Below are 115,343 nucleotides of genomic sequence, written 5' to 3' on the forward strand. Positions count from 1 at the left end.
ACACTAACTGGAGGACCGAACCGACTACCGTTGAAAAGTTAGCGGATGACCTGTGGATCGGAGTGAAAGGCTAATCAAGCTCGGAGATAGCTGGTTCTCCTCGAAAGCTATTTAGGTAGCGCCTCATGTATCACTGTAGGGGGTAGAGCACTGTTTCGGCTAGGGGGTCATCCCGACTTACCAAACCGATGCAAACTCCGAATACCTACAAGTGCCGAGCATGGGAGACACACGGCGGGTGCTAACGTCCGTCGTGAAAAGGGAAACAACCCAGACCGTCAGCTAAGGTCCCAAAGTTATGGTTAAGTGGGAAACGATGTGGGAAGGCTTAGACAGCTAGGAGGTTGGCTTAGAAGCAGCCACCCTTTAAAGAAAGCGTAATAGCTCACTAGTCGAGTCGGCCTGCGCGGAAGATGTAACGGGGCTCAAACCATACACCGAAGCTACGGGTATCACTTAGGTGATGCGGTAGAGGAGCGTTCTGTAAGCCTGTGAAGGTGAGTTGAGAAGCTTGCTGGAGGTATCAGAAGTGCGAATGCTGACATGAGTAACGACAATGGGTGTGAAAAACACCCACGCCGAAAGACCAAGGTTTCCTGCGCAACGTTAATCGACGCAGGGTTAGTCGGTCCCTAAGGCGAGGCTGAAAAGCGTAGTCGATGGAAAACAGGTTAATATTCCTGTACTTCTGGTTATTGCGATGGAGGGACGGAGAAGGCTAGGCCAGCTTGGCGTTGGTTGTCCAAGTTTAAGGTGGTAGGCTGGAATCTTAGGTAAATCCGGGATTCTAAGGCCGAGAGCTGATGACGAGTGTTCTTTTAGAACACGAAGTGGTTGATGCCATGCTTCCAAGAAAAGCTTCTAAGCTTCAGGTAACCAGGAACCGTACCCCAAACCGACACAGGTGGTTGGGTAGAGAATACCAAGGCGCTTGAGAGAACTCGGGTGAAGGAACTAGGCAAAATGGCACCGTAACTTCGGGAGAAGGTGCGCCGGTGAGGGTGAAGCATTTACTGCGTAAGCCCACGCCGGTCGAAGATACCAGGCCGCTGCGACTGTTTATTAAAAACACAGCACTCTGCAAACACGAAAGTGGACGTATAGGGTGTGACGCCTGCCCGGTGCCGGAAGGTTAATTGATGGGGTTAGCTAACGCGAAGCTCTTGATCGAAGCCCCGGTAAACGGCGGCCGTAACTATAACGGTCCTAAGGTAGCGAAATTCCTTGTCGGGTAAGTTCCGACCTGCACGAATGGCGTAACGATGGCGGCGCTGTCTCCACCCGAGACTCAGTGAAATTGAAATCGCTGTGAAGATGCAGTGTATCCGCGGCTAGACGGAAAGACCCCGTGAACCTTTACTATAGCTTTGCACTGGACTTTGAATTTGCTTGTGTAGGATAGGTGGGAGGCTTTGAAGCGTGGACGCCAGTTCGCGTGGAGCCAACCTTGAAATACCACCCTGGCAACTTTGAGGTTCTAACTCAGGTCCGTTATCCGGATCGAGGACAGTGTATGGTGGGTAGTTTGACTGGGGCGGTCTCCTCCTAAAGAGTAACGGAGGAGTACGAAGGTGCGCTCAGACCGGTCGGAAATCGGTCGTAGAGTATAAAGGCAAAAGCGCGCTTGACTGCGAGACAGACACGTCGAGCAGGTACGAAAGTAGGTCTTAGTGATCCGGTGGTTCTGTATGGAAGGGCCATCGCTCAACGGATAAAAGGTACTCCGGGGATAACAGGCTGATACCGCCCAAGAGTTCATATCGACGGCGGTGTTTGGCACCTCGATGTCGGCTCATCACATCCTGGGGCTGAAGCCGGTCCCAAGGGTATGGCTGTTCGCCATTTAAAGTGGTACGCGAGCTGGGTTTAGAACGTCGTGAGACAGTTCGGTCCCTATCTGCCGTGGACGTTTGAGATTTGAGAGGGGCTGCTCCTAGTACGAGAGGACCGGAGTGGACGAACCTCTGGTGTTCCGGTTGTCACGCCAGTGGCATTGCCGGGTAGCTATGTTCGGAATAGATAACCGCTGAAAGCATCTAAGCGGGAAACTAGCCTCAAGATGAGATCTCACTGGGACCTTGAGTCCCCTGAAGGGCCGTCGAAGACTACGACGTTGATAGGTTGGGTGTGTAAGCGCTGTGAGGCGTTGAGCTAACCAATACTAATTGCCCGTGAGGCTTGACCATATAACACCCAAGCAATTTGCTGACCTGAAAAGGCACCAGATTGCGGTGTGTGAAGACGAAACGAACCGAAAGTTTGTGACACTCACAAAACACCAAACTATCACATACCCATTCGCTGGAGCGTGAACCCGCAAGGGCCCACGACCTGGCTACCGAATTTCTTGACGACCATAGAGCATTGGAACCACCTGATCCCATCCCGAACTCAGCAGTGAAACGATGCATCGCCGATGGTAGTGTGGGGTTTCCCCATGTGAGAGTAGGTCATCGTCAAGATTAAATTCCGAAACCCCTATCTGCGTATGCAGGTAGGGGTTTTGTTTTGTCCGCAGGAAAGTACCGTGGTGGCTGCATCGGGCTGCATTGTTCATGAAGTTTCGGTAGAACGGGCGCTAAAGTAACCACGCCGTTTTGGTATGGTGCAGCTCGTTTTTTAACGGACTGATTTCAAACCTATGGATCGGCACCTCCTCCACAGTCAAAGAGCTGCTGCAGAAATGCCTGAACCAATACCAATCAAGGACCACGAAAAAGAGACGCGCCTGGTCAATAAAAGACTGATGGCCTGCGCCTTGTTCGTCGTCGCTATTACCTGCGCGCTGGTGGTGCGGCTGTATGTTCTGCAGGTGGTCGAGTACGACTACCACTCGACGATCTCCGAAAACAACCGCGTACACGTATTGCCGATCGCCCCTACCCGCGGGTTGATTTATGACCGCAACGGCGTGCTTCTGGCGGACAACCGGCCCAGTTTCAACCTGACCATCACCCGCGAACGGGCCTCCGACGTCAAAGAAGAGCTGGATGAGGTGGTCAACCTCCTGCACCTGCCGGCTGAAGACCGCACGCTGTTCGACAAGGCAATAAAGCAGGCTCGACACCCCTTCGTGCCCGTCACCTTGTTCTATGAACTCAGCGAAGAACAGATCGCGGTGTTGGCAGTCAACGAATTCCGTTTGCCAGGGATCGACGTAGAGCCACAGTTTGTTCGCCACTACCCGATGGGCGCACACTTCGCACACTCGATCGGCTACGTCGGCCGCATCAACGAGAAAGAATCCAAAGCCCTGGACACGGTGGAATACCGTGGCACGCAATCCATTGGCAAGACCGGCATCGAGAGATTCTACGAGCCTGAGTTGCACGGCCATGTGGGTTATGAAGAAGTCGAAACCAATGCTCAGGGCCGCGTGCTGCGAGTGCTCAAACACACCGATCCGATCCCCGGCAAAAACATCGTTCTGAGCCTCGACGTCAAACTTCAGGAAGCTGCCGAGGAGGCGTTGGGCGATCGCCGTGGCTCGGTGGTCGCTCTCGATCCATCGACCGGCGAAGTGCTGGCCATGGTCAGCAAGCCCAGTTTTGACCCGAATTTGTTTGTGACCGGCATCAGCTTCAAGGAATACGCGGCGCTACATGATTCCATCGACCGGCCGCTGTTCAATCGTGTGCTGCGTGGGCTCTACGCGCCGGGCTCTACCATCAAACCGGAAGTGGCTATTGCCGGCCTCGACGCCGGGGTGGTCACTCCGCAGACCCGCGTTTTCGATCCGGGTTACTACCAGCTACCGGATTTCGATCATAAATACCGTAACTGGAACCACAGTGGCGATGGCTGGGTGGACATGGACGCAGCGATCATGCGCTCCAACGACACCTACTTCTACGATCTGGCGCACAAGCTGGGGATCGACCGCCTGCACGATTACATGGCGATGTTCGGCCTCGGCGAGAAGGTCTCGCTGGACATGTTCGAAGAGTCTGCGGGGTTGATGCCGTCCCAAGCCTGGAAACGCGCCACTCGCCGTCAGGCATGGTTCCCGGGTGAAACCGTGATCCTTGGCATCGGCCAGGGCTATATGCAGGTCACGCCTCTGCAACTCGCCCAGGCTACAGCGCTGATTGCCAACAAGGGTGTATGGAACCGACCACACCTGGCCAAAACGGTGGATGGTGTAGCGCCGGTGGACGAGCATCCGATGCCGAACATCCTGCTCAAGGACCCGCGTGACTGGGAGCAGGTCAACCACGGCATGCAGATGGTGATGCACGACGCTCGCGGGATTGCTCGAGCGGCAGCGGCGGGCGCTCAGTACCGCATCGCCGGCAAAAGTGGCACCGCGCAAGTGGTGGCAATCAAGCAGGGTGAGCGCTACAACCGGGCGAAAACCCTGGAGCGCAACCGTGACAATGCCTTGTTCGTCGGTTTCGCCCCGGCCGAACATCCGAAGATTGTCATTTCGGTGATGATCGAGAATGGCGAGGCTGGTGGTCGCGTCGCCGGTCCCGTGGTGCGGCAGATCATGGACGCCTGGCTGCTCGATCAGGACGGCCACCTGAAGCCGCAATACGCCGTGCCGGGCAAAGCTCCGGGAGATCCTCACGTCTAAGGATCACTAACGAGACGATGAGCAACCTGTTACGGTCTTGAGACAGCCGTTATTGAGGATTAGAATTTTCCGGCTAATGGGTGAATGAGGGAGCATTTGCCCGGCCATACACCTGGCGTGATGGAGGTAGCGATGTTCCTTTCAACCCTGGAAATTCAAAACATCATTGAACATAGTTTTTTGCCGGCGGTGTGCACTTGCAGCATGGAGGCGGACCAGTCCCTGACAATTCGTGTCTGCGATTGCATGACCGGGAAAGTGGATTTGGTGGCCACCCATGTTCCGGTATGGACACTGGATAGCCCCCACGCGATCGCGTCACTGGTGGCTGATATGCGGCAAGAAATCGAGGCTCATAAAGGCATTCACGCGCCGTTTTACCGTTGAGCCTGCGTCACGCCGCACCACGTTGGTGGTGCGGCGTGTCTCCCGAAGCCGAGAAGGAAGACTCGGCCACCGCCGAACACGCTATAGCCTGAAGCAGATCGGTAACATCAAGTTGTCGGGTGGATTTTTGGAGAACACACAATTTGTGTACCGCCAAGCCCCTTGCAGGATCAGGCATGCCCGCGAGCCGCAGCATCAAGCCCCAGGCACTGGACAACTCAAATCCCCGTCCTGACACTTCAAGTAAGTTCTGAACGCCCCGACCCGCGCCTTCGTCAGTTTGGTGATGCAATCGCTATAGATCAACGGATACACACTGCCACCCGCCACTCCGGACGCCGAGAACTTGCACTCGGCATCGCGAAACGCAATCCATGAGCGTTGAGCACCGATCAACAGCTTTTTGGCATCAGGGCTGTCCTTCAACCGTAGGGTGATTTGCTGGTAAAGCGCATTCAGCTCCTTGTCGGCCGCTTTGTACTGCTGCGCCGCGCACTGATTCATCGTCGTCTGATCAGTGGCATTGTCGCAGTCGATGGCATGCGCAAGAGGAGTGAACAGCAGCGGCGTCAACGTAAAGAGAAAACGTGGGGGCATGGGAGGTTCGCTGTGATGATGGAAAGTTGGAATGCAGTGTAGCGGGGCGCCGCCAGCCAACAAATCAGAGTCTGGCGCGGTGTATCCGGAAAACTATGTCTGCCACTCCTGACACTTCTCATTCGATTCATATTCAAGCCAGCGCACGTCATGGGACGTCCAGATGTGAGCCTGAGGTGTCATTTTCGGATCATCGTCGAGCGTCGCCACGCGAACGATTACATGGGGTTGGGCCAAGCGCTCTGCCATCAGATGCGATCCGCAGATCGAACAGAAATGCCGAAGCTTGCCCGGCGACGACTCATAGGTGCTTAGCCGGTCCTGTCCTTTTATCCAGCGAAAATGCTCACGTATGACCCCGGCCGTCGAGGCGAATGCTGCTGCGTGTGCCTTGCGACAGGTGTGGCAGTGGCAATGACTGATGGGCATGTCGAGGCTATCAAGTTCGTATTCGATGGCTTTGCACAAGCAGCTGCCATGCAAGTTATTCATGTGGCTTTTCCTGGTTGCGTGGCTGAGATGTCGGCAGCGGCGGCCCGAAGCAGGGCGTCAGCCGTGGCCTCGATGTCTTCGCGCTGATGCAATTTCGCCAGCCACCCGTCAGGGATGGTCTGTACACCGTAGTGAGCCCCGGCCAACTGGCCGACGATGGCGGCAGTGGTATCGGCGTCATCGCCCAGGTTCGCCGCTTCGAGGATGGCGGCTTCAAAACTGTCAGTGTGGTGAAAGCACCACAAGGCCGCTTCCAGTGATGCAACGCAGTAACCGCTACCACGAATATCGTCTTTGGATTATCTGAGGTAATCGCCTCGGGCAATGCTCGCGACCTTTGGTTCCACGAACGTCGTCTCTGGCAGGCTCTGCAAATCCTGCTTGGGCGCTCCTTGCAATGCCTTGCGGATCAGAGCGGCAAGCAACTGACAGCATTCAAGTGCCTCTGGCGCCGCATGGGTAGTGCGCGAGCTGTCTGCGGAAAACCTCCTGATCCGGTCGGGGTCGGGAAAGTAGTACAGCACTATTGGCGCTAACCGCATCAGCGAACCGTTGCCGGCTGTGTAGGGATCGGTGGAACCTGCGAATGGCTGACCGTTTTCCAGATAACGTGTCAGCGCTTCACGAACGGTCATGCCGATGTCGAAGCATTCGCCGGTCGAACTCAGGTAACCCCTTTGCCACCAGTTGAGATAACGGCCCATTTGGTCGGCTGCATCAAAACCTTTTTTGTTCAGCAGGCTTTCTGCCAGGCAAAGTGCCATGGAAGTGTCATCGGTCCATTGCCCTGGCTTCAGATTGAACGGGCCGCCCCCAACCATATCGGTCAGAGGGATAAACGAGCCGCGTGGCTGGAACTCGGCACGGGTACCAACGGCATCCCCACACGCAAGCCCCAGCAGGGTTGCGCGATAACGTTCCGTGAGTGAAGGCTGCATGAATCTTCCTTGTAAGGGGGCACGTCGCTGCAAACATTAGCAGTTTCAGCCCGCGGACTTCCCCCTTCAAACCAGAACTTATGGCCAAAACTGAGGCCGAATATTTCAGGCTCGCTCGATTGCGACACGCGTTTGATACAACTTTAAGGTTGGTCTTATGGTCTTTACGGGCCTACTGTTCAATACAGGAGGTGACTTATGAACCCAGCATCAGATCGCATCGAAAGGAAAATCCTGCTCAAGGTGCCGCGCTCGCAGGTCTGGCGTGTGCTGGCCAACGCCGAAGCCTTCGGGCAATGGTTCGGCGTGGCACTCGAAGGCAAGCGTTTTGTCGCCGGCGAGTGGACCCAGGGGCAGATTACTTATCCTGGTTATGAGCACTTGTTGTGGAATGTACTGGTGGAACGGGTCGAGCCGGAGCGGGTGTTTTCGTTTCGCTGGCACCCATACGCAGTCGAACCTGATACCGATTACTCCCAGGAGCCCACCACGCTGGTGAAGTTCGAACTCCAGGATATGGATGAAGGCACGTTGTTGACGGTCGTCGAGTCCGGTTTCGACCACATCCCTCAGTCGCGCAGGCTCAAGGCGTTCCGCATGGACAGCCGGGGTTGGGATGAGCAGATGAGCAATATTGAAAAATTTCTGATAGACACCAAGGATCACGAACGTCAGGGAGGCTGATGCCTACAGGCCACGAAACTCGTGGCTTCAGCCCATGATGGCTGATACATCTAAGGGGTTTCGGAGGGGCGGCTATAGCGAATGTCTTACACGCGGTAGTAGCTATGTCGTCTATTGCGGATTGGATCCGAAGGGTAATCTGGCTCCATCAACTGAAGCACAGGAAGTGCTCCAGGGTCACGGATGATCGACCATTGCAAGGATCGCTGCCGACACGGAGTCGATATGGTCTTGGGAAAACCCGCTTCGGCGGGTTTTTTTTCGTCTTTAGAAAACTGAAACCCGATTTCCCTGTAGTGCAGGTTTCAGGCGTTGAATGGTCAATGGCTTACACGCAGCCAGTGGTATGTCGTCTTTTTAAGCCTCACCGATACGTCTAATCTGGATCCATCAACTGAAGCACAGGACGTGCTCAGGATCACGGATGATCGACCATACGCCAGGATGGCTGCCGACAGGATGTCGCAATGGTCTTGAGAAACCCGCTTCGGCGGGTTTTTTTATGGGCGTCAGAAAAGTCTGTCAGATGTCCACGACTTCACGCAGTGTCTCCAGGGCGCGCTTCAACACGTCGAGGCTGATCGATCCCATGGCCACCCGCAGTGCAGGAGGCACATGAGTGGTCGTGGCAAAGGGGTCGGCGCTGGTCACCTGCACGCCTTTACGTTCCAACTCGGCAACAACTGTTTCGGCCCGTAATCCTTCGGGCAATCTGAGCCAAAGGTAGTAGGAACCGGGATGCGCCACCAGCTCGCAATTTTTCAGGATTTGCTGAGCCAGATCTTGTCGCCGCCGGGCGTCCAGGCGCTTTTGCTCTTCGAGGTTGTCGACTTCGCCGCTATCGATCCAGTGGCAGGCCAGTGCGACGGTCAGCGACGGGGTGCTCCATGTCGACACGCGGATGGCTTGTTCCAGCACCGGCATCATCGCTTTCGGTGCAACGATGAAACCAATGCGCAGGCCCGAGGCAACGCTTTTCGACAGGCCGCTGATATACAGTGTGCGCTGCGGGGCCAAGGTAAACAGCGGTTTGGGCGCCGGTTCTGCGAGGAAGGCGTAGGCACCGTCTTCGATGATCAGAAAGTCGTAGCGTTCGGCCAATTGCACCAGGCGTTCACGGTCGGCGATGGACATCACCGTCCCCAACGGATTGTGCATCGTCGGCATGCTGTAGAGCACCCGCACGGGGCGCCGTTTGCACAGCGCTTCCAGGGCGTCGAGATCGGTGTGCCCGGCGATTTGCGGCAGGGCTTCGAGGTCCAGCCGATGGGCCTGAGCCAGGGTTTTAAGGCCAGGGTAGGTGAGGGCGTCGAGGGCCAGAATATCTCCCGGTTTGAGCAGTGCCATCAGCGTCACGGCAAGACCTTGCTGGGCGCCGTTGACGATCAGCACCTGATCGCCCCCCACCCGAATGTCCCGATTGCGTAAATGCCGGGCCGCCGTCTGCCGTTCATGTGCGCGCCCGCCCTGAGGCGCAGAATGCAATAGCGCATCGATATCGCCGCAGGCGGCAATCGCTCGCAAACCCTCGCGCAATAACTCGTCCTGACCGGGTACCGACGGGTAATTGAAGGTCAGGTCCACCATGCCGACGCCCAGTGGTTGCTGTTCCAGCCCCAGTCCGCGTGGCAAGGATGTGTCGCGCACAAAAGTGCCACGGCCGGTTTCGCCGACCACCAGGCCGATCGCTTCCAACTCGTGATAGACCCGCAATGCAGTGGCCAGGGCAATCCGCTCGCTCTGCATCAATGCACGAATGGTCGGCAACTGTGTGGCGGGTGGCAGTTCACCGCTGCGAATCTTCCCGGCGAACTGATCCACCAGGCGTTTGTAGCGAATACGGGTCATGGGTGAGTGCTCTTTGTATCTGGATCAATTTTTTGTTTGTATCAGATTGGCGTTCTAATCTACAGGCTTTCCAGGACGGAGACTTCGCTGTGATTGACCCTGCGACCTTATTGATTTTCGTCGGCGCGGTGATGTTGTTGCTGCTGTCACCCGGACCGAACATGGCCTTCGTGATCAGCCATGGCGCCAGTTATGGCTGGCGCGGTGGTGTGGCGTCAGGATTGGGCATTGGCCTGGCCGATCTGATCCTGACGGCGCTGACTGCGATGGGTGTTACGGCACTGGTTGCCAGCTGGCCGCCGGCCTTCGACCTGATCCGTTATGCCGGGGGCCTGTACCTGCTGTGGCTGGCGTTCAAAGCGTTGCAAAAAACATCGGCCAGCGGCACGTCGGATGTGGCGCAGGTGCCGCTCAAGACCCTGCTGATCCGGGCGATGCTCAACAGCCTGCTGAACCCCAAGGCCTTACTGTTTTTCATGGTGTTTCTGCCGCAATTCGTTAACGCGCAGCGGGGGTCGATTGCCGTACAACTGGTGCTGCTGGGCATGGTGTTGACCTTGGTCAGTGGCGTGTTTCACACCCTGCTCGGGGTTTTCGGCAGTACGGTCAGCCGGCTTGTTTCCAGTACTTCGACATTCGCCAGATGGCAGTCATTGGGGCTGGCTGCAGTACTGCTGTTGCTCGCCGTCCGGTTAGTCCTGATGACTCGTCCGGCCTGACTCATTCGCTGAAAAGGAATCTCTGCATGTACATCGCATCGTTTATCTACAAACCCGGGCAACGGGACGAGGAGTTCAACCGTTTGAGCGCGTTGATCGACGAAGTCGCGATCAGCATCGAAGGGTTTGTCGGCACCCAATCCTGGTGCTCGGCCGATGGCGAGTTGGTCAACGCCAGTTATTACTGGCAGGACGAAACCTCTATACGAGAATTCGCCAGCCATCCCAGGCACCTGGAGGCCAAGCGTCAGTACCGCAAGTGGTACGCGGGTTATCAAGTGGTGATTGCTAAAGTGGAGCGGGCTTATGGTGATGACTCGTTCGAGCTGTTTGTGCCGAATGGTCGACCTGAGTGACTGGCTGCGGGGGCAATAGCGCCCGCAGCCGTTTCTTTCACTGGCGGGCGAGTTTCGCCGCTGCACGTTCGGTGATTTCCGAGCGCAGTTTCAACGACGCGGCAGCGCGTTTGCGGGCTTCCTCCAGCACGCTGACCGGCGCTGTCTCAGGGCTCCCCGAAGCAAACGGTGGCGCCGGCGCGTATTCCAGCTGCAACTGCACCAATTGCGCCGTGTCCTTATCAAACAATTCAGCCGCCAGGGTCAGGGCAAAATCGATCCCCGCGGTGATTCCGCCCCCGGTCAGCAGATTGCCGTCGCGCACCACCCGATCGTTCACCGGAATCGCTCCCAAAACCCCGAGCAACTCGTGATACGCCCAGTGAGTGGTGGCGCGTTTGCCCTTGAGTAACCCCGCCGCGCCAAGCACCAGCGCGCCGGTGCAGACCGAAGTGACATACCGCGCCTCGGCGGCCTTTGCCTTGATGAAGGCCAGGGTTTCTTCATCCTCCATCAACGGCCCGACACCGCTGCCGCCAGGAATGCAGATCACATCCAGCGGCGGGCAATCGTCGAAGGTGGTGGTCGGTTTCAACACCAGCCCGGTGCTCGCGGTGATCGGGACCAGATCCTTCCAGATCAGGTGCACTTTCACGTCCGGCAGCGAGGCCAGCACATCATAAGGGCCGGTCAGGTCCAGTTGTTGAACCTGTGGAAACAACAGAAAGCCGATCTGCAACGTCATGGCGTTTTTTCTCCTGGTTGGGTGGACGGCTTCACTCTAGGCTCGTAGGATCTGGCGCATACGCCAATCACCCCACGAATTACGCCAAACATGCCAAACATGCCGAACATCCCGAAAACCATTCATGTGCTGGCCTTTGCCAACGTGCAACTGCTCGACGTCACCGGGCCATTGCAGGTGTTCGCCTCGGCCAACGACATTGCCCGCCTGCAAGGTTTGCTGCCACCCTATGCGCCGTCGGTGATTGCCAGCGGCGGCGGGGCGGTGATGTCGTCGGCGGGGTTGGCGCTGTTGGCAGAGCCGCTGCCGGATCAGGGCAGCGACACTTTGATCATTGCCGGTGGCTGGGGCGTTTACGCGGCGGCGAAAGACGAGTCGCTGGTGGCCTGGGTGCGTGAGCATGGGACGGGGTGTCGGCGAGTGTCGTCGGTGTGCACCGGAGCGTTTTTGCTGGCGGCCAGCGGTTGGCTCGATGGGCGGCGGGTGGTCACGCACTGGACCCGTTGCGAGCAATTGGCACAGCGGCACCCCAAACTGCACGTCGAACCCAACCCGATCTTCATCAACGACGGCCCGGTCTGGACCTCGGCCGGTGTCACCGCGGGCATCGACCTGGCCCTGGCGATGGTTGAACAAGACCTCGGCCGAACCATGGCCCTGGACGTCGCCCGGCAATTGGTGGTGTTTCTCAAGCGTCCGGGGGGCCAGTCGCAGTTCAGCGTGACCCTGTCCCTGCAACAGGAAGGCAACCGCTTCGACGAACTTCATGCCTGGATCAGCGAAAACCTCACCAAGGATCTCGGCATCCCGACCTTGGCCTTGCAGGCTGGCATGAGCGAGCGCAGCTTCGTCCGTCACTACCGCGCCGACACCGGCCAGACTCCGGCGCGGGCCATCGAACTGATTCGGGTCGAGACCGCGCGACGTCTACTCAGCGACACCGGCGTACCGATCAAACGGGTCGCGGTGCAATGCGGGTTTGGCAGTGAAGAGACCTTGCGCCGCAGTTTTCTGCGAGCCATGGGCGTGACGCCGCAAGCCTACCGCGAGCGGTTTTCCGTCAGCCCTCCAGCAGATCCAGTAATGCCTTGAGCGTCGCTTCGGGCGCTTCTTCGGGAATGTTATGCCCGACGCCCGCCAGTACCCGGCGTTGGTAAGGGCCGGTGAAACGCTCGGCGTCTTCATCGATTTCAGACGCGGGGCCGACACCGTCATCGGCGCCGCACAGGGAAATCGTCGGCACGCTGATTGCCGGTTGCTGGGTCAACGCTTCTTCCATCCACTCCAGCGCCGGATCGCCGGGCGCATACATGAACCGGTGTCGGTACGAGTGAATCACCACCTCGACGAAATCCGGATTATCGAAGGCTGGCGCGCTCAAGGGAAAACGTTCGGCATTGTTGGCCCAGGTCGGCGACCACAACGTCCAGAGCAGTTCGCACAGGGCCCGGCGGTTTTGGGTCAAGCCTTCAACACCGCGCGGGGTGTGGAAGTAATACTGGTACCAGAGACGGTGTTCGGTCTGCGGATCCAGAGGCTGGGTGGAGTTGGGGATGTTCTGAAGGTTGTAACCATCCCCGGTCACCAGACAGCGCACCCGCTCCGGCCATAGCGCCGCAACAATGCACGCCGCCCGACCGCCCCAGTCGTAGCCACACAGAGCAGCTTGTTTGATGGCGAGGGCGTCCATCAGGTCCAGCAAATCCTGGGCGAGGACGGCTTGCTGGCCGGAGCGCAGGGTGTCGGGGGAGTTGAAGCGGGTCGGGCCATAGCCGCGCAGGTAGGGGACGATAACGCGGTAGCCCTTTGCGGCGAGGGCCGGGGCGATTTCGTCGTAGGCGCGGGGGGAGTAGGGGAAGCCGTGGAGCAGAATGACCGGGTCGCCGGTAGTGGGGCCGTGCTCTTCGTAGGCGAGATTGAGGCTGGGTGTCAGTGCGTATTGGATCTGCGCGTCATGGTTCATTCGACATTCCAGAGGGCTGTTTTGAGAGGCTGGTTCAAATAGACTCAGGGCCTTTGCCTCAGGCCTCCACGTCCGCCACCTGATTGAAATACTTCGACCGATCCGGCGTAAACGTCACGACCATTTTGGTTCTGGAACAGGTCAACGCCCGTTCTGCGCTCAAATCAATATCCAGATCTTCCCCGCGCAACCCCTGCCATTGGGCGAGGTATTTGAGGGATCCGTATTTTTCGAGTTTTTTCAGGCTGCGGCTGACGCCACCTTTCCAGCCTAGCACCGGAAGTTCACCGGTGAGGCATTGTCGGGCGAGGTCGGGGAAGCGGGCGGCGCGTTGGCGGCCGATTTCCCAGCATTTGATCAGGCCTTTGTCGTGGCCCTCCCACAGTTCATCCCGGTTCAGGCCTGATCGGAGTGGGGTGTCGATGCTGCGATGGATACGCTGAGTCATTCTGGTTCCTTGAATTCGGGTTTTGTTGGACAGCTCCGCTGTGCCCGTTGACGTGGATGGTAGGGATGGATGTAAGCGCTGGCAACAAGGTATTTCCGGATGTAGGAATGCGTTACCGCGTGTTGATTGGGCTGGTTTTGTTTAGTGATTGTAGGTTCGGCCTACCTGGCTCTGTGGCGAGGGGGCTTGCCCCCGTTCGGCTGCGCAGCGGCCGCAAAGCCAGCAAATGCGGTGCTTCTGGAGGAATGGGGTTGCAGATTTCAGGGCCGCTGCGCGCCCCAACGGGAGCAAGCTCCCTCGCCACAGAAGGTCAGCTCTGTCAGGCGGAGTGTGTTTAAGTTCATCGCGGGTAAGTCTCGATCCTACAAAAAGTGTCGTAAAAGTGGATATTTCCGACGAGTTTTGGCGGTTGTAGGTTAGGAAAGGGAGCCGATAGTCTTTCCGGGTCGCTGCCAATTCAGCGACCGGGTTTGGTCACCCGTGCAATGTCAGGCGTGCAAGCGCCAACGTGAGCATGTCGGCGCTTTTTCGTGCGCTTGTCGGTATGCTTCGCGGTGGGCTGTGCGCGGGGCACTTTCGAGTGCGCCGGGTGCCTGACTTCCCGGTTGACCAACCTGCGTACCGCCCACCACCCATCGTTTGGTCACGACGGCGGTGAGCTTCATGAATGTCAGGAGTTACACCATGATAAAAGACAGTCCCAATCCCCCAGAAACCGACAACGTTTCCCCCTACGAATCCCTCGATTCGAAAAAACTCCACGACGCCGCTGAACGCGCGCTCGACCACTACCTCAAACCCACCCCGAAAAAAACCGAAGGCCGCAAGCCAAGCAAAATGTTTCTGGTTGCACCGGATATGGATAACGAAAGTCTGCTGGCCCATGTTTGCGAATCACTGGCCTCAGCCAGCGTCATGACCAGCGACATTGCCGCCTATGTCAATGCTCCGCAGCGGCACACGCTCCTGGCGATTCAGCAGGTCATCATGCTGGCCGAGCTGGCGGTGAATCGGGTGCTCGATAACGTCGACGTGCCAAAACCCTCGCCACACAGCTGATCCCCTGTAGGAGCGGGCTTGCTCGCGAAAGCGGTGTGCCAGGCGACATCAATGTTGGATGTGAAATCGCCTTCGCGAGCAAGCCCGCTCCCACAGTTGAACGGTGTACATCTGTAGTAGCGAAGCAGGCGACTCGGTCTCAAGGCTGCCAAAAGTTTTTCTCGCCGCTCAACTTCCTGTTCAGGAAACTCGCCGCGCTGATCAGTGCCAGGTGCGTCAGCGCTTGTGGTGTGTTGCCCAGATGCCGGGCATGGCTGTCGAACTCTTCGGCATATAGCCCCAGCGGGTTGGCGTACTTCAGCAATTGCTCGAACTCCAGGTGCGCCTTCTCCACCTGGCCGGCACGGGCCAGGCATTCGACGTACCAGAATGAGCACGCGGCGAAGGCGCCTTCGGTGCCGGGCAGGCCGTCGATCTGGTTGTCGTCGTTGCGGTAGCGGTAGACCATGCCGGCGCGCACCAGGGTTTTCTCGATGGCTTCGAGGGTCGCGATCCAGCGCGGATCCTTGGCGCTGACGAAGCGCACCAGCGGCATCAATAGCATCGAGCCGTCGAGGCCGGTGCCGCCGATGTGCTGGACGAAATGTCCGCGTTCTTCATTCCAGAAGTTGCTCCAGATGTCGGTGTAGATCGCTTGACGGGTCTGGTCCCAGCGGGCGAACGGGGCGGGCAGCGAGCGTTTAGAGGCCAGCCGGATGGCGCGGTCCACGGCCACCCAGCACATCAGTCGCGAATGCAGGAAATGATACGGCTCGCCGCGCATTTCCCAGATGCCAACATCTTCTTGCTGCCAGGTTTCGCAGACCTGATCGACCACTTCCACGGTGTGTTTCCAGCCCTCATGGGAAATCGCTTCACCGTGCTTGTTGACCAGGTACACCGCGTCCAGCAGCTCGCCGAAGATGTCGAGCTGGATTTGATCGTAGGCCTGATTACCGATGCGTACCGGTGTCGCGCCGCCATGGCCGGACAAGTGTGGAAGTTCGACCTCCGGCAGTTCCTGGCGGCCATCGATGGCGTAGAGGATGTTGAGTTTCATGGTCTTGCCGTGACAATCCCTGACCCGACCGCGCAACCATCGGGTGTAGGCATTCGCTTCCTCGACGAAGCCCAGGCGCATGAAGGCATAGACGGTGAACGAAGCGTCGCGGATCCAGGTGTAGCGGTAGTCCCAGTTGCGTTCGCCACCGGGCGTTTCCGGCAGGCCGAAGGTGGCGGCGGCGAGGATGGCGCCGTGCTTGCGCGAGGTCAGTAGCTTCAAGGCCAGGGCCGAGCGATTGACCATTTCCCGCCAGCGACCGCGATAATTGGACTGGCCGATCCAGTCGCGCCAGAACTTCAAGGTGCGTTCCAGGCACAGCGCGGCGGCACCTTCCTTGAAGCGCGCATCGTCAACGCCGCCGAGCAGGAACTCGGCGCTCTGGTCCTGTTCGAGGATGAATTCGGCGACGGCTGCATGGCCCTCGATGCGTAAGGATTGATTCGAACACAGCTGCATGGCTGGCTGGCCGGTGGCCTCGAAATACACACTCCGATCACGTGCGCGGGCCTTGGTGTGAGCCCGGGCATAGTCATGCCGCACGGCGCAGCGCATGTGGATCGTCGCTTGTCCGCTGACCACTCGCACCCGGCGCATCAGCATCGGCAAATCATCTTCGCTGTCGCCGATGGGCAGCAGGTCGGTGACTTCGACCACCGCGTGATCGCTGAGCCAGCGGGTTTGCAGGACGTTGGTGTCGGGCAGGTAAATCTGCTCGCGGCGGGCGTCGGGCAGGTCCGGGGCCAGTTGGAAGATGCCGGCTTCGGGACTGTCCAGCAGCGCGCAGAAAATCGATGGACTGTCGAATTCCGGCCAGCAGAAAAAGTCCACGCTGCCCTTGTCGTTGACCAGCGCTGCGCTGCGCATGTCGCCAATGATGCCGTGGGCGTCGATGGCGCTTTGTCGTTCGGAATAATCAACCATTGCCGCAGTGCTCCGGGGACTGAGGGTCTAACTAGCTGACCGGTTTGAGCCACAGAGAGTTCATTTGCGGCAAACTGCCGCTTCCACAGGTAGCTGATCCATCCAACAGACTAATTTTCACCATCCTTCATCCGTTCTTCTGAACAGATAACCAATCGAGGTAAGTGCGGTGACAAAGCTGACACTGCTGTGCCTGCCCTATTCGGGCGCCAGCGCCATGGTCTATAGCCGCTGGCGGCGCCAGTTGCCGCCGTGGCTGCACTTGCAGCCGGTGGAGTTGCCGGGGCGGGGCGCCCGTTATGACGAACCCTTGCAGACCGACATGCGCGCCCTGGCCCTGCAATTGGCCAGGGAACACAAGCCGTCCTTGCACGGCCCTTACGCCTTGTTCGGTCACAGCCTGGGGGCGTTGCTGGCCTGTGAGATGGCCCACGCCTTTCGTGCCCTCGGTGCTCCAGAACCGGTGGCGCTGTTTGCTTCCGGCACGGCTGCCCCGACCATGCGCAGTGACTATGACCGTGGCTTCGCCGAACCGCAGAGTGACGAACAGTTGATCGATCAGCTGCGCACCTTCCAGGGCACCAGCGAGGAAGTGTTGGCCAATCAGGAGTTGATGAGCCTGACGCTGCCGATCCTGCGCGCTGATTTCATGCTCTGCGGACGCTTCCGCCCGATGCAGCGCCCACTGCTCAAGTGCCCCGTGCATGTGCTCGGCGGCAAGGAAGACAAGGCCACCACCGAGCAATTGATCGGCTGGAGCCAGGAAACCCTGGGCAGTTTCTCGGTGGACATGATGACCGGCGGGCATTTCTTCATTCATGAGCATGAAGCCAAGGTGCTGCGGATTATCAAGAATCATCTGGAAGTCCATCACCGACGTCATGCGCAGCTGGCCGCGTCGGTTTTTTAGCGCGCGCGGTTCACTTTATTGAGTGTTAACAGGAGGCCCGTCATGGGTGTTGCTGTGGGTTTTGCCGTTCGGCCGTTGCTGCCGGCGCGGGGTCGCTTGCCGCTGTTGGTGGAGGCGACCGAGCCGAATACCAGCCTGTTGGCGGTGTTCGATGAATTGAATGAACTGGTGAATGAGCATTTGCTGCGTGACGGCGGCATTCTGTTTCGCGGGTTCCAGCTGGACGGTGCCGAGCAGTTCCGCCAATTCGCCGCCGGCTTCGGTCATCCGCTGCTCAATTACGAGTTCGGTTCGACGCCGCGCACCAACGTCACCCAAGGGGTTTATACCTCCACCGAATACCCGGCGCATCAGAGCATTCCGTTGCACAACGAGCAGGCCTATTCCCGGGACTGGCCGATGAAAATCTGGTTCTACAGCATGATCGCCGCCACCTCGGGCGGTGAAACGCCGATTGCCGACAGCCGGGAAGTCTATCGGCGCATGCCTGTCGCGATTCGCGAGCGCTTCATCAGCAAGGGCCTGATGTACGTGCGCAATTTCGGCAACGGGCTGGACGTGGCCTGGGAGCAAGTGTTCAACACCGAAGACCGCGAGGTGGCCGAGGCCTACTGCAAGGCCCATGGCATCATTTGCGAGTGGAAGGACGACGGAGAGTTGCGCACCCGCCAGACGTGTCAGGCGGTGGCGCGTCATCCGGTGACCGGCGACATGGTCTGGTTCAATCAGGCTCACCTGTTCCACATTTCCAACCTGCAGCCGGAGGTGCGTGAAACCCTGCTGGACATCGTCGACGAGGAAGACCTGCCGCGTAACGTCTACTATGGCGACGGCTCGCCCATCGAGGATGAAGTGCTCAATGAAATTCGTGCGGTGCTCGATGACTGCGCCATCAGCTTTCCCTGGCAGGAGGGCGATGTGCTGATGCTCGACAACATGCTCTCGGCCCATGCCCGCGCGCCCTTCGAAGGCAAGCGCAAGGTGATTGTCGCGATGGCCGAAGGGCATTCCCAGGATGTGCGTTGAACCGATCGAAGCCCTGAAACACCTGTCGCCGAAGCCGGTCCTGTACCGGCTTCGGCGTTTTTGTGTTCACTTAAGAGCGTCCTGACTCAGCGAAACCTGTGGCGAGGGAGCTTGCTCCCGCTTGAGTGCGTAGCACTCACAAAAATCGGCAATGACTGTCAGATTTTTGGGCCGCTGCGCAGCCCAACGCGAGCAAGCTCGCTCGCCACAGGGACTGGGGTTGTAGGTGCTGCTAAATCATCGCGTCAGCCATTCGTTCTTGTTGATACGACCGGGCCTCCTGGTCACGCCGCCGATCAGCAAGGACCCCATGCATGAATGCCGCAGACGCACAGAAACTCGCCCGCCGTTTTATCGAACTGCCACAGGACAAGCGCCGCTTGTTTCTGGCCGGCATGGCCCGCGAAGGCATCGATTTTGCGCAGCTTCCCATGACCTGTTGTGTCGGGGGCGATGAGCGTGACGGCCTGTCCTATGCCCAGCAGCGGATGTGGTTTCTCTGGCAGCTGGACCCGCAGAGCGCGGCCTACAACCTGCCGATGGCGGTGCGTCTGAGCGGTGCGCTGCAAACCGAGGCGCTTGAGCGCGCGTTCAGCCTGTTGGTGGCGCGCCATGAGTGCCTGCGCACCACCTTCGGCCAGGAGGGCGAGCGTGCGTTCCAGCGGGTGGCCGAACCCCGTGACCTGACGCTGACGATCAACGACCTGAGTGCCTTGCCTGAAGAGCGGCGCTGGCCGCAGGCGCAACAGCACATGCTGGCTGAAGCCACTCAGGCCTTCGACTTGCAGCAGGGACCGCTGCTGAGCCTTCGCCTGTTGCGTCTGGCCGAACAGGAGCACGTGCTGCTGCTGACGTTGCATCACATCATCGCCGATGGCTGGTCGATGAACATTCTGATCGACGAGTTCATGCGCACCTATGACGGTTTGGTGGCGGGGCGGCAACCGACCTTGCCGGAACTGACCGTGCACTACCGCGACTACGCCCTGTGGCAGCGCAGCTGGCTGGAAGCCGGGGAGCGCGAGCGCCAGCTCGATTACTGGCGCACGCAGTTGGGCGAAACGCAGTTGGGTGAAGAGCCTCCGATCCTCGAATTGCCCACCGACCGTGCCTATCCGGCCCAGTCCAGCCACCAGGGCGCGCGCCTGGAAAAAGTCATCGACGGAACCCTGCGCCAGGCGCTGAAAACCCTCGCCCAGCGCGAGGGCGTGACACTGTTCGTGGTGCTGCTGGCCGCCTTCAAGACCTTGCTGCACCGCTACAGCGGCCAGACCGACATTCGCGTCGGCGGCTTGATCGCCAACCGCACCCGCAGTGAAACCGAAGGCTTGATCGGCTTCTTCGTCAATACCCAGATCCTGCGTAGCGAGGTCACCCCGCAGACCCGTTTCAGCGACCTGTTGCAGAGCCTGCGTCAGGCAGCGCTTGGCGCCCAGGCCCATCAGGAGTTGCCGTTCGACGCCTTGATCGAAGCCCTGCAACCGGCCCGCAGCCAGAGCCACAATCCGTTGTTTCAGGTGATGTTCAATCACCAGCCGCTGGTGACCGATCTGCAGGAGGTGCGCCTCGATTGCGGTTTGCAGGTCGGCTATCTGAGCGAGCAGCAACTGGCCGGCAGCGGGCGTCAGCATGCGGCTACCAGCGACCTGATGCTCGACACCCGAGAGGAGGGCGAGCAACTGTTTGCCGCGTTCACCTACGCCACCGACCTGTTCGACGCACCGACCATCGCCGCGTTGGCCGAGCACTGGCACAACGTGCTGGTGTCGGTCTGCCGTGATCCGCAACAACCGCTGGGCGAGGTGGCGATGCTCGGCACGGATGAGCGCGAGCGCTTGATTCAACCCGTCGCCAACCCGGCGCTGCTGCCCGGTATGCCAAAACTGTTCGAAGCCCAGGTAGTGCGCACTCCCGAGGCCACTGCTGTGATTCTGGCGAGCAAGCAATCGCCCTCACTCAGCTATGCCGAACTGAATGCTCGCAGCAATCGCTTGGCCCATCAGTTACGCGCCAAAGGCGTCGGCCCCGATGTGCTGGTCGGTGTGGCGTTGGGTCGCTCGCTGGAACTGGCCGTGGCGTTGCTGGCCGTGCTCAAGGCCGGTGGCGCCTATGTGCCGCTGGACCCGCACACCCCGGCCGGACGCTTGCGCCATGTGCTGGATGACAGCGGACTGAAACTGTTGCTCACCGAGACCCCGCTGCTGAGCAGCCTGCCGGCGCTCGATGGCATCGACTGCCTGTGCCTGGATCAACTGCCGGACGGCGACGCGGCGAGCCAGGACAATCTGCACGTGACGGCACATCCGCAGAACCTCGCGTACGTGATTTACACCTCCGGCTCCACCGGCCGGCCGAAGGGCGTGGCCGTCAGCCACGGCGCGTTGAGCGAATTCATCGCGCGGGCGATCGACTACAGCAATTTGCGCGAAGGCGATCGCGTCCTGCAATTCGCCACCAGCAGTTTTGACGGTTTCGTCGAGCAATTCTTCCCGCCGCTGTGCCATGGCGCCGGCGTCGTACTGCGCGATGCAGGCCTGTGGGACAGTGCGACCTTGCATCAGGTGATCGTCGAACAAGGTATTACCCTGGCGGATTTGCCGGCCGCTTACTGGTACTCGGTGGTGCAGGATTACGCGGCCAACCCGCCTGTCCACTTCGGCGCCTTGCGCCAGATTCACGTGGGCGGCGAGGCGATGGCGGTGGACGGGCTGCGCCTGTGGCAACGCGCCGGGTTGGGTCATGTGCGTTTGCTCAACACCTACGGCCCGACCGAGGCGACGGTGGTTTCGACTATCCATGATTGCAGCGCATTGACCGCCGAGTCGGTGTCGTGGCGTGGCATTCCGATCGGTCACGGTCTGGAGCAACGCCGGTTGTACGTGCTCGACGACGATTTGAATCTGTTGCCGCAAGGGGCGGTGGGCGAGTTGTACATCGGCGGGCCGGGCCTGGCCCGTGGTTATCACCGACAACCGACGCTCAGCGCCCAACGGTTTATCGCCGATCCGTTCGCGGTCGGTGAGCGCCTGTACCGCACCGGCGACCGTGCCCGACTGCGGGGCGATGGCGCGGTGGAGTACATCGGCCGCGTCGATCACCAAGTGAAGATTCGCGGGTTCCGCATTGAGTTGGGAGAAATCGAATCACGGTTGCAGCAATGTCCGGGGATTCGCGAGGCGGTGGTGCTGGCCTTGCCCCTGGTCGGCGGGACACAACTGGTGGCGTATCTGGTGGTCGATCAGGGCGTGCTCGGCAGCGCGGCGGAGCAGGTGATTCTGCGTCAGCAAATCAGGACCTCGCTGCAGAGGAATCTGCCGGACTACATGGTGCCCGGCCACTTGCTGCTGTTGCCGCGCCTGCCCCTGACCCCCAGCGGCAAACTCGACCGCAAGGCCCTGCCGATCCCCGATCCGAGCCAATTGCAGAGCAGCTATCGCGCCCCGCAAACCGACACCGAACAGGCGCTGGCGCAGATCTGGATCGAGGTGCTGCAGGTGCCACGGGTCGGTGTCGATGACCATTTCTTCGAGTTGGGCGGGCATTCGTTGCTGGCCGCGCAAGTGATCGCGCGGATCAAAAGCCAATTGGGCGTGGTGCTGCCATTGCGCAGGCTGTTCGAGACGCCGCTGCTGGGCGATCTGGCCCTGGAGCTGGCCGCGCTGGCCGGCGGTGCAAGCGATAACGACTGGTCCGACATGGATCAGTTCATGAGTTCTTTGGAGGGAGTTGAAGTATGAGCGGCAATATGGCGGAGCGTATCGCTAAAAGGTTCGTCGGTTTGCCGCTGGAGCAACGTCGACTGTTTCTCGCCAAACTGCGCGAGGAGGGCAAGGACTTCAGCCTGCTGCCGCTGCCGGTCAGTCGTCACGACTGCGCGGTGATTCCGCTGTCGTTTGCCCAGCAGCGTCTGCTGTTTCTCTGGCAGCTCGACCCGCAGAGCGCCGCGTACAACATGGCCGCCGGCCTGCGCTTGCACGGGCAGCTGAACGAGGCCGCGCTGTTGCGTTCCTTCGATCATCTGGTGGCGCGCCATGAAGTGCTGCGCACGGTGTTCCAGACTGACAATGACCAGCCGAGCCAGATCATCCTCGACCAGCAGAGCGTGCCGCTGCAACGCGTCGATCTGTCGAACGTCGCCGTGCAAGAACGTGAAACCGAGCTGGCGCGGCAGGTTCAGGAAGCAGCCGCGCAACCGTTCGATTTGCTCCATGGGCCATTGTTGCGGGCCAGTCTGTTCTGTCTGGCGGACGATGAATATGTGCTGATCGTGAGCATGCACCACATCGTCTCCGATGGCTGGTCGATGGACGTCATGGTCAAGGAATTCGTGCAGTGCTATCAGGCCTTCAGTCTGGAGCGCGAACCGCAATTGCCGGCGTTGCCGTTGCAGTACGCCGACTACGCGATCTGGCAGCGCCGCTGGCTGGAGGCCGGCGAGGGCGAGCGTCAACTCGATTACTGGCGCCAGCAGTTGGGTGAAGAGCATCCGCTGTTGGACGTGGCGGCGGATTTCCCCCGGCCACTGACCCAGAGTTTCGAAGGCCAGACCCTGAGCTTTGATTTCGGTGCGGACCTGTCCCGGCAGTTGAACGGCTTTGCCCGGGCTCAGGGCATCAGCTTGTTCATGCTGGTGCTGGCCGGGTTTTCGTTGTTCCTGTCGCGACTTGGCGGCCAGCGCGATATTCGCGTCGGCGTGCCCAACGCCAACCGTGGGCGCTCCGAGGTCGAAGGGCTGATCGGCTTCTTCGTCAACACTCAAGTGTTGCGTTGCCAGGTCGATGAGCGCGGCAGCTTCGACGATTTGCTGGCCCGGGTTCGGGAAGCATCGTTCGGTGCCCAGGCCCATCAAGAGCTGCCGTTCGAGCAACTGGTGGATGAACTGGTGCCCGAGCGAACCCTGGGGCATAACCCTTTGTTCCAGGCCAAGTTCAACCAGAACGTCGGCATGCAGACCCAGCGTGCGATGAACCTGCCGGGCCTGAGTGTCACCGAGTATTCGCTGGACAAACAAGGCACGCACTTCGATCTGGCGCTGGACATCACCGATGACGGCACGCTGATCCATGGGCAAATGACCTACGCCAGCGACCTGTACCAGCACTCGACCATCGAGGGGTTCATTCCGACGCTGCTCGGTCTGTTCCGCGAATTGCTGAGCGCCCCGCAGGCGCCGCTGCACAGTCTTGCAACCACGCCAGTACCACCGGCGCTGACGCCACGGCAGCCGGCGGAATCGGTGTTGCAGCAATGGGAGCGTCAGGTGGCCGTACAGCCTGAAGCGCTGGCCGCACGCTGCCTTGAACGGACATTGAATTTCCAGACCCTGGATCAGGACGCCAATCGCCTGGCCCACTACCTGCGTGCGCAAGGCGTGCAAAACGGGCAGCCCGTGGCGGTGCTGATGGAGCGCTCCCTGGATTGGTTGACCTGTGTGTTAGGGGTGATCAAGGCCGGGGCGGTGTACATGCCGCTGGACGTCAAAGCGCCGGCAGCGCGACTGCAGCAGATGCTCGCAGGCGCGCAGGCGAAAGTCCTGCTGTGTGCCGCAGGCGACGTGCGGGAAAGCACTCTGGCGGTCGCCGGTTGTCAGGGGCTGGCCTTCGCCCCCGAACGCTGGCAGGACCAGCCGACGACGAAGCCTTCGCTGAAGGTGTCGGCGGATGCAGCAGCCTATGTGATTCATACCTCCGGTTCCACCGGCCAACCCAAAGGCGTGCTGGTGAGCCACGGCGCTCTGGCCAGTTACGTGCGCGGTGCGCTGGAGCGTCTGGCGCTGGAGCCAGCGGCGAGCATGGCGCTGGTCTCGACCATTGCGGCGGATCTTGGATTTACCGTGCTGTTCGGCGCCTTGTGTTCCGGTCGCTTGCTGCATGTATTGCCCGAAGAGCTGGGCTTCGACCCGGACCGGTTTGCCGATTACATGGCCGGGCACCAAGTGGGCGTGTTGAAAATCGTGCCGGGGCATTTGGCGGCGCTGATGCAGGCGTCCCGGGCCGCCGATGTGTTGCCGCAACATGCACTGATCGTCGGTGGCGAGGCCTGCTCGCCGGCATTGCTCGAACAGGTGCGGCGACTCAAGCCGGGCTGTCGGTTCATCAACCACTATGGCCCGAGTGAAACCACGGTCGGCGTGTTGACCCATGAGCTCAAGGATCTCGACTCGGGTGCCCGCAGCGTGCCGGTCGGCCGTCCGTTGTCGGGTGCGCATGTCTACGTGCTGGACGATGTGCTCAACGCGGTCGCCGATCAGGTGGCGGGCGAGCTGTATATCGGTGGTGAGAGCATGGCGCTGGGTTACCTGGGGCAACCGGGGTTGACCGCCGAACGCTTCCTGCCGGATCCGTTTGGTGCCGTCGGCGCGCGGGTGTACCGCAGCGGTGACCGGGTGCGCCGTAACCGTCAGGGCGCACTGGAATTCATCGGTCGTGCCGACGATCAGGTCAAGGTGCGCGGCTATCGGGTGGAGCCGGCGGAAGTCGCTCGAGTATTGCTGGGCCTGAGCGGCGTAAGCGAGGCCGCTGTATTGGCTTTGCCGCTGGACGGCGATGAAGCGCGCCTGCAACTGGTGGCGTACTGCGTGGCCGCGCCTGACCTGGCGTTGAATGTCGACGACTTGCGCCAGCAGTTACAGGCCTGCCTGCCGGAGTACATGGTGCCGGCGCAGATCGTTGTGCTGGAGCGCCTGCCGCTGACCGCGAACGGCAAACTGGACAAGCGTGCCTTGCCGACGCCGGGGCTGGTCACGCAGCAATTTGTTGCCCCGGTGGGCGAGGTCGAACAGAAGCTTGCCGCCATCTGGGCCGATGTCCTGAAGCTTGAGCAAGTGGGCAGCACCGATAACTTCTTCGAGCTGGGCGGCGATTCGATCCTCAGCCTGCAAATCATCGCCCGGGCCAAACGCCAGGGCATCAAGCTGAGCCCCAAGCAACTGTTCGAAAAGCAAACCATCGGCCAGTTGGCGGCGGTGGCCAAACTGATCGAGAGCAAACCGGCCGCCAGCGTCGCGCAAAAGGTCAGCGGCGAGTTGCCGTTGTTGCCGATCCAGGCGCGTTTCTTCCAAACGGATATCCCCCAGCGTCATCACTGGAACCAGTCGGTGATGCTGCAACCGCAAATCCCCCTCGATGCGACCCATCTGCACAACGCATTGGCCGCCCTGATCGAGCAGCACGATGCGCTGAACCTGAGTTTCCAGGCGTCGGGCGAGATTTGGCAGGCGACATTCCAGGCACAGCGCCACACAGACCTGTTGTGGGTGCGGGCACTGGACGACCTTGCCGATTTGCCCGCGCTGGCCACCGAAGCCCAGTGCAGTCTCGACTTACAACAGGGCCGGCTGGTGCGTGCGGTGCTGGTGAACCTGCCTGACGCTACACAACGTTTGCTGCTGGTGATCCATCACCTGGTGGTGGATGGCGTGTCCTGGCGAGTATTGCTGGAAGATTTGCAGCAAGCCTATACCGCGTTGGCGGCCGGCAAGACGATGGTCCTGCCGGGTAAAAGCAGCTCGCTCCAGGCCTGGGCGCAACACCTGCACCGTTATGGGCAAAGCGATGCCTTGAAGGCCGAGCGCGATTACTGGCAGCGCACGCTGGAGGGCGGCAACAGTGACTTGCCGAGGGATTTCCCCGAGACCGTCCAGACTCGTCGCCAAGCCGCTCGGGCCACTTCACGCCTGAACAAGACATTGACCCACGCGCTGCTCAAAGTGGCACCGGCCGCCTATCGCACCCAGATCAACGATTTGCTGCTGACGGCCCTGGCGCGGGTGCTGTGTGACTGGAGCGAACAGGATTCGGTGCTGATCCAGCTCGAAGGCCACGGCCGCGAAGACCTGTTCGACGACCTCGATTTGAGTCGCACCGTCGGCTGGTTCAGCAGCCTGTTTCCAGTGCGTCTGACCCCACAGGCAGAGCCGGGCATTTCGCTGTGCGCGATCAAGGAACAACTGCGAGCCGTGCCGGGCAAAGGCATCGGCTTCGGCGTGCTGCGCTACCTCGCAGGCTTCGAACCGCTGCGTGAACTGCCGCCGCCACGCATCACCTTCAACTACCTCGGCCAGTTCGACGGTGCGTTCGATGTGGCTGATGGCGCGCTGTTGGTGCCGACTGCCGACAGCACCGGTGAGCATCAGGATGACGATGCGCCTTTGGGCAACTGGCTGAGCGTCGATGGCCAGGTCTACGGCGGCGAGCTGGAATTGAGCTGGACGTTCGGCCAAGGCATGTACCGCCCGCACACCATTCAGGCGCTGGCCGACGCTTATTGCCATGAGCTGGAACGGCTGATCGAACATTGCACTGTCGGTGAGCATGCCGGAGTCACGCCGTCGGACTTCAATCTGGTGCGCCTGACTCAGGCGCAACTGTCGGCGCTGCCGGTGCCGGCACGGGATGTCAGCGATCTCTATCCGCTGTCGCCGATGCAGCAGGGCATCCTGTTCCACAGCCTCAACGAACCGGACGGCCCGGCCTACACCAATCAATTGCGTGTCGATGTGCGGCACCTGGACGCCGAGCGTTTCCGTCAGGCCTGGCAGCAGACGCTGGAAGCCCATGAGATTCTGCGCACCGCATTCGTCTGGCCCGAGGACGCCGACGCGCCGGTGCAGATTGTAAGGCAGACAGTGCAGATGCCCATGACCGTGCAGGACTGGCGCGGTCGTGATGACCTTCACGCAGCGCTCGATCAGTTGGCCCGAGAGGATCTGGCCGCCGGTTTCAAACTGGACCAGGCGCCGCTGTTGCGCGTGTTGCTGGTGCGAACCGCTGAAGCACAGCATCACTTGATCTACACCAGTCATCACATCCTCATGGACGGCTGGAGCACCTCACAGCTGTTCGGCGAGGTGTTGCAACGCTATGCCGGCATGACCCCGGCGGCGACCCCGGGTCGTTATCGCGATTACATTGAGTGGCTGGGCCAGCGCGATACTCAGGCCAGTCGCGAGTTCTGGACGTCGGCATTGGCTGACCTCCAGGAGCCGACCCGCCTGGCCAGCGCCATGCCGGTCAGTCAGACGTTGGCCAGCGGTTATGCCGATTACCAACATGTGTTCAGCGAACAACAAACCGGCGACCTGAACCGCTTCGCCCGCGAGCAGAAGGTCACCCTCAATAGCCTGATGCAAGCCGCGTGGCTGGTGTTGTTGCAGCGCTATACCGGCCAGGACACCGTGGCCTTCGGCGCCACCGTGGCCGGTCGGCCGACGGACTTGCCCGGCGTCGAGCAGCAGATCGGCCTGTTCATCAATACCTTGCCGGTCGTAGCTGCGCCGTCCGCCGAGATCCCGGTCGGCCAGTGGATTCAGCAGGTGCAGAGCCTCAACCTAGCCCTGCGCGAACATGAGCACACGCCGCTCTACGATATTCAGCGCTGGGCGGGGCAGGGCGCGGGCGCGCTGTTCGACAGTATTCTGGTGTTCGAGAACTACCCGATGGCCGAAGCGCTGGCCCAAGGCTCTGCCACCGGTCTCGAGTTTTCCGCCCTCTCGCGTCAGGAGCAGACCCACTATCCGTTGACGCTGGTGGCGGTTACCGGTCGCGAGTTGACCCTGGGTTTGAGCTTCGACCAGGCCTGTTTCGATCACGCCACCATCGCCGACCTGAGCACCCAGCTCGAAGGCCTGATGATGCAATTCATGGCGGATGCTTCGCAGCCTCTGGGCGCGTTGCAACTGCTGGACGGCGCCCCGCGTCAAGCGGCTGTCGACTGGGGCAAGGCTGCGATCACGGCGCTGGATTCGCGCAACGTGGTCGAGCGGATCGACGCGCAGGTACAACGCCAACCGCAGGCCGCGGCGGTGTTGTTCGCCGAGCAGACCCTCGATTACCGCACCCTGGACGCCCGGGCCAATCGACTGGCGCATAAGCTGCAAGCGCTGGGTGTCCGGCCGGAAGTGCGGGTGGGCGTGTGCATGCGCCGCAGCCCGGACATGCTGGTCGGGCTGCTGGCGATCCTCAAGGCCGGCGGTGCTTACGTGCCGCTGGACCCGGACTATCCGCAAGAGCGCTTGCTGCACATGCTCGAGGACAGTTGCGCAACGGTGCTGCTGACCGAAGCCGCGTTGCAGGCGATGTTGCCCGAGGCGTTGCCGTCTCAAGTGCTGTTGGTCGAAGAGGGCGCCGAATGGCTCGCCGGGTATCCGTCCACGGCGCCCGTCAGCCAGATCGTGTCGCAGAACCTGGCCTATGTCATTTACACCTCCGGCTCCACCGGCAAACCCAAAGGCGTAGCGATCACCCACGCTAACCTCGCGGCGCTGATCCAGTGGTCGCAGGGTGTTTATCGCGATGAGCAGCTGCGTGGCGTGCTGGCCTCGACCTCGATTTGCTTCGACCTGTCGGTGTGGGAAATTTTCGTCACCCTGGCCAGCGGCGGTTGCATGGTGCTGGCGGACAACGCCCTGGCGCTGTCCGAGTTGCCGGCCCGTGAGCGCGTGACGCTGATCAACACCGTGCCGTCGGCGATTGCCGCGCTGCAACGGGCCGGGCAGATTCCGGCGTCGGTCACCACCATCAATCTGGCCGGCGAGCCACTCAAGCAGACGCTGGTCGATACGCTGTACGCCAGCACCTCGGTCAAGCAGGTCTATGACCTGTACGGGCCGTCGGAAGACACCACCTATTCGACCTTCACCCTGCGCACCGCCAACGGCCGGGCGAACATCGGGCGGCCGCTGGACAACACCGTGGCCTACCTGCTCGACAGCCAGTTGCAGGTGTTGCCGGCAGGGTTGGCCGCCGAGTTGTACCTGGCCGGTGCCGGTGTGACCCGAGGTTATCTGCTGCGTCCCGGCCTGACCGCGGAACGCTTCGTACCGGACCCGTTCGCCACCAACGGTGAGCGGCTGTATCGCACCGGCGATCTGGTGCGCCAGGGGCCTGGTGACACGATTGAGTACATCGGTCGTGCCGACCATCAGGTGAAGATTCGCGGCTTCCGCATCGAGCTGAGCGAGATCGAAGCCCGATTGCTGGAACAGCCTGAGGTGCGCGAAGCCGTGGTGCTGGCGCAGGAGGGCGCGGCGGGTAAACACCTGCATGCCTACGTCGTAGCGAGCCAACCGGGCAGTTTATCGTGGGTGGAAAGCCTGCGGGCGGCCCTGGCCAATCGTTTGCCGGCGCACATGGTGCCAAGCCATCTGCACGTGATCGACGCGCTTCCGCTGACCCCCAATGGCAAGCTCGACCGCAAGGCGCTGATGGCGCTGGGCGGCAATCCGACGCTGCAGCGTTACGAAGCGCCGCGCACCGACCTGCAATGGGAAGTGGCAACCGTCTGGCAAGAGGTGCTGGAAGTCGAGCGCATCGGCCTGACGGACAACTTCTTCCAGTTGGGCGGGCATTCGTTGCTGGCGACGCTGGTGGTGACCCGGATCAAGGAACGCCTGGGTGACAAGGTGCCGCTCAAGGAACTGTTCGAAGCCGACACCCTGCAAGCGTTCTGCACCCGCATCGAAGCGTTGCGCGTCGATTTATCACCGGTTCAGGACGAATTGGCTAAATCCCTGGAGGCCCTCAAACGTCTATCCCTCGATGATCTGGAAAAACTGATTTCTTGAGGGGAACAACGCGTGCAAGAGTTAATCGAGTCGGTAGGACAACTTTCGGCTAAGCAAAGAAAGGCTCTGGCGGTTCTGCTCAAGCAGAAGGGCGTCAACCTTTTTGACATTGCCCCGGTTTTCAAGCGCACGGCTGAAGAACCGTTGTTGCTGTCCTACGCTCAACAGCGCCAGTGGTTTCTCTGGCAATGGGCGCCGCACAGCGCGGCCTACAACATTCCCACGGCCCTGCGCTTGCAGGGCCCGCTGGAGGTGGCCGCGTTGCAGCGCAGCGTCCAGGCGCTGATCGAACGTCACGAAACCTTGCGCACGGTGTTCACTCAAGACGCCGGGCAACCCCTGCAAACGATCCTGCCCGCAGGATCGTTTGCCCTGGATACTCACGAACTGAGCCCTGAGCTGGCGGCAAACCCGCAGGCGTCGATCCAGGCCTTCGTCCAGACCCAGAGCCAGCAAGCTTTCGATTTGCAGACCGGCCCGCTGTTGCGCGCCGCGCTGCTGCAAGTCACCCCGCAGGATCACGTGCTGGTGCTGACCTTGCACCACATCGTGTCGGACGGTTGGTCGTTGCAGGTGATGATCGAGGAACTGGTGCAGCTATATGCCGGTTTCAACCTCGGGCATGACGCCGGGCTGCCGGCCCTGCCGATTCAATACGCCGACTACGCCCTGTGGCAGCGGCAATGGATGGAGGCCGGCGAACAGGAGCGTCAACTGGCCTACTGGCAACACAAGCTCGGCGGTGAGCAGCCGGTGCTGGAGCTGCCCACCGACCGTGCGCGTCCGGTGGAACAGAGCTTTGCCGGGGCCAGCCACAACCTGATTCTGGACCCGACGCTGAGCGACGGGCTTAAGGCCTTCGCCCGACGGGAAAACGTCACGCTGTTCGTGCTGTTACTGGCCTCGTTCCAGGCCTTGTTGCACCGCTACAGCGGCCAGGCCGACATCCGCGTCGGTGTGCCGGTGGCCAACCGCGGGCGCGTGGAAATCGAGCGTCTGATCGGTTTCTTCGTCAACACCCAAGTGCTCAAGGCGGACGTCGACGGCCAAGCCAGCTTCATCGATCTGCTGCGCCAGGTTCGGCAAACCGCCCAGGAAGCCCAGGCGCATCAGGACCTGCCGTTCGAACAACTGGTGGAAGCCCTGGAGCCGGGACGCAGCCTGAGTCACAGCCCGTTATTCCAGGTGATGTTCAATCACCAGGCCGAAAGCCGGATCAGTGTCGAAACCCGCTTGAACGGCTTGAGCATCGAGCCGCTGGAATGGCAAAGCGAGACCGCGCAGTTCGACCTGGTGCTGAACACCACCGAACAGGCCCATGGCATTGAAGCGGTGCTCAAATACGCCACCGATTTGTTCGAGCCTGCGACCATCGAGCGCCTGGCGCAGCATTGGCGCAACCTGCTGCAGGCGATCGTTCAGGACCCGACCCAACGCATTGCCCAACTGCCGGTGCTCGATGACGCGCAGCAACAGCAACTGCTCGCGCACTGGAACCCGAGCCCGGTGGTGCACCCGGTCAGCCAGTGCATTCATCAGATGATCGAGGCTCAGGCCGAGCGTTATCCGCAGGCGCCAGCGGTGGTGTTCTCCGGGCAACGGCTGACGTATGCCGAACTCAATCGCCAGGCCAACCAATGGGCGCATCTGCTGATCGCCCGTGGCGTTGGCCCCGATGTGCGGGTGGGCGTGGCGGTGGAGCGTTCGCTGGACATGATCGTCGCCATTGTCGCCGTGCTGAAGGCCGGTGGTGCTTATGTGCCGCTGGACCCGAGCTACCCCGACGACCGTTTGCGCTACATGATCGAGGACAGCGGGATCGAGCTGTTGCTGACCCAGGGCCACCTGTTGGCGCAGCTGCCGATTCCACCGGGGCTGGCTTGCCTGGATCTGAATCAACCACCGCAGGACAGCAGCATGGCCAATCCGCCGTGCATGACTACGGCAGACAACCTCGCATATGTGATTTACACCTCCGGCTCCACCGGCAAGCCCAAAGGCGCGTTGCTGCCCCATGGCAATGTCATTCGCCTGTTCAACGCCACCGATCACTGGTTCGGTTTCGGTCCCGAAGACAGCTGGACGCTGTTCCATTCCTACGCGTTCGACTTCTCGGTCTGGGAAATCTTCGGCGCGCTGCTCTACGGCGGCAAACTGGTGGTGGTGCCCCACGACGTCACCCGTTCGCCGGAAGAGTTCTACACCTTGCTCTGTGATGAACAGGTCACCGTCCTGAACCAGACGCCGTCGGCGTTCAAACCGCTGATGCAAGTGGCCAGTGCTTCGTCGCGCAACCATGCGCTGCGTTACGTGGTGTTTGGCGGTGAAGCGCTGGAAGTGCAGAGCCTGCGCCCCTGGTTCGAGCGTTTCGGCGACCGCGCGCCGACCCTGATCAACATGTACGGCATCACCGAAACCACCGTGCATGTGACCTACCGCCCGCTGTCCATGGCGGACTTGCAACAGAGCCACAGCAGCCCGATCGGCGAGCCGATTGTCGACCTGTCGTGGTACTTGCTCGATGACGCGTTGAACCTGGTGCCCCAAGGGTGCATCGGCGAGTTGTACATCGCCGGGGCCGGGCTCGCGCGGGGATACCTGAACCAGCCAGGCATGAGCGCCACCCGGTTCGTCCCGGATCCGTTCAACCCTGTGGCCGGTGAACGCCTGTACCGCACCGGCGACCTGGCGCGGCTGCGCGGCGACGGGGTGATCGAGTACATCGGCCGTATCGACCATCAGGTGAAGATTCGCGGTTTCCGTATCGAGCTGGGAGAAATCGAAACCCAATTGCTCAAGCATGTCGCGGTGCGTGAAGCCGTGGTGCTGGCGGTCGAAGGGCTCAGTGGGCAGCAACTGGCGACCTGGATTGTGCCGAGCGAGCCACTGGACGCGGACGCCCACGCCAACTTGCGCGATTCGATCAAGGCGCAATTGCGTGAAAGCCTGCCGGACTACATGGTGCCGGTCAGCTGGGTGTTCCTCGACCGCCTGCCGCTGACGGCCAACGGCAAGCTCGATCGCAAGCAACTGCCCAACCCCGATGTGAGCCTGGTGCAAGAGGCTTACGCGGCGCCGCGCAGCGAACTCGAACAGCGCCTGGCCGAGATCTGGCAGGACGTGCTGAAAGTCGAGCGGGTCGGGCTCAACGACAACTTCTTTGAGCTGGGCGGCGATTCGATCATCTCGATTCAGGTGGTCAGCCGGGCGCGTCAGGTGGGCATCCGTTTCTCGCCCAAGGACATCTTCCAGCACCAGACCGTGCAACGCCTGGCCACCGTCGCACAGCAGAGCGATGCGGTGCAGGCGATGCAAGGTGATGTGCTCGGCGCTGCCGTGCTGACGCCGATTCAACAGTACTTTTTCGCCACCGAGATTCCTCAGCGTCAGCACTGGAACCAGTCGATCCTGCTGACCCCGGCCGAACCTCTGCAAGCGGCTGTGCTGGAGCAGGCCCTGGAACATCTGCAACGGCATCACGATGCCTTGCGTCTGCGCTATCGCCAGAGCGCCGGTGATTGGGTGCAGGAGCATGCCGCCGTTGATCAACCGAACGCATTGCTGCGCACCGTGACGTTGTCAGACAGCGAAGCGTTGCCCGCGCTGTGCCTGGAGTTGCAGCGTAGCCTGAACCTGAGCGATGGCCCGTTGATCCGTGCTGCATTGGTGGATTTGCCCGACGCCAGCCAGCGACTGCTGTTGGTGATCCATCACCTGGTGGTCGATGGTGTGTCGTGGCGGATCCTGCTCGAAGACCTGCAAACCGCCTATCAACAACTGAGCGCTAGCACGCCGTTGCGCCTGCCGGCCAAGACCACGGCGTTCAAGGATTGGGGTGAACGCCTGCAAGGTTATGCGCGCAGCGCCGGGCTGGAAACCGAGCTGGATTACTGGCGCGAGCAACTGGCCGAAGCGCCGGCGGACTTGCCGCTGGACAACCCTGATGGACAACTGCAGAACCGTTTCGAGCGCAGCGTCGATACGCGTCTGGATGCCGAACGCACCCGGCAACTGCTGCAGCAGGCGCCGGCGGTGTATCGCACTCAGGTCAACGATTTGCTGTTGACCGCACTGGCCCGGGTTTTGTGTGAGTGGACCGCCTCCGACAGCGCCCTGGTGCAGCTCGAAGGGCATGGCCGCGAAGACCTGTTCGACGACCTCGACCTGAGCCGTACCGTGGGCTGGTTCACTAGCATGTTCCCGGTGCGCCTGACTCCACAGACCAGCCTCGAAGCGTCCATCAAGGGCATCAAGGAACAACTGCGCTCGATCCCCAACAAAGGCATCGGCTATGGGTTGCTGCGTTATCTGGGAAGTGATGAGGCGCAAGCGGCCCTGAGCGGCGTGTCCCAACCCAAGGTGACGTTCAACTACCTGGGGCAGTTCGATAACAACTTCGACGAAGGCGCCCTGTGGGTGCCAGCCACCGAAGACAAGGGCGCCGGTCAGGACGAACAGGCGCCGATGAGCAACTGGCTGACCATCGACGGTCGGGTCTACCAGGGGCAATTGAGCCTGACCTGGACCTACAGCGGCGACGTGTTCGAAGAGGCGACCATCAACGCCCTGGCTCGCGCTTATGAAGTTGCGCTGGGTGAGTTGATCGACCATTGCATGAATCATCCGAGCGGCGGCCTGACGCCGTCCGATGTGCCATTGGCCGGGTTGTCCCAGGCGCATCTGGACAGCTTGCCAATCGCCGCGCAGCGGATCGAGGACATTTACCCGCTGGCGCCATTGCAGCAGGGCATTCTGTTCCATAGCCTGTACGACGCCGATGCCAGCGCTTACGTCTATCAGATGCTGCTGGACATCGACGGTCTGAATGTACCGCGCTTCCAGCAAGCCTGGCAGCGGGTGGTGGACCGTCATGAAGTGCTGCGCGCCGGTTTCATCTGGGGCCGCGACGGCCTCGATACACCGCTGCAAGTGATCAATCGCCAGCTGACCCTGGAAATGCCGGAAGTGGATGTGCGTGCCGAACCGGATCTGCAAGCCGTGCTTGAGGCCCGTGCCTTGGCTGATCGCGAACGCGGTTTCGACTTGCAGAATCCGCCGCTGCTGCGCCTGTGCCTGCTGCGCACCGCCGATGATCGTCATCGCCTGATCTTCACCTGCCACCACATTCTCATGGATGGCTGGAGCAACTCGCGGATGTTTGGCGAAGTGCTGCAGGATTATGCCGGGCATCCGGTGCCGAGTGCCCAGGGCCGTTACCGCGACTTCCTGGCCTGGCTGCAACGCCAGGACAAGGAGGCGGCGCAAGCCTTCTGGCGCGGGCAGTTGACCGAACTGGACGAACCGACGCGGCTGGCCTCGGCTTGCCACGGGCAAACCGTGCCCGGCCCCGGCAAAGGCGTGCATAAGTTGACCTTTGACGCCGCCTTCACCCAGCGCCTCAACGGTTTCTCGCGCCAGCAGCAAGTGACGCTTAACAGCCTGGTGCAAGCCGCGTGGCTGTTGGTATTGCAGCGCTATACCGGGCAGAGCAGCGTCGCCTTCGGCGCGACGGTGTCCGGTCGCCCGGTGGACCTGCCGGGTATCGAGCAACAGTTGGGCCTGTTCATCAATACGCTGCCGGTGATCGCCAGCCCGCAAGCGACCTGCAGTGTCAGCGACTGGGTGCGCAGCGTGCAGGACAAAAACCTGCTGCTGCGCGATTACGAGCAGACGCCGTTGCAAGACATTCAACGCCTGGCCGCGCTCAACGGCGAAGCGTTGTTCGACACGCTGCTGGTGTTCGAAAACTACCCCGTATCCGACACCCTGCAGGCCAATCCGGGCGGCTTGCGTTTCAGCGGTCTCGAACACCGTGAGCAAACCAATTACGGCCTGACGCTGATCGCCGGTGCCGGCGAGGTGTTGAGCCTGGACTTCAACTACCTCACCGAGCACTTTGCCGAGCGCAGCATTGTCGGCCTGGCGGCTCATCTGGAAGAAGTGCTGCGCCAGTTCCTCGACGCACCGCAACGCTTGCTGGGCGAGATCGGCCTGTTGCCGGCGAGCGAGCTGCGCACCCTGGCCGAATGGAATGACCATCACGCCGCGTATCCGACCCAAGCCTTGATCCATCAAGGCTTTGAAGCCCAGGTCGAAACGCGGCCACAGGCAATTGCCTTGCGCCATGCCGGTGCCGAATTGACCTACGCCGAACTCAATCGCCGCGCCAATCAACTGGCCCGTCATCTGCAAACACTGGGTGTCGGTGCGGAAATCCGCGTGGGCGTGGCGATGCCTCGTTCCGCCGAGCTGGTGATTGCCTTGATGGCGGTGCTCAAGGCCGGTGGCACCTACGTGCCGCTGGACCCGGACTACCCGGCGGATCGCGTGGCCTACATGCTCGACGACAGTCAGGCACGGGTGTTGCTGACCCAGCCACATTTGCTGTCGCAGTTGCCCGAGACCCAGGCGCAAGTGGTGTGGGTCGAGGCGGGCGGTCAGGCCTTCGCCGACCTGGCATCGCACAACCTTGAGCGCCGGATCGACTCCGCCAACCTGGCGTATGTGATTTATACCTCCGGTTCCACCGGTAAACCGAAGGGCGTGGCGATTGCTCATCGCAACGTGCAGGCGCTGATTCATTGGTCGCACGAGGTGTACAGCGAGGCGGACCTGCAAGGCGTGCTGGCCTCGACTTCGGTGTGCTTCGACCTGTCGGTATGGGAGATTTTCGTCACCCTGGCCCGCGGCGGCTCGATCATCATGGCGCGCAACGCCCTGGAACTGCCGGACCTGCCGGAGCGCGATCAGGTGCGCCTGATCAACACCGTACCGTCGGCCATCGCGGCCTTGCAGCGTGCCGGGCAGATCCCTTCAGGCGTGCGCATCATCAATCTTGCGGGTGAACCGCTCAAGCAAGCACTGGTGGACACGCTGTACCGCGAGACCTCGGTCGAACACGTTTACGATTTGTACGGCCCGTCGGAAGACACCACCTATTCGACCTGCACCCGCCGCGAAGCCGGCGGCCAGGCCAACATCGGCCGGCCGCTGGTGAACACCACCGCGCACTTGCTCGATGCCCAATTGCAGGCCGCGCCGATTGGGGTTGCCGCCGAGCTGTACCTGGCCGGTGACGGCATTACCCGTGGCTATCTGTTCCGCCCGGGCCTGACCGCCGAGCGCTTTGTGCCCAACCCGCTGGCCAGCAATGGCGAACGGATGTACCGCACCGGCGACCTCACCCGTTTGCGTGAAGACGGTGTGATCGAATACGTCGGCCGCATCGATCATCAGGTCAAGGTGCGCGGGTTCCGTATCGAACTGGGTGAAATCGAAGCGCGCCTGCTGGCCCACGACAGCGTGCGCGAAGGCGTGGTGCTGGCGGTGGAAGGCCATAGCGGCCAGCAACTGGTGGCCTATGTGGTGCCGACACAAGCAGACCTGAGCCCGCAACAGCAGGACGATCTGAGCGAGGCGCTCAAGGCCGGGCTCAAGGCACATCTGCCGGATTACATGGTGCCGGCGCAATGGCTGTTCATCGAACAATTGCCGCTGACCCCCAACGGCAAACTCGACCGCAAGGCCTTGCCGACCCCGGACGCCAACCAGCTGCAACGCGATTACGTGGCACCGCGCACTGCGCTGGAGCAGCAGATTGCCGGGATTTGGCAAGACATTCTGAAACTCGAGCGGGTCGGTGTGACCGACAACTTCTTCACCCTGGGCGGCGATTCGATCATCTCCATCCAGGTGGTGAGCCGGGCGCGTCAGCAGGGCATCAGCTTCACGCCCAAGGATCTGTTCCAGCAGCAGACCGTCCAGGGGCTGGCCACTGTCGCGCAGCTCGGCAAAGCCCAGGCGTCAATCGATCAAGGCCCGGTGACAGGTGAGACCCCGTTGCTGCCGATTCAGCAATGGTTCTTCGAACACCCCTTGCCGCAGCGTCATCACTGGAATCAGTCGGTGCTGCTCAAACCGTTGAACCCTCTGCTGGCCGCGACACTTGAGCAGGCCCTGCACGCGCTGATCGTTCATCACGACGGCCTGCGCCTGGGCTTTACCCAAACCTCAGGAAGCTGGTCGGCGAGCTATCGGACCGTGGAACACCAGCGCCTGTCACCGTTGTGGCTGGAATCGGTCAGCGATGCCGCCCACCTGGAACGCGTCGCCGAACAAGCCCAACGCAGCCTGGATCTGCAACAAGGCCCGTTGTTGCGCGCGGTGTTGTTCGATTTGCCTGAGGGCGAACAGCGCTTGTTGTTGATCGTTCATCACTTGGTGGTCGATGGTGTGTCGTGGCGGATTCTGCTGGAGGATTTGCAGGGCAGCTACCGCCAGTTACTGGCCGGCGAACCGTTGGCATTGGCGGCCAAGACCACGTCCTTCAAGCAGTGGGCGGAGCAATTGCAAGCTCACGCCAGCAGTGAATCGCTGCTTGGACAACTGCCTTACTGGCAGGCGCAGCGCTCGGACGGCGCGCCGCTGCCGCAAGATAACCCCCAGGGCAGCCTGCAGAGCCGTCATGCCTTGACGCTTTACAGTCGCCTGAACCCGACCTTGACCCGACGACTGTTGCAACAGACCCCGGCGGCTTACCGCACACAGGTCAACGACCTGTTGCTGACGGCACTGGCCCGAGTGATCGCCCGTTGGAGCGAACAGTCGTCGGTGCTGATTCAGCTCGAAGGCCATGGTCGTGAAGATCTGTTTGATGGCCTCGATCTGACCCGCACGGTCGGCTGGTTCACCAGCCTGTTCCCGGTCAAATTGACCCCGACCCAGGAGCTGGCCGGCTCGATCAAGCAAATCAAGGAGCAACTGCGCGCGATTCCGGATCGTGGCCTGGGTTATGGTGTGCTGCGTTATCTGGGTGACGAGGCTTGCCAGGCGTCGCTGCGGACCCTGCCGACACCGCGTATCACCTTTAACTACCTGGGCCAGTTCGACGGTAGCTTCGATAGCCAGAGCGGTGCCTTGTTTGTGCCGGCCGATGAGGGCAAGGGCGCAGAGCACAGTGACGATGCGCTGCTGGGTAACTGGCTGACGCTCAATGGTCAGGTGTACGGCGGCGAGTTGAGTGTCGGCTGGTCGTTCAGCACGCACATGTTCAACGCCTCGACCATCGAACGCCTGACCGAGGAGTACACCCGGGAGCTGGAGCTGCTGATCGAGCATTGCTGCCAGCCGGACAGCCACGGCGTCACGCCGTCGGACTTCCCGTTGGCGCATCTGGATCAGGCCCGACTGGACGCCTTGCCGATAGCCCCGTCCCGGATCGAAGACATTTATCCGCTGTCGCCGATGCAAGAGGGCATGCTGTTCCATACCTTGTCGGACAATGGTTCCAGCCTGTATGTCAACCAAATCAGTTTGCCGGTGGGCGGTCTGGATGTTGAGCGTTTCCGCAAGGCCTGGGAGGCGGTCATCGAGCGTCAGGCCATCCTGCGCACCAGCTTCCATTGGCACGATGGCTTGGCCAAACCGCTGCAAATTGTCCAGCGTCAGGCGACGCTCGATTTGCAGGTGCTCGACTGGCGCGATCGCGACGCCAGCGAGGCGGACATCGCCGCGCGGGCCGCCGAGGACCGCGCGCGAGGCTTCGAACTGACCCATGCGCCACTGCAACGAGTGTTGTTGATTCGCAGCACTGAAGATCAGTATCAGATGCTCTGGACCAGTCACCACATCCTGATGGACGGCTGGAGCAGCTCGCGACTGTTTGGTGAGGTGATCCAGCACTACGCCAAGGGTGAAATCAGCGCTGAAAACGGCCGCTACCGCGACTTCATTGCCTGGTTGCAAGCCCAGGACCAGGACGCCCGGGAGCTGTTCTGGAAAGCCCGGCTGGCCCCGGTCAACGAGGCGACGGCGTTGAGCCAGGCCATCCATCCACGGCATGTGTCCGATGAACCTGGCCACAACGCCATTTACTCCCATTGGGACGCGCAACAGACCGGTCGTCTGTTGCAGTTCTGCCGCGATCTGCGGATTACCCCGAACACCTTGATCCAGGGCGCGTGGTTGCTGCTGTTGCAGCGTTACACCGGGAAAAACACCGTGACCTTTGGTGCCACGGTGTCCGGGCGTCCCGAGAGTTTGCCCAATGTCGGCAACATGCTGGGGCTGTTCATCAACACCTTGCCGATCATTCAGACGCTGGAACCGGATCAGCCCCTGGCAGACTGGCTGAACCAGATCCAGGCGTACAACCTGGATATCCGCGACCATTCCCAGGCTCCGTTGGCGGACGTGCAACGCTGGTCCGGCCTGGGCGGGCAGGCGCTGTTCGACAGCATCATCGTGTTCGAGAACTACCCGATCGACGACCGCCTGCAAGAAGACAACGATAGCGGCCTGAGCTTCGGCAAATCCATCGGCCATGACGTGACGAACGTGCCGATGGACCTAGCGGTGACGCTCGGCGACGAACTGTCGATTGAATACCTTTACCTGCGCAGCCACTTCAGTGCCGAGGCGGTGGAGGGGATTCGCCTGACCCTGGAAAACACCCTTGAGGCGATGATGCGCGCGCCTGACGAACGCCTGGGTAACCTGCAGCGTCTGTCGCTCGAGCAATGGCAGGCGATGCAAACCTGGAGCGCCGAGCCGCCAGCGGATCATCAGCCGCAACTGTTGCCGGAGCTGATCAGCCGACACGCGCTGAGTCAGCCCGAGGCCATTGCGGTGCAATGCGCCGGGCTGAGCCTGAGCTACCGCGAGCTGGAGCGACGGGCCAATCGTCTGGCCCATTGCTTGATCGAGCACGGCGCGGGGCCGGAGGTGGTGATCGGCGTGGCGCTGCCGCGTTCGCTGGAAATGGTCGTCAGTTTCCTCGCCGTGCTCAAAAGCGGCGCGGCGTATGTGCCGCTGGACATTGATTATCCGCCGGAGCGTCTGGCGTACATGGTCGAAGATTCCGGCATGGCGCTGCTGCTGACCCAGAGCAGCCTGCGGGCAACGTTACCGGCGCCCGAGGGCCTGTTGCGCCTTGAGCTGGATCAGCTCGACGAGTCCCGTTATGCCGATAAGGCGCCGGTGTGCCGTGTACTGGAGCAAGGGCTGGCCTATCTGGTTTACACCTCGGGTTCCACCGGCCGGCCAAAAGGCGTGGCGGTCACCCAGGGTCCACTGAGCATGCACTGTCAGGCCATCGCCACACTGTATGAAATGGACACCCGCAGCTGTGAGCTGCACTTCATGTCGTTCGCCTTCGACGGTGCCCATGAACGCTGGTTGAGTACGCTGTACAGCGGTGGCCGGCTGGTGGTGCGCGACGGTTGCCTGTGGACGCCGGAGCAGACTTATCAGGCGCTGCACGAGTACGGCGTGACCATCGCTTGCTTCCCGCCGGCCTACCTCAAGCAACTGGCCGAGTACGCCGCGGCCAGCGGAATTGCACCGCCGCCGGTGCGCATCTATTGCTTCGGTGGCGACGCGGTGCCGGACCAGACCTTCGAACAGGTCAAGGCGGCACTGCGTCCCGAGTACTTCACCAACGGCTACGGCCCGACGGAAACCGTGGTCACCCCTATGCTGTGGAAAGTGCCGGTGAGCCAGCAGTGTGAAGCGGCCTATGCGCCGATCGGCCGGGCAGTGGGCGCGCGTTCCCTGTATGTGCTGGATGAAGAACTGAATCCGCTGCCGCCCGGTTTTGCCGGCGAGTTGTACATCGGTGGCTACGGGGTTGCCCGTGGTTATCACGGTCGGCCGGACCTGACCTGCGAACGCTTCGTGCCCAACCCGTTTGCCGGCGGCGAGCGGTTGTACCGCACCGGCGACCTGGTGCGTTTGCGTCAGGACGGTGTGGTCGATTACGTCGGCCGCATCGACCATCAGGTCAAAGTGCGCGGGTTCCGCATCGAGCTGGGTGAAGTCGAGGCCAGCCTGCGGCAACTGGCGCCGGTCCGCGACGCCCTGGTGATTGCCCGGGACAATGCCTCCGGCAAGCAACTGATCGGTTATGTCGTCACTGATGACGGCCGGCAGCTGGGTGATGAGCTCAAGGCCGCTCTGCGCACCACCTTGCCTGAATACATGGTGCCGGCGCAGATCGTCTGCCTCAGTGCCTTCCCGATCACCCCCAACGGCAAGCTCGACCGCAAGGCATTGCCCGAGCCGGAGTTCAAAAGCGAGGAATACGTTGCCCCGCGCAATCAGCAGGAACAACTGCTGGCGGACATCTGGGCGCAGGTACTGCAGGTGGAGCAGGTCGGTATCAGCGACAACTTCTTCGAACTGGGCGGCGACTCGATCCTGAGCCTGCAAGTGATTTCCCGGGTCAGGAACCACCCGATCCTGCAGATGGACCTCAAACTACGCGATCTGATGCGCTACCAGACCATCGCCGGCATCGTCGAACAGGACGTGGTGAAGGCGAGCACCGCGCAACCGGCGGTGGACCTTACCCATGTGGCCAGCGAGGGGCTGTTCAATCTGCTGCCGATTCAGGAGTGGTTCTTTGCCGAGGGCATGGCCGAGTCTCATCACTACAACCAGTCGTTTTTGCTGAGTGCGCGTCAGACGCTGGATCTGGATGCCCTGGAACAGGCGCTGGGCTGGATCGAAAACCACCACGACACCTTGCGCCTGCGTTTCTGTCAGGAAGGCGGGCGCTGGTTGCAGCGCTATGCCGCACCGACCGAGCGCCGCGAGCCGGTGCTGTGGTGCCGCGAGGTCGAGAGCAGTGAGCAGGTCGAAGCCTTGGCCAACCTGACTCAGCGCAGCCTCAAACTCGACGATGGGCCGGCCTGGCGTGTGGTGCACATCGCCTTGCCGGACGGCCAGGCGCGGCTGTTGATGGTCATCCACCATCTGGTGGTCGACACCGTGTCGTGGCGGATTTTGCTCGATGACTTGAAGGTGGCCTACGAGGCTTGCGTGATGGGCATCGAACCGCAACTGCCGATCCGCACCAGCAGCTATCGCGCATTTTCCGAAGCGTTGCAGGCGCAGGCGCCGGTGATTGCCGAGCAGGAATTGGGCTACTGGCTGGAGCAACTGGATCAGCCGGGTATCGACCTGCCGTGCGACAACCGTCGCGGCAAGAATCAGGTGCGTCACCAGGCTCAGGCGCGGCTCAAGTTGTCCCGCGAGCACACCGAACAGTTGCTCAAGCAGGCGCCGGCGGTCTATCGAACGCAGATCAACGATTTGCTGCTGTCGGCCCTGAGCCGGGCGTTGTGCCGCTGGAGCGAACAGCCGTCGGCGCTGATTTTGCTGGAAGGGCACGGCCGCGAGGACCTGTTCGAGAACATCGACCTGAGTCGCAGCCTGGGCTGGTTCACCAGCATGTTCCCGGTCCGGCTCACCCCCGACAGCGCGGACATCGGCGCGTCGATCGTCAACGTGCAGGCGCAGTTGGCGGCCATCCCGCAGAAGGGCATCGGCTATGGCGTGTTGCGTCACCTGGCCGGCCCGCAACTGGCTCGCCAATTGGCCGACCTGCCGCAGGCACGGGTGACGTTCAACTATCTGGGGCAGTTCGACCAGAGCTTCGACGAGCAAGCGTTGCTGGTGCCGGCGCTGGAAGAAAGCGGCGACAACTACAGCTTGCAGGCCAATCTGGGCAACTGGCTGGAGATCGTCGGCCAGGTTTACGACGGTCAGTTGGCGCTGCGTTGCATCTACAGCACCCAGCGTTATCGGGCCAGCACCCTGGAGTCGTTGATGCAGGATTATCAGCGCGAGCTTGAGGCGTTGATCGAGCATTGCATGGCGCGGGTGGGCTGAGAGCCGGGGTTTTAATCATTGCTGGGGGGCGTTGCTCAGGCGCGCCCCTTTTTTACGGACATAAGGATTCTTTCGATGTCGCTACACCCTGATCTGGAAGCCTTCCTCGACCTGGCGCAAGACGGTCAGGACGCAGGCCAGCCAGCGCTGCATCAACTGACCCCGGCCGAGGCGCGGGCGATCTTCGAACAAACCACCGCGCAATTGCGTTGGGATGCTCCTCGGGATCTTGACGTGCTGGAGGTCAACACCACGGCCCGGGACGGCGCGCCGCTGGCGTTGCGTTTGTATCGCCCGAGCGGGGCGACGGCACCGATGCCGGTGCTGGTGTATTTCCATGGCGGTGGTTTTGTAGTGGGCAGCCTGGATTCCCATGACGGAGTCTGCCGCGAATTCTGCCGGCGTACGCCATGCGCAGTGTTGTCGGTTGGCTATCGGCTGGCGCCAGAGCATCGTTTCCCGACCGCACTGGAGGACGGTGAAGACGCCTTGTCCTGGCTGGCGGAACAGGCGCTGGCCCTGGGGCTGGATGCCGGTCGCGTCGCGTTCGGCGGTGACAGCGCTGGTGCCACATTGGCAACGGTGCTGGCCTTGCAAGCGGTGGCTCAGCCACACACCGTGGCCATCGTCCCGAAGGTGCAGCTGCTGTGTTATCCGGTCACCGATGCCTCGCGCACCCACGATTCGCGTTTGTTGTTCAGTGAGGGGTATCTGCTGGAGAACGACACGCTGGACTGGTTTTACCAGCACTACGCCCGCAGCCCCGAAGACCTGCTGGACTGGCGCTTCTCACCGTTGCTGGCCGATGACTTGCGCGGGGTGGCGCCGGCGATTGTGTTGCTGGCCGGGTTCGATCCGTTGCTCGATGAAGGCCAGGCCTACGTCGATAAACTGCGCGCGCAGGGGGTGAGTGTCGAACTCGAACATTGCCCGGGGCTGACCCATGACTTGCTCAGATTGGCTTCGGTCATGCCGGATGTGTTGGGTGTGCATGAGCGCTTGAGTCGGGCGCTGAGTCGGCATTTGGGTTGAGCGTAAAGCTTCAAGATCAAAAGATCGCAGCCTTCGGCAGCTCCTACAGGTTCGGTGTTCGCCGCTATATAGCGGTTGAACACAATCCCATGTAGGAGCTGCCGCAGGCTGCGATCTTTTGATTTTCCCGGCTAGCCTCGCGGATCGAAGTTATCCAGCACCCGGTTGACGGCCAGCTCCCCGAGCATGACCACGGATTGAATCCCCAACATCATGTTGCGATGTGGCATGTCCATCAACCCGGCGAACTCGCTGAGCATCATGCTGGCTGACGCCAGGGATTCGCAGGCGTTGACCAGCAGGGTTTCGTTATCGACCTCGGTGCCGACATGGTAAATGGTGCTGGGCTTTCGCTTGGTGTCTTTGGGGATGTCCGGCTTGAGGTAGTAATCGAGGGCGCGGTCGGCGGCTTCGTTGAGTTTTTTGGAATCGAGGGATTCGTAGGGGGATGTTGGATCGGTTTCCGGTGGGTTCGGTGTAGGTTTGAACATAGATGGAACTCCATATGTGATTAAAGGAGCCATCACCCTCGCTACCAAACGAAGGGTGGTGGCCATACGAAGGTTGGTAGACCGGCCCACATGGAAAAACCGGCGCGCCCGAGGGCGCCCTGCGCATGGCCACCATCAAAACAAATGCCGAAAAAGCACCTGCATAAGGTGACGCTATGCGTCATGTGGGACAGCGGGCTACCAAACCCGATCGCTGTTTTTCAGCGACCCGGAAACGATAGAGCCCGGCCCTTAGACGCACAAGCCGGCGGATTCTGGCGTAGTCGTAGGCAGCGGCGCAAGAATGTGTAGCCTGAGTGAGTATCTGGAAGTGTCTTTTAAACAGTGCTTGTTTAGCGATCTGACACTGAGCCTTGTGGTGGCTGTACCGGCCTCATCGCGGGCAAGCCCGCTCCCACAGGTATCTGATTAGACCAAAGGATTTGTGAACGACACCAATCACTGTGGGAGCGGGCTTGCCCGCGATGAGGCCCGAAAGAACACCGCAAAACTTTGCAGGCGGTCATGCTGTTGTGGCGAGGGAGCTTGCTCCCGCTGGGCTGCGAAGCGGCCCCAAACCCGGCAGTCACGGTTTTTCAGATACACCGCACGCTCAGGTTTTGCGACTGCTGCGCAGCCGAGCGGGAGCAAGCTCCCTCGCCACAGGTTCTTCGTTAGCCTCGCGGATCGAAGTTATCCAGCACCCGGTTGACGGCCAGTTCCCCGAGCATGACCACGGATTGAATCCCCAACATCATGTTGCGATGTGGCATGTCCATCAACCCGGCGAACTCGCTGAGCATCATGCTCGCTGACGCCAGGGATTCGCAGGCGTTGACCAGCAGGGTTTCGTTATCGACCTCGGCACCGACATGGTAAATGGTGCTGGGCTTTCGCTTGGTGTCTTTGGGGATGTCCGGCTTGAGGTAGTAATCGAGGGCGCGATCGGCGGCTTCGTTGAGTTTTTTGGAATCGAGGGATTCGTAGGGGGATGTTGGATCGGTTTCCGGTGGATTAGGCGTCGGTTTGAACATAGATGAAACTCCTTGATAAATGGAGCCGCAGACCTATTGCTACCAAACATTAGGGTGGCGGCTGTACGCAGGTTGGTAGACCGGGCATCAAGGGAACCCAGCGCGTCCGAGGGCGCCCTGCGCACAACCGCCATAACAAAACAGCAGACGAAAAAAAGCGTCAACTGCTTGAAACGTCGGCGTTGTGCGCCTTGATTAACCCGGGCTACCAAACCCGATCGCTGATTCGTCAGCGACCCGGAAACGATAGAGCCCGGCCTCAAGGCGCACAAGCCGGCGGATTCTGGCGTAGTCGTAGGCAGCGGCGCAAGAATGTGTAGCCTGAGTGAGTATCTGGAAGTGTCTTTTAAACAGTGCTTGTTTAGCGATCTGACACTGAGCCTTGTGGTGGCTGCACCGGCCTCATCGCGGGCAAGCCCGCTCCCACAGGTATCTGATTAGACCAAAGGATTTGTGAACGACACCAATCACTGTGGGAGCGGGCTTGCCCGCGATGAGGCCCGAAAGAACACCGCAAAATTTTGCAGGCGATCATGCTGTTGTGGCGAGGGAGCTTGCTCCCGCTGGGCTGCGAAGCGGCCCCAAACCCGGCAGTCACGGTTTTTCAGATACACCGCACGCTCAGGTTTTGCGACTGCTGCGCAGCCGAGCGGGAGCAAGCTCCCTCGCCACAGGTTCTTCGCTAGCCTCGCGGATCGAAGTTATCCAGCCCCCGGTTCACTGCCACTGAGTCTAAAAAAACGCCCCGCAATGGCGGGGCGTTTTCATTGAGGCTGCAATCAGAAGTCAGCCTTGACCGACATCACGAAGTTGCGCGGTTCACCGTAGAAGTTACCCCAGCCTTCGGAACCGATCGTGGCGTAGTAGCGCTTGTCGAACAGGTTGTTGCCGTTCAGTGCCACGGACCAGGTGTCGTCGATGCGGTAGCCGATGCGACCGTTCCAGACGGCGTAGCCTGCCTGGGTGATGTTCTTGCCGCTGCTCGGCGAGGTGCGGTAGTTGCTGCTTTGGGCATTGACGCCGGCACCGACGGTGACGCGTTCCAGTGGGCCGCTGAGCGCGTAGTCGCCCCACACGCGCAGCAAGTGGCGCGGCACATAGGTGTTGTACGACACGCCGTCCTGACTGACATCGGCGTCTTCCAGAATCTTGGTCTGGGTGTAGGTGTAGCCGGCCAGCAATTGCAGGCGGTCAATGACTTCACCGCTGACTTCAGCTTCGAAGCCTTGGGCGCGCACTTTGCCGGAGTTCAGCGAGCAGCTGCTGTCCGGGCAGGCCGGGTCATCCTGGGCTGCATCTTTCTGGACGGTGCGGAACAGGTTGACGGCGCTGTTCAGGCGACCGTCGAACCATTCACCCTTGATCCCCAGTTCATAGCTCTGGCCGATCAATGGCTTGAGCGTCGAACCGGTGATGGTCTTGTAGTTGCCTTGCGGGGTGAAGATATCCGCGTAGCTGGTGTAGACGGTCAGGTTGTCGTTGATGTCGAACAGCAACGCGGCGAACGGGGTGACTTGCCCGGTTTCCTTGGCCTCGGAGCTTGTCGGCGTGCCTTCGCCGCGCCAGAACGAGACGGAGTCGGTTTCGGACTTGTACCAGCTGACGCGGCTGCCCAGGACGAAGGTCAGCGGATCGGCCAGTTTCAGGCGTGCCGTGGAGTAGACGCCGTATTGCTTGATCCGCATGTCCACCGGACCACCCCGGGAGGCGTTGGCCAGGTAAAAACTTTCATCCGGCTGGGGCAGGTGATGGTTGGGGTTCAGCACATTCTGAGTTTGAGGCAGGAGGGCCACGGCGTAGAAGTCGTCCTTGTGGGAGCGGCTGGCGTTGGCACCGACGATCAGCTCGTGCTCTTGGCCGAATGCGTCGAACTTGCCGTCCACATACGCGTCGAGGCCGTAGTCGACCTGATCGTAGTCAAAGATGCTGCCGATCATCGCGGTACTGGTGCTGGTGGCGCCAACCGGTACTGAACCGCTGGGGAAGGCGTATTCCATGTCCTGGGTGTTTTTCGAGTAAACCCCCGCGACCTTCAGCGCCCAGTTGTCGTTGAACTCGTGTTTCAGGTCGCCAAAGTAAGTGGCCCGCTTACTGCGCTGGTTGTTCCAGGCGGTGTTCAGGCACGTGGAACGAGAGAGCTTCAGGTCGCTGCCATCGGCGTAGCGCGGCAAGCCGCCCCAGCACGGAGTGGCATCGACGTCTTCATAGGCCATGCCCAGGCCCAGGGTGGTGTAGTCGCTCAGGTCGAAATCCAGCGCGGTGTAGTAGATCTGGTCCCTGCGTTCGGCCACGTCATAGAAATACTGACGGGTCTGCTGGGTCACCACGGCCCGGCCACGAATGGTGCCGGCGTCGTTCAGCGGGCCGCCGGTGTCGACCTGGCCACGGTAGTTGTCCCACGTGCCGGCAGACAATGACAGTTGAGTGTGCGGGGTGTCCTGGCCGCGCTTGCGCACGAAGTTCACACCACCGGCAGTGCCCCCGGCGCCCTTCATCATCCCGGCCGCACCGCGCAACACTTCGACCCGATCATAGATCGCCATGTCGCTGTTGAAGGCATCGGCCTGCACGTAGCTGCTGCCGATGTCCAGCGGCACACCGTCGTACTGGTACTGGCCGGTCATGCGGAAACCCCGGGAGTAGAAATACTTGCCACCCATGGGCGAATCGTAAACGGTAATGCCCGGGGTTTTTTCCATGACCTGTTCGATGGTGTTCAGGTTCTGGTCATCGAGCATCTTGCGCGTGATGACGGTGATCGACTGCGGGGTTTCCCTGAGCGAATGCTCGCCCTTGCCAATGGTCACCGCGCCGGTGGTGTAGGAGTTGCTGCCTTCGGTGGTCGCGCCCAACCGCTGACCGTTGATGCTGGTCGGTGCCAGTTCCATCGCACTGCCGGTGGCCGGCGCAAGCAGCGTGACCGTGTTGCCGTCGCGTTGATGGCGGATCCCGGTGCCCTTGAGCATCGCGTTCAGCGAATCATCTTCCTGATAGCGGCCGTTGAGGGCACTGGACCGCAGGTTCTGAATGCTCTCGGGGCTGTAGATGATTTGCAGATTGGTCTGTTGACCGAGGGTCTGCAGCGCCTGAGCCAATGGCTGGGCCGGGATGTTCAGGGTCCATTCCTGGGCCTGGACATACGGCGTCACCGCCAGGGTCATCGCCAGGCCGAGGCCGGTGGACGTCATGCGCGAGCGGGTCGTGCTGCTCATTAACAGGGCGCGGGTCAGAGGTCGAAGCATGAAACGGGATGCGGACATGAGGTTAAGACCTTGGCAGGTATAGTTGGTAATGGTTCTTATTCATCTCATTAAGACGAGGAGGCCGCGGCAAACCGGAAAAAAATAATTTCTCCGACCGGCCACGGCCTGATCGATTACGCGAGCTGCAGTTCGCTTTTGACCTTGCCGGCCTCCATGCGCACCAGTTGATCGGCGACGTCGAAATAACGGTCATCGTGGGAGATGACGATGATGGTCTTGCCCAGGCGCTTCAGGTCGGGCAGCAGTTCGGTGTAGAAAATGCGGCGGAAGGTCGGGTCCTGATCGGCCGCCCATTCGTCGAACACCAGCACCGGCCGTTCTTCGAGCCAGGCGTTGACCAGCGCCAGGCGTTTGCGCTGGCCGGTGGAAAGATCGGTGGTGCTGAACGCGCCGTCGCGCACGCTGACCTTGTGGGCGATCTCCAGGCGTTCGAGGTAGCGCGTGGCATCCTGCGGCACTTGTCGGTCGCCCTGAATCAGGTCATCGAACAGGTAATAGTCGGCAAATACCGTGGTGAAGTTCTGTCGGTAGTCATCGCGGTTGAGGGCGGTGATCGGCTGGTCGTTCACGCGGATCTCGCCTTCGGTGGGCGCATAAAGACCCAGCAGCAGTTTGATCAGTGTGGTTTTGCCGCAACCGTTTTCACCGACGATGAACACAATGTCGCCTTGCTCGATGCGCAGGTTGACCGGGCCGAGGCGGAAGGGCTCGCTGCCTTCCACCGGCGGGAAAGCGTAACGCACATTGCTCAGTTCCAGACTGTGGACCGGCCCGGGTGTGTGGCCCTGATCCTCCAGCAGCAGGTGCGGTTCCGGGGAGGAAAACTGTTCGCTGAGCTCGGCGATCCGGCGAAACGCAATCTGCGCCCGGCTGATGATCGGCAGGGTGCTGACCAGGTGTTCCAGCGGGCCTTTCATGTACAGCAGCACCAACACAAAACCGCTCATCACGGCCTTGTCGGCACTGGGCCAGAACGATTGCAGGGCCAGTGCCAGGCCGATGACCACGAAGAACAGCATCGAGCCGAACGACTTGGCAATGACGAAGGTATTGATCGAGCGGATCTGGGTATCACAGATTTTCTCGGCGGTTTTCTGGATGCCGGACACGAACATCCGCTGACGCCGCGGGCGGTGGATGCGCAGTTCCTTGGCCCCTTCGGCGATGGCGTTGTAGTGCTTTTGCAGCTCGTCTTCGGAGTCGCGCGCCGTGTAGAAGCCGCGCATGCCCTTGGCCCGGGCGATGGCCTGGAAGGTGGTGCCGATGGCGATGGCCACCAGCATCATCAGAAACATCGGCCACGACAGCATGGCCAGGTAGCCGAGGCAACCCAGGGTCACGGTCAGGGAAATCGCCAGCGGCGCGAAGGCGAAGGCGAAATCGCTGATGGTGTCCACGTCGTGGGTCAGCACCGGGATCAATCGGTGGCTGCGGTAGCGCTCGATCTGGTCGATCGGCGCCGACAGCACTTTCTCCCCCAGCTCTTTGCGCAGCCTGGCGATGATGTGCTGACCGACATAGTTGGTGCCGATGTCGGACAGAATTGAGGTCAGCAGCGCCAGCACGCACAGCCCGGCGAAAATCATCACCACGGTGCGGGTCAGGCCGTCAGCGGAATGCAGGGCATTGTTGATGGTCGCCAGCAACACGGTGACGCTCAGGCCACCGATCATGCCGAGCACGATGGACACAGAGACAATCAGGCGGAAGGGCTTGAGCAGGGCGAACAATTCGTTGATCGCCCCACGCGTTGGCTTGGTCATGGAGGATTCCTTTCGACACGGAGGGAGTGCCGGTACTTAAGAAAAACGGATGGTCGGGGACTTTATTTAAACGGCAGTGGACGGGAATGCCGGTCAGTCACAAGACCTGTGGTGAGCGAAATACCTGTGGGAGCGGGCTTGCCCGCGAAAGCGGTGTGTCAGGCGACATAAATGTTGACTGTACCGCCATCATCGCGGGCAAGCCCGCTCCCACAGGTTTCGCGGCTGGACTTACCGGCATCAGGGCAAGCCCCCTCGCCACAAAGGATTCAGAGCTCACGCACTACACGAAACCCCAGCCAGTCGCCGCTGCTAGTGGGCAGGCTGCTGTTGCGATTGCCGGAGCGGGAAAACACCGGTGCTTCGCCCCAGTCGTTGCCGCGCATGACCTGGCGTTTGCAGTTCTGCTCCAGCCACGGGCTGCCGTCGCTGGGCACGCCGACATAGTCTTCGCGGTAGCAGTCGGCGACCCACTCATAAACGTTGCCGTGCATGTCGAACACGCCAAAGGCGTTGGCCGGGAAAGTGCCAGCCGGGGAGGTGAAGTTGTAGCCGTCGGCGGCGCCGTAGGTGTTGGCGTTTTTGGAGATCTGGTAGTCGGCGCCTTCATCGAACGCAAACGGGAAAGCCCCGGTACTGCCGGCGCGGGCGGCGTACTCGCGGATCGACTCGCTGGGCATGCGATAGGCATGACCGGTTTTCTCCGACAGCCAGGCAATGTAACCCTCGGCTTCGGCAACGTTCATGCACACGGCCGGGTGGCGCGCGGTCTGTTTGAAGCTGGGTTTGCCGGCGGTGCAGCGACGTCCCGGGCGATCATCGAAGTCGGCGGGGGTCTTGCCGGTGGCGCGCACGTACGCGTCCCATTCGCCGGCCAGTACCTGGAAGCGACTGATGGCGAAGGGGCGAGTGAAGGTCACTTCATGCAGCGGACCTTCATCGGGCTGGTGGCCGACTTCATCCTCTGGTGTGCCCATGGTGTAGCGCCCGGCGGGCAGCACGACCATTTCCGGACAGTCCTTGCAGTCCTTGAACACCTTGCCGGGAGTTGGCGGGCTTGCGGCCTGAGCTGTACCGGGCAGCAGGCCGGCGAGCAGTGCGGTCAGTGCCAGGGCCGATAGGGTTCGCAGGGAAGAGGGCATATGGAGCGTTTTCATAAGTCGTCTCGGTTAAAGGAAAACTGTGCCTCGTAGCTCACTCATCAGTCATGCCGACCATTGTGGCGAGCGAGCTTTTGTGGCGAGCGAGCTTGCTCGCGCTGGGCTGCGCAGCGGCCCCAAAAATCTGCCAGTCATTGCTGATTTTTGTGAGTGCTACGCACTCAAGCGGGAGCAAGCTCCCTCGCCACAGGTTTATCTGACTCAAGACTTTCTAAGTGAGCTGCATGGGGAGCGAGGGTTCACGCGGAGCGCTTCTTGCGCAGCACGTCGATGAAGCGGTCCACCTCGGCTTCGGTATTGAGCAGGCCGGGTGCAGTGCGGATCACCGGGCCGACGTCGCGGCTGACGGCATCGCTGACAATCCGGTTTTGCACCAGGTAAGCAGCCACGGCATCGCAATCCTGCCCCTTGACCCGGAAGAAGCTGAACCCCGCCGAAAACTTCGGATCGACCGGGGTGACCAGCTCGACGCCCGGCTGTTCCAGCAAGCGCTGTTTCAGGTAGCTGTTGAGCTGATGGATACGTGCCTGGACGTCGGCCTTGCCCAGTTCCAGGTGCAATTTGAACGCTTCATCCACGGCCCAGCGATGTTCGAACGCGTGATAGCCGCCCGGGGACATGGTGGTGGAAAAGGTCGTGGCTTCGGAGAAGGTCGGTACGCTCGGGCTGACGTACTTGAGCTCTTCACTGCGGCTGCAAACGATGCCGGTGCCGCGGGGGCCAAACATCCATTTGTGGGTGCCGGCAATGAAGAAGTCGCAGTTCATCGCCGGAAAACTCAGGTCTTCGACGCCGAAACCATGCACGCCGTCGACCACGTAAATGATCCGGTCCTGGTCGTCGCGCTGACGATTGTGTTCATCGACGAGTCCGCCGATGTCGCTGATCGGCAACTTCACGCCACTGCCCGAGTGCACCCAGGTCATGCCCAGCACGCGGGTTTCGGGGCGGATGTTGCGGTTGATGGTATCCAGCACCTGATCGGCCGAGATCGACTGTGGCTGCTCGAACAACTGAATCTTGCGCACGCGGGTGCCATCGCGCTGGTTGCGAAAATTGAGGATGTTGTTCGTGGAATAGTGCTCGTGAACCGTGGTGAGGATTTCCTGATCGGCGCGCACCTGCACGCCGCCATAAATCATCGCCAGGCCTTCGGTGGTGCTGCCGGTTAGGGCGATCTGTGTCGGTTTGGCCTGCAAATACCGACCGGCCCAGAGCCGAACGTTTTCTTCGCGCTGGTGGGTCACGCCCAGGTCCCAATCCATCGCCAGCCCGGGATTCAGGTCCAGCGCGGCGCGGTGACGGGCGATGGCCTCGCGCACGGGTTTGGGGTGGGAGGTCACCAGAAAATTGGCGAAGTGGATGTAGTTCGGGTCCTGGTCGAACAACTGACGCAATTGCGCCCATTTGTCCCGTGGCAGGGTTTGCATCTGCGCGGCGGCGACCGGTGAGCCGAGGCTGGCACCCAACGGCAGGCCAGCGGCGAGGATCCCGGCCTGTTTCAGAAAGGTCCGACGGTCATTCATGGCTTGACTGGTTCCTGGCGAGAAATCAGCGTGGGCTTCGCGGCTTTTTGCACCTGTTCCCAGACCCGCAGGAAGTTACCGCCCCAGAGCTTGGCGATATCGGCTTCGGAGTAACCGCGCTGGATCAATTCGGCGGTGACGTTGCGGATTTCGCCGACATTTTCCCAGCCCTTGATGCCGCCGCCGTCGTTGAAGTCCGAGGCGATGCCGACGTGGTCGATGCCGACCTTGCGCACGGTGTAATCGATGGCGTCGCCGAGGTCCTTGAGCGTGGCCTTGGGTTCTTCTTCGAGAATGGCATACAGGCCGCTGGCGTATTGACCGAGCTTCTGTTCGGACCAGGCGGTGATGATCGGGTCGCCGGGCATCAGCGCCATCGCCAGGTTGGGCAATGGCGGCAGATCGAAACGTGTGCGCAGGGCGTTGAGTTTGTCCTGTGTGCCTTGGGTCAGCGGTTTGAGGTATTGCGAGAAACCGACCACCTGCACCACGCCGCCGCTGTTCTTGATTAGCTGCAACTCTTTGTCGCTGAGGTTGCGCGGGATGTCCACCGAGGCCCGTGGCGCCGAGTGCGAGGCCACCATCGGCGTGCGGCTCAGCTGCGCCACTTGCTCCAGGCCTTTGCTCGACATCTGCGACACATCAATGATCACGCCCAGATCGTTGAGGCGCTGTACCGCTTGTTTGCCGATGTCCGACAACCCGTCGAGGGCATCGGGGGAGTCGTTGAAAAACGGCAGCGGTCGTGATGAATCGGCCCAGCTGTTGTTGCCGATGTAGCTGAAACCGAACATGCGCATGCCGCGAGCGGCCCACAGGTCCAGTTTGCTCAGGTCATTGCCCAGCGGGTAGGCGTTGAGCATGCTGATGAAAATCGCAAACTTGCCTTCGCCGTGCAGGCGTCGGAAGTCGTCGGGGGTGTAGGCGATGCCGACTTGATTGGGAAAATCGCGCACCAGCCCGGAGATGATTTTGTAGCGCACTTCCTGCTGGTTGCGCGCTTCTTCGACGAAACCGTCGGTGGGCCGGTGCGGGGCGTTCGGGCCGTTCCACATTTCCGGCCAGCCGAAAACCGTCAGGGCCGCGCCGGACAGTCGGCCACGGTTGGCCTTGATCAGGTCGAACTGGCCGGAACCGTCCTTGTCGGCCTCGTTGCCGTGGGCGCCGAAACTCAGGGGAACGGTGATGTGGCTGTCGAAGGAAAGGATCCGCCCCTGCAGTTCGGTGGCCTGTTTCATGACCTTGACCGGGTAGCCGGGATTGTCCTTGAACCCGTAATCCCAGACCAGCCAGCCTGCGCCGGCACTGATGGCCAGGGCCAGTGGCAGGCCGAGGTACAGGGCCTTTTTCGAACGTGTTTTTGTCATCGCCATCTCAGTCAGGTTCGCCGTTGAGTTGCAGGCGCAGGGGCCTTTGCTATCTGGGAAGAACGAGTGACCGGCAGAAAAAATTAGTGGCTTGTGCGATTCCCTGTGGCGAGGGAGCTTGCTCCCGCTCGGCTGCGAAGCAGTCGTCAATCCAGCAGACGCGATCTGTCTGAGAAAAATCAGGACCGCTCTGCGCTCCAGCGGGAGCAAGCTCCCTCGCCACAGGAAAGCCCTTTCTCCATAGGAAAGCCCCCCACAAAGCACTGTCTGGTGCGCTTAAATTTCCTCCCACAACAAACGTTCTAGCTTGGATAAAGCCTGCTTCATGGCTGACACAGGTAGGGCAATGACGATTTCTCGACGCTGGTTCATGGCGGGCCTGGCGCTCACGAGCGCTGCGGTGCCTGCCGCTTTTTATGCACATCGTGAGCTGACCCGGGAAAAGGAACCGATCACGCCGGGGGAGGCCACGGTCGACCTGGCGAGCACCGCCGGGCAGCAACTGGCCGACAGCTTGCGCGGAATCTGGGACATTCGTTTTGTCGGCAGCGATGCCGGGCTTGAGGGCTTGCCGCAGGACGGGCTGGAGCTGTTTCTCGACATCGCTCATCGCGGACGAGGGTTGCGCGGCTACCTGGACACCGGCACTCATCTGCGTGGGGAAGGGGTGCCGTGCTATCAAGTCATCGGCGATCTGGCACCGGCCAATGGCGCCGAACTGTACTGGCGGCTGATGCGCACCGACGCCCCGTTGGTGGCGCCAGTGTATGAGTTCAAGGCCAAGCTCGATGAGGTTTGGGCCGCTTTCGGCAACGCTGGCAGCGGTACGTTCAACGGCCAGGTGCTGAGCCTGAATCGCCCGTTGGGTTTGCCCGAACTCGACAATCGCTTTATCGCCATCAAGCGCCGGTTTCCCGAAGCGCGGGAGCGCACCGCCCTCAACCCGACATTTCTGGCGTGGCTGGTGTCCCCCGAGCATCGATTGTTTCATCAGCTCTGGCACGCGTCCCGGGACAAATGGCACAAGCTCTCGGAGAAAAAACGCGAAGCGTTGCGCGGTATCGGTTGGCAACCCGGCCCACGGGACAATGAGCGTGATGCCCGTGGGCCGCGCAAGGACCGCAACGGTTCGGGTGTCGATTTTTTCTTCATGCACCGACACATGCTCGGCATCGCCCGGTCCATGCAGGAGTTGCCTTCATGGCTGGCGTTCCCCCTGCCGCAACCGGAACTCGAGCGGGATCGCCAGGGCTTCGCGCGCTATTTCGACAATCACGATGGCAATGCCTTGCCGCCGACCTGGTTGACCGAGGGCGATGACGAATACACCAAGTGGGTCAGTGATATCAAAGCCGCAGAGACCTATCACAGCAACTTCCAGGTCTGGGAGTCGCAGTACCGGGATCCGCGTTACCTGTCGAAGCTGACCCTCGGCCAGTTCGGCTCGGAGGTCGAGCTGGGCCTGCACGACTGGCTGCACATGCGCTGGGCCTCGGTGGCGCGGGATCCGTCCAACGAGATACCAGTGCCGATGGCCCGGGATCAGGCCGACTTCGCGGCGCGCTGGTATGCCCCGGAAAACGATTTTCTCGGCGATCCGTTTTCGTCCCACGTCAACCCGGTGTTCTGGCGTTTCCACGGCTGGATCGACGATCGCATCGAAGACTGGTTCCGCGCCCATGAACGTTTTCACCCCGGTGAACTGAGCCGCCTGGAGGTCAACGGCGTGCCGTGGTTTGCGCCGGGGCGTTGGGTGGAAGTGGGCGATCCGTGGCTCGGGCCGGACACCCACGGTTGCAGCACTACGCCGGGTCTGCAGGTGGGGCGTTCGGTGGAAATGGACCCCGAAACCATGAAGCTGGCGTTGCGCATCACCTTTGGCGATGAAGACAACATGAGCGAGCTGTTGCGCAAAGTGCCCCGACGGCCGTGGTATGCGCGGCATTTGAAGGTCAAGGGATGGCCGGTTTAGTCGGATAGACCGCGTTATCGTTCTTCGCGAGCAAGCCCGCTCCCACATTTGATCTGTTTTCGCAGGACTAATGTGGGAGCGGGCTTGCTCGCGAAGGCAGCCTCAAGAACGACGCTGTTCTACAGGGCCTGCCACCCCCCACCCAATGCCTTGTACAGCGCAATACTGGCCTGTAACCGCGACAATCTCAGCTGCACATTCAGATCCTGGGCGGCATACAGCGTGCGCTGGGTTTGCAGCACCGTGAGCAGGTCTTCGGCGCCGGCCTGGTAGCGGCTCTGGGCGATGTCGAAAGCGGTCTGTGCCTGGCTTAGTTCTTCTCCTTGCCACTGACGTTGTTCGTCCAGCCCGCGAATGCTGTTGAGGGCTTTTTCCACATCGGCGAAGCCATTGATGATTGCCCCGCGATAGGTTTCCAGCAGTTCCTGTTGGCGCGCCGTGGCTTTGTCGCGCTCGGCGCTGAGGCGACCATTGTTGAAGACCGGCGCTACCAGCCCCGAGGACAGGTTGTAGAAAGTGGTGCGCAACAGATCCGAGGCCAGGTCGGCGCCAGTGCCCAGGCTGGCGGTGAGCGTCAGCTTGGGCAGCATCGCCGCGCGGGCGACGGTTACATCGGCTCGGGCGGCGGCGAGTTTGGCTTCGGCGCTGGCGATGTCCGGGCGGCGGCTCAACAATTCACTGGGCACGCCGCTGGCAATCTGCGGCCAATGCAATTGATCGAACGGCTGCTCCGTCAGCGTCAGTGCCTGCACCGGTTGGCCGAGCAGGGCGGCGAGGGTGATCCGCGCTTCCCGGGCCTGCTGTTGCACCAATGGCAGTTTGCGTTGCTGTTCGGCCACCAGGCTTTTTTGCTGAGCCAGTTCCAGCGCGGTAGCGCTGCCGGCGTCGTAGCGGGTCTGTACCAATCGCAACACGCTTTGGGCGTTGGCCAGGTTCAGCTCGGCGATCCGTTGCTGTTCACGCAACGACAAGGCCTGGGTGTAGCTGTTGGCCACGCCGCTTTGCAAGGTCAGTTCCACGGTGGCCCGATCGAACTCGCTGGCCTGCAAGCCGAGCAGGGCACTGTCCCGGGTCGCCCGTTTGCCGCCCCAGAAATCGATTTCGTAACTGGCGCTCAGTTCCGCATCGTAATAATTCAGCGAGCGATTATCGGGGCTGACGTCCAGTTGACTGTACCCCTTGCCATGCAGCAAGCGTTGGCGATTGGCGTTGAGGCCAGCCTTGAGTTCGGGCAGCAGCGGGGCGCCAGCGATGGTGGCGCTGGCCTGGGCCTGCTGCACCCGGGCGACGGCGGCGGCCAGGTCGTGGCTGCCCACGCAGGCCTGTTCGATCAGGCGATTGAGTTGCGGGCTGCCGAACTGCATCCACCATTGCCGATTGCTGTGTGCAGCGGCGGCGGTGTTCGGCGATTGCCAGGCGGCGGGTAGTTGCAGGCCGCTGTCGGGGCGCGGCGCAGGGTTGCTGCAGGCGGCCAGCAACAGGCTGGCGGCTAGTAGGGTCAGGGGCACTTTCATAGGTCGATCATTCACTGGTAAGGGCCGTGACCGGATCGAGCCGGGCAGCCTTGCGGGCAGGCATGAAGCCGAAGACGACACCGGTGACCAGCGCACAGCCGAAGGCGCCGAGCACGGCGAACAACTGGAACGCAACCGCGACATTGCCGAGCAGCAGAACGCCACCGACCAGCAGCGCCAGACCGATCCCGGCGATACCGCCGACCACCGAAAGCATCACCGCCTCGGTGAGAAACTGGCGCAGGATGTCGCGCTGACGGGCGCCGGTGGCCATGCGAATACCGATTTCCCGGGTGCGTTCACGCACGGTCATCAGCATGATGTTCATGACGCCGATGCCGCCAACCAATAACGAAATTGCTGCAATCGAACCGAGCATCAATGACAGCGTGCCCTGGGTGCGGGCCTCGGCCTGGATCATGGCGGCGTTGTTGGTCAGTTCGAAATCGCGCTTGCCCTTGTGCCCGCGCAGCATCGTTTGTTCGATTGCCTGCTCGGCCTCCTTGACCTTGCGCGCATCCTTGGCGGCGATCACCACATACTCGGGATTGCGACTGCCAAACAGCCGCACGCTGGCGGCCGAGTAGGGCACGGCGATGCGGTTGTCGCTGTCGGAGTCGCCGGAACTGGAGCCTTTTTCCGCCAGCACGCCGAGCACCTGAAACGGCACGTTTTCGATCAGGATGTACTGGCCGATCGGGTCAGCCAGGTCTTTGAACAGCTTTTCCCTGACCTTGTGGCCGATCACCGCAACGGCGGCGGCGCTGTCTTCATCGGCTTGGGTGAAATAGCTGCCCTGAACCACCGGCCAATTGAAAATGCTCGGGAAGTTAGTGTCGTTGCCGCCCACATAAGCGGTGTGATCGGCGTTGCCGAAACGCACGCCGGCCGTCGAGCCGTTGACCGGCATGATCCGCTGCACCTGGGGCAGGTTGGCGAGCGCGGCGACGTCGTTGAGGGTAATGATCCCGGGCGGCGTACGCGGATTGGGCGCGGCGCCGCTGAGGTAAATGATGTTGGAGCCGAAGGCGCCCATCTGCGCCATCACCTGCCGCTTGCTGCCTTCGCCCACCGCCAGCATCACCACCACCGACGCAACGCCAATGACGATCCCCAGCAGCGTCAACGCGGTGCGGAAGCGGTTGATCCACATCACGCGCCACGCCGCCTGAACCGCGTCCATCAGCTCGCCTTTCCAGGCGCCATTGGGCTCGCTGCCGGCGCTCAGGCGCTGGCGCAGGTCCACGGCTTGCAGCGCACCGGTGCGTGCCGTGCGCGGGGCAGCCGAGGGATTGGTGGCGGTGTCGCTGATGATCAGGCCGTCGCGGATTTCGATGACCCGGTTGGCGCGCCTGGCCACTTCGCGGTCGTGGGTGATCAGGATCACCACATGCCCCTGACTGGCCAGTTCGTCGAGCAGGCTCATGACTTCGGCGCCGCTGTGGCTGTCGAGGGCGCCAGTGGGTTCGTCGGCGAGAATGATGTGGCCGCCGTTCATCAAGGCGCGGGCAATCGACACCCGTTGCTGCTGACCACCGGAAAGCTGATGCGGACGGTTGCCGGTGCGCGAACCCAGGCCGAGGCGCTCGAGCAGGGCCGCCGCGCGGGCATGGCGTTCGTCCGCCGGGGTGCCGGCATAAATGGCGGGCATTTCGACGTTTTCCTGGGCCGATCCGGACGGGATCAGGTGGTAACCCTGAAACACGAAGCCGAAGGCCTCGCGCCGTAGCCACGCCAGTTCGTCACTGCCTAGGCCGGCGACGTTTTCTCCGGCGAACAGGTAGTCGCCGCTGGTGGGGCGGTCGAGGCAGCCGAGGATGTTCATCAGGGTCGATTTGCCGGAACCGGAAGCGCCGACGATTGCGACAAATTCGCCGGCATGGATCGATAGGTCGATGCCGCGCAGCACTTCCACCACGGGGCTGTCGCCACCGCCGTAGGCTTTGCGGATCTGTCGCAGGTCAATCAGGGGCGTTTGCATTCAGCCTCCGCTGCCGGTGAGCGGGCCGCTCAGCACATGATCGCCTTCCGCCAGCCCCTCGAGAATTTGCGTGCGTAACCGATCGCTGATCCCGGTGCGAACCTCGCGGCGCTGCACCTCGCCGTTGGCCGCCACCACTTGCGCGATCTGTCGATCCGCCGCGGTGCCGTTTTGCAGGGCCGCGGTGGGCACCGTCAGCACGTTCTGCGCTTGCTGGGCGACGAAAAATACCTGGGCGGTCATGTCGGTCATCAAGGCGTTGTCGGCGTTGTCGACATCCAGCAGCACGGTATAAAGCACCACCCGTTCGCTGCCGCTGCGACCGCTGGTGGGGCTGCCCTGCGTCTGATCGAGTGGGCGCGGCGGCACCGGCAAAATCTGCCGCACGGTGCTGCTCCAGCGCCGGCTGCCACCGCTTAGGGTGGTGAACCAGGCGGTCATGCCGGGTTTGACCTGGCCGATATCGGCCTCCGACACTTCGGCCCATACGGTCATCGGTGACAACCTTGCAATGCGCAATATCAGCGGCGTCTGTTGTTGGGCATTGAGCGTCTGGCCTTCCCGGGCACCGACGGCGACCACCGTGCCGGACATCGGCGCGTAGATCCGTGTGTAACCGAGCTCTGCTTCATCGCTGCGCAAGCTTGCCTGGGCTTGACGAATCTGCGCCTCGAACATATCGATGCGCGCTTGTCTCGCCCGGACTTCGGCGCGGGCGGTCTGCACATCTTCTTCGCGGGTCGCGCCGCCAGCCTTGAGGTTCTGCTGGCGCTGATACTTTTGTTGCGCCAGGTCGTGCTGGGCGCGCTGCTCTTGCAACTGGGCCTTGAGGTTGTCGATGGAAAAGCGCCCGGCGTCGAGTTTGGCTTTCTGGGTCGAGGGATCGATCTCCACCAGCAATTGGCCTTCCTTGACTTGATCGCCGGCCTCGACATGAATCTTCTGGATCTGCCCGGACGCCTGGGCGCCGACGTCGACATAACGTCGCGGTTGCAGGGTGCCGAGGGCGGTCACGCTGTTTTCGATATCGGTGCGGGTCACGGTGGCGGTGGCAAGTTTTTCACGCCCCGGCGGGATCACTTGCCAGGCGGCCAGGGCTGCGGCGGGGATCAGGCACAGAGCGACAAACAGGGCGCGTCGGGTAGGGCGGGGACGTTTCATGCGGGGTTCCAGCCGGTAAAAATCGGCCCGTCGCTCGGCGTGCGCGGCAGTGACCGGCGCCGCTGAACGCTGTCGGTGGACCGACAGACACGGGAAGCTGTCCTGTAAACGAGAACCCCGAAGCAGAATTTAAGCCTTGATATATGGCGTACAGATCGGACAAATGAGGTTATTTCTCAAGTAAATGGATCCAGTGCTTTAAATCTATATGAGAATTACTATAAATTACGCCTCTTGCGCGCTGCCATCATCGTGCCGCCATCACTCTTATGGCGCAGATCTGGCTCAAGGACTGGGAGTCATGTTGGAAAACTACTATCGCGAGCTGGTGTATTTCCTGAACGCCAAGCTAGGCAACCGTCAGGTGGCTGAAGATGTGGTGCATGACGCTTATCTGCGGGTGCTGGAGCGTTCCAGTGACACGCCGATCGAACAACCCCGGGCGTTTCTTTATCGCACCGCGCTCAATCTGGTAATCGACGACCACCGACGCAATGCCTTGCGGCAGGTCGAATCCCTGGACGTGCTCGACAGCGAAGAACGCTACTTCACGCCATCCCCCCACAACAGCCTTGATCACGGCCAGCGCCTGGACATGCTTCAACGCGCACTGGCGGAGTTGCCAAAGCTGTGTCGCGAGAGTTTTCTTTTGCGCAAGATCGACGGCTTGTCGCACCCGGAAATCGCCGAGCACCTGGGGATTTCCCGGGCGCTGGTGGAAAAGCACATCGTCAATGCCATGAAGCATTGCCGGGTGCGCATGCGCCAGTGGGACGCCCATTGATCGGCACCGTTTAATCAGGCCTCGTTAAATTTTTTTTCATTGTCCTCGTTCCTATTCAACAGACGATCTGCTGCCGCACAAGGTCGGTCAGGTCACCCAGGCTTTATCCCCGCTGGTCCGGGGTTCATCCAGAGGACACTGGAAATGACACAGGCAATTGCATCGCCCATCGTTCACGACCTGATCGGCGTCGGTTTCGGCCCTTCGAACCTGGCTCTGGCCATCGCCTTGCAAGAGCGCGGGCCGAGCCAGGGCGAGCTGGATGTGCTGTTTCTCGACAAGCAGGCGGACTACCGCTGGCACGGCAACACCCTGGTCACCCAGAGCGAACTGCAGATTTCCTTCCTCAAGGACCTGGTGACGCTGCGTAACCCGACCAGCCCGTATTCTTTCGTCAATTACCTCAAGCATCACGGTCGGCTGGTGGACTTCATCAACCTCGGCACCTTCTATCCGTGCCGCATGGAGTACAACGACTACCTGCGCTGGGTCGCCGGGCAATTTACCGGGCAGAGCCGCTACGGCGAGGAAGTGCTGGCCATAGAACCGGTGCTGCACCACCAGCAGGTCGAAGCACTGCGAGTGATCTCGCGTGATACACAAGGTCAGCAGCATGTGCGCACCACCCGTTCGGTAGTGGTCAGCGCCGGCGGTACACCGCGCATTCCCGAAGCGTTCAAGGCACTCAAGGATGACGGCCGGGTGTTCCATCATTCCCAGTACCTGGAGCGCATGGCCAGGCAGCCGTGCGTGAACAACCAACCGATGAACATTGCGATCATCGGCGGCGGTCAGAGTGCGGCGGAAGCCTTCATCGACCTGAACGACAGCTTCCCGTCGGTGCAGGTGGACATGATCCTGCGTGGCTCGGCCCTGAAACCGGCCGATGACAGCCCCTTCGTCAACGAAGTGTTCTCGCCGGAGTTCACCGACCTGGTGTTCCAGCAGGCCAGCAGCGAACGCGAGCGCCTGGTCAACGAGTACCACAACACCAACTATTCGGTGGTGGACATCGACCTGATCGAACGCATCTACGGCATCTTCTACCGGCAGAAAGTCTCGGGCATCGCGCGCCATGCGTTCCGTACCCTGACCACCGTCGAAAAAGCCACCGGTACCGAGCGCGGTATCGAGCTGGCGACGCGCAACAACGCCACTGGAGAAGTCACGGTTCGCTGCTACGACGCCGTGGTGCTGGCCACCGGTTACGAGCGCCAGATGCACCGCAAATTGCTGGCGCCGCTGGAACAGTACCTGGGTGATTTCGAGGTCGATCGTCACTACAAACTGATCACCGACGAGCGTTGCAAGGCCGGCATCTACATGCAGGGCTTCTGCCAGGCCAGCCACGGCTTGAGCGACACCTTGCTGTCGATCCTGCCGATCCGCGCCGATGAAATTGCCGGCTCGCTGTATGACCATGGCAAGTCGCGTGGGCATGGGCGGTCGGTGATGGATGTGTTGTTGGCGACTGCCAGCTAAATCTTCTGCACCTGCCAGGCCGCTATCGCGGGCAAGCCCGCTCCCACAGTTTGATCTTCAGTCACCAAATCTATGTTCACTGAAGATCCCTGTGGGAGCGGGCTTGCCCGCGATAGCGCCCTCAAAAGCACCACAGATCCAGAATCCTGAACCCTCCTGAAGAATCCCGCGCTGCAACAGCGCGGCGAAACCCGACCCGTTCCGAGGGCCATGTACTGAAGGGATAAATGGCGCAGTTTTTAGGAAACGTCCTACAGAACGCTTCCTCGGTCTTGCGTAGCCTTGCCGCCTCACTCATCAGTCATTGATTGACCTGGAGGCACGCGATGATCAACAAAACCTTGCGTATCCTGATCGCCGACGAACAGCATTTTCACCGGATGAAAACCGAGCGGCTGTTCAATCAGCTCGGTTATTACCGGGTGGCCCCGGTACAAAGCCTTGTGGAGATGCTGACCCTGATCGAGTACGCCAGCGAGCCATTTGATCTGGTGGTCATCAATGCCTCGCTGGCGGATGGGGCATTGAACCTGCTCGGGTTCTTCCTCGATAACGGCCAGGTTCACCACGCCTTGATCTACGATGGCCGGCCGGCACAGTTGTCGCCGATCCCGGCCGCCGGTGTTAAACACAAGGTTCAACAAAAGGTTCAGGTGAGCCACGGGGCGCGGCCGGATCTGGTGTCCATTCAACGGCTGATGGCACTCATCGATCCGCCTGCGGGTGAAGCTTCACAGTCCCCCGTGCCTGCGCGATATCAGCATCATATTGCTTGATTCTGGGTTGCCGCTCGTCGGAACTATCATTTTTGACAGGTACCTTCTTCCTGTCCGTCATGCAAAAGTCTTAGCGCAGCCGTTGCGTCCGGTCCGTCATCATCCGGAGTGCAGTCGTGGCGCAATCATCGGGTATTTGGACAGGATTTCTCCATGAAGAAAGTGCTGCTTGTGGACGATCATCCGGTGGTACGCGCCGCAGTCAGACTTGTACTTGAGCTGGAAGGGTTCAAACGGATTTCTGAGGCGTCCAGCGGTAGCGAGGCGATATCGCTACTCCACGAACATTCATTCAATCTGGTAGTACTCGATCTGGTTATGCCCGGCGGCGATGGATTGGAGCTGCTGGAACGGATCAGGGCCAGTGACTGGTCATGTCTGGTACTGGTTTTCACCTCTCTGGACCCACTGTTTTTTCAAGAGCGTTGCATGCGCGCCGGGGCCATGGCGTATGTCGCCAAGACCAACGACCTGAGCCAATTGCACAAAGCCGTGCATGCGGTCATGACCGGTTATACCTATTTTGCGCGGCTGCCTTCGGGATCGCAGGACGCCCGGCAACGCAGCGAAAAACAGATGATCGACAAGCTCTCCAACCGCGAACTGACCATCCTGCAATACCTGGCCCGGGGTAAGAGTAACAAGGCCATCGCCGAGCTTATGCACCTGAGTCACAAGACCGTCAGCACCTACAAGACCCGCTTGATCGAAAAGCTCGGCGTGAACGCGGCGGTGCACCTGCGGGACTTCGCCAAGCGCAATCATCTGATCTGAATGAAACCGACCGTGCACATCGTCCTGTTGGCCTTGATGTTGAGCCTTGTGCCGCAGGTTTCAGCAGCACTGGCCGACCAGCCGCAGCGGTTGCATCTGCTGGGGCGCTCCACAGTGGAGGGCTTTGAGGTCAAGCTGGATGAAAAGGACTGGCAATGGCTACGCGATAAACGAGCCCTTCGCCTGGGTGTAACGGGGGCGGATTACCCGCCGTTCGAAGTGACGCGCCACCGCGATGAACTGGAGGGCATCACGGCCGATTACGCCGAGCTGCTGGGGAAACTGCTGCATGTCAAAATCGACGTGCTGCGTTATGCCACTCGTGAGGCAGCCATGGACGCCCTCAAACGCCATGAGCTGGATCTGCTCGGAACCTCGAACAACTTCGAAGCGGCCGACCCCGCGCTGACCCGGTCCCGAGCCTATGCCGAAGATCAGCCCATACTGGTCACCCGACTGGACAAGCGAATGCCCGTCGACCTTGCCGGCAAACGCATCGCCATGGTCGAAGACTACCTGCCAGCCCGCACGGTCGAGAGCTTCTATCCTGATGCGATCTTGCACCTCTACGCCTCGGCACTCGACGCACTCGGGTCAGTGGCCTTCGGACAGACCGACGTGTTTCTGGGCGACTTCATCAGCGCCAATTACCTGATCAACAATAACTACCTCAACAATGTTCATCTGGCGGGGCCTTCCGGTCTGGATGCCAATCCGTTCGGCTTCGCTTTGGCGAAGGACAATCCGCGTCTCAAAAGCATCATCGACAAGGCGCTGGCGGCGATTCCGATGGAACAACGCGTGGTCATCGAAGTGCGCTGGAGTGCCGGCAGGGCTGATTCGGCGGGTCAGGATCAGGTGCGTTTGAGCCCCAGTGAACAACGCTGGCTGGACCGGCATCCGTCGGTCACTGTCGGTGCGATCGACAACTTTGCCCCGCTGACGTTCTACGATGCCCAAGGCCGGTTCAACGGGTTGACGGCGCAGTTGCTGACGCTGATCAGCCAGCGCAGCGGTTTGACCTTTGAGGTGCAACGCGGCCACTCACTGGACCGGCAGATTGAGCAACTCCAGGACGGCGAAATCGACCTGTTGCCTGTGGTCACTCCCAGTACCGAGCGTGAAGACGCATTGCTGTTTACCCGCGCCTACCTCAGCAATCCATTTGTGCTGGTCAGTGCAACGACGACGGGCAGCCCAAGGACGCTGGACGATCTGGCCGGTAAACGCCTGGCGATTTATCGTGGTCATCCGTTGTTCGGGTTTCTGCAGGCCCGGGCGCCGCAGGTGCGTCTGGTCGAAGTGCAAAGCCCGGCCGAGGGCATGGAACGGGTGATCAAGGGGCAGGCTGATGCGACGCTCAGTTCATTGATCGTCGCCCGTTACCTGATCGCTCGGCACTACCCGGATCGTCTGCGCGTCAGCAGCACCGTCGGCGACCAACCCGCCCGTATCGCCTTGGCCACGCACCGCGGCGCGCTGGAGTTGCATTCGATTCTGAACAAGGCGTTGTTGAGCATTTCGCCTCAGGAAATGGACGATCTGGTGGCCCGCTGGAGCAATGATGTGGTGCTGGATGACAGCTATTGGCTACGCCATCGTCAAGGCATTCTTCAGGCGTTTGCCGTGGCTGGCGCCCTGTTGTTGCTCGCCCTGGGCTGGATCGCCTGGCAGCGCCGGCAAATTCGTCAGCGCCAGCACTGGTTACGGCAATTGCAGGAGGCCAAGAACGAGGCGGACGATGCCAACCGCGCCAAAACCACTTTTCTGGCCACCATGAGTCATGAGATCCGCACACCGATGAACGCCCTGATCGGCATGCTCGAACTGGCCCTCAAACGTGCGGACGAGGGCGTCACCGATCGCTTTGCCATTGAGGTGGCGTCCGGTGCCGCACAACAATTATTGGCGCTGATCGGTGACATTCTGGACATCGCCCGTATTGAGTCCGGACATTTATCCCTGACACCTGAACGCGCCAATCTTCGGGAGCTGGTGGAGTCGGTGTGCCGGGTTTTCGAAGGCCTTGCACGGCAGAATGAGCTGGCGTGGCGAATCGATCTGGACGAACACAGCGATTGCGACGTGTTGATCGACCCCACCCGTTTCAAGCAGGTGCTGTCCAATCTGCTGAGCAACGCCATCAAGTTCACCCCTGAGGGCGAGGTGAGCCTGACGCTGCGGGTCACGCCCGTGACGCCGGAGCATCTGACGGTCAGTGTGCGCATTGAAGACACCGGCATTGGCATTGGCGACGTTGACCTGCACCGGTTGTTCAGCCCGTTCGCCCAAGCCAGCAATAACCAGCAGTCAGCTCGCGGTGGCTCCGGGTTGGGCCTGGTAATCAGCCGCACCCTGTGCGAAATGATGGGCGGCCAGTTGCAACTCGACAGCGTCCTTGGGCAAGGCACACAGGTCGACATCACCCTTGAGCTGATCGCACTGCAACCGTTGCCTTCCATTGCGGCAGTGGATAGCGGAGTGCAGGTGCCGACGCGGCCACTGACGATTCTGGTGGTCGACGATCACCCGGCTAATCGTTTGTTGCTTTCATGGCAACTGAGCCACCTGGGGCATCATGTACTGGAGGCTGAAGAGGGCGCCCGGGGGCTGGAGCTGTGGCGCGACTGTGAGTTCGATCTGGTGGTTACCGACTGCAATATGCCCAGGCTCAGTGGTTACGAGCTGGCGGGTGCAATCCGCGATGAAGAGCGCGCCCAGGGATTACCGCCGACGCTGATTCTGGGCTTTACCGCCAATGCGCAGCGCGAGGAAAAAGTCCGCTGCCTGGAGGCGGGTATGGACGACTGTCTGTTCAAACCCATCCTGCTGGCGGATTTGAGCGCATGGCTGGCGTCCAGGTTTGCAAACGAAGCACCCGAGACGCTCGAAGAGCAACCCGCGTCCGAGATGGACCTGAGCGGCTTGGAGCAATATGTCGGTGCCGATCGCACGCTGCTTGATCATCTGGTGCGCGAACTGGCGGTGACTAACCGCAGTGATCGGAACAATCTGCTGCAGGCGCATGCCAGTGGTAATCGCCATGACCTGCAAAACCTGGCGCACCGCATCAAGGGCAGTGCGCGCATGGTCCGGGCGGTGCGTTTGATCGAGCATTGCGAGCAACTGGAGCGTGTCATCGATGAAGGGAACACGGTGCTGCTCGATGAAGCCGTCGATCGGTTGCAGCACGCTATGTCATCGCTGGACAAGTATTTGAGCGCAGATTCGAGCCAGGTCTGAAGCTTTTAAGCAATATCGCTATGGCTGAATTCCTCGCCCAGAAAGTCGATCAAGGTCCGCACCGACGGCAGCAATCCGCGTCGTGAGGGGAAGATCGCATGCACGATCCCGCACTTGGGTGTCCATCCCGGCACCAGTTCCACCAGTCGGCCGGCGGCAATCTCATCGCGCACCACCACACTGGGCAGGTGGGCGATGCCGATGCCGGCGAGCACCGCATGACGCAAGGCCAGCAAGTCGTCGGTGACCATCCGCGGGGTATGACGAATCAGCGCGCTGGCGCCATCGGCACCGAACAATTCCCACTGATATTCCCGCTGCGCGCCACCCCAATGCACGCTCGGCAGACCGCTGAGATCAGCCGGCGTGGCCGGTGACGACAAGCGCTGCACAAATACCGGACTCCCCACCAGGCATTGGGTGCTGTTGCCCAGCACCTTCATCACCATGTCGGTGTTTTCCAACGGCGGAAAGCGCACGCGTAGCGCGATGTCGAACCCTTCGTGGATCAGATCGACCCGGCGGTTGGTGCTTTCGATGAACAACTCCACCAGCGGGTATTTGAGCATGTAGCGGGTCAGCATCGGCCCGACCCAGGAATTCAGCAGCGCTGTCGGGCAACTGATGCGCACCAGGCCCTGGGGTTCGGAGCGATTGCGTTCGATCAGTTCGGCGGCGCTTTCGGCTTCGACCCGCATGGCCAGGCAACGCTGGTAATACGCCTGGCCGATTTCGGTCAACGAGCAATGCCGACTGCTGCGGTGCAGCAAGCGCACACCGAGGCGTTCTTCGAGTTCGGCAATACGTCGGCTGAGCTTGGATTTGGGCATGTCCAGCGCGCGCCCGGCCGGGGCGAAACCGCGGTGCTCCACCACTTGGGTGAAGTAGTACAGGGTGTTGAGGTCTTCCACCATCGTTCTCCAAATAGAACGCTAAGGCTGATTTTTGCAGTCTAGCGCACCAAAGGCGCCGGTTTTAAGCTTTGTCCATCGCGTCACACGACAGATTTGGAGGAAAAGATGAAAAACATCATCGGTATCTACACCAGCCCACGACCTCATTGGGTCGGCGACGGTTTTCCGGTTCGCACGTTGTTTTCCTACGACAACCTGGGCAAACACATCAGCCCGTTTCTGCTGCTGGATCACGCCGGCCCCGCCGAATTCACCCCGACCACCGAGCGTCGTGGCGTTGGTCAGCATCCGCACCGCGGTTTCGAAACCGTGACTATCGTCTACAAGGGCGAACTGGAACACCGCGATTCCACCGGCAGCGGCGGCAAGATCGGCCCCGGCGACGTGCAGTGGATGACAGCTGCCTCGGGGATTCTCCATGAAGAGTTTCATTCCGAAGCTTTCGCCAAGAGCGGCGGCACCCTGGAAATGGTGCAGCTGTGGGTCAACTTGCCGGCCAGGGACAAGATGGCCGAGCCCGGTTACCAGACAATTCTCGACGGTGACATCCCGAGGATCCCACTGAAGAACAACGCTGGCAGCCTGCGCTTGATCGCCGGTGAGTTCGAAGGTCATCGCGGCCCGGCGCGCAGTTTCACGCCGATCGACGTATGGGACGTTCGCTTGAACGCCGGCAAGTTGCTGACCCTGGATCTGCACGAAGGGCGCAACACCGCACTGGTAGTGCTGCGCGGCACGGTTCAGGTCAACGGTGTGGAATTGGTGCGAGAAGGGCAGTTGGCGTTGTTCGAACGCAATGGCAATCAGCTCAGTCTGGAAGCTAATAACGACGCCGTGGTGTTGCTGCTAAGCGGCGAGCCAATTGACGAGCCCATTGTTGGCCACGGCCCGTTCGTGATGAACACCGAGCAAGAAATTCACCAGGCCTTTGCCGACTTCCAGTCGGGACGCTTTGGCCGGATGAGTGATTGAAATAATTGTTGTAGCGCTGTGGTGTGCCGGACTTGCCCGGCCACGTTTAAACGAAAAATCAGAGTTCACTTCCGCCGGCCCGTTCGGCATCGATAAAAAGCGAGGATTACCCCCATGACTACTTCCTACAAACGTCTCGACAAGGATAACGCCGCCGTTCTGCTGGTCGATCATCAGGCAGGTTTGCTTTCTTTGGTGCGCGACATCGATCCGGACCGTTTCAAGAACAACGTGCTAGCCCTGGCCGACCTGGCCAAGTACTTCAAGCTGCCAACGATTCTGACCACCAGTTTCGAAACCGGCCCCAACGGCCCGCTGGTGCCGGAACTCAAGGCTCTGTTCCCGGACGCGCCGTACATCGCTCGCCCAGGCCAGATCAATGCCTGGGACAACGAAGACTTCGTCAAGGCGATCAAGGCCACTGGCAAGAAACAACTGATCATCGCCGGTGTGGTGACCGAAGTCTGCGTGGCGTTCCCGGCGCTGTCGGCACTGGCCGAAGGTTTTGAGGTGTTTGTGGTGACCGATGCTTCCGGCACGTTCAACGAACTGACCCGTCAATCGGCGTGGGATCGCATGTCTTCGTCCGGTGCCCAACTGATGACCTGGTTCGGCCTGGCCTGTGAACTGCATCGCGACTGGCGCAACGACGTGGAAGGTCTGGCGACTTTGTTCTCCAACCACATTCCGGACTACCGCAATCTGATGACCAGCTACAACACCCTCACCAACAGCAAGTAAACCCTGACAGCACATACACACATAACCTGTGGGAGCGGGCTTGCCCGCGATAGCGATCGATCAGTCAACATCACAGTGACTGAATAATTGCCATCGCGGGCAAGCCCGCTCCCACAGTGTTTTGTGTTGTTCTGGAGACATCAATTGCTCCTACACTGTGCCCAATCTGTGAGATCTTCGCGCCATTGGCCCTTGCTGGAGTTGCTTGATGCTGTCACTGCTTACCGATCACCCGTTGCTCAGCGCGCTGATCTTGATCCTGATCGATCTGGGATTGTGGCGTTTGATCACGGCCAGCGGCAGCAACTGGAAACTGGTGGTGCGGCTGGTGATTTTCGCGCTGTTCAGCATGCTGCTGTTCAACGAAGGCTTGAACCCCATGGAGCCGGCGCCCTGGGTCGACAACGTGCCGTTGCACCTGGCGGCAACCGGTTTGCAAATTGGCTGGTGGCTGTTCGCCGCGCGCACACTGACGGTGTTGCTGGGCGCGGTGATGATGCAACGGGTCGGGCACACCGGGCGTTTGTTGCAGGACTTGCTCGGCGCAGTGATTTTCCTGATCGCGGTCATCGCCGCCCTGGCGTACGTGCTCGAGTTGCCGGTCAAGGGCGTGCTGGCAACGTCCGGTGCGTTGGCGATCATCGTCGGCCTGGCCTTGCAAAGTACCCTCAGCGACGTGTTTTCCGGGATCGTCCTCAACACCACCAAACCCTATCAACTGGATGACTGGATCTCCATCGACGGCACCGAAGGCCGGGTCACCGACATTGACTGGCGCGCCACGCGCCTGCAAACCGCCCAAGGCAGCATGGCGGTGATTCCCAACTCCCTGGCGGCCAAGGCCAAGATCGTCAACTTCAGTCGCCCCAGCGATATTTTCGGTGTCTCGATCAGCTTGCAAGTGAGCCCCCACGCTCGTCCGCAAACGGTGATTGATGCACTGGAGCGGGCCGTGCAAGGGTGCCGCTTCCTGTTGGCCAAACCGGCACCGTGCGTGGCGTTGAAAAGCTCCGGCAGCACCGGCGTGGAGTATGAAATCAGCGGTTTCGTGGTGTCCATGGATCAGAAGCGCATGGTACGTAATCAGCTGTTCGATCTGGCGTTCCGGCACTTGCAGGCGTCCGGTGTCAGCCTGTTGTCGAGCGTTGAACCCAACGCGCCTGCTGCGCTGTCACGGCAGCGGGCGTTGCTGGATAGCTCGAACATCTTCTCGACCCTGCGTCAGGAAGAGAAAGAAACCTTCAGCCAGAACATGAAGCTGCAAACCTTCCGCGCCGGGGAAATGATCCTGCCGGCGGGGGAGGTGAGCGATCACCTGTTCATCATCGAGTCCGGCGTGGTGTCGGTCGCCCTGAGCCGCGGTGGCAAAAAGTTCGAGGCCGGGCGCATGGGACCGGGTGAGGTGATTGGCGAGGCCGGGATTCTGTCCGATGAATCGGCGCTCGCCGACTTTTCGGCCAAGACATTTTGCACGCTCTACCGCATCGAGAAGGAATACCTCAAGCCATGCCTGGATGCGCGGCATGACATCAGCGAAGCGATGAAGGCGTTGTTCGATTACCGGATGCATACGGCTCAGACGCTGATTCAGGAAACACCCAAGGTGGTGGAGAAAAAGGGGTTTTTGCAGTGGTTGCGCAAGCGTAGCGGCTGATGTGTTGATGCCGAACCGTCACTGAAAATCTTCTGGTCTATTGGCATCCTCAACTTCCCAATAATTGGCTATTTGTACAACCTCAGGTCGGCATTAACGTAGCGCCAACCTCACCTGTTATTGGAGCTCACCATGCAACCTCGTATCGATTTCTACACCGCTTCCCCAGACGGCCTGAAAGCCATGATGGCCCTGGAAGCCGCCGTCTCGAAGCTGCCGCTGGAAAAGTCGCTGATCGAACTGGTCAAGCTGCGCGCATCACAGATCAACGGCTGTGCCTTCTGCATCGACATGCACACCGCCGATGCCATCAAGGGTGGGGAAACGCCACGCCGGCTGTTTGCCGTGACGGCCTGGCGCGAGGCACCGTTCTTCACCGATCGTGAACGTGCCGCACTGGCCTGGACCGAATCCTTGACCCAACTGAGCCTGACCCACGCCCCGGACGAAGACTATGCACTGCTCAGCGCCGAGTTCAGCCCCAAGGAAATGGTCGACCTGACCGTGGCGATTTCCACCATTAACAGCTGGAATCGGCTGGCCGTGGGTTTTCGCAAAATGCCTCAGACGTAACGCCCTGGCTCTAATTTCAGTCAGTTAAGACGCAAAAACTGTGGGAGCGGGTGCGGCGATCCGACTTGCTCGCGAAAGCGGCATGTCAGGCGAAATCAATATTGATTGTGCTGCCGTCTTCGCGAGCAAGCCCGCTCCCACCAGGATTACGCGTTATTGAGTCGCTGTTAATCAGCGAATCCCCCTACAGCTATTTCCACCTTTCCCGACTTCTTTCCTGATCGATCCCCCGCAAAGTCCCCGCGCCTAATTTTCTGCGCGAGGGATTGCTCATGTTCGACTCCTTTTCTCCAGCAACTCCGTACTTTGCGGTGCATTGATGGAGCACGTTACCCGCATCGAGCAGGAACTCGACAGCTTCTCGCACACCCTCTCGCTCTATCGCGAACAGCTCAATCACTGGCTCAGCCAGACCGCCGACCAGGCCAGCCACGTGTCGGATCTGCCGTCACTGATGGGCATGGAACGGATCATCCGATTCGGAAGTTCCAGCACCGCTGTCAGCAGTGGTGACGACGACTTTATCTCCACCGTCGTCCAGTGCCCGAAAGGCGGGATTCTGGAAATCGAGAGCAAGTTCGAATCGGTTTACGACATTCCGTTGGGGAATATTCAGGTCGATGTGATCGCTATGGATGGGGAGAAGTCGACGCCGGTCACGCTCGATGAAAACGGCAAAGGGCAGTTCGAAGGCTTACCCGGCAAGTTCTACCGCGTTCATGTCCAGGGTGAAGTTGCACCCTCGAAAATCGATGAGCTTTTTGATTCCTACAAAGGCCTGACCACCGAGCTGGAGGGCTGGCTACGCAAGGAGTGGGAAGGGTTCAAACCACAATGGTCGCAGTCGACTTTTGCGGCCGCCGCTAACGGCATGCTGGCGGGCAGTTGGGCGGCGGTCATCGGTGTTTGGGACAGCCTCAGCCTGCTCTCGGACATTCTTCAGGATCCCCGCAAGTTCGCTGAACGGCTGGGCAGCGGCGCCGATGAATTGGCCAGGCTTGCGGAGACGGCGCCGGAGGTCATGGCCAAAGTCCAGCTACTGGCGAGTGACGAAGCGGCGCTCTGTTTACTGCTGCGTACCGCGAGTCTCTGGCTGGAAATGCTCCCACCCAGCGAGATCGCCGGCAACTCGGCGGAGGTGACCAGCCAAGTCATCGTTTCGGTGCTGATCGATATTCTGATTGCTTCAGCGCTGGCTTTCACGCGAGTCGGTATAACCGCCGCCAAGGCCTATCTCACACTTCGTGGGATTAAGTACGGGGCGTTGTTGGCTGGCCTTGCGATGCGTTTCGTCGAGGCCACTTTCAATATCCTCAACACCTTTATGAAGTACGTCGACCAGTACAAAGCAGTCGCCGCACGCGGTGTGGCAGCGGGTCTGAAAAAAGGTCGGATGCAACTGCGCTGGGATGCCAAACGCAACACCACGCTCAAGCAAAACGAACACCACGACGACGCGTCGAAACAGGCAACAAACCCCAATGGCGACAGCGCCACTTGCGTGCCGTCCACCTGCAAGAACGGTTGCCCGGTGTCGATGGTCACCGGCGAAGAGCTGCTGACCCTCACCGACGGTTCGCTGGACGGCATCCTGCCGTTCAACTTCACCCGGTTCTATCGAACCAGCGCCGCCGAGATCGACTGCGGGCTGGGTTTTGGCTGGAGTCATTCGCTGGCCCATCGGTTGGAAATCGACGGCGATCAGGTCATCTGGATCGACCACGAAAACCGCCGTACCCCGTTTCCATTACCGAACCATGAACGCCCGGCGATCCACAACAGCCTCTCGCGCGCGGCGATTTATCTCGGCGCTGAACCCGAAGAACTGATCCTCGCCCAGACTGGCGACGACGCGCGTTTCTACCACTTCCACAACGGTCGGCTGACGGCGATCAGCGACGCCTACGACAACCGCCTGCGCATCACCGCGCGACCGCCAGCAGCGCATCCAGCGCCTCGACAACGGTGCCGGCCGCGCTTTGCGGTTGCGCTATGACCGCGCTCATCTGATCGCCGTCGACTACCAGCGTTTCGTTCCGGCGCAGACCCTCGCCGAGGCCTGGTACACCGAACAAACGCTGGCCAGTTACCGCTACGACGAATGCGCGCAACTGATCGAAGCGAGCAACGCCGTCGGGGAAAGCGAGCGTTACGACTACGATGATCAGCACGTCATCCTGCAGCGGCAACTGGCCGGTGGGGCGAGTTTCTTCTGGGCGTGGGAAGGGTCCGGCAAAGCGGCACGCTGCATCCGGCACTGGGCGTCGTTTTCGCAGATGGATACGCGCTACGTCTGGGGTGACCAGGGCAGCGTCACCGTCCAGAACATCGATGGCAGCAAAGAGGTTTACGTCCACGACGACCGTGCACGGCTGGTGCGCAAGGTCGAGCTGGACGGTGGCGAGCACCTCAAGGCCTATGACGATCAGGGCCGCTTGGTGGCCGAGCAGGATCCGCTCGGCGCCTTCACTGAATACCGTTACGACGAAGTCGGACGGTTGGTGGCGCTGATTCCGCCGGAAGACGAGCCAACGGCCTACGAGTATCGCAACGGTTTCCTGCATGCGCGCTATCGCGGCCAAGCCGTGTGGAAATACCAGCGCAACGCCCAGGGCGACATCACGGAAGCGACCGATCCTGACGGTCAGGTCACCCACTATCACTACGACGAAAAAGGTCAGCTGCTGTCGATCCGCTACCCGGACACCAGTCGGCATGTGTTTGTCTGGAATGCCTTGGGCCAACTGGTCGAGGAAACGTTGCCGGACGGCGGTCAGCGGCGCTTTTCCTACGATGCGTTGGGTCGGCAGACGACCCGTCAGGGCGAACACGGTGCCGTCACCCAGTACCAATGGGACGCCGTCGGCCGACTGATCCAGACGACTTTGCCTACCGGTGCCACTCGCGCCTTCAGCTACAACGCCTACGGCAAGATCACCGCCGAACGCGATGAACTGGGCCGCGTCACCCGCTACGAATACGCCGACGACCTGCACCTGGTCAGCCGCCGGATCAACCCCGATGGCACCCAGCTCCAGTACCGCTACGACAACGCGCAGCTGTTGCTGACGGAAATCGAAAACGAATCTGGCGAACACTATCGCCTGGACTACACCCCCGGCGGCCTGATCCGACAGGAAACCGGCTTCGACGGCCGTCGCACCGCGTACGTCTACGACCTCAACGGTCATCTGCTTGAGAAAACCGAGTTCGGCGACGACGGCTCGCAGCTGATCACCGGCTATCAGCGGGACTCAGTTGGGCGTTTGCTGACCAAGACCCTGCCTGACGGTATCAAGGTCGAATACTGCTACGACTCGCTGGGTCGACTGACCAGCGTCGACGACGGCCACGACCATCCGCTGGAATTCGAGTACGACCAGCAGGACCGCCTGATCACCGAGCATCAGGGCTGGGGCACCTTGCGGTATGGCTACGACGCCTGTGGCCAGCTCAACCGCCTGCGCTTGCCGGACGGCAGCAAACTCGATTACCACCACGCCAAGGGCGGCGCGCTGACGTCCATCGACCTCAACGGTGCGCGGCTAACCAGTCACCAATTTACCTTCGGCCGCGAACAAAACCGCCAGCAAGGCTTGCTGCTCAGCGAATACGCCTACGACGACCAGGGCCGTTTGAAGGCCCACGCCGTCAGCCAACAGCAAAAAAACCTCTACCGCCGCGACTATGCCTACAGCGCCAACGGCAATCTCGACCAGATCGCCGACAGCCGACACGGCCAACGCAATTACCAGTACGACCCCCTCAACCGCCTGACCCGCGTCCGCCACACCCGCGACGACCTACCGGAAAGCTTCGCCCACGACCCGGCCGGCAACCTGCTGATGCAGGACCGTCCCGGCGGCGCGAAAGTGCGGGGTTATCGCCTGCAGATGCAAGGCGACCGCCACTACGACTACGACGTCTTCGGCAACCTGATCAGCGAACGCCGTGGCACCGCACAAAAACTCGTCACCGAATACCGCTACGACTGCCAGCACCGACTGGTCGGCGTCACCACGCCGGACGGTCGCACCGCCAGCTACCGCTACGACGCCTTCGGCCGCCGCATCAAGAAAACCGTCGACGGCCATACCACCGAGTTTTTCTGGCAGGGTGACAACCTCGTCGCTGAAAGCAGCCGCGAGCACTACCGCAGCTACCTCTACGAACCGGGCAGCTTTCGCCCGTTAGCCATGCTCGACGGCAAAGGCCCGAAAAAGGCCTGCCCGTTCTACTACCAACTCGATCACCTCGGCACACCGCAGGAACTGACGGATTACGGTGGCGAGATTGTCTGGTCGGCGAAGTACAACGCCTACGGCAAAGTCACGCGTCTGGCGCTGGGCGGGGGCGAGCAGCTCGAGCAGCCGCTGCGCTTTCAGGGCCAGTACTTCGATACCGAGAGCGGCCTGCATTACAACCGGCATCGCTACTATGATCCGGACGTTGGGCGATACCTGACCCCGGACCCGATCAAGTTGGCGGGTGGGCTGAACCAGTATCAATACACGCCGAATCCGACGGGGTGGGTTGATCCGTTGGGGTTGAGTACTTGCCCCGGCGGCGATGGTTGTGAAAAGCCGTCGGTGGAAGAGCAGGATCCGTCGGATACGGCGGTAGCTGACGGGGAGCCTCAATTGCCGGAGGTGTCTCGTGATACGCCTCAGATGGGATATCACGAAGAAACTTATGCGAATAAGCCAGTTAAACCCCAGGATGCCACCAATAGGTGGGAAGAGTTTTTAGGTGAGGGTCCCTATACAAACAATCATCCAAGGACGAATCTTCCTGATTCTGACAGATTGGTTTCAGCGGACGGTAAGAGAAGCATTCGATACGGGGCACATGAAATGGGTGGCAAGCCGAGTAAGCATCATTACCACGAGGAGAAGTGGATACTCCAGTTAAGGGAGAATGTTATGAACGTTGAAAATACCGTTGTCCGCGTCCCATTACTGAAGAAATAAGTATGAAAATAACCATAGATCTCGTGATTCTTGTTGCCAAAGAAGTTTTAGTTGGGTTTTCAACCAGTGTCGGGGCCGCAATCGCAGTTTGGCGTGCTGCCCCACCGGAAGTTGGTGAACAGTATGATGTCGAATTAGAAATCGATGATGAGTTTGTTTGGGGGGAGAATGCTTGCTCTTCGCTCAATAACGCTCACTCTATTGGAGTGATGGATGGCATCGTAACTATGACGGGGACTTTGATTTCAAATGATATGGAGGGCGGCGCAGTTGTTGATGTGGGTGGGTCAATAATATTTATTGAGTTGATTGGATGTGCGGAAGCTGATTCGGTGTTCGTGGATTTAAAGGTTAAGAATATAAATGTATTTCCGACAGGTATCTGAAGAGATTCAGCAGTTTTCAATTGTTGTCGAAAAAAAATAGTTGGGAGGATGAACAGCTACAAATAAATCCGTCCACTTTTTGCTTTCTTTTTGCTTTCTTTTTGCTTTATGTCCAATCTAGAGTGAAAAATTCTTATTGATCTTGGAACTGGGCGGCCGTATATCCCTGCACTCTCTTATTTTTTGGGGTGTTTTGATATTTATGATCGTGAAGAGACTCTGGGTGGGGAATTGGAGGGGTTCGATCCTAATGATCCTACGGGCAGGGAGGAGCTAATTCTCAAATATTGCCTACCCAGAAAGCGATCATATCGGCAAAGATTTTTACTCTACAAATGTCTGGAGGAAGCTCTTCAGGACAGAAATTATGATTTCCAATCATTGCTGAAGTATGACTCTGAGGTGTATTCATCATTTCCTGATAGGTGGGATAAGATGAAAAATACCAGGGCATTTTTTGAAGACGTTTTTCGCTTGGCAACTGTTGTGTGGGAAGACGACCTTCGAAGAGCCAGCCTTGAAGATCAATCCACTTGGACGACTATCGGTTAGTTACGTTGATGGTCGTACATGCTGCGAAATTTATGGACAAGGTCGTCGGAAGTTTCCTTCAACTCGTATCGGTTTCCATGAACTGGTGCGAAATGTTTTCCATCGATAGTCTCTGGTGGTCACTGAAGATTCAGTGGCAGGGTGTAGGAACCCTTCAATACCGTTAGAGCTACATTGACGTCGATGCTTGGTTTGCGGCCGTTAACGTGCGTCCGTAATATCTGTTGCGGCGGCTATGCGCGGGCACGCTTCGGCGTGGTCGAGTTTTGCTCTAAGGGTCTCGATATTCCTACCCCGTGCATAGCTGCCACCCTAGCCTGTAGGAAGGCCTAAGGCAGCTCCATTTCTTCCTTGGAGCATCTCAAATGGAAAATCTTCACCCCGATCCACCCTACGAAAAACCAATTCCCCACCCCAAAAGCCGCTTCATGGCGCTCACCAGCAATTGCACCGACATGCCCACTCTGTTCGTCGATACCCACGCGCCGTTGGATATCCTGACCGACGCCGCCAGCTATCGAATTCGTGCCGTAACGCAGGTGCTCGAAAACATGTCCATGCGCGGCTCAGTCGAATGCGATTCGATGATTCTCAGTGACTTTGCCTTGCTCTGCGCCATTCCGTTACGGGATGGGTGCGATGTGCTGGATGTGATTGGGCGACGGTTGAGGGCGCAGTCAGCAGCGGATTAGTTTCAGAGATTTCGGGTGTCTGAGCCGGCGTATTCGCGGGCAAGCCTCGCTCCTACAGATTTTGTGTCGGGTGTAATTATTGCGAACGACGCAAGACCCTGTAGGAGAGCCAGGCTTGCCGCTTCGCGACCCAACGGGGGCAAGCCTTAATGAGCATCAGCACTCGGCGCGGCCGGTGGTTGCACCTTGCGCATCAAGGGCACCATCGCCGTGGCGAGGATGAAGCAGACCATGATCATCAGGAACGCGTCGCCGTAGGTTTGCGTCTGCGCTTCGCGGTAGGTCAGCAGCCACAACTGACGCAGGCTGGCGGTGACGCCGGCGTCACCGCTTTGGCCGAGGGCCGCGAAGTTATTGCCGACTTGGGACAGCCACTGATTCAGCGCTTCGTTGGTGCTGTTGAGGTTCTCCGCCAACCTTGTGAAGTGCAGGTTGGTGCGGTCATTGAGGATCGTGGCGCACGCGGCGATACCCATCGCGCCGCCGAGGTTGCGCATCAGGTTGAACAACCCCGAAGCATGTTTGAGCCGCGCGGGCGCCAGTCCGCCGAGGGTCAGAGTCACCGCGGGCGGCACTGCCAGTTGTTGAGCGATCCCGCGCAAGGCTTGCGGCAGCATCAACTCTTTAGCTCCCCAGTCGTGAGTGATCGGGCTGAAATCCCACATCGACAGGGCGAACAGCCCAAGGCCAATCATCATGATCCAGCGCAAGTCGATGCGGTTGGCCAGAAAGGCGTACAGCGGAATCGCCAGGATCTGGAACACCCCGGTGGAAAAAACCGCCAGGCCAATGTCCAGCGCGCCGTAACCGCGCACCCGGCCGAGAAACAGCGGCGTCAGGTAAATCGTCGCGAACAGGCCGATCCCCGTGACGAACGAAAAGAAACAGCCGAGGGCGAAGTTGCGGTCTTTCAAGGCACGCAGATCGACGATCGGATTGGCCACGTGCAAGGTCCGACCGATGAAAGCCAATCCCGCCAGACCGCTGATCCAGGCGGTGGTCAGAATCGTGCTGTCGCTGAACCAGTTGAAGCGTGGGCCTTCTTCGAGGGTGTATTGCAGGCAACCGAGAAACACCGCCATGAACAGCATGCTCAGGTAGTCGGCGCCCTTGAGCAGCGACAATTCCGGCTGGTCGATTTTCACCAGCATCGGCACCGCCACCGCAACGAAAATCCCTGGCACCAGGTTGATGTAGAACAGCCAGTGCCAGGACGAAATGTCGGTGATCCAGCCACCGATCACCGGCCCCAGCGTCGGTGCCAGCGAGGCCACGGCGCCGATGGTCGCGGCGGCGATCACCCGTTGTTTACCGGTGAAGAAAAAGAACGCGGTGGTGAACACCAGCGGGATCATCGAACCACCGAGAAACCCTTGCAGGGCGCGGAAGGCGATCATGCTCTGGATGTTCCAGGCCGCGCCGCAGAGCAGGCTGGCCAAGGTGAAACCCACCGCCGAGGCGCAGAACAACCAACGGGTCGAGAACACTCGGGACAGCCAGCCCGACAGTGGAATCACGATGATTTCGGCGATCAGGTAACTGGTCTGCACCCACGCGGTTTCGTCGGCGCCGGCCGAAAGCCCGCCGCCGATGTCACGCAGCGACGCCGAGACAATCTGGATATCCAGCAGCGCAATGAACATGCCGATGCACATCGTGGCGAAGGCGAACACCTTGGTCGCCGTCGCCATGTTGGCGGCGTTGAACGGCTGCGCGGGGGCGGCGAGGGCGCGATTCATGGCGCGCTGGCCACGGTCGGGGTTTCAGGCTCGGCGCGGGTGTCCACTTCGGCCGTCACCGACAGACCGGGACGCAGATGACCGAGCACGCCGTCGGCCGGGTCGAGCAGGATTCGCACCGGCACCCGCTGGACGATTTTGGTGAAGTTGCCGGTGGCGTTTTCCGGTGGCAGCACGCTGAACTGCGAACCACTGGCCGGCGCGAGGCTGTCCAGATGACCGTGGAATTCACGCCCCTTGAGCACGTCCGCATGAACGATCACACGCTGGCCCGGCGTCATCCGCGACAGCTGATCTTCCTTGAAATTGGCATCGACCCACAGCCCGCTGGCCGGCACCACCGACAACAGTTGCGAACCGGCCTGAGCGTAAGCGCCGACCCGTGCCCGACGATTGCCGATCACGCCGTCGACGGGGGCTTTCAACTCGGTGTAACCGACGTTCAACTGCGCCAGATCACGCTCGGCCCGCGCCTGGATCAACGCGGCGCGCGCTTGCTGCTTCTGGGTTTCAATCACGTTCAATTGGCGTTGCGCGGCCAGCAATTCGGCCTGAGCCCGGGCACTCTGCGCCTGTGCAGTCTTGAAGGTGGCGTCGGCCCGTTGCGCGCTTTCCACCGAGACGGCATTACTGTTCACCAGGCGTTTGTAGCGGGCGTTATCGTCCCGCGAGCGGGCCGTTTCGGCGCCGGTGGCATCGATGCCGGCGCGGGCCTGGCCGATCACCGCGTGTTGCAGTTGTTCGGTGGCGTCGAGGTTGGCGAGTAACGCTTCTTCGGCAGCCACCGCACCCTCGGCCTTCGCCAGGTTGGCGCGATAGTCGCGGGCGTCGAGCCGAATCAGCACATCGCCGGCCTTGACCTTCTGGTTGTCGGTGACCAGCACCTGATCGATATACCCCGCGACCTTCGGCCCGATTACCGTGACGTCGCCACCGATGTAGGCATCGTCGGTTTCTTCGATGAAACGGCCGGCGGTCCACCAATGGGTTGCGTACAGCCCGATAACCACCAGGGCGGCGATGGCCGCGGTTAACAAGGCCAGCCGTTTGAGCAGGGGAGGCTTGGGTGGGTTCACCGCAGTAGCAAGATCGGGTTCAAGGCTGGGCATGCTGGTCATGGACAAATACCTGTGAGAAGCGGTGCTTTATTACGGATGTAATATGACGTAAGTAATATTTAGTGACAATGGGTTTCTGCGACCGGTCGTCAGTTGGCGTTGGCGGAAGGGTTTCGGGCTCAACAGTCCACACAATGGACTTGAGCAACCGCGATTACAGGACTTGATCTGTCAGAGAAACCGCAAACCGAGGGCAACAAAGCCGACGCTGAGGATCGAGGGAATCCATTGCTTCCAGTTAATAGGAAGCATTACTATTCACGCCTCCCCTCCACAGCACACCGCAATGACCCCCAAGCTGCCCCGCAGACACGGCTTTTTCGAGCATTACGAAGAGTTGATCGGCACCTGGACCCGTCGCCTGAGAAATCGTCAGCAGGCCGAGGACCTGGCCCACGACACCTTCGTGCGGGTGCTTGAGTCCGATTCGGCGGCGGTGCAACAACCTCGGGCGTATTTGCACCAGACCGCACGCAACATTGCGGTGGACGGTTATCGGCGTGAGGATCGGCGGGGCGCCATGGAGTCGGAGGCGATCGATCACAGTGTGTCGTCGTCCGGCGACCCGGAGCATTTCATGCACGCGATCCAGTTGGCCGATTCCATCGAACGGGCGCTCACCGAGCTGCCGGTCAACTGCCGCAAGGTGTTCGTCTGGCAGAAGATCGAAGGCCTGACCCAGGCCGAAATCGCCGAACGCCTGGGGCTGTCCAAGAACATGGTGGAAAAGTATATGATCCGCACCCTGCGGCATCTGCGTGATCGCCTGGACGGGTTACAGCCATGATTCGCCGCACCTTCTCATCCCCGGCCAAACAGGACTTTCCATGATGGATACTCGTGATTGTGCGTGCGGGCAAACAACGGTTCGCGACGACGCGGCGCGGTGGTTTGTGCGTTTGCAGGAGCCTGCCGTCAACGCCGAAGAGCAGCGTGGCTTCGAGAGCTGGCTGGACGAACACCCGCAGCATCGTGACGAATATCAAATGCTCCAGAGCCTGTGGGCGGCAGCCGATCTGCTGCCGGCCAAGCGTTTGCACGCCTTGTGCGAAACTTCGCCGGCCCGCGGCAAACGTCGTCCGTTGGTGCGTTATGCAGTGGCCGCCAGTGTGTTGGCAGTGGCGCTCGGCCTGGGGTTGTTCAGTGGCTTGAACCCTCCGGCGACCTACACGGCTGAATATTCCACGGCCCTTGGCGAGCGTCGTCATGTGGCGTTGCCGGACGGTTCGGTGATTGATCTGAACAGCCGCAGCCAGGTGCAGGTGCGCTATGAAAAGGATCGTCGCGGCATCGAGTTGACGCAAGGCGAGGCGATGTTCAGCGTCGAGCACGACAGCAGCCGACCGTTCGTGGTCGAGGCGGGCAGCGGTAAAGTGACCGTCACCGGCACCCGTTTCGACGTGCGTCGCGACAGCACCGAAACCCGGGTCGCGGTGGAGCAGGGCACGGTCAAGGTTCAAGGCGACGGCGACGAATTCGTCAGTCTCACCGCCGGCCTCGGTACTCGCGTCGATGCCCAGGGCAAGGTGGCCGTCGCCTATGCGGTCAACCCTGCGGAACTGACCGCATGGCGCAGCGGCAAACTGGTGTTCAACAACGCCAGCCTCAGCGAAGTGGCCGAAGAAGTATCGCGTTATCGGGAAAAGCCGCTGACGGTTGGTAGTGCCAAAGTGGGCAATCTACGCCTGACCAGCGTGTTCAAATCCGACAACACCGATGCGCTGCTAAAGGCCTTGCCGAGCATTCTGCCGGTGGCCATCCGCACTCTGGATGACGGCAGTCAGGAAATAATTGCCCGATAGATTCAGGTTTTTTTCGAGTTCTTCGTCTTCTTGTCCAACTGCAACTGGTTTGCATTAACAGCCGCACACTCTTGCGATCCACAGGACAATGTTCGACGTGAAGAAAACCACCGCTAAAAATAACAAAACATCCTGGCTGCCCCTCGCTCTCGCCCTGGCGGTCAGCTCGGCGCTGCCCCAGGCGTTCGCCGCCGATGCCATTCATATTCAGGCGCAGCCGTTGGGCCAGGCCTTGAGTCAGCTGGGCCAGCAAACCTCGCTGCAGGTTTTTTTCAGCCCTGAACTGGTGGCCGGCAAACAGGCTCCGGCAGTCGACGGCAATCTTTCACCGGAACAAGCCTTGCGCCAATTGCTGCAAGGCAGTGGTCTGGAATACCGGATCGATGAAGGCTCGGTGACCCTGATGCCAGCCCCGACTTCCGCCGCCAACGGCCCGCTGGAGTTGGGCGTGACGGATATCAAAGTGGTCGGCGACTGGCTCGGCGATGCCGACGCCGCCGTGGTGCAAAACCATCCCGGCGCGCGCACGGTAATCCGTCGTGAAGCGATGGTCGAGCAGGGCGCCATGAACGTTGGTGACGTGCTGCGTCGTGTACCCGGCGTGCAAGTGCAGGACGCCAACGGCACCGGCGGCAGCGATATTTCCCTGAACGTTGGCGTGCGCGGCCTGACCTCACGCCTGTCGCCACGCTCCACCGTGCTGATCGACGGCGTGCCGGCCGCCTTCGCCCCTTATGGCCAACCGCAGCTGTCCATGGCACCGATTTCCTCCGGCAACCTCGACAGCATCGACGTGGTGCGCGGCGCCGGTTCCGTGCGTTATGGGCCGCAGAACGTCGGTGGCGTGATCAACTTCGTTACCCGCGCGATCCCGGAGAAGGCCACCGGCGAAATCGGCACCACCCTGGAAACCACCCAGCGCGGCGGCTGGAAACACATCGACACCGCGTTTCTCGGTGGCACCGCCGATAACGGCATGGGCGTGGCGCTGTTGTATTCCGGGGTGAACGGCAACGGTTATCGCAAAAGCAACAACAGCAATGACATCGACGACGTGATCCTCAAGACCCATTGGGCACCTACCGATCAGGACGATTTCAGCCTCAATTTCCATTACTACGACGCCAGCGCCGACATGCCCGGCGGCCTGACGCAGAAGCAGTACGACGCCGATCCTTTCCAGTCCGATCGTGACCATGACAACTTCAGCGGCCGCCGCAAGGACGTGTCCTTCAAGTGGATTCGGCAGATCGACGACCGCACCCAGGCCGAAGTGCTGACCTACTATTCCGACAGCTTCCGTGGCAGCACCATCGCCGCTCGCGACCAGAAAACCCTCAGCTCTTATCCGCGCACTTACTACACCTTCGGTATCGAACCGCGGGTGTCCCATGTATTCGATCTGGGCCCGACCACTCAGGAAGCCAGCGTCGGTTATCGCTACCTGAAAGAGGGCATGCATGAAGAGGCGAGCCGCCTGGCGCTGGTGAACAATCAGCCGGTGGTTACCAGAACTTCCGATGGCCATGTGTTCCAGGATCGCACCGGCGGCACCGAAGCCCATGCCGTGTACATCGATGACAAGATCGACGTCGGCAACTGGACTGTGACCCCCGGCATCCGTTTTGAAAGCATCAGCACTGAATGGCACGACCGGCCGGTTCTCGATACCGCCGGCAAACCGGTGCAGGAAAAGCGCCGCAGCATCGACAGTAATGAACCGCTGCCGGCCCTGAGCGTGATGTATCACATGTCCGAGGCCTGGAAGCTGTTCGCCAACTACGAAACCTCGTTTGGCAGCCTGCAATATTTCCAGCTCGGTCAGGGTGGTTCGGGTGACAACACCGCCAACGGCCTGAACCCGGAAAAGGCCAAGACCTACGAGATCGGTACGCGCTACAACGATGACGTGTGGGGCGGGGAAGTGACGCTGTTCTACATCGACTTCGATAAGGAACTGCAATACATCAGCAACGATGTGGGCTGGACCAACCTCGGCGCCACCACGCACCAGGGCCTGGAAGCCTCGGTGCACTACGACATGGCGGCGCTGGACCCTCGGCTCGACGGCCTGACCGCCAACGCCGGTTTCACCTACACACGCGCCGTTTATGAAGGCGAGATTCCAGGCTTCAAGGGCCGTGACCTACCGTTCTACTCGCGTCAGGTGGCCACCGCCGGCCTGCGTTACGACATCAACCGCTGGACCTACAACCTCGATGCCTTTGCCCAGTCCAAACAGCGCTCGCCAGGCACCGCGGTGAACGCTGATGGCAGTTTCAGCGGCAACTACATCACCGAAGGCAGCGCGGACGGCCAGTACGGCGACATCCCGGGTTACGTCACCTGGAACGTGCGTGGCGGGTATGACTTTGGCTCGCAACTGTCGAACCTGAAAGTCGGGGCAGGGGTGAAGAATATTTTCGACAAGCAGTACTTCACCCGCTCCAGCGACAACAACTCGGGGATGTACGTCGGCGCACCGCGTACGTTCTTTGTGCAGGCCAGCGTCGGGTTCTGATTGACCGAGGTGAATTCATCGCGGGCAAGCCCGCTCCCACATGACCTTTGGCGTACACAAAATCTGTGTTCACTGAAGATCCTTGTGGGAGCGGGCTTGCCCGCGAAGCTTTTAAACTTTCAACACCTTCCCGCCAATCGCCACTGCCACCAGCAACACTGCCATCAACCCAAAGGCAAAACTCAAGCTGCTGCCGTGGGCGATAAAGCCGATCACTGCAGGCCCGGCGAGAATGCCTGCATAACCCAGAGTGGTGATGGCCGGCACGGCGATGCTTTCCGGCATGACGGTCTGTTTGCCCACGGCGGTGTACAGCACCGGCACAATGTTCGAGCAGCCAGCCCCCAGCAACGCATAACCCACCAGTGCCGCCTCCCACGCCGGTGCGAACGTCGCCAGCGCCAGGCCCGCCGCGGCCGTCAGCCCACCGAACACAATCACCCGCGTATAACCAAGACGCCGAACAATCCTGTCGCCGGTCAAGCGCCCGACGGTCATGGTCAGCGCAAACGCCGCATAACCCAGCCCCGCATACGCCGTGTCGATCCCGCGCTCCTGCGCCAGGAACACCGCGCTCCAGTCGAGCGCCGCGCCTTCGGCCAGGAACACGATGAAACACATCCCGCCGATAAACAGCACGATGCCATGGGGCACGGCAAACGCCGGCCCGGAGCTTTCGCTGCCATAGGGCAACAGATGCGGCGCGGCCTTGAGCAACGCCACCACCAGCAGCACGATCACCACCAGCATCGCCCCCAGCGGCGACATTCCTAAGCCGAGCAACGCGCTGACACCCGCCGCACCGACGATTCCGCCGAGGCTGAACAGCCCATGAAACCCCGACATCATGTTCTTGCCGCTGGCCCGCTCGACGATCACCGCTTGCAGGTTCACCGTCGAATCCACGGTGCCCAGGCCCGCGCCGAACATGAACAACGCCGCGATCAACGCCGGAATCGACGACACCGTCGCCAACAGCGGCAGTGCCGCACAGATCAACAAAGTCCCGCCGCTCAACACCCGACGGCAGCCGAAACGCGTCGCCAGAATACCGGCCATGGGCATCGCCAGAATCGAGCCCACCCCCAGGCACAGCAGCAACAGCCCGAGGGTTCCTTCATCCAGTCCGGCCCGCGCCTTGGCGTAAGGCACCAGCGGCGCCCAGGCCGCGATGCCGAAGCCTGCGATGAAAAAGGCGATGCGGGTGGACATCTGTTCCAGACGTCCGGGGACGAAGGTGGCTTGGGTGTTGAGGCTGGTCATATCGATCCTTGGCAAAAAACGTCGCGTCCCCAAGGGACAGTGAACTACCGCAAGGGGTTCGATCACCTCGTCCGGGCGGGCTGCCGTCAGGCAGGGTGACATCCTTGCACAGCCAGCCGCTGTTTCGCGATATTGTCGACGCATCAATTGTTCATAGAGGGGGGCGCCATGACGCGGATGTACGATGCTCGAGGGAATATCTACGCGGTCGTGACGCCGAACGACGTACGCAGTAGCGGAATCGAGTTGCCTGCGCAGGCCAGCCGTGCCGCGCAAACCCGCGAGGCGTGGACGTTGTTGGCCATTGAGGCGTTCTGCACTTGGGCTCCAGGTACACAGCCGCCCGACAGCAAGGCACATCGCTGCGATGGTCTGCTGGTGGGACCGTTTCAATCGGTGCCGCCGTTTGACCTGCTGATCGTCAATACCGACGGCACCCTGGCCGAGCGCAGTGGCAATGGCCTGACGATTTTTTCCCAGGCCCTGAGTGAACAAGGACTGATGCCGGAAGAGGCCTGTCAGCTGCGGGTTCATCACGACAAGAGCGATGCGGTTTCGCCGCTGGAGACTTCAGTGAAACCCGCTGAAATCGATGGTGTGCAAGGGTTCTGGCTGGACCTGGGGTGGCCATCGTTCGGCCCTGAGGCGGTGGGTGCGCAAGGTGTTGAACCCGTGACGTTGACGGGGCGCGAAGTCAGTCATGTGCGGCCGTTGTCGGCGCTCAATCCTGCCTGGAACCACAGCCAGTTCGTGCGCATAGGTAATCCCCATTGCGTAACGTTGGTGACAGACGCCGTTGCGTTGCCGAGTAACGCGCTGATGCGCAAACCGGGGTTGGCCGACGGCTTGACCCGCATCGCTTATGCCATGCCGACCGGGGCTGGGCAGCCGTGTCCGGCGGGTGTGAACCTGCAATGGGCGATGCTTGAATCCGAGGGCCGAATTGTCGCCCGGGTGTTCGAACGCGGCGAAGGGCCGACCGCCTCGTCGGGCACCAGCGCCAGTGCAGTGGCGTGTGCGGCGTGGCGCGTGGGTTGGGTGGCGGCGGGGGCAGTGAAGGTGGTCATGCCTGGCGGCACGGCGCCGATTTTGCTGGAAGAAATGGAGGGCGAATTGAGTCGAGTCAGATTATTCGGGACGGCGCGGTTGATGCGGTGAATTTTAAACCGCTATCGCGGGCAAGCCCGCTCCCACAGGGATCACGCTGAACCTGTGGGAGCGGGCTTGCCCGCGATGGGGCCATCACCTTCAACGAAAATCTCAGCTCAAATCACCGCTAAACTCCACCACCGGCATCTGCCGCTTCATCAACACCTTACCCTCGCGAACCGAATACAGCGGCAAACCCTGGCTGCGAATCACCTCATAATCGCTGTCCGCCGACAGAATCAGCAGATTCGCCGGTCGCCCTTGTTCCAGCCCATAGCGATCACCCAGGTTCATGGCCTTGGCACTGTTGTCGGTTACCAGATCCAGCGCACTTTGCAGATTGCGATAACCGAGCATGTGGCAGATGTGCAATCCAGCCTCGAGCACCCGCAAAATGTTGCCGTTACCCAACGGATACCACGGGTCGACGATCGAGTCCTGGCCGAAGCACACGTTCATCCCCGCCTCGAGCAACTCATTCACTCGGGTCACGCCGCGGCGTTTCGGGAAGCTGTCGAAGCGTCCTTGCAGGTGAATGCTTTCGGTGGGGCAGGAGACAAAGCTGATCCCCGAATGCCCGAGCAGCCGAAAGAGCTTGGCGCAGTAGGCGTTATCGTAGGAGCCCATGGCCGTGGTGTGGCTGGCGGTGACGCGCGAACCCATGTCGCGGCTGCGGGCCTCTTCGGCCAGCACTTCAAGGAAGCGTGAGTGCGGGTCGTCGGTTTCGTCGCAATGCACGTCCACCAGGCAACCGGTGCGCTCGGCCAGGTCCATGAGAAACTTCACCGAACTGACGCCCTGATCCCGGGTGTACTCGAAATGCGGAATGCCCCCGACCACATCGGCGCCCAGGCGGATCGCTTCTTCCATCAGCTCCCGACCGTTGCGGTACGACTCGATGCCTTCCTGGGGGAACGCGACGATTTGCAGATCGATCAGATGACGGCTTTCCTCGCGGACTTCAAGCATCGCCTTGAGCGCCGTCAGCTCCGGGTCAGTGACGTCGACGTGGGTGCGCACATGCTGAATGCCGTGGGCGGCGAGGGTCTGGATGGTCTTCTTGGCGCGGGTCTTGGTGTCTTCCTGGGTGATGGTCGCCTTGCGCTCGCCCCAGCACTCGATGCCTTCGAACAGCGTGCCGCTCATATTCCAGCGCGGCTCGCCGGCGGTCAGGGTGGCATCGAGGTGAATGTGCGGCTCGACGAAGGGCGGCACCACCAGATTACCGCCGGCGTCCAGGTCGTCAGGCCCCAGTGACGGGGCTTCGGTTTGCCGGGCGATGCTGTGAATCAGGCCGTTTTCCAGGTGCAACTCATGCAGGCCTTCTTGGTTGCGCAGGCGGGCGTTGATGATATGCATCAGGCAATCCTTCTAGAGATCTTGTAGTGGTGCGTCGGCGGTACGGACACCCAGTACCCCGGTCAATAGCACATACGTTAGCGCGGCTACGGCAATCCCTACCAGCGGCGCGACCCACGGCGAGCTGAAGGCGGCGATTGTGCCAACCGCATAAGCGCTCAGCCCCGGCCAATTGAACGCGGGCAACAATGTGTCGGCCAGGCGTGGGTAGCGGCCCCGATAGCGAAAGAAAAAGTCCGCCATGATCACCCCGCCAATTGGCGGAATGACCGTGCCCAGCAGAATCAGGTAAGGCACCAGCATGTCGTACATGCCCAGCAGCGCCAGCAGCGTACCGATCACCGCACCGGCCAGGGTCACGGCTTTGCGCCGGCCGGTGCGCAGCAGGTTGCAGCCGGCGACAGCGAAGTTGTAGATGGTGTTGTCCTGGGTGCTCCAGATGTTGAGCAGCAACATCGCCATCGCGGCCATGGCGAAGCCTTGCAACAGCAGCACTTCGACCACATCCGGTTGCTGATAGACGATGGCGCCGTAGGCACCGATTAGCACCATCAGACCGTTGCCGACGAAGAAGCCGATCAGGCTCGCCAGCACCGCCACCCGCGCCGAACGGGAGAAACGTGTCCAGTTGGTGGCTTGCGTCGCACCGCTGACGAACGTGCCGAACACCAGGGTAATGGCGGTCGACCAATCCAGTGTCCCCGTCGGCACCACCGCGAGCAAGCCCTCGAGCCCGCCGACCTTCACCGTCGCAACCCACATCGACAGCATCAGCAGCAACATCATGGCCGGCACGGCGATGTACGACAGAATCTCCAACCCGCGATAGCCGATGTACGCCGTGGCGCAGAAGCCCAGGCCAAACAGCACCATCAACCCCAGAACCGTGCCCTCGCTCAGTTCGAAATATTTTCCCAGCACCACTGCCGCCGTCGCGGTGCCCCAGGCATACCAGCCGATCTGGGTGAAACCGAGGATCAGGTCGCTGAGTTTGCTGCCCACTTCACCAAAGCAGAAACGTCCCATCAGCACCGAGTTCAGGCCGCTCTTGAAGGCGATGTAGCCCAGCCCCGCTGCGTAGATCCCCAGCAGCAGATTGCCGACGATAATCACCGCCATCATCTCGCCGAAACTGAACGCCACGCCAAGCTTGCCACCGGCAAACATGGTCGCGGTGAAGAAGGTAAAACCCAGTAGCACCATGGCGGTGGAGGCAAGTCCCTTGCGGGCATGCATCGGGACTTCGCTGAGGGGGTAATCGTTGCCTGAATCGTTCTGCGTCATATGGCGTTCCTTGCTGGATGGAGGACGCGGAGGGTGTTGCAGTGGTCGTGCCAAAGCTGAGCTGGCGTAATTATTTATAGTCGAGTGCGGAGATTTAGCGGGTGGCGGGCACGAAAGCGGTGCAATTGAAGGAACACAGCACCCATGTGGGAGCGGGCTTGCTCGCGAAAGCGGCCTGACATACACCGCTTTCGCGAGCAAGCCCGCACACAATGGATTCGGTTTTTTCAGGGGGAATTGTGCAGGGGCAAAAACCGCAATATCGCCGCCACAATCACCTCCGGTGCATCCTCCTGAACCAGATGCCCGGCATTGGCAATGGCATGAAACTGCGACCCCGCAATCATCTGTTGCAGCGCCCGGCCGCGCTCGATGGGAATCCACTGATCGTCCTCTCCCCAAAGAATCTGCACCGGGCAGCGAACCGTCGGATACAGCCCTTCGACCTCGCGGGTATAACGTTCATCCATCTGCGCGATCTGCCGATAGAACGCTGCTTGCCCAGGCTCCCCAAGCCATGGCCGCACATAGGGCGCCAGCTCTTGATCGGGAATCTCGCGCTTGATCGCGCCGCGAATATAGGCCGGCACAATCGCCTGCTGAATGTAATCGGGCAATCCGCTGAATGCGGCTTCATGCTGACGCACATGCTGCACGAATGGCGAACCCCAGGGCGACAGCGCCACTGGATCGATCAGTGTCAGGCTGCGGTAATCCTTGCCATTGAGCAGATGCGCGCGCAACGCAGTGGCGCCGCCGAAATCGTGGGCCACCACGTCTGGCCGTTGCAGGCCCCAGTGCTCCAGCAATTGCGCCAACAGCTGGTTTTGTACGCCAAGCGACACATCGCCGTCCGGTTGTGTGGATTGCCCGTAACCCAGCAGATCGAAGTAGTGCACCCGGTGCGTGGTGATGAAGTGCGGCGCAATCCGGTGCCACACATAAGAAGAGAAGGGCGTGCCATGCACGAACACCAGCGGCGGCCCGTCGCCACGCACGGCGTAGCGCACGGAATGCCCGTTGAAGCGATAGGTCTGAGCCAGCGGCCAGTCAGCCATGGGAGCGTCCTCTTGGCGTGTGCGAGCCAAGAAGCATAGGCATAAAAAAACAGCCATTGAAGGCTGTTTTTCTATTCACTGACGAAACGCAGTTGCTCTTGTAGGAGCGGGCTTGCTGTTCATTAGGCGGGCTCTTGGATCGTGCGTACCTTTGTGGCGAGCGAGCTTGCTCGCGCTGGGCTGCGTAGCGGCCCCGAAAATCTACAATCATTGCCGATTTTTGTGAGTGCTACGCACTCAAGCGGGAGCAAGCTCCCTCGCCACAGGTCTCTCTGACTCAAGACTCTCTTAAGTGAACAGCATTACGCTCCCACAGGGGATTTTCGTTGTCTTTAGATCGATTTACTCACCGCGATAGATGCAACCGCTGGTGCAGGTCTCGTGGATGCGAATCGCGCTGAGTTCCGGCAGCAGGGGCTTCAATTCATTCCAGATCCACTTGGCCAGCACTTCGCTGGTCGGGTTTTCCAGGCCGGGAATGTCGTTCAGGTAGTTGTGGTCCAGACGCTCGTAGAGCGGCTTGAAGATCGCCTTGATTTCCGAGAAGTCGCGGATCCAGCCCGTGTGCGGATCGAGGTCGCCGCTCAGGTGAATCGCCACTTTGAACGAGTGACCGTGCAGGCGACCGCACTTGTGGCCGTCCGGCACGTGGGGCAGGCGGTGGGCGGATTCGAAAGTAAACTCTTTGAAGATTTCCACAGTGATGTTCAGCTCTGTCAGGTGGCGATCGCCGCGGCGATAGGGGCAGGTGGCGAGTTTACCAGCTTGTGTTTGGCGATGCGGGAAAACACTGACTAAAGGGTCAGCAAGCGCTCGCCCAAGCGACCGTTGGCGGTCAGTTCGAGAAACTCGTCACCTAGCCTGCGGCTTTCATCCATTGTTGCGCGCCAGTATTTCTGCCGGCTCGGGGCATCGCCCATGAAGCGCTTGAAGTCGTTACGGTCCGGCAGTTTGCCGTAGGGCAGGCGCGCCAGATATTCCTTTGACGGCGCCAGCAACAGTACATCCTGCAAGCGCGCAGGACAGGCGCGGCGCCACGGCAGGGTCTTGTCGAACCAGCCGGGGATCACTCGATCAGTGAAGTGCGGATACAGCACGATGTCGTTACCGCTGTAGGGCAAGTCGAGGTGATAGTCCAGCAGTCCGCCATCGCGAAACGTCCCGGCGCCGGCACCCGGCAGGTCACGCACGCCTTGCATGACCATCGGGATCGAACCCGAGGCGAGCAGGGCCTGGCGCAGGTTGCCGGTATCCAGCGCAACGAAGCGCGACGGGAAGTCATTCAGCGCGTTGACCGGTGGCGCCAGACGCGGGTCGTGGAGGATCAGCCGCTCGAAATGCCGCGACAGCCGCGCGCGCCCGCGCAGGTTGTCAGCGATCACCGATGACAGGCCCAGCCCCAGCCGACCGCGATGATCGTCCGCCAGCAGGCCATGGCTTTTGACCACCATGATGTTCAGTCGGTAGTGGGCGTTGTCCAGAATCGAGGCATCGCGGCCGTCGAGCAAGTCATCGAGCATGCGCCGGGAACTCTGGCTGATCTGCGCCATGGTCACGCCCTTGGCGAAATTCTGCTCGGTGTACAGATGACCGAGGCGACGGATGCCTTCGGCGGCATCCGGCAAGCAGGCGCTGGCGAACCGCCAGGAACCCACCGAGGCGCCGATCAGCGAACGCTCCCGGGGCGCCGCCGGCAGCCATTCGCCGAACAGCGCCAGATCCAGCCCCTGAATTCCCAACGCTTTCGGGCCACCGGCAGCGCCCGGCAGCGTGCCCACATCGGCGGCGCTCAAGCCATTTGCACGGATGCGCGCCAAGGCTCGCGGGCCGGCCTTGACAGTCAGGGAAGGGAACTTGATGTGGATCGCGGTCATAACCGGTCTCGATGTCTGGCAGGCGGGGGATTATAAGTGAGTTCTGTGGGTACACGAATCCAATGTGGGAGCGAGCCTGCTCGCGATAGCGGACTGACTGTCACGTAGAGGGTGAATGTGGCACCGTCATCGGGAGCAGGCTCGCTCCCACATGTTTTGCTTATGGCTGCGATATCGTGGTGCTATTCCCAATGATGGCAATTCAGTTTCAGTTAAGTTCGAATCACTAAGGTGACCCTCGTAGCAACACATAAAAAAATACGGAGACACCCATGAAAATCCTGACTGCCCTGTTCACCGCCTCCATCATCGCCATGACTGCCAGCATCGCCCACGCGCGAGACCTAGGCCCCGACGAAGCCCTGAGACTGCGCGACGCTGGTACCATTGTGTCCTTCGAGAAGCTCAACGCCACGGCATTGGCCAAACACCCCGGCGCCAAAATCAGCGAAACCGAGCTTGAAGAAGAGTACGGCAAGTACATCTACCAGGTGGAACTGCGCGACCCGCAGGGCCTTGAGTGGGACCTGGAATTGGACGCTGTCAGCGGGCAGGTTCTCAAGGATCATCAGGATACGTAATGAAGGTGTTTTGTTTAAATCGGCGCGCCAGCAGTCGGATGGCGCTGGCGCTCCTGGCATTTTGCTCGGTGGTCATGGCCCGCGACCTGGATCAGGACGAGGCCCTGCGCCTGCGCCAACAAGGTGTGATCCTGCCGCTGGAGCAGCTCTTGCAGCAAGCGCTGGACCTCTATCCCGGGGCCAAGCTGCTGGAAGCGGAGCTTGAGGAAAAGCACGACGTCTACATTTACGAGGTCGAGCTGCTGACCGCCGAAGGTATGGTGCGCGAGCTGGACCTCGACGCCACCACCGGCCATTTACTGAAAGACAAGGAAGACTGACCGATGCGTTTGCTCCTGGTGGAAGACCACGTGCCGCTGGCCGACGAATTGATGGCCGGCCTCAACCGGCAGGGTTACGCGGTGGATTGGCTGGCCGACGGCCGCGATGCGGTGTACCAGGGCAGCAGCGAGCCTTATGACCTGATCATCCTTGACCTGGGACTACCGGGTTTGCCGGGGCTCGACGTGCTGGCGCAATGGCGGGCCGGCGGCTTGGCCACGCCAGTGCTGATCCTCACCGCGCGCGGTTCCTGGGCTGAGCGGATCGAAGGTCTCAAGACCGGTGCCGACGATTACCTGACCAAACCGTTTCACCCCGAAGAGCTGCACCTGCGAGTCCAGGCATTGTTACGCCGCTCCCACGGTCACGCCAATCAGCCGACGCTCAAGGCCGCCGGTTTGCATCTGGATGAAGGTCGCCAGTGCGTGACCCGCGACGGTGCGGACATCCAGCTCACCGCCGCCGAGTTTCGCCTGCTGCGTTATTTCATGCTGCACCCTGAACAGATCCTTTCCAAAAGCCACCTCGCTGAACACCTCTACGACGGTGAAACCGAGCGCGATTCCAACGTGCTGGAAGTTCACGTCAACCACCTGCGACGCAAGCTCGGCCGCAGCGTGATCGAAACCCGCCGCGGTCAGGGTTACCTGTTCGGCGGGCAAGCCCAGTGAGGTCGATCCAGCGCCGCTTGAGCCTGGGCCTGATCAGCGTGATGGTGATCGTCGGCCTGGTGCTGGCGCAAACCAGCCTGTGGCTGTTCGAAATGGGGTTGCAACGCTACCTCGAAGACGGGTTGCGCAACGACAGCGAAAACCTGCTGGTGGCGCTGGTGCGTGGGCCGCAGGGTTTGCAACTGGATGAGCGGCATTTGTCGCCGGCCTATCAGCGACCGTTCTCCGGGCATTACTTCCGTATCGATTTCGCCAACAGCCATTGGCGCTCCCGCTCGTTATGGGATCAGGAGCTGCCGCAGCTTGAACATCCTGGCCTGCATAGCAATCTGCAATTGGGGCCGGAAGGCCAGCAGTTGTTGGTGTTGCGTTCGGACTATCGCCGGTTGGGCCAGGCGATTTCCATCAGCGTCGCCCAGGACTACACCCCGGTGCGCGAGAGCTTTCGGCGCATGCAGCAGGTCGGTCTGGGGTTGGGGCTGGCGGGGCTGTTGTTGATTTTGCTATTGCAACGGATCACCGTGCGCCGCGCCTTGCGCCCCCTGGAAAGGGCTCGCGAGCAAATCGCCCAATTGCAGCAGGGCCAGCGTTCGCAACTCGACGAAGAAGTACCGCTGGAGCTGGAACCGCTGGTGGCGCAGATCAACCATTTGCTGGCCCACACCGAAGATAGCCTCAAGCGTTCACGCAACGCCTTGGGCAACCTCGGCCATGCCTTGAAAACCCCGCTGGCGGTGTTGTTGAGCCTGGTTTCCAGCGAAAAACTCGATGCTCACCCGCAGTTGCGCAAAGTCATGCAGGCGCAACTGGAACAGGTTCAGCAACGGCTCAATCGCGAACTCAACCGCGCCCGGCTGTCCGGGGATGCACTGCCGGGAGCGTTGTTCGATTGTGATGCCGAGCTACCGGGGTTGCTAGCCACGTTGAACATGATTCACGGCGAACACCTCGACTTGAGCTACCGCGCGCGTGCCGGTTTGCAACTGCCGTGGGATCGCGAAGATCTGCTGGAGTTGCTCGGCAACCTGCTGGACAACGCCTGCAAATGGGCGGATGCGGAGGTGCGGCTGAGCGTGGTCGAAACGGCTGAAGGGTTTGAGTTGAGCGTGGAAGACGATGGGCCGGGAATTCCCGAAGACCAGCGCACTCAGGTGTTCAGCCGCGGTACCCGGCTGGATGAACAGACGGATGGGCATGGCTTGGGCTTGGGCATCGTGCGCGACATCGTCGATACGTGGGGCGGGGTGTTGAAGCTGCAGGAAAGCGAGTGGGAAGGGTTGAAAGTCACGATAGAACTGCCCAAACGCTGACTCCAAACGCAAGGACGCCGCTTAACCTGTGGGAGCGGGCTTGCCCGCGAAAACGGCGGCACAGTCAACATCGATATCGCCTGACACAACGCCATCGCGGGCAAGCCCGCTCCCACATTGAATCTGTATTGCCTGCAAATTTTGCGGATAACCGCTAACCCTGTGGGAGCGAGCCTGCTCGCGATAGCGGCGGCACAGTCAATATCAATGTCGCCTGACACAACTCATACCCTTATGACACTGATTCAACTGCCGAAGGCAGCGCCAACAGGGGTTGGCGTTGGCTTTGACAAGGCGGCAGCGGTCCGGCACAGTGCGCGCCCTCTAATAAAACCCATTTCTCCTAATCCGCTGGCGGCGCTCATACAGACTGCCGGCCGGACTCATTCCGTTTGGCGGTGATTGCCTCACCGCGCTGCTTTTGAGGTAACAACAATGAATGCAGTAATTGCCGCGGTCGGCATCATGCTGATACTCAGCCTGTCCCGCGTGCATGTGGTGATCGCGCTGATTGTGGGAGCGCTGGTCGGTGGTTTGACCGGTGGTCTGGGCATCGACGCGACCCTTAAAGCTTTCAACAGCGGCCTCGGCGGCGGGGCGACGGTTGCGTTGTCCTATGCCTTGCTCGGCGCGTTCGCGGTGGCCATCGCCAAGTCCGGCCTGGCCCATGCGCTGGCCGACAGGGCCCTGGCCATGGTCGATCGCCAGCACGCCAACGGTGGCGGAAACGTCAAATGGCTGCTGATCGGCCTGCTGTGGGTGGTGGCTATCGCCTCCCAGAACATTTTGCCGATTCATATCGCCTTTATCCCGTTGCTGGTGCCGCCACTGTTATACGTGCTGACCAAACTGCAACTGGACCGTCGTTTGATTGCCTGCGTCATTACGTTCGGTCTGATCACGCCGTACATGTTCCTGCCCGTGGGCTTTGGCAACATCTTCCTCAATGAAATCCTGCTGGCCAACGTCGCCCGTAGCGGGGTAGACATCAGCGGTATCAATGTCACCCATGCCATGGGCATTCCGGCGCTGGGCATGGTGTTTGGCCTCGCGGCGGCGTTCATCAGCTACCGCAAGAAACGCGTTTACGACCTCGAGAAAATCGAGAAAGTCGAACAGGTCGCGGTGCAGTACAACCCAATGAGCCTGATGATCGCCGGTCTGGCCATTGCCGCCGCGTTCATTGTTCAGTTGCTGCTGGACTCGATGATTATCGGGGCGCTGGTGGGTTTCCTGATCTTTTCGGTGTCGGGCATCGTCAAATGGCGCGACACCGATGACCTGTTCACCGAAGGCATGAAGATGATGGCGATGATTGGCTTCATCATGATCGCCGCGTCCGGGTTTGCCGAAGTGATGAAAGCCACCGGTCATGTGCAGACGCTGGTGGAGTCCTCGGCGTCGTGGATCAACCACAGTAAAGGCATCGGAGCGCTGTTGATGCTGCTGGTCGGATTGTTGGTGACCATGGGCATTGGCTCGTCGTTTTCCACCGTACCGATTCTGGCGGCGATTTTCGTGCCGTTGTGCGTGCAACTGGGTTTCAGCCCGATTGCCATCGTGTGCATCGTCGGCACCGCCGGTGCGTTGGGCGATGCCGGGTCACCCGCGTCGGACTCAACCCTGGGCCCGACCTCCGGTCTGAACATCGACGGTCAGCATCACCACATCTGGGACACCGTGGTCCCGACCTTCCTGCACTACAACCTGCCGCTGCTGGTGTTTGGTTGGGTGGCGGCGATGGTGTTGTAGCACCTCTGACCCTGTGGGAGCGGGCTTGCCCGGGTAGAAACCGGAGACATCCTTTACGTTTTAAACCGGAGACATCGTTTACAGGTATGAAATACGGTCAGGAGGTGCCTGACCATGCCCTGGAATCGAGAGTCCCCAATGGATCAGAGAGTGAAACTCGTAGGCGACTGGATGTCCGGCGCCTATTCCAAATGTGAGCTGGCACGGCATTACGGTGTCAGCCGGCCCACTTTGGACAAGTGGCTAGCGCGCTATGCTGAACGTGGCATCGACGGGCTCAAAGAGCTGTCCAGACGTCCGCACCACAGCCCCCATCAAATCAGTGAGCATGTCCTTGAGTTGCTGATCGCTTATAAGCGCGAGCATCCGAGTTGGGGACCTGAGAAGTTGGTTCACAACCTTAAAAACACGCACGCGGAGCTGCCTTGGCCCGCGTTGAGCACCGCTGGCGAATGGCTCAAGCGTGCAGGTTTGGTGCAAAAACGACGTTTCCTTAATCGCCCACCGACGGGGCCTATTCCATTACGCGAAGCCACAGAGCCCAATCAAACATGGGCGGCGGATTTCAAAGGCGACTTCGCCCTGCAATCAGGTCAGCGCTGCTTTCCTTTGACGATCTCCGATCATGTCAGTCGATTCCTCTTACTTTGTCGGGCGCAAAGCAGTGTGGCTGGGGCGCGCGAAGGATTTGACTGGGCTTTTCGAGAGTATGGGTTGCCCAATGTCATTCGCACGGATAACGGTTCACCTTTTGCCTCGACCGGCGTGTCGCGCATCTCCAGTCTGGCGGCGTGGTTCATACGTTTGGGTATCTATCCCGAGCGTATCCAGCCCGGACGCCCTGACCAGAATGGCCGCCATGAACGAATGCACCGAACCCTCAAGGCTGCGCTGCTTCAGACACCTGAGCATAATTTGGTACAGCAGCAGCTGGCGTTTGAACGGTTTCGCCACGAATACAACTACGAACGCCCTCACAAGGCCCTGGCAATGAAGGTTCCGGCGGATGTTTATGTGCCATCCAGCCGCCTCTACGACGGACGTGTGCCGGAGGTGAATTACCCTTCACAAATGCTGGTCAGAAAAGTCCGGCAAAACGGTTCAATGAAGTGGAAAGGTGGAATGGTATTTGTCAGCGAATCGCTGGTGGGTGAGGCACTAGGGCTGAAGGAGGTGGAAGATGAGGTCTGGGAAGTGTATTTGTGCAATTACCTTTTAGGTCGTTTGAAAAGCGGTGAAAACCGCCTTTCAAACCCACAAAAACGTAAAGGATGTCCCCGGTCTCGATTGTAAAGGATGTATCCGTTTCTACACCGCGATGGCGGTCTTTCAGTCACATTGTAGCGACGCTATCGCGGGCAAGCCCGCTCCCACAGGATCAATGTGATCCTGACTCAACTTTTGAATTGGCCTGCCGTTATAGCCTTTAACCACGCCAACAAAATCAAAAGAGTGAACGTCATGCGCATGAGCCTGAAGGCTAAAGTCCTGTCCCTTGCCGTCCTCCCGGTGCTGCTCTTTGCGCTGGTCATCAGCCTGACCACATTGTTCATTCTGCAGGAGCAGGCCCGCAAGGAAGTCGAGGAAACCCGTCAGCGCCTGCTCAGCGATGCCAAGGCAACCCTGCAAAGTTACGTCGCTGTGGCCATGACCACGATCAAACCGCTCTACGACGCGGCCGCTCCCGGCGATGACGCAGCGCGGGCGCAGGCGATCAAGTTGCTGTCGAGCATCACCTACGGCAAGGACGGCTACTTCTTCGGCTACGACTCCAACACCGTGCGCCTGTTCAAGGCCAACAGCCCCGAAGGCGTGGGCCAGAGCTTCAAGGACAACCGCGACCCGAACGGGGTCTACGTCAATCGCGACCTGGTGAAAGTCGCCAAGGACGGTACTCACTACCTGCAATACAGCTCGACGCTGCCCGGTAACACCCAAGTGCTGGTGCCCAAACTCGGCTTCACCGAATACCTGTCGAAGTGGGACATGGCGGTCGGCACCTCGGTCAACCTTGACGGCATCGAAGCGCAAGTGGCGGTGGTTGAGGCCAAGGTCCAGGAACGCATGCAAGGCGTGGTGCTGAGCATTGTCGGGATTGCCGTCGTGGTGCTGCTAATGATCGCGGCTGCCGGAATGCTGTTGGCCAACACGATTCTGCGTCCGCTGAACCTGATGAAAGCCAACCTCGACGACATCGCGGCGGGCGAGGGCGACCTGACCCGGCGTCTGACCATCACCAGCCAGGATGAACTCGGCCAACTGGCCGGCTCGTTCAACCGTTTCGTCGACAAGATCCACGGTCTGGTACGGCAGATCACTGAAATGACCTCGCAACTGACCGGGCTGGTGAATCAGGTGTCCGATCAGGCCCAGCGTTCGGATCAGGCCATGGAGCGCCAGCGTCACGAAACCGATCAGGTGGCCACGGCGATCAACGAAATGTCGGCGGCGGCCCAGGAAGTGGCCAAGAGTGCACAAAACGCGGCGGTCGCTGCCCAGCAGACCGACGAAGAAGGCCAGGCCGCCAAGCGTGTGGTGGCCGGCAGCATCGTGAAGATTCATGCGTTGGTGAATGACATTCGCAGCAGCGGCGTGTCGCTCGACAGCCTGCAGAAAGACGTGTCGTCGATTGTCAGCGTGCTCGGGGTGATCCGTTCGATTGCCGAGCAGACCAACCTGCTGGCGCTCAACGCTGCTATTGAAGCCGCCCGCGCCGGTGAGGCCGGGCGTGGTTTTGCGGTGGTCGCCGACGAAGTGCGTGCATTGGCCAGTCGCACGCAAATCAGCACCCAGGAAATCCAGAGCATGATCGACCGCTTGCAGGCCGGCACCCAATCGGCGGTCGAAGCCATGCGCCGCTCCAGCGAGGCCGGCGACGGCACGTCGGCCCAGGCCAACGAGGCCGGGGCATCTCTGGACGCCATGGCCCAATTGATCGGCACCATCAACTCGATGAACGCCCAGATCGCCAGCGCCGCCGAAGAGCAAACCGCCGTGGCCGAAGAGATCAACCGCAGCGTGCACCAGATCGCCGTGGCCGTAGACAGCGTCGCCGACGAAACCCAACTCGGCGCCCAGACCTCGCGCAGCCTGGCCGACCTCGGTCAACGCCTGGGGCAGCTGGTCGGGCAATTCCGTATTTGATTGATGTTGCTCGTGTGGCGAGGGGGCTTGCCCCCAATGCCGGTAAGTCAAGAAATGTGAGCAACGATAATCCTGTGGGAGCGTGGCTTGCCCGCGAAGGCGTCGTGTCATTCAACATTGATATCGACTGACACTACGCTTTCGCGGGCAAGCCACGCTCCCACAGGTTCTGCGCCTTGGCTTACCTGCATTAGGGTTTCCCCCCTCACCACAGGGCAGTGTTCATTCATGAGTAGCCGCATCGCGACTACCCTCATTAGTAAGCAAACACCGTCCAAGGGTTTGTTTGAACCCGTTTGGGGGACGAGCGGTCATTTGCTTCAGGTGTCGCGCACCCGCGGCACCTTGACGACCACAACAATGGAGTCAGACTCATGATCGACAGTGAAAGTATCTGCGACTGCCCCAAATGTTCCTGCAAACTGGGCGAACATCCGATCGCGCGTCACGGCAAGCACTATTGCTGTGAAGCCTGCGCCAAACATCACGAACACGGCGAAGCATGCTCCACCAAAGGCTGCAAGTGTGCAAAGCACTGACCGTTCAGCCAAAAAAGTGGAGCCGTCCAGGCTCCACTTCGGTTTGAATCTTTCCCCTCCTTTTTGACGCTCAACTGGCCGGTCGCCAGGTCACATTCTCGATGCCGAATTTCTCTGCCAGCGGTTTGCTGGTCTTCTGCACCCTCTCACGGCCAAAGCGCGGGATCCGGCCTACTCCGGCATCGCAACTTGCCCAGTGCCAAGCCTCTGCATTGTCCATTTTGTCGAGGCGGATAATGAAAGACTTGGGCTGGCCATGAAGGGTGTATTCAATGACGAAAAGTTTTGCGTTGTTCATAAAACCCGTATTCCTCCCTGTAGTTATAGAGGGATCACGAGGCGCGGCGAAAATTCAGTCGAATTGTCGGACGGTGACAGTGACTGGCGACAGCCGGGCGCCTCGTGATCATGGAGCCTTCCTGACCCCGGATGATCCTAGTCTATGGCCCAAGGTGCGCCGGCGGAACCATCCCAGTCGGCATCTTTGTCGAATGTTCTGGCCCTATCGCGAGCAGGCTCGCTCCCACAGTTGATCTGCGCCGTTCACATGATTTGTGACCAACACAGACCTCTGTAGGAGCGAGGCTTGCCCGCGAAGGTGTCCTCAAGCCGAACTCAGACCTCAGGCACACCTTTCTCCCAAGCCGACCAATTCTGCAAAATCTCCTGCACCAACGGATTCCCCGTGCGGTACAGGTTCTCCAGCGCCGGCACAAACCCACCTTGATCGGCGTATTTGAGCAGGTTATCCACCTCGCTCTGGCCCGGCGCCGGCCGGTCGAAGTCGGAACCGGCGCGCACCACCGCCAGACGCCGGACGTCCACCAGCCCCTCGCGGCTGGCGCGCAGCAGCGCCTCGTAGGTGGAGTTGTCTTCCTGCTGAGTCGTGCAATACACCCCTTCGTTATTGGTCAACAGCTTGGTCCAGACTTCCGCGCGCTCACTCAAGCGCGTCCCGGAAAACCAGGTATTGCCCGCCAGCGTGTCGCACTGGGTCACTACCGGTGGCTGATTGGCCGGGGCCGACGGATATTTCAAACGCCATGCCGCTGATTCCTTACTCTCGCTCAGTTGAACCTTGTGGCTCAGGGCGAACGCCTTGGCCTGCAACTTCGGATTGAGTTCGAACACTTCGGTCTTGTAGTCCAGCGGTGGTTTTTCGTTCGGGCCTTTGGTGTTGATGCCCAGGTAACCGGTCGGCCAGTCTTTCGGCGCGTCCCGGGAATCCAGCTCCCATTGGGTGCCGAACTCCACCAGGTAGTGCGCCCACGCGGTGGTGCCTATGGTGCCGTGATGCGGGCTGATGCCGGCAATCCCGGCGATCAGGAAGTAACTTTTGCGCAGGTCGAATTTCGGCGACAACGCCAGGGCAAGGGTCGAGGCCGCGGCATTGGTCTGGCCCATGCCGGTGACCATCAGGCACACCTGTCGGGTGTTGCAGCGAATATTCGGATACTCGGCGGACAGGCCCGGTACGCGCACTTCTTGCTTGAGCTCCAGGCGATCGATCCAGTTCTGCGCCTCGGGGGCAAACATGGTGATCAGCATTACTTTCGGCTGGATCGGCGTGTCAACCGCCCAGGCAGAAGAAGAGAGCAGGGTGCTCATGGCCAAACCGACGGACAGGGAAAAACGGGTCATTGCCTTCATAAAACCTCCTTATTCAAATGAGCCTTAAAACTGATAACCGACACCGGCGTAGTAGCCCCAGCCGTTGGAACGGGCGCGGAAGTCACCGTCGCCGAAATTCAATTCACTGCCGTCGTCCCAGTTGCCGCCGTTGTGGAAGTAACGGCCGACCAGGGTGAAACGCAAGTGGGTGAAGGCGTAGAGCAACACGTTGGTGGCCACGGTGGCGTTGGCGGTGCGGGCCGGGTTGTCTTTGTGCAGGTCGGAGCCGAAGTCGAAGTTGGTGAAACCGATGTAGGTCAACGAAGCGCCGTTGCTGAAACTGCTGATGGGCACGATGTACTTGAGCTGGGCGCGGTAGCCGTCCCATGAATATTCGTTGCTGGCACCGTAGTTTTCCCACTGGTAGCGGCCGTAGAAGTTGGCTGACAGATTGACCCGCGAATGGGTGTCGATGTCCGTGCCGAGGCCGCTGTACAGCGTGTTGGCGCGATTGGCGCTATTGTTGCCGTGATCGTAGATCCAGTCGAACGCCACGTACCACTCCTTGAACGGCCCGACGGCCAGGCTGCGGCCGGCGAGGTAATCGATGGAGATCCGCGGTTCATGCTCCATGAACACCGGCGAGCCGTGGTCCCAGACACCTTTGTCATGGCTGTTGCCGATGTCGAAGATCTTCGGAATGTCGATGTAGCCGTACAACTCGAACGGGCCCTTGCGGCCGAAGTATTCATATTCCAGGTAGATGTCGTCGGCCGGTTGCGGGCCGAAGCTGATGTCTTTGCTGCCGATGACGGTCAGGTCCTGGTTGAACCAGTCCGACAGGTAGGCGCCTTTTTTCGGCGGGTTCGCTTCAGGGCTGAGGGCTTCGCCCTGAGCGGACTCTTCGGCGCTGGCCGGTTGGGCCAAAACGTGGCTGCTGAGTAGTCCTGTAACGCTGGCCAGCAGCAAGGAAACAGCAAAAGTGCGTGAGCAAGTCACGCGATTGGAGGTGCAATGCATTAAAAGTCCCTTTTCGTGCGGATCGAAAGCCCGGTGCTACGGGTTTGCGCGGTTAGGTGGCGAACAGGCCGGTATCAGCGGCTCGCAAACGTTTGCACAAGGCATACCAGTTTTGTTCAAAGTGCTGAAAAATTGAGGGAATTGGTAGTTTTATTGTCCCTTTGGTCAAGGATTTCGGGGCGATGAGCAGAAGGAGTGGTTTTCAGGGCGAAGGGGATCTGGCGGGGATATGCACCAAAGTGGTGTCGACTGTCAGATGAGTAACCCGATCTGTGGCAATAGAGCTTTAGTGACAAAAGTGGCAAAGGAGCTTTTGTGGCGAGGGGGCTTGCGGCCGCTGCGCAGCCCAACGGGGGCAAGCCCCCTCGCCACAGGGTTGCTGTAGAATCCTCGGCATTGACTTCACAAGGTGCATCCCCGATGAGCGAGCCGATTCGTCTGACCCAATACAGCCACGGCGCAGGCTGTGGCTGCAAGATTTCACCCCAGGTGCTGGAGGTGATTCTGGCCGGCAGCGGCGCACAAAACCTGGACCCGAAACTCTGGGTCGGCAACGCCTCGCGCGATGACGCGGCGGTGTATGCCATCGACGAAGAACGCGGCGTGGTCTCGACTACCGATTTCTTTATGCCGATCGTCGACGATCCGTTCGACTTCGGCCGTATCGCCGCCACCAATGCCATCAGCGATATCTACGCCATGGGTGGCGATCCGTTGATGGCGATTGCGATCCTCGGCTGGCCGGTCAATGTGCTGGCGCCGGAGATTGCCCGGGAAGTGATTCGTGGCGGGCGTTCGGTCTGCGACGAGGCGGGTATTCCACTGGCGGGCGGCCATTCCATCGACGCGCCGGAGCCGATCTTCGGCCTGGCTGTGACCGGACTGGTGGAAAAACGCCATATGAAGCGCAATGACACCGCCACTGCCGGTTGCTTGCTGTACCTCACCAAACCCTTGGGTATCGGCATTCTCACCACGGCCGAGAAGAAGGGTAAGTTGCGCACTGCCGACATCGGTTTGGCCCGCGACTGGATGTGCACCCTGAACAAACCCGGCAGCCGATTCGGCAAACTCGACGGTGTGACCGCGATGACCGACGTCACCGGTTTCGGCCTGCTCGGGCACTTGGTCGAGATGGCCGACGGCAGCAACGTGACTGCCCGCATCGAATATGACCGGGTGCCGCGCCTGCCGGGTGTCGAGTACTACCTTGATCAAGGCTGCGTGCCGGGCGGCACGCTGCGCAATTTCGACAGCTACGCCAGCAAACTCGGGCGGCTTCAGGAAATGCACAAACGTGTGCTCTGCGATCCGCAGACCAGCGGCGGCCTGCTGGTTGCGGTCACACCTGAGGGCAATGAACAGTTTTTGATGATGGCAGCCGAACTCGGTCTGACCCTTGAGCCGATCGGCGAACTGGTTGAGCGACAGACTAACGCGGTAGAGGTGTTTTGATGTCCATCGACTTCACCGATTACCGCGACATCTTTCTCAACGACCGGCCGATGATGGATACCCGTGCGCCGGTCGAATTCCTCAAGGGCTCATTCCCCGGGGTAGTCAATCTGCCGCTGATGAATGACCTCGAGCGGGAACGGATCGGCACTTGCTACAAGCAGCAAGGTCAGCAAGCCGCCATCACGCTGGGGCATCAATTGGTGGCCGGCGAGATCAAGGCCGAGCGCATCCAGGCCTGGGCCGATTTTGCCCGGGCGCATCCAGATGGTTATTTGTATTGTTTTCGCGGCGGTTTGCGTTCGCAGATCGTTCAGCAATGGCTCAAGGACGAAGCGGGCATCGACTATCCGCGGGTCGGTGGCGGCTACAAAGCCATGCGCACCTTCTTGCTCGACACGCTCGATCAGGCCATTGCCCAGTGCGATTTCGTTTTGCTGGGCGGTATGACCGGCACCGGCAAGACCGAGGTACTCACGCAATTGAGCAATGGGCTGGACCTGGAAGGCCACGCCCATCATCGCGGCTCCAGCTTCGGCAAACGCGCCACCGGCCAACCCTCCAACATCGACTTTGAAAACCGCCTGGCCGTGGATGTGCTGAAGAAGCGTGCCCGCGGTATCGAACAGTTCGTGCTGGAAGACGAGAGCCGCATGGTCGGCAGTTGCGCCTTGCCGTTGCCGCTGTATCAGGGCATGCAGCAATTTCCGATGGTTTGGCTGGAGGACAGCCTGGAAGGGCGTGTTGAACGGATCCTGCGTGATTACGTGGTGGACTTGTGCGCCGAGTTCATCGAAGTGTATGGCGACGAAGGCTTCGCGCTGTTTTCCGAGCGTTTGCTGGCGAGCCTGAACAATGTCCAGAAAAGGCTGGGCGGCGAACGCCATCAGCGGATGTTGACCTTGATGGAAGATGCGCTGGCAGAACAGGCGAACAGCGGAGCGGTGGATTTGCACCGAGGCTGGATCGAAGGGTTGCTGCGCGAATATTACGACCCGATGTATGCGTTTCAGCGGGAGAAGAAGGGGGCGCGAATCGAGTTTGTCGGGGAGTGGGGGGCTGTCATTGAGTATCTGCGGGAGCGTGGCAAACAGCTGCTTTGATGTTGTTTTTGCCGGCCTCATCGCGGGCAAGCCCGCTCCCACAAGGGGCAGCGTCGATCACAAATCTGTGTTTCACCACAGACCACTGTGGGAGCGGGCTTGCCCGCGATGAGGTCGTGACAGGCACTATAAAACTCGAAGCCACCACGATCACAGCTTAAGTCGGACAGGTCTCCTGACCGTTATCCAGCCCTTGCTTGTAGCTGTGGCTCTTCAGGCTGGCCTTGCCGTTGTGCCAGGTCAGCGTGAGCACGTACAGCGAGTCGTAATCGCTCGATTCCCAGTCATCGGTAATGTTCTGTTTTTTGCCGACGGCTTCCCCGGCGACTTTGTTGATCAGCTCAGGCAGGTAGCCGTGGGACCAGGCCGTATAAATGACCGAGTTGTGATACTTGTCGTGGAGCAGTTCATCCGCCAGGTCGCTGGTGTCGTTGGCCGAGAATTCGATGTTCACCGGCAAGCCGAGCTTGATCGCGCTGGGGCTGATGGTCATCAGGGGGCGGATGTAACTGTAGGAGTTATCGAATTCGCCTTCCTCGACATTGCGTGTCGGGTTGGCGGCGAACACGTAGTTGGCCTTGCCGAATTTTTCCGGCAACAAGGTGGCCAGGTCGATGGCGCGATTCAACCCCTGACAATTGAGCTGACCCAGTCCGCCGGCGGGTTTTTCCGCGTGGCGCAGGAATACCAGCGTCTGAGTGCCGTCCGCCGGTTGGGCGCGGCTTTCACTGGACTCAAGCGACAAAAACAACGCGCTGACCGCCAGCAGGGAGGGCAGGAAGATATAGGCGCGATGCTTGAAGCGTTTGGCGAATTTCAATGGGTTCATCATCGAATAGGTCATCTTCAGCGTATTCGGTTAAGGCTGACAAACCTTGACACCGCGAGCTCCCAGCATCGGGTGTATTCCATGTCATTGACCCGGTCCGTTTCCTACAGGGCAATGCTCAGAGTCCTCTGAAGCCCTTTGGTTCGATCCGAGTGAGGTGCCCGACACTTTAACGGCAACCTTGAACGGATTGGGGAAAAGGTTATCGACTGGATGTTGCGGATTTATGGACACGGCACACACCTTACTCCTTGTAGGAACTGCCGAAGGCTGCGATCTGTTGATCTTTCTCTTCGGCGCCCCCCTGAGGACGCCAAAAGATCGCAGCCTTCGGCAGCTCTACATTATGATCTTCACTCCGTTTTTCCCGTGGATGCCCCTTATGACCGATTTGTCTGCATTCCCCATCACTCGAAAATGGCCGGCGCGATACCCGGAGTGGATCCAGCTCTATTCCTTGCCAACGCCCAATGGCGTCAAGGTTTCGATCATGCTCGAGGAAATCGGGCTGCCCTACGAGCCGCATCGTGTGGACTTCGACACCAACGATCAGCTGTCCCCTGAATTTCTCTCGCTGAACCCCAATAACAAGATCCCGGCAATCCTCGACCCCCATGGTCCGGGGGACCAACCGCTGGCCTTGTTCGAGTCCGGGGCGATTCTGATTTACCTTGCCGACAAGAGTGGGCAACTGCTGGCGCAGGAATCGGCGGCGCGTTACGAGACCATTCAGTGGCTGATGTTTCAGATGGGCGGTATCGGTCCGATGTTCGGCCAGCTCGGTTTTTTCAACAAATTCGCCGGCAAAGACTACGAAGATAAGCGTCCCCGTGATCGCTACGTTGAGGAAAGCAAGCGCTTGCTTCAAGTCCTCGACGGCCGTCTGCAAGGGCGCGACTGGATCATGGGCGAGCGCTATACCATCGCCGACATCGCGACCTTTCCATGGGTGCGCAACCTGATCGGCTTCTACGAAGCCGGCGACCTGGTCGGCATCCAGAATTTCCCCAATGTTACCCGCGTTCTGGAGCGTTTTCTGGCAAGGCCGGCGGTGATTCGCGGGCTGGAAATCCCTAAGCAACCGCTTTGATTTATCGCACTGAACCTGTGGGAGCGGGCTTGCCCGCGATGACGGTAGTAACTTCAGCATCAATGTCACTGACATACCGCTATCGCGGGCAAGCCCGCTCCCACAGGGATCTGTGCTGGATGCGGGGATTGTTGCCGCCGCGGCAACGCAGTCTTGAGCGATCGAGGTTTGTGCGCCGCGCCTTGCAGGGCATAAGCTTCGCTCCCTATAAGTTTCGTCTTTTCCGCTGTTTTTTCAGGAAGACCCATGCCCAGTCAGTTCCCCGAAGCACGTCCACGCCGTCTGCGCCGCAATGCGAGCCTGCGCAGCCTGTTCCAGGAGACCGAGTTCACCGTGAATGATCTGGTGCTGCCGATTTTCGTCGAGGAAGAAATCGACGATTTCGTGCCGATCAAGAGCATGCCCGGGGTGATGCGCATTCCCGAGTCGAAGCTGGCTGGCGAGATCGAGCGTTACGCTCGGGCCGGGATCAAGTCGGTGATGACGTTTGGCGTGTCCCATCATCTGGACAGCAATGGCAGCGATACCTGGAGCGACAATGGCTTGGTGTCACGCATGTCGCGCATCGCCAAAGATGCCGTGCCGGAAATGATCGTGATGTCCGACACCTGTTTCTGCGAGTACACCGACCACGGTCATTGCGGCGTGCTGCACCACCACGAAGTCGACAACGACCAGACCCTGATCAACCTCGGCAAACAAGCCGTAGCCGCTGCCCGCGCTGGCGCCGATGTGATCGCTCCGTCGGCGGCCATGGACGGGCAGGTCCAGGCCATTCGCCGGGCGCTCGATGAAGCGGGTTTCAGCCAGACCGCGATCATGGCCTATTCGACCAAATTCGCTTCGGCGCTTTATGGTCCGTTCCGAGAGGCCGGCGGCAGTGCGCTGAAGGGCGACCGCAAAAGCTATCAGATGAACCCGATGAACCGCCGCGAAGCCGTGCGGGAATCGCTGATGGACGAACAGGAAGGCGCCGACGCGCTGATGGTCAAACCGGCCGGCGCGTACCTGGACATCATCCGCGACATCCGCGAAGCCTCGCGTTTGCCGCTGTCGGCGTATCAGGTGAGTGGCGAGTACGCGATGATCAAATTCGCCGCCCAGGCCGGGGCGATTGATGAAGACCGAGTGGTGCGTGAGAGCTTGGGGGCGATCAAACGGGCCGGGGCGGATTTGATCTTCACCTACTTCGCGATGGACCTGGCCCTGGCCGGGATCTAAAAAATCAAAAGATGAAAGATCGTTCCCACGCTCCGCGTGGGAACGCTTCCTGTGACGCTCTGCGTCACGCTTGTTGGGACGCGGAGCGCCCCTGGCTGCGTTCCCACGCAGAGCGTGGGAACGATCATCCTCGCTAATCTTGGGTTCAGCCGAAGAATGGCCGAATTTCACGGTCCCGGAAATACCGTTCGATCACCTTCGGGTCGGCGCTGTAGTCGGCAATCGCTACGTAGGTATCCGGCCGCAACAGGTAAAACCCGTTGCGTGTGAGTCCCGCCGCTTCAAACGCCGGCCGCCAGTCGAACACCTGCAACGGCAGGTGATGCTCGGTGCACCAGGCGATCATCTCGTCGCTGGTATCGCCATACACATGCACCTGCCAGGTCGGATTTTTCAGCGACTCGAAATTGTCCCCTTCACCGTCGTGGGCCCAAGGCAGGCGATCACCGCCGTGAACATGGCCAGCAACGCCCTCGCTCAACGGCATGCCGCGATAGTTGAGGGTGGTTTGCGACACCGTGCGAAACAGGAACTCCCGAGCGGCTTCCAGCGATGTCATTTTCGGGATCAAAAAGGGTGCCACACGGGTGCGCAGCACGTCGGCAATTCGCCCTTCGGCGGTGACGAAACTGAAGACCCGGTCGGTAGTTGCCACCAATCGCCGGGCAAACGCGATGCGCTCGGTTTCATAACTGTCGAGCAGTTTGGCCGAGGCGCCACCGCTTAACACCGCCGCGAGTTTCCAGGCCAGATTGATCGCATCGCCAATCCCGGTGTTCATGCCCTGGCCACCCGCCGGGCTGTGGACATGGGCGGCGTCACCCAACAGAAACGCGCGCCCCGTGCGAAAGTGATCCGCAACCCGGTGATGCACGCGGTAAGTCGAGAACCAGTTCACCTGATCGATCTGCACTTTTAGATGCTCGATGGCCCGGCTGCTGACGTCTGCAAACTGGAGGGTTTCGGCACGGTCGGCGCGCTCGTCGCGAACCGTGCCGATCAGTCGGGCGCGACCTTCGCCGGCCAAGGGGAATACGGCGAGGAAGTCGGCTTCATCAAGGTCCACATGCAGTTCACCGTTGAACGTGGGGCCACGAGCCTGCACGTCCGCCACGTAGAAAATCTGCTGGTAGGTGCCGCCCGGAAAACCGGTGTCCAGCGTCTTGCGCACAATCGACCGGGCGCCGTCGCAGCCGGCGAGGTAACAGGCCTGGCAGGTTTCCTGCTGGCCATCGGGCAAGCGCAACCGGGCGGTGATGCCGTCGCCGGTTTCCTCGAAGCTTTGCAGTTCGGTATCGCGCTCCACTTTAATACCGAAGGCCTCCAGGCGTTCGATCAGCAGGCGTTCGTGCTCGTCTTGCGGATACATTTCCAGAAACGCGTAGTGCGTCAGACCCTCGCCGATGGTGCTCAGCGGCAGGCGTGCGACCGGTTCGCCCTTGACCCAGAAATTCGCTGCGGCCACTTTATGGCCGTTTTGCACAACGGCGTCGCTGAGGTCGAGCTGGCTATACAGTTCAAGCGTTCGCGCCTGTACCGCCAGCGCACGTGAAGTGGTGCCGGGTGTCGATGTCTTGTCGATAATCCGTACCCGAATCCCCAGTTTGCTCAACCACAGCGCCAGTACCAGCCCGGTCGGGCCGGCGCCGATGATCAGCACGTCGCTACGGTTCATGAGCCTGTCCTCCGCGGTATGTGGATCAAGTATGGTTCAGCCCGAATGCACTGGCCTCCCGGCTGCCCAACGGAAACCACCCCTACAGCGCAGCGGAACAGTCCGCGACTGCCACAGTCATAGCCTGCGCCATGCCATTGATCGTATGGTTAACCTGGCTCAACGGATTTTGATGGAGCACCATGCAAGTCAATCGATTGATCATGAGCGTCGCGGCACTGTTGGTTCTGGCCGGTTGCGGTAGCCAACGCACGCAGGAACCGCCGGCCCGCAAGCCCGCCGAGGTCAAGGCCGAGATCATGCGCCTGTTGCCGGCCAAGACGGTCGATCGCCAAGGCTGGGCCACGGATATCTACGCGGCATTTGCTGCCCAGAACATTTCGCCGACCACGCAAAACCTGTGTTCGGTACTCGCGGTCACTGAGCAGGAATCGACGTTTCAGGCTGATCCGCCGGTGCCAGGCCTGGGCAAGATCGCCCGGGACGAGATCGACCGTCGTGCCGCCAAGGCTCACATCCCCGGCCTGCTAGTGAGCGGTGCCTTGCAGGTCAGTTCACCCAATGGCAAAAGTTACAGCGACCGGCTGAATGCCGCGCGCAGTGAAAGAGAACTCAGCGCGATTTTCGATGATTTCATCGGCATGGTGCCCATGGGGCGGACGCTGTTCGATGGTTTCAACCCGGTGCACACCGGCGGGCCGATGCAAGTCAGCATCGATTTTGCGGAGCAGCAGGCGCGGGCTTATCCCTACCCGGTGGACGGCTCGATTCGCCGCGAAGTGTTTACGCGTCGCGGTGGCCTGTATTTCGGTATTGCCCATTTGCTCGGTTATCCGGTGAGCTACAAGCAGCCGCTGTATCGCTTCGCCGATTTCAATGCCGGTTGGTATGCCAGCCGTAATGCGGCGTTTCAGAACGCGGTAAGTCGTGCGACCGGCATCCCGCTGGCGCTGGATGGCGATCTGGTGCGCTACGGTTCGATCATGCCTGGCGCTACGGAATTGGCGGTGCGCACCCTCGGCAAGCAATTGGACATGCGCAACATGACCATTCGGGATCAATTGGAGGAGGGGAAAGGCCTCGAGTTCGAGGACACCAAGCTTTATCGGCGGGTCTTCGCCTTGGCCGAACAGGCCGAAGGCCGGCCATTACC

General features: G+C 60.5%; 73 protein-coding genes, 2 rRNA genes and 3 pseudogenes (2 of these 78 cut by a window edge). 46 read left to right on the forward strand and 32 right to left on the reverse strand.

Annotation, left to right across the window (positions count from 1 at the left end):
• The 4 genes from AB7M26_RS14115 to AB7M26_RS14130 all read left to right on the forward strand — a co-directional run.
• Window positions 1-2,186 (forward strand): 23S ribosomal RNA (locus AB7M26_RS14115); it begins 706 nt to the left of the window's first position.
• Between the two features lie 160 nt (window positions 2,187-2,346).
• Window positions 2,347-2,462, forward strand: a 5S ribosomal RNA gene (gene rrf / locus AB7M26_RS14120).
• A gap of 221 nt (window positions 2,463-2,683) precedes the next feature.
• A complete protein-coding gene (gene mrdA / locus AB7M26_RS14125) occupies window positions 2,684-4,576 on the forward strand; it encodes a penicillin-binding protein 2 (protein WP_123497995.1) in 1,893 nt (630 codons plus the stop codon).
• Window positions 4,577-4,708: 132 nt separating this feature from the next.
• Window positions 4,709-4,963: a DUF1652 domain-containing protein gene (locus AB7M26_RS14130; protein WP_123497993.1), complete on the forward strand. Its 255-nt coding sequence runs from the start codon at window positions 4,709-4,711 to the stop codon at window positions 4,961-4,963.
• Between the two features lie 195 nt (window positions 4,964-5,158).
• Here the strand turns inward: AB7M26_RS14130 and AB7M26_RS14135 are convergent, their stop codons facing one another.
• From AB7M26_RS14135 to AB7M26_RS14145, 3 genes and pseudogenes are all read right to left on the reverse strand, one after another.
• Complete coding sequence (locus AB7M26_RS14135; protein WP_123497991.1) at window positions 5,159-5,560, reverse strand: lysozyme inhibitor LprI family protein; 402 nt, start codon at window positions 5,558-5,560, stop codon at window positions 5,159-5,161.
• Between the two features lie 93 nt (window positions 5,561-5,653).
• Entirely contained in the window at window positions 5,654-6,052 is a 399-nt protein-coding gene (locus tag AB7M26_RS14140) for a GFA family protein (protein ID WP_429384840.1), read from the reverse strand.
• Window positions 6,049-6,990 (reverse strand): annotated as a pseudogene (locus tag AB7M26_RS14145) (ADP-ribosylglycohydrolase family protein). Before AB7M26_RS14145 ends, AB7M26_RS14140 begins: the two are co-directional and overlap by 4 nt.
• A 198-nt stretch (window positions 6,991-7,188) precedes the next feature.
• On the opposite strand from AB7M26_RS14145, the gene AB7M26_RS14150 reads away from it, so the two are divergent.
• Window positions 7,189-7,674 carry an SRPBCC family protein gene (locus tag AB7M26_RS14150; protein WP_123497987.1) on the forward strand — a complete coding sequence of 162 codons (486 nt, stop codon included), beginning with the start codon at window positions 7,189-7,191 and terminating at the stop codon, window positions 7,672-7,674.
• A gap of 522 nt (window positions 7,675-8,196) precedes the next feature.
• On the opposite strand, the gene AB7M26_RS14155 is transcribed toward AB7M26_RS14150, so the two are convergent.
• Window positions 8,197-9,522: an aminotransferase-like domain-containing protein gene (locus AB7M26_RS14155; RefSeq protein WP_429384843.1), complete on the reverse strand. Its 1,326-nt coding sequence runs from the start codon at window positions 9,520-9,522 to the stop codon at window positions 8,197-8,199.
• Between the two features lie 89 nt (window positions 9,523-9,611).
• Between AB7M26_RS14155 and AB7M26_RS14160 the strand changes: the two genes are divergently transcribed.
• Window positions 9,612-10,241, forward strand: coding sequence for a LysE family translocator (locus AB7M26_RS14160; protein ID WP_123497983.1), 630 nt, complete (start codon window positions 9,612-9,614; stop codon window positions 10,239-10,241).
• Window positions 10,242-10,267: 26 nt separating this feature from the next.
• Window positions 10,268-10,597 carry an antibiotic biosynthesis monooxygenase family protein gene (locus AB7M26_RS14165; protein WP_008013488.1) on the forward strand — a complete coding sequence of 110 codons (330 nt, stop codon included), beginning with the start codon at window positions 10,268-10,270 and terminating at the stop codon, window positions 10,595-10,597.
• A 37-nt stretch (window positions 10,598-10,634) separates the two neighbouring features.
• On the opposite strand, the gene inhA is transcribed toward AB7M26_RS14165, so the two are convergent.
• On the reverse strand, window positions 10,635-11,321 hold the full coding sequence (gene inhA, locus AB7M26_RS14170; RefSeq protein WP_123497981.1) for an isonitrile hydratase: 687 nt from the start codon (window positions 11,319-11,321) through the stop codon (window positions 10,635-10,637).
• Window positions 11,322-11,420: 99 nt separating this feature from the next.
• Here inhA and AB7M26_RS14175 point away from each other — a divergent pair, with 99 nt between their 5' ends.
• On the forward strand, window positions 11,421-12,413 hold the full coding sequence (locus AB7M26_RS14175; protein WP_123498006.1) for a GlxA family transcriptional regulator: 993 nt from the start codon (window positions 11,421-11,423) through the stop codon (window positions 12,411-12,413).
• Here AB7M26_RS14175 and AB7M26_RS14180 read toward each other — a convergent pair.
• Together AB7M26_RS14180 and AB7M26_RS14185 are read right to left on the reverse strand one after the other, a co-directional pair.
• Window positions 12,382-13,284 carry an alpha/beta fold hydrolase gene (locus AB7M26_RS14180; protein WP_429384848.1) on the reverse strand — a complete coding sequence of 301 codons (903 nt, stop codon included), beginning with the start codon at window positions 13,282-13,284 and terminating at the stop codon, window positions 12,382-12,384. The genes AB7M26_RS14175 and AB7M26_RS14180 overlap by 32 nt on opposite strands.
• 58 nt (window positions 13,285-13,342) lie before the next feature.
• The gene (locus tag AB7M26_RS14185) at window positions 13,343-13,732 is read right to left on the reverse strand and encodes a hypothetical protein (protein WP_123497975.1); all 390 of its coding nucleotides are present in this window, start codon (window positions 13,730-13,732) and stop codon (window positions 13,343-13,345) included.
• Between the two features lie 684 nt (window positions 13,733-14,416).
• Here AB7M26_RS14185 and AB7M26_RS14190 point away from each other — a divergent pair.
• Entirely contained in the window at window positions 14,417-14,791 is a 375-nt protein-coding gene (locus AB7M26_RS14190) for a DUF6124 family protein (protein ID WP_123497973.1), read from the forward strand.
• 139 nt (window positions 14,792-14,930) lie between these two features.
• On the opposite strand, the gene AB7M26_RS14195 is transcribed toward AB7M26_RS14190, so the two are convergent.
• On the reverse strand, window positions 14,931-16,754 hold the full coding sequence (locus AB7M26_RS14195; RefSeq protein ID WP_429384852.1) for a glycoside hydrolase family 15 protein: 1,824 nt from the start codon (window positions 16,752-16,754) through the stop codon (window positions 14,931-14,933).
• Window positions 16,755-16,923: 169 nt separating this feature from the next.
• Here AB7M26_RS14195 and AB7M26_RS14200 point away from each other — a divergent pair, with 169 nt between their 5' ends.
• The 6 genes from AB7M26_RS14200 (at window position 16,924) to AB7M26_RS14225 (ending at window position 44,956) form a co-directional block, all read left to right on the forward strand.
• The gene (locus AB7M26_RS14200; protein WP_429384855.1) at window positions 16,924-17,664 is read left to right on the forward strand and encodes a thioesterase II family protein; all 741 of its coding nucleotides are present in this window, start codon (window positions 16,924-16,926) and stop codon (window positions 17,662-17,664) included.
• 42 nt (window positions 17,665-17,706) lie between these two features.
• A complete protein-coding gene (locus AB7M26_RS14205; RefSeq protein WP_429384858.1) occupies window positions 17,707-18,690 on the forward strand; it encodes a TauD/TfdA family dioxygenase in 984 nt (327 codons plus the stop codon).
• Between the two features lie 314 nt (window positions 18,691-19,004).
• Entirely contained in the window at window positions 19,005-22,427 is a 3,423-nt protein-coding gene (locus tag AB7M26_RS14210; protein ID WP_429384861.1) for an amino acid adenylation domain-containing protein, read from the forward strand.
• Window positions 22,424-30,253, forward strand: a complete 7,830-nt coding sequence (locus AB7M26_RS14215; protein WP_429441157.1) for an amino acid adenylation domain-containing protein — start codon at window positions 22,424-22,426, stop codon at window positions 30,251-30,253. The genes AB7M26_RS14210 and AB7M26_RS14215 overlap by 4 nt, the downstream gene beginning before the upstream one ends.
• A gap of 108 nt (window positions 30,254-30,361) precedes the next feature.
• Window positions 30,362-43,924 carry a non-ribosomal peptide synthase/polyketide synthase gene (locus AB7M26_RS14220; protein ID WP_454238995.1) on the forward strand — a complete coding sequence of 4,521 codons (13,563 nt, stop codon included), beginning with the start codon at window positions 30,362-30,364 and terminating at the stop codon, window positions 43,922-43,924.
• A gap of 75 nt (window positions 43,925-43,999) precedes the next feature.
• Window positions 44,000-44,956 (forward strand): alpha/beta hydrolase, encoded by a 957-nt coding sequence (locus tag AB7M26_RS14225; protein ID WP_429384870.1) that lies wholly within the window; start codon window positions 44,000-44,002, stop codon window positions 44,954-44,956.
• A gap of 131 nt (window positions 44,957-45,087) precedes the next feature.
• On the opposite strand, the gene AB7M26_RS14230 is transcribed toward AB7M26_RS14225, so the two are convergent.
• From AB7M26_RS14230 to pvdM, 7 genes are all read right to left on the reverse strand, one after another.
• Window positions 45,088-45,447 carry a DUF6124 family protein gene (locus AB7M26_RS14230; protein ID WP_063341007.1) on the reverse strand — a complete coding sequence of 120 codons (360 nt, stop codon included), beginning with the start codon at window positions 45,445-45,447 and terminating at the stop codon, window positions 45,088-45,090.
• Window positions 45,448-46,121: 674 nt separating this feature from the next.
• Window positions 46,122-46,481: a DUF6124 family protein gene (locus AB7M26_RS14235; RefSeq protein ID WP_063342851.1), complete on the reverse strand. Its 360-nt coding sequence runs from the start codon at window positions 46,479-46,481 to the stop codon at window positions 46,122-46,124.
• Window positions 46,482-47,260: 779 nt separating this feature from the next.
• Entirely contained in the window at window positions 47,261-49,741 is a 2,481-nt protein-coding gene (locus tag AB7M26_RS14240; protein ID WP_429384875.1) for a TonB-dependent siderophore receptor, read from the reverse strand.
• Between the two features lie 116 nt (window positions 49,742-49,857).
• The gene (locus tag AB7M26_RS14245; protein ID WP_429384878.1) at window positions 49,858-51,507 is read right to left on the reverse strand and encodes a cyclic peptide export ABC transporter; all 1,650 of its coding nucleotides are present in this window, start codon (window positions 51,505-51,507) and stop codon (window positions 49,858-49,860) included.
• Between the two features lie 269 nt (window positions 51,508-51,776).
• The gene (pvdO, locus tag AB7M26_RS14250; RefSeq protein ID WP_429378757.1) at window positions 51,777-52,664 is read right to left on the reverse strand and encodes a dihydropyoverdine dehydrogenase; all 888 of its coding nucleotides are present in this window, start codon (window positions 52,662-52,664) and stop codon (window positions 51,777-51,779) included.
• A gap of 242 nt (window positions 52,665-52,906) precedes the next feature.
• Window positions 52,907-54,193 carry a pyoverdine-tailoring periplasmic protein PvdN gene (gene pvdN / locus AB7M26_RS14255; RefSeq protein WP_123497947.1) on the reverse strand — a complete coding sequence of 429 codons (1,287 nt, stop codon included), beginning with the start codon at window positions 54,191-54,193 and terminating at the stop codon, window positions 52,907-52,909.
• On the reverse strand, window positions 54,190-55,560 hold the full coding sequence (pvdM, locus tag AB7M26_RS14260) for a pyoverdine-tailoring dipeptidase-like protein PvdM (protein ID WP_123497945.1): 1,371 nt from the start codon (window positions 55,558-55,560) through the stop codon (window positions 54,190-54,192). The genes pvdN and pvdM overlap by 4 nt, the downstream gene beginning before the upstream one ends.
• A gap of 346 nt (window positions 55,561-55,906) precedes the next feature.
• On the opposite strand from pvdM, the gene pvdP reads away from it, so the two are divergent.
• On the forward strand, window positions 55,907-57,532 hold the full coding sequence (gene pvdP, locus AB7M26_RS14265) for a pyoverdine maturation tyrosinase PvdP (RefSeq protein WP_123497943.1): 1,626 nt from the start codon (window positions 55,907-55,909) through the stop codon (window positions 57,530-57,532).
• A gap of 119 nt (window positions 57,533-57,651) precedes the next feature.
• Here the strand turns inward: pvdP and AB7M26_RS14270 are convergent, their stop codons facing one another.
• The 3 genes from AB7M26_RS14270 to AB7M26_RS14280 are packed head-to-tail and all read right to left on the reverse strand — an operon-like array spanning window position 57,652 to window position 62,188.
• Entirely contained in the window at window positions 57,652-59,046 is a 1,395-nt protein-coding gene (locus tag AB7M26_RS14270) for an efflux transporter outer membrane subunit (RefSeq protein WP_123497941.1), read from the reverse strand.
• A 7-nt stretch (window positions 59,047-59,053) separates the two neighbouring features.
• A complete protein-coding gene (locus AB7M26_RS14275; RefSeq protein ID WP_123497939.1) occupies window positions 59,054-61,027 on the reverse strand; it encodes a MacB family efflux pump subunit in 1,974 nt (657 codons plus the stop codon).
• Window positions 61,028-62,188 (reverse strand): efflux RND transporter periplasmic adaptor subunit, encoded by a 1,161-nt coding sequence (locus AB7M26_RS14280; protein ID WP_123497937.1) that lies wholly within the window; start codon window positions 62,186-62,188, stop codon window positions 61,028-61,030. It abuts the gene before it with no gap.
• A gap of 301 nt (window positions 62,189-62,489) precedes the next feature.
• On the opposite strand from AB7M26_RS14280, the gene AB7M26_RS14285 reads away from it, so the two are divergent.
• The 5 genes from AB7M26_RS14285 (at window position 62,490) to AB7M26_RS14305 (ending at window position 69,247) form a co-directional block, all read left to right on the forward strand.
• The gene (locus AB7M26_RS14285) at window positions 62,490-62,972 is read left to right on the forward strand and encodes a sigma-70 family RNA polymerase sigma factor (protein WP_008071207.1); all 483 of its coding nucleotides are present in this window, start codon (window positions 62,490-62,492) and stop codon (window positions 62,970-62,972) included.
• 144 nt (window positions 62,973-63,116) lie between these two features.
• Complete coding sequence (locus tag AB7M26_RS14290) at window positions 63,117-64,454, forward strand: lysine N(6)-hydroxylase/L-ornithine N(5)-oxygenase family protein (RefSeq protein WP_123497935.1); 1,338 nt, start codon at window positions 63,117-63,119, stop codon at window positions 64,452-64,454.
• A 326-nt stretch (window positions 64,455-64,780) separates the two neighbouring features.
• A complete protein-coding gene (locus tag AB7M26_RS14295) occupies window positions 64,781-65,230 on the forward strand; it encodes a response regulator (RefSeq protein ID WP_123497933.1) in 450 nt (149 codons plus the stop codon).
• A 153-nt stretch (window positions 65,231-65,383) separates the two neighbouring features.
• Entirely contained in the window at window positions 65,384-66,004 is a 621-nt protein-coding gene (locus AB7M26_RS14300) for a response regulator transcription factor (RefSeq protein WP_123497931.1), read from the forward strand.
• Window positions 66,005-69,247 (forward strand): transporter substrate-binding domain-containing protein, encoded by a 3,243-nt coding sequence (locus AB7M26_RS14305; RefSeq protein WP_123497929.1) that lies wholly within the window; start codon window positions 66,005-66,007, stop codon window positions 69,245-69,247.
• Window positions 69,248-69,252: 5 nt separating this feature from the next.
• Here the strand turns inward: AB7M26_RS14305 and AB7M26_RS14310 are convergent, their stop codons facing one another.
• Complete coding sequence (locus tag AB7M26_RS14310) at window positions 69,253-70,161, reverse strand: LysR substrate-binding domain-containing protein (RefSeq protein WP_123497927.1); 909 nt, start codon at window positions 70,159-70,161, stop codon at window positions 69,253-69,255.
• Window positions 70,162-70,266: 105 nt separating this feature from the next.
• Here AB7M26_RS14310 and AB7M26_RS14315 point away from each other — a divergent pair, with 105 nt between their 5' ends.
• The 7 genes and pseudogenes from AB7M26_RS14315 (at window position 70,267) to AB7M26_RS14345 (ending at window position 80,701) form a co-directional block, all read left to right on the forward strand.
• Window positions 70,267-71,133: a pirin family protein gene (locus AB7M26_RS14315; protein ID WP_123497925.1), complete on the forward strand. Its 867-nt coding sequence runs from the start codon at window positions 70,267-70,269 to the stop codon at window positions 71,131-71,133.
• Window positions 71,134-71,247: 114 nt separating this feature from the next.
• Window positions 71,248-71,874: an isochorismate family cysteine hydrolase YcaC gene (gene ycaC, locus AB7M26_RS14320; RefSeq protein ID WP_008011497.1), complete on the forward strand. Its 627-nt coding sequence runs from the start codon at window positions 71,248-71,250 to the stop codon at window positions 71,872-71,874.
• Between the two features lie 208 nt (window positions 71,875-72,082).
• Window positions 72,083-73,528: a mechanosensitive ion channel family protein gene (locus AB7M26_RS14325; RefSeq protein ID WP_123497923.1), complete on the forward strand. Its 1,446-nt coding sequence runs from the start codon at window positions 72,083-72,085 to the stop codon at window positions 73,526-73,528.
• A gap of 132 nt (window positions 73,529-73,660) precedes the next feature.
• On the forward strand, window positions 73,661-74,101 hold the full coding sequence (locus AB7M26_RS14330; RefSeq protein ID WP_123497921.1) for a carboxymuconolactone decarboxylase family protein: 441 nt from the start codon (window positions 73,661-73,663) through the stop codon (window positions 74,099-74,101).
• A 319-nt stretch (window positions 74,102-74,420) separates the two neighbouring features.
• Window positions 74,421-78,753 (forward strand): annotated as a pseudogene (locus AB7M26_RS14335) (RHS repeat-associated core domain-containing protein); the annotation flags it as partial.
• Between the two features lie 320 nt (window positions 78,754-79,073).
• On the forward strand, window positions 79,074-79,457 hold the full coding sequence (locus AB7M26_RS14340; protein ID WP_123497917.1) for a hypothetical protein: 384 nt from the start codon (window positions 79,074-79,076) through the stop codon (window positions 79,455-79,457).
• Between the two features lie 917 nt (window positions 79,458-80,374).
• A complete protein-coding gene (locus tag AB7M26_RS14345; RefSeq protein WP_123497913.1) occupies window positions 80,375-80,701 on the forward strand; it encodes a hypothetical protein in 327 nt (108 codons plus the stop codon).
• A gap of 146 nt (window positions 80,702-80,847) precedes the next feature.
• Here AB7M26_RS14345 and AB7M26_RS14350 read toward each other — a convergent pair whose 3' ends face one another.
• Together AB7M26_RS14350 and AB7M26_RS14355 are read right to left on the reverse strand one after the other, a co-directional pair.
• Window positions 80,848-82,440 (reverse strand): DHA2 family efflux MFS transporter permease subunit, encoded by a 1,593-nt coding sequence (locus AB7M26_RS14350; RefSeq protein ID WP_123497911.1) that lies wholly within the window; start codon window positions 82,438-82,440, stop codon window positions 80,848-80,850.
• Complete coding sequence (locus AB7M26_RS14355) at window positions 82,437-83,558, reverse strand: HlyD family secretion protein (protein ID WP_123497908.1); 1,122 nt, start codon at window positions 83,556-83,558, stop codon at window positions 82,437-82,439. Before AB7M26_RS14355 ends, AB7M26_RS14350 begins: the two co-directional genes overlap by 4 nt.
• 286 nt (window positions 83,559-83,844) lie before the next feature.
• Between AB7M26_RS14355 and AB7M26_RS14360 the strand changes: the two genes are divergently transcribed.
• The 3 genes from AB7M26_RS14360 to AB7M26_RS14370 all read left to right on the forward strand — a co-directional run bounded on the left by AB7M26_RS14360 (window position 83,845) and on the right by AB7M26_RS14370 (window position 87,881).
• Entirely contained in the window at window positions 83,845-84,345 is a 501-nt protein-coding gene (locus tag AB7M26_RS14360) for a sigma-70 family RNA polymerase sigma factor (protein ID WP_007907700.1), read from the forward strand.
• Window positions 84,346-84,385: 40 nt separating this feature from the next.
• Window positions 84,386-85,360: a FecR family protein gene (locus tag AB7M26_RS14365; RefSeq protein WP_123497906.1), complete on the forward strand. Its 975-nt coding sequence runs from the start codon at window positions 84,386-84,388 to the stop codon at window positions 85,358-85,360.
• A 97-nt stretch (window positions 85,361-85,457) separates the two neighbouring features.
• Complete coding sequence (locus tag AB7M26_RS14370; protein WP_123498004.1) at window positions 85,458-87,881, forward strand: TonB-dependent siderophore receptor; 2,424 nt, start codon at window positions 85,458-85,460, stop codon at window positions 87,879-87,881.
• Between the two features lie 111 nt (window positions 87,882-87,992).
• On the opposite strand, the gene AB7M26_RS14375 is transcribed toward AB7M26_RS14370, so the two are convergent.
• The gene (locus tag AB7M26_RS14375; RefSeq protein WP_123497904.1) at window positions 87,993-89,144 is read right to left on the reverse strand and encodes an MFS transporter; all 1,152 of its coding nucleotides are present in this window, start codon (window positions 89,142-89,144) and stop codon (window positions 87,993-87,995) included.
• 168 nt (window positions 89,145-89,312) lie between these two features.
• On the opposite strand from AB7M26_RS14375, the gene AB7M26_RS14380 reads away from it, so the two are divergent.
• Complete coding sequence (locus tag AB7M26_RS14380; RefSeq protein WP_123497902.1) at window positions 89,313-90,302, forward strand: diaminopimelate epimerase; 990 nt, start codon at window positions 89,313-89,315, stop codon at window positions 90,300-90,302.
• Between the two features lie 102 nt (window positions 90,303-90,404).
• Here the strand turns inward: AB7M26_RS14380 and codA are convergent, their stop codons facing one another.
• The 5 genes from codA to AB7M26_RS14405 form a co-directional block, all read right to left on the reverse strand.
• The gene (gene codA, locus AB7M26_RS14385) at window positions 90,405-91,652 is read right to left on the reverse strand and encodes a cytosine deaminase (RefSeq protein WP_123497900.1); all 1,248 of its coding nucleotides are present in this window, start codon (window positions 91,650-91,652) and stop codon (window positions 90,405-90,407) included.
• A gap of 12 nt (window positions 91,653-91,664) precedes the next feature.
• Complete coding sequence (codB, locus tag AB7M26_RS14390; protein WP_123497898.1) at window positions 91,665-92,936, reverse strand: cytosine permease; 1,272 nt, start codon at window positions 92,934-92,936, stop codon at window positions 91,665-91,667.
• A gap of 227 nt (window positions 92,937-93,163) precedes the next feature.
• On the reverse strand, window positions 93,164-93,994 hold the full coding sequence (locus AB7M26_RS14395; protein WP_123497895.1) for an alpha/beta fold hydrolase: 831 nt from the start codon (window positions 93,992-93,994) through the stop codon (window positions 93,164-93,166).
• A gap of 342 nt (window positions 93,995-94,336) precedes the next feature.
• Complete coding sequence (gene queD, locus AB7M26_RS14400) at window positions 94,337-94,693, reverse strand: 6-carboxytetrahydropterin synthase QueD (protein WP_003173033.1); 357 nt, start codon at window positions 94,691-94,693, stop codon at window positions 94,337-94,339.
• A 95-nt stretch (window positions 94,694-94,788) separates the two neighbouring features.
• Window positions 94,789-95,868, reverse strand: coding sequence for a patatin-like phospholipase domain-containing protein (locus AB7M26_RS14405; protein ID WP_123497893.1), 1,080 nt, complete (start codon window positions 95,866-95,868; stop codon window positions 94,789-94,791).
• A 272-nt stretch (window positions 95,869-96,140) separates the two neighbouring features.
• Here AB7M26_RS14405 and AB7M26_RS14410 point away from each other — a divergent pair, with 272 nt between their 5' ends.
• The 9 genes and pseudogenes from AB7M26_RS14410 (at window position 96,141) to AB7M26_RS14450 (ending at window position 104,186) form a co-directional block, all read left to right on the forward strand.
• Window positions 96,141-96,449, forward strand: a complete 309-nt coding sequence (locus tag AB7M26_RS14410; protein WP_123497891.1) for a PepSY domain-containing protein — start codon at window positions 96,141-96,143, stop codon at window positions 96,447-96,449.
• On the forward strand, window positions 96,449-96,769 hold the full coding sequence (locus AB7M26_RS14415; protein WP_123497889.1) for a PepSY domain-containing protein: 321 nt from the start codon (window positions 96,449-96,451) through the stop codon (window positions 96,767-96,769). The genes AB7M26_RS14410 and AB7M26_RS14415 overlap by 1 nt, the downstream gene beginning before the upstream one ends.
• 3 nt (window positions 96,770-96,772) lie before the next feature.
• A complete protein-coding gene (locus AB7M26_RS14420) occupies window positions 96,773-97,441 on the forward strand; it encodes a response regulator transcription factor (RefSeq protein ID WP_008071174.1) in 669 nt (222 codons plus the stop codon).
• Complete coding sequence (locus tag AB7M26_RS14425) at window positions 97,438-98,751, forward strand: sensor histidine kinase (protein WP_123497887.1); 1,314 nt, start codon at window positions 97,438-97,440, stop codon at window positions 98,749-98,751. The genes AB7M26_RS14420 and AB7M26_RS14425 overlap by 4 nt, the downstream gene beginning before the upstream one ends.
• 435 nt (window positions 98,752-99,186) lie before the next feature.
• Window positions 99,187-100,503, forward strand: coding sequence for a Na+/H+ antiporter family protein (locus AB7M26_RS14430; protein WP_123497885.1), 1,317 nt, complete (start codon window positions 99,187-99,189; stop codon window positions 100,501-100,503).
• A gap of 114 nt (window positions 100,504-100,617) precedes the next feature.
• Window positions 100,618-101,796, forward strand: a complete 1,179-nt coding sequence (locus AB7M26_RS14435; protein ID WP_123501468.1) for an integrase core domain-containing protein — start codon at window positions 100,618-100,620, stop codon at window positions 101,794-101,796.
• 174 nt (window positions 101,797-101,970) lie between these two features.
• Window positions 101,971-102,789: pseudogene (locus tag AB7M26_RS14440) on the forward strand (cache domain-containing protein); the annotation flags it as partial.
• Window positions 102,790-102,891: 102 nt separating this feature from the next.
• Window positions 102,892-103,647, forward strand: a complete 756-nt coding sequence (locus tag AB7M26_RS14445) for a methyl-accepting chemotaxis protein (RefSeq protein WP_371317174.1) — start codon at window positions 102,892-102,894, stop codon at window positions 103,645-103,647.
• A 374-nt stretch (window positions 103,648-104,021) separates the two neighbouring features.
• Window positions 104,022-104,186, forward strand: coding sequence for a metallothionein (locus AB7M26_RS14450; protein WP_123497881.1), 165 nt, complete (start codon window positions 104,022-104,024; stop codon window positions 104,184-104,186).
• Window positions 104,187-104,256: 70 nt separating this feature from the next.
• On the opposite strand, the gene AB7M26_RS14455 is transcribed toward AB7M26_RS14450, so the two are convergent.
• The 3 genes from AB7M26_RS14455 to AB7M26_RS14465 all read right to left on the reverse strand — a co-directional run bounded on the left by AB7M26_RS14455 (window position 104,257) and on the right by AB7M26_RS14465 (window position 106,817).
• A complete protein-coding gene (locus tag AB7M26_RS14455) occupies window positions 104,257-104,484 on the reverse strand; it encodes a DUF6555 family protein (RefSeq protein ID WP_008071169.1) in 228 nt (75 codons plus the stop codon).
• A gap of 317 nt (window positions 104,485-104,801) precedes the next feature.
• On the reverse strand, window positions 104,802-105,836 hold the full coding sequence (locus AB7M26_RS14460; RefSeq protein WP_123497879.1) for a purine-nucleoside phosphorylase: 1,035 nt from the start codon (window positions 105,834-105,836) through the stop codon (window positions 104,802-104,804).
• A 24-nt stretch (window positions 105,837-105,860) separates the two neighbouring features.
• Window positions 105,861-106,817 carry a nucleoside-specific channel-forming protein Tsx gene (locus AB7M26_RS14465; RefSeq protein ID WP_429384904.1) on the reverse strand — a complete coding sequence of 319 codons (957 nt, stop codon included), beginning with the start codon at window positions 106,815-106,817 and terminating at the stop codon, window positions 105,861-105,863.
• Window positions 106,818-107,237: 420 nt separating this feature from the next.
• Here AB7M26_RS14465 and selD point away from each other — a divergent pair, with 420 nt between their 5' ends.
• Both selD and mnmH read left to right on the forward strand, forming a co-directional pair.
• Entirely contained in the window at window positions 107,238-108,272 is a 1,035-nt protein-coding gene (selD, locus tag AB7M26_RS14470) for a selenide, water dikinase SelD (protein WP_123497875.1), read from the forward strand.
• Window positions 108,272-109,375, forward strand: a complete 1,104-nt coding sequence (mnmH, locus tag AB7M26_RS14475) for a tRNA 2-selenouridine(34) synthase MnmH (RefSeq protein ID WP_123497873.1) — start codon at window positions 108,272-108,274, stop codon at window positions 109,373-109,375. The genes selD and mnmH overlap by 1 nt, the downstream gene beginning before the upstream one ends.
• Before the next feature lie 157 nt (window positions 109,376-109,532).
• On the opposite strand, the gene AB7M26_RS14480 is transcribed toward mnmH, so the two are convergent.
• Window positions 109,533-110,204 carry a histidine phosphatase family protein gene (locus AB7M26_RS14480; protein WP_429388842.1) on the reverse strand — a complete coding sequence of 224 codons (672 nt, stop codon included), beginning with the start codon at window positions 110,202-110,204 and terminating at the stop codon, window positions 109,533-109,535.
• A 382-nt stretch (window positions 110,205-110,586) separates the two neighbouring features.
• On the opposite strand from AB7M26_RS14480, the gene AB7M26_RS14485 reads away from it, so the two are divergent.
• Entirely contained in the window at window positions 110,587-111,294 is a 708-nt protein-coding gene (locus AB7M26_RS14485; protein ID WP_123497870.1) for a glutathione binding-like protein, read from the forward strand.
• Window positions 111,295-111,540: 246 nt separating this feature from the next.
• A complete protein-coding gene (hemB, locus tag AB7M26_RS14490; RefSeq protein ID WP_123497868.1) occupies window positions 111,541-112,515 on the forward strand; it encodes a porphobilinogen synthase in 975 nt (324 codons plus the stop codon).
• 145 nt (window positions 112,516-112,660) lie between these two features.
• Here the strand turns inward: hemB and AB7M26_RS14495 are convergent, their stop codons facing one another.
• On the reverse strand, window positions 112,661-114,190 hold the full coding sequence (locus AB7M26_RS14495; protein ID WP_123497866.1) for an FAD-dependent oxidoreductase: 1,530 nt from the start codon (window positions 114,188-114,190) through the stop codon (window positions 112,661-112,663).
• Window positions 114,191-114,372: 182 nt separating this feature from the next.
• Between AB7M26_RS14495 and AB7M26_RS14500 the strand changes: the two genes are divergently transcribed.
• Window positions 114,373-115,343: the 5' portion of a DUF1615 domain-containing protein gene (locus tag AB7M26_RS14500; protein WP_123497864.1), read on the forward strand. Its footprint extends 124 nt past the window's final position; only the first 971 of its 1,095 coding nucleotides appear in the window; the start codon lies at window positions 114,373-114,375; its stop codon lies beyond the right edge, outside the window.

This window comes from Pseudomonas sp. F-14 TE3482 (assembly GCF_053629455.1).

Excerpts from the sequence above, each read along its gene's own strand:
- AB7M26_RS14485 (WP_123497870.1), top strand. The coding sequence starts at position 110,587 with ATGACCGATTTGTCTGCATTCCCCATCACTCGAAAATGGCCGGCGCGA.
- AB7M26_RS14405 (WP_123497893.1), bottom strand. The coding sequence starts at position 95,868 with ATGACCGCGATCCACATCAAGTTCCCTTCCCTGACTGTCAAGGCCGGC.
- AB7M26_RS14435 (WP_123501468.1), top strand. The coding sequence starts at position 100,618 with ATGCCCTGGAATCGAGAGTCCCCAATGGATCAGAGAGTGAAACTCGTA.
- AB7M26_RS14165 (WP_008013488.1), top strand. The coding sequence starts at position 10,268 with ATGTACATCGCATCGTTTATCTACAAACCCGGGCAACGGGACGAGGAG.
- AB7M26_RS14375 (WP_123497904.1), bottom strand. The coding sequence starts at position 89,144 with ATGACCAGCCTCAACACCCAAGCCACCTTCGTCCCCGGACGTCTGGAA.
- AB7M26_RS14215 (WP_429441157.1), top strand. The coding sequence starts at position 22,424 with ATGAGCGGCAATATGGCGGAGCGTATCGCTAAAAGGTTCGTCGGTTTG.
- AB7M26_RS14310 (WP_123497927.1), bottom strand. The coding sequence starts at position 70,161 with ATGGTGGAAGACCTCAACACCCTGTACTACTTCACCCAAGTGGTGGAG.
- AB7M26_RS14300 (WP_123497931.1), top strand. The coding sequence starts at position 65,384 with ATGAAGAAAGTGCTGCTTGTGGACGATCATCCGGTGGTACGCGCCGCA.
- AB7M26_RS14295 (WP_123497933.1), top strand. The coding sequence starts at position 64,781 with ATGATCAACAAAACCTTGCGTATCCTGATCGCCGACGAACAGCATTTT.
- AB7M26_RS14325 (WP_123497923.1), top strand. The coding sequence starts at position 72,083 with ATGCTGTCACTGCTTACCGATCACCCGTTGCTCAGCGCGCTGATCTTG.
- AB7M26_RS14460 (WP_123497879.1), bottom strand. The coding sequence starts at position 105,836 with ATGAAGGCAATGACCCGTTTTTCCCTGTCCGTCGGTTTGGCCATGAGC.
- AB7M26_RS14195 (WP_429384852.1), bottom strand. The coding sequence starts at position 16,754 with ATGGTTGATTATTCCGAACGACAAAGCGCCATCGACGCCCACGGCATC.
- AB7M26_RS14410 (WP_123497891.1), top strand. The coding sequence starts at position 96,141 with ATGAAAATCCTGACTGCCCTGTTCACCGCCTCCATCATCGCCATGACT.
- AB7M26_RS14315 (WP_123497925.1), top strand. The coding sequence starts at position 70,267 with ATGAAAAACATCATCGGTATCTACACCAGCCCACGACCTCATTGGGTC.
- AB7M26_RS14340 (WP_123497917.1), top strand. The coding sequence starts at position 79,074 with ATGAAAATAACCATAGATCTCGTGATTCTTGTTGCCAAAGAAGTTTTA.
- AB7M26_RS14480 (WP_429388842.1), bottom strand. The coding sequence starts at position 110,204 with ATGAACCCATTGAAATTCGCCAAACGCTTCAAGCATCGCGCCTATATC.
- AB7M26_RS14380 (WP_123497902.1), top strand. The coding sequence starts at position 89,313 with ATGACGCGGATGTACGATGCTCGAGGGAATATCTACGCGGTCGTGACG.
- AB7M26_RS14445 (WP_371317174.1), top strand. The coding sequence starts at position 102,892 with ATGGAGCGCCAGCGTCACGAAACCGATCAGGTGGCCACGGCGATCAAC.
- AB7M26_RS14140 (WP_429384840.1), bottom strand. The coding sequence starts at position 6,052 with ATGAATAACTTGCATGGCAGCTGCTTGTGCAAAGCCATCGAATACGAA.
- AB7M26_RS14175 (WP_123498006.1), top strand. The coding sequence starts at position 11,421 with ATGCCGAACATCCCGAAAACCATTCATGTGCTGGCCTTTGCCAACGTG.
- AB7M26_RS14285 (WP_008071207.1), top strand. The coding sequence starts at position 62,490 with ATGTTGGAAAACTACTATCGCGAGCTGGTGTATTTCCTGAACGCCAAG.
- AB7M26_RS14180 (WP_429384848.1), bottom strand. The coding sequence starts at position 13,284 with ATGAACCATGACGCGCAGATCCAATACGCACTGACACCCAGCCTCAAT.
- AB7M26_RS14155 (WP_429384843.1), bottom strand. The coding sequence starts at position 9,522 with ATGACCCGTATTCGCTACAAACGCCTGGTGGATCAGTTCGCCGGGAAG.
- AB7M26_RS14270 (WP_123497941.1), bottom strand. The coding sequence starts at position 59,046 with ATGAAAGTGCCCCTGACCCTACTAGCCGCCAGCCTGTTGCTGGCCGCC.
- mnmH (WP_123497873.1), top strand. The coding sequence starts at position 108,272 with ATGTCCATCGACTTCACCGATTACCGCGACATCTTTCTCAACGACCGG.
- AB7M26_RS14495 (WP_123497866.1), bottom strand. The coding sequence starts at position 114,190 with ATGAACCGTAGCGACGTGCTGATCATCGGCGCCGGCCCGACCGGGCTG.
- codB (WP_123497898.1), bottom strand. The coding sequence starts at position 92,936 with ATGACGCAGAACGATTCAGGCAACGATTACCCCCTCAGCGAAGTCCCG.
- AB7M26_RS14225 (WP_429384870.1), top strand. The coding sequence starts at position 44,000 with ATGTCGCTACACCCTGATCTGGAAGCCTTCCTCGACCTGGCGCAAGAC.
- AB7M26_RS14455 (WP_008071169.1), bottom strand. The coding sequence starts at position 104,484 with ATGAACAACGCAAAACTTTTCGTCATTGAATACACCCTTCATGGCCAG.
- AB7M26_RS14355 (WP_123497908.1), bottom strand. The coding sequence starts at position 83,558 with ATGACCAGCATGCCCAGCCTTGAACCCGATCTTGCTACTGCGGTGAAC.
- AB7M26_RS14230 (WP_063341007.1), bottom strand. The coding sequence starts at position 45,447 with ATGTTCAAACCTACACCGAACCCACCGGAAACCGATCCAACATCCCCC.
- AB7M26_RS14135 (WP_123497991.1), bottom strand. The coding sequence starts at position 5,560 with ATGCCCCCACGTTTTCTCTTTACGTTGACGCCGCTGCTGTTCACTCCT.
- AB7M26_RS14275 (WP_123497939.1), bottom strand. The coding sequence starts at position 61,027 with ATGCAAACGCCCCTGATTGACCTGCGACAGATCCGCAAAGCCTACGGC.
- mrdA (WP_123497995.1), top strand. The coding sequence starts at position 2,684 with ATGCCTGAACCAATACCAATCAAGGACCACGAAAAAGAGACGCGCCTG.
- AB7M26_RS14235 (WP_063342851.1), bottom strand. The coding sequence starts at position 46,481 with ATGTTCAAACCGACGCCTAATCCACCGGAAACCGATCCAACATCCCCC.
- selD (WP_123497875.1), top strand. The coding sequence starts at position 107,238 with ATGAGCGAGCCGATTCGTCTGACCCAATACAGCCACGGCGCAGGCTGT.
- pvdN (WP_123497947.1), bottom strand. The coding sequence starts at position 54,193 with ATGAATGACCGTCGGACCTTTCTGAAACAGGCCGGGATCCTCGCCGCT.
- codA (WP_123497900.1), bottom strand. The coding sequence starts at position 91,652 with ATGCATATCATCAACGCCCGCCTGCGCAACCAAGAAGGCCTGCATGAG.
- AB7M26_RS14130 (WP_123497993.1), top strand. The coding sequence starts at position 4,709 with ATGTTCCTTTCAACCCTGGAAATTCAAAACATCATTGAACATAGTTTT.
- AB7M26_RS14185 (WP_123497975.1), bottom strand. The coding sequence starts at position 13,732 with ATGACTCAGCGTATCCATCGCAGCATCGACACCCCACTCCGATCAGGC.
- AB7M26_RS14395 (WP_123497895.1), bottom strand. The coding sequence starts at position 93,994 with ATGGCTGACTGGCCGCTGGCTCAGACCTATCGCTTCAACGGGCATTCC.
- ycaC (WP_008011497.1), top strand. The coding sequence starts at position 71,248 with ATGACTACTTCCTACAAACGTCTCGACAAGGATAACGCCGCCGTTCTG.
- AB7M26_RS14420 (WP_008071174.1), top strand. The coding sequence starts at position 96,773 with ATGCGTTTGCTCCTGGTGGAAGACCACGTGCCGCTGGCCGACGAATTG.
- AB7M26_RS14290 (WP_123497935.1), top strand. The coding sequence starts at position 63,117 with ATGACACAGGCAATTGCATCGCCCATCGTTCACGACCTGATCGGCGTC.
- hemB (WP_123497868.1), top strand. The coding sequence starts at position 111,541 with ATGCCCAGTCAGTTCCCCGAAGCACGTCCACGCCGTCTGCGCCGCAAT.
- AB7M26_RS14205 (WP_429384858.1), top strand. The coding sequence starts at position 17,707 with ATGGGTGTTGCTGTGGGTTTTGCCGTTCGGCCGTTGCTGCCGGCGCGG.
- pvdM (WP_123497945.1), bottom strand. The coding sequence starts at position 55,560 with ATGACAAAAACACGTTCGAAAAAGGCCCTGTACCTCGGCCTGCCACTG.
- AB7M26_RS14330 (WP_123497921.1), top strand. The coding sequence starts at position 73,661 with ATGCAACCTCGTATCGATTTCTACACCGCTTCCCCAGACGGCCTGAAA.
- pvdP (WP_123497943.1), top strand. The coding sequence starts at position 55,907 with ATGACGATTTCTCGACGCTGGTTCATGGCGGGCCTGGCGCTCACGAGC.
- AB7M26_RS14245 (WP_429384878.1), bottom strand. The coding sequence starts at position 51,507 with ATGACCAAGCCAACGCGTGGGGCGATCAACGAATTGTTCGCCCTGCTC.
- AB7M26_RS14360 (WP_007907700.1), top strand. The coding sequence starts at position 83,845 with ATGACCCCCAAGCTGCCCCGCAGACACGGCTTTTTCGAGCATTACGAA.
- AB7M26_RS14190 (WP_123497973.1), top strand. The coding sequence starts at position 14,417 with ATGATAAAAGACAGTCCCAATCCCCCAGAAACCGACAACGTTTCCCCC.
- AB7M26_RS14150 (WP_123497987.1), top strand. The coding sequence starts at position 7,189 with ATGAACCCAGCATCAGATCGCATCGAAAGGAAAATCCTGCTCAAGGTG.
- AB7M26_RS14465 (WP_429384904.1), bottom strand. The coding sequence starts at position 106,817 with ATGCATTGCACCTCCAATCGCGTGACTTGCTCACGCACTTTTGCTGTT.
- AB7M26_RS14345 (WP_123497913.1), top strand. The coding sequence starts at position 80,375 with ATGGAAAATCTTCACCCCGATCCACCCTACGAAAAACCAATTCCCCAC.
- AB7M26_RS14365 (WP_123497906.1), top strand. The coding sequence starts at position 84,386 with ATGATGGATACTCGTGATTGTGCGTGCGGGCAAACAACGGTTCGCGAC.
- AB7M26_RS14450 (WP_123497881.1), top strand. The coding sequence starts at position 104,022 with ATGATCGACAGTGAAAGTATCTGCGACTGCCCCAAATGTTCCTGCAAA.
- AB7M26_RS14305 (WP_123497929.1), top strand. The coding sequence starts at position 66,005 with ATGAAACCGACCGTGCACATCGTCCTGTTGGCCTTGATGTTGAGCCTT.
- AB7M26_RS14240 (WP_429384875.1), bottom strand. The coding sequence starts at position 49,741 with ATGTCCGCATCCCGTTTCATGCTTCGACCTCTGACCCGCGCCCTGTTA.
- AB7M26_RS14430 (WP_123497885.1), top strand. The coding sequence starts at position 99,187 with ATGAATGCAGTAATTGCCGCGGTCGGCATCATGCTGATACTCAGCCTG.
- AB7M26_RS14415 (WP_123497889.1), top strand. The coding sequence starts at position 96,449 with ATGAAGGTGTTTTGTTTAAATCGGCGCGCCAGCAGTCGGATGGCGCTG.
- inhA (WP_123497981.1), bottom strand. The coding sequence starts at position 11,321 with ATGACGTTGCAGATCGGCTTTCTGTTGTTTCCACAGGTTCAACAACTG.
- pvdO (WP_429378757.1), bottom strand. The coding sequence starts at position 52,664 with ATGAAAACGCTCCATATGCCCTCTTCCCTGCGAACCCTATCGGCCCTG.
- AB7M26_RS14280 (WP_123497937.1), bottom strand. The coding sequence starts at position 62,188 with ATGAAACGTCCCCGCCCTACCCGACGCGCCCTGTTTGTCGCTCTGTGC.
- AB7M26_RS14210 (WP_429384861.1), top strand. The coding sequence starts at position 19,005 with ATGAATGCCGCAGACGCACAGAAACTCGCCCGCCGTTTTATCGAACTG.
- AB7M26_RS14350 (WP_123497911.1), bottom strand. The coding sequence starts at position 82,440 with ATGAATCGCGCCCTCGCCGCCCCCGCGCAGCCGTTCAACGCCGCCAAC.